Origin of the sequence: Saprospira grandis, from assembly GCF_027594745.1 — a bacterium.
GTDB classification, from domain to species: Bacteria; Bacteroidota; Bacteroidia; order Chitinophagales; family Saprospiraceae; genus Saprospira; species Saprospira grandis.
The window spans coordinates 2,594,559-2,709,901 of the sequence record NZ_CP110854.1 but is presented as its reverse complement, the minus strand read 5'-3'; the positions used below and the strand labels follow the sequence as shown (position 1 = coordinate 2,709,901).

Annotated in this window: 78 protein-coding genes, 5 tRNA genes and 2 pseudogenes (2 of these 85 cut by a window edge); 36 read left to right on the top strand and 49 right to left on the bottom strand. The window is 47.2% G+C overall.

Annotated features, from left to right (window positions below; all coding sequences use genetic code 11):
- Positions 1–1,563, top strand: partial view of an outer membrane protein assembly factor gene (locus OP864_RS10760; protein WP_270098193.1) — the end only. It extends 1,566 nt beyond the left edge of the window; the window shows 1,563 of its 3,129 coding nt (coding positions 1,567–3,129); its start codon lies beyond the left edge, outside the window; it ends in the stop codon at positions 1,561–1,563.
- A 68-nt stretch (positions 1,564–1,631) separates the two neighbouring features.
- Positions 1,632–2,090 (top strand): hypothetical protein, encoded by a 459-nt coding sequence (locus tag OP864_RS10755; RefSeq protein ID WP_270098192.1) that lies wholly within the window; start codon positions 1,632–1,634, stop codon positions 2,088–2,090.
- A gap of 443 nt (positions 2,091–2,533) precedes the next feature.
- On the opposite strand, the gene OP864_RS10750 is transcribed toward OP864_RS10755, so the two are convergent.
- Positions 2,534–5,101: a hypothetical protein gene (locus OP864_RS10750; RefSeq protein ID WP_270098191.1), complete on the bottom strand. Its 2,568-nt coding sequence runs from the start codon at positions 5,099–5,101 to the stop codon at positions 2,534–2,536.
- 381 nt (positions 5,102–5,482) lie between these two features.
- On the opposite strand from OP864_RS10750, the gene OP864_RS10745 reads away from it, so the two are divergent.
- Positions 5,483–7,099: a M48 family metalloprotease gene (locus OP864_RS10745; protein ID WP_270098190.1), complete on the top strand. Its 1,617-nt coding sequence runs from the start codon at positions 5,483–5,485 to the stop codon at positions 7,097–7,099.
- A gap of 1 nt (position 7,100) precedes the next feature.
- Here the strand turns inward: OP864_RS10745 and OP864_RS10740 are convergent, their stop codons facing one another.
- A complete protein-coding gene (locus tag OP864_RS10740) occupies positions 7,101–8,027 on the bottom strand; it encodes a hydrogen peroxide-inducible genes activator (protein WP_270098189.1) in 927 nt (308 codons plus the stop codon).
- Positions 8,028–8,288: 261 nt separating this feature from the next.
- Between OP864_RS10740 and OP864_RS10735 the strand changes: the two genes are divergently transcribed.
- The 5 genes and pseudogenes from OP864_RS10735 (at position 8,289) to OP864_RS10715 (ending at position 11,283) form a co-directional block, all read left to right on the top strand.
- Complete coding sequence (locus OP864_RS10735) at positions 8,289–8,840, top strand: peroxiredoxin (protein ID WP_270098188.1); 552 nt, start codon at positions 8,289–8,291, stop codon at positions 8,838–8,840.
- A 78-nt stretch (positions 8,841–8,918) separates the two neighbouring features.
- A complete protein-coding gene (locus OP864_RS10730) occupies positions 8,919–9,497 on the top strand; it encodes a carboxymuconolactone decarboxylase family protein (RefSeq protein WP_270098187.1) in 579 nt (192 codons plus the stop codon).
- A 133-nt stretch (positions 9,498–9,630) separates the two neighbouring features.
- A tRNA-Asp gene (locus OP864_RS10725) sits at positions 9,631–9,704 on the top strand.
- A gap of 322 nt (positions 9,705–10,026) precedes the next feature.
- A pseudogene (locus OP864_RS10720) lies at positions 10,027–10,756 on the top strand (hypothetical protein); the annotation flags it as partial.
- Between the two features lie 104 nt (positions 10,757–10,860).
- Positions 10,861–11,283 carry a hypothetical protein gene (locus tag OP864_RS10715; RefSeq protein WP_270098186.1) on the top strand — a complete coding sequence of 141 codons (423 nt, stop codon included), beginning with the start codon at positions 10,861–10,863 and terminating at the stop codon, positions 11,281–11,283.
- A gap of 520 nt (positions 11,284–11,803) precedes the next feature.
- Here OP864_RS10715 and OP864_RS10710 read toward each other — a convergent pair.
- From OP864_RS10710 to OP864_RS10700, 3 genes are all read right to left on the bottom strand, one after another.
- Entirely contained in the window at positions 11,804–13,930 is a 2,127-nt protein-coding gene (locus tag OP864_RS10710) for a T9SS type B sorting domain-containing protein (protein ID WP_270098185.1), read from the bottom strand.
- Between the two features lie 99 nt (positions 13,931–14,029).
- Positions 14,030–14,938 (bottom strand): tRNA (adenosine(37)-N6)-dimethylallyltransferase MiaA, encoded by a 909-nt coding sequence (gene miaA, locus OP864_RS10705; RefSeq protein ID WP_270098184.1) that lies wholly within the window; start codon positions 14,936–14,938, stop codon positions 14,030–14,032.
- A 12-nt stretch (positions 14,939–14,950) separates the two neighbouring features.
- The gene (locus OP864_RS10700) at positions 14,951–15,280 is read right to left on the bottom strand and encodes a DciA family protein (RefSeq protein WP_015693012.1); all 330 of its coding nucleotides are present in this window, start codon (positions 15,278–15,280) and stop codon (positions 14,951–14,953) included.
- A gap of 376 nt (positions 15,281–15,656) precedes the next feature.
- Between OP864_RS10700 and OP864_RS10695 the strand changes: the two genes are divergently transcribed.
- Positions 15,657–16,088 (top strand): DUF2141 domain-containing protein, encoded by a 432-nt coding sequence (locus tag OP864_RS10695; RefSeq protein WP_270098183.1) that lies wholly within the window; start codon positions 15,657–15,659, stop codon positions 16,086–16,088.
- A gap of 153 nt (positions 16,089–16,241) precedes the next feature.
- Here the strand turns inward: OP864_RS10695 and OP864_RS10690 are convergent, their stop codons facing one another.
- From OP864_RS10690 to OP864_RS10630, 13 genes are all read right to left on the bottom strand, one after another.
- Positions 16,242–16,784 (bottom strand): hypothetical protein, encoded by a 543-nt coding sequence (locus OP864_RS10690; RefSeq protein WP_270098182.1) that lies wholly within the window; start codon positions 16,782–16,784, stop codon positions 16,242–16,244.
- 1 nt (position 16,785) lies between these two features.
- Complete coding sequence (locus OP864_RS10685) at positions 16,786–18,192, bottom strand: AAA family ATPase (protein ID WP_270098181.1); 1,407 nt, start codon at positions 18,190–18,192, stop codon at positions 16,786–16,788.
- A 130-nt stretch (positions 18,193–18,322) separates the two neighbouring features.
- Complete coding sequence (locus OP864_RS10680) at positions 18,323–18,640, bottom strand: hypothetical protein (RefSeq protein WP_270098180.1); 318 nt, start codon at positions 18,638–18,640, stop codon at positions 18,323–18,325.
- 5 nt (positions 18,641–18,645) lie between these two features.
- Positions 18,646–18,912, bottom strand: coding sequence for a hypothetical protein (locus OP864_RS10675; protein WP_270098179.1), 267 nt, complete (start codon positions 18,910–18,912; stop codon positions 18,646–18,648).
- A 400-nt stretch (positions 18,913–19,312) separates the two neighbouring features.
- Positions 19,313–26,587 carry a T9SS outer membrane translocon Sov/SprA gene (sov, locus tag OP864_RS10670; protein ID WP_270098178.1) on the bottom strand — a complete coding sequence of 2,425 codons (7,275 nt, stop codon included), beginning with the start codon at positions 26,585–26,587 and terminating at the stop codon, positions 19,313–19,315.
- A gap of 341 nt (positions 26,588–26,928) precedes the next feature.
- Positions 26,929–27,540 carry a Holliday junction branch migration protein RuvA gene (ruvA, locus tag OP864_RS10665; protein ID WP_270098177.1) on the bottom strand — a complete coding sequence of 204 codons (612 nt, stop codon included), beginning with the start codon at positions 27,538–27,540 and terminating at the stop codon, positions 26,929–26,931.
- Positions 27,541–27,947: 407 nt separating this feature from the next.
- Positions 27,948–30,848 carry a putative LPS assembly protein LptD gene (locus tag OP864_RS10660; protein ID WP_270098176.1) on the bottom strand — a complete coding sequence of 967 codons (2,901 nt, stop codon included), beginning with the start codon at positions 30,846–30,848 and terminating at the stop codon, positions 27,948–27,950.
- An 825-nt stretch (positions 30,849–31,673) separates the two neighbouring features.
- Positions 31,674–32,936 (bottom strand): 2-oxoglutarate dehydrogenase complex dihydrolipoyllysine-residue succinyltransferase, encoded by a 1,263-nt coding sequence (odhB, locus tag OP864_RS10655; RefSeq protein ID WP_270098175.1) that lies wholly within the window; start codon positions 32,934–32,936, stop codon positions 31,674–31,676.
- Positions 32,937–33,017: 81 nt separating this feature from the next.
- Entirely contained in the window at positions 33,018–34,205 is a 1,188-nt protein-coding gene (locus OP864_RS10650; RefSeq protein ID WP_270098174.1) for a hypothetical protein, read from the bottom strand.
- A gap of 181 nt (positions 34,206–34,386) precedes the next feature.
- Positions 34,387–35,631, bottom strand: a complete 1,245-nt coding sequence (locus tag OP864_RS10645; RefSeq protein WP_270098173.1) for a hypothetical protein — start codon at positions 35,629–35,631, stop codon at positions 34,387–34,389.
- Positions 35,632–35,717: 86 nt separating this feature from the next.
- A complete protein-coding gene (locus OP864_RS10640) occupies positions 35,718–36,848 on the bottom strand; it encodes a hypothetical protein (protein ID WP_270098172.1) in 1,131 nt (376 codons plus the stop codon).
- A complete protein-coding gene (locus tag OP864_RS10635) occupies positions 36,802–37,932 on the bottom strand; it encodes a hypothetical protein (RefSeq protein ID WP_270098171.1) in 1,131 nt (376 codons plus the stop codon). The genes OP864_RS10640 and OP864_RS10635 overlap by 47 nt, the downstream gene beginning before the upstream one ends.
- A 50-nt stretch (positions 37,933–37,982) precedes the next feature.
- A complete protein-coding gene (locus OP864_RS10630) occupies positions 37,983–39,203 on the bottom strand; it encodes a hypothetical protein (RefSeq protein ID WP_270098170.1) in 1,221 nt (406 codons plus the stop codon).
- A gap of 190 nt (positions 39,204–39,393) precedes the next feature.
- Between OP864_RS10630 and meaB the strand changes: the two genes are divergently transcribed.
- On the top strand, positions 39,394–40,476 hold the full coding sequence (gene meaB, locus OP864_RS10625) for a methylmalonyl Co-A mutase-associated GTPase MeaB (protein ID WP_270098169.1): 1,083 nt from the start codon (positions 39,394–39,396) through the stop codon (positions 40,474–40,476).
- Positions 40,477–40,691: 215 nt separating this feature from the next.
- Here meaB and OP864_RS10620 read toward each other — a convergent pair whose 3' ends face one another.
- The 5 genes from OP864_RS10620 to OP864_RS10600 form a co-directional block, all read right to left on the bottom strand.
- The gene (locus OP864_RS10620; protein ID WP_270100800.1) at positions 40,692–44,150 is read right to left on the bottom strand and encodes an efflux RND transporter permease subunit; all 3,459 of its coding nucleotides are present in this window, start codon (positions 44,148–44,150) and stop codon (positions 40,692–40,694) included.
- Between the two features lie 336 nt (positions 44,151–44,486).
- Positions 44,487–45,659 carry an efflux RND transporter periplasmic adaptor subunit gene (locus OP864_RS10615; protein ID WP_270098168.1) on the bottom strand — a complete coding sequence of 391 codons (1,173 nt, stop codon included), beginning with the start codon at positions 45,657–45,659 and terminating at the stop codon, positions 44,487–44,489.
- Between the two features lie 25 nt (positions 45,660–45,684).
- A complete protein-coding gene (locus OP864_RS10610) occupies positions 45,685–46,557 on the bottom strand; it encodes a TolC family protein (protein ID WP_489886453.1) in 873 nt (290 codons plus the stop codon).
- Positions 46,558–46,605: 48 nt separating this feature from the next.
- On the bottom strand, positions 46,606–47,082 hold the full coding sequence (locus OP864_RS10605; RefSeq protein WP_489886452.1) for a hypothetical protein: 477 nt from the start codon (positions 47,080–47,082) through the stop codon (positions 46,606–46,608).
- A 13-nt stretch (positions 47,083–47,095) separates the two neighbouring features.
- Positions 47,096–47,722 (bottom strand): TetR/AcrR family transcriptional regulator, encoded by a 627-nt coding sequence (locus OP864_RS10600; protein ID WP_270098167.1) that lies wholly within the window; start codon positions 47,720–47,722, stop codon positions 47,096–47,098.
- 259 nt (positions 47,723–47,981) lie between these two features.
- Between OP864_RS10600 and OP864_RS10595 the strand changes: the two genes are divergently transcribed.
- On the top strand, positions 47,982–48,776 hold the full coding sequence (locus OP864_RS10595; RefSeq protein WP_270098166.1) for an O-methyltransferase: 795 nt from the start codon (positions 47,982–47,984) through the stop codon (positions 48,774–48,776).
- 870 nt (positions 48,777–49,646) lie between these two features.
- On the opposite strand, the gene OP864_RS10590 is transcribed toward OP864_RS10595, so the two are convergent.
- A tRNA-Val gene (locus tag OP864_RS10590) sits at positions 49,647–49,721 on the bottom strand.
- A gap of 380 nt (positions 49,722–50,101) precedes the next feature.
- Here OP864_RS10590 and OP864_RS10585 point away from each other — a divergent pair.
- Positions 50,102–52,822, top strand: coding sequence for an AsmA family protein (locus tag OP864_RS10585; protein ID WP_270098165.1), 2,721 nt, complete (start codon positions 50,102–50,104; stop codon positions 52,820–52,822).
- A 225-nt stretch (positions 52,823–53,047) separates the two neighbouring features.
- On the opposite strand, the gene OP864_RS10580 is transcribed toward OP864_RS10585, so the two are convergent.
- Both OP864_RS10580 and OP864_RS10575 read right to left on the bottom strand, forming a co-directional pair.
- A complete protein-coding gene (locus tag OP864_RS10580; RefSeq protein WP_270098164.1) occupies positions 53,048–53,758 on the bottom strand; it encodes a M949_RS01915 family surface polysaccharide biosynthesis protein in 711 nt (236 codons plus the stop codon).
- 258 nt (positions 53,759–54,016) lie between these two features.
- Entirely contained in the window at positions 54,017–54,316 is a 300-nt protein-coding gene (locus OP864_RS10575) for an ArsR/SmtB family transcription factor (RefSeq protein WP_015692987.1), read from the bottom strand.
- A gap of 261 nt (positions 54,317–54,577) precedes the next feature.
- Here OP864_RS10575 and OP864_RS10570 point away from each other — a divergent pair, with 261 nt between their 5' ends.
- From OP864_RS10570 to OP864_RS10555, 4 genes are all read left to right on the top strand, one after another.
- A complete protein-coding gene (locus tag OP864_RS10570) occupies positions 54,578–56,095 on the top strand; it encodes a zinc-dependent metalloprotease (RefSeq protein ID WP_270098163.1) in 1,518 nt (505 codons plus the stop codon).
- Between the two features lie 334 nt (positions 56,096–56,429).
- On the top strand, positions 56,430–56,900 hold the full coding sequence (locus tag OP864_RS10565; RefSeq protein WP_270098162.1) for a hypothetical protein: 471 nt from the start codon (positions 56,430–56,432) through the stop codon (positions 56,898–56,900).
- Between the two features lie 236 nt (positions 56,901–57,136).
- Positions 57,137–57,877, top strand: a complete 741-nt coding sequence (locus OP864_RS10560) for a hypothetical protein (protein ID WP_270098161.1) — start codon at positions 57,137–57,139, stop codon at positions 57,875–57,877.
- Between the two features lie 64 nt (positions 57,878–57,941).
- Positions 57,942–59,540, top strand: a complete 1,599-nt coding sequence (locus tag OP864_RS10555) for a hypothetical protein (RefSeq protein ID WP_270098160.1) — start codon at positions 57,942–57,944, stop codon at positions 59,538–59,540.
- Positions 59,541–59,818: 278 nt separating this feature from the next.
- On the opposite strand, the gene OP864_RS10550 is transcribed toward OP864_RS10555, so the two are convergent.
- From OP864_RS10550 to OP864_RS10525, 6 genes are all read right to left on the bottom strand, one after another.
- On the bottom strand, positions 59,819–62,098 hold the full coding sequence (locus tag OP864_RS10550) for an OmpA family protein (RefSeq protein ID WP_270098159.1): 2,280 nt from the start codon (positions 62,096–62,098) through the stop codon (positions 59,819–59,821).
- A gap of 221 nt (positions 62,099–62,319) precedes the next feature.
- Positions 62,320–65,562 carry a T9SS type B sorting domain-containing protein gene (locus OP864_RS10545; RefSeq protein WP_270098158.1) on the bottom strand — a complete coding sequence of 1,081 codons (3,243 nt, stop codon included), beginning with the start codon at positions 65,560–65,562 and terminating at the stop codon, positions 62,320–62,322.
- Positions 65,563–65,751: 189 nt separating this feature from the next.
- Positions 65,752–65,824, bottom strand: a tRNA-Lys gene (locus OP864_RS10540).
- Between the two features lie 36 nt (positions 65,825–65,860).
- Positions 65,861–65,933, bottom strand: a tRNA-Lys gene (locus OP864_RS10535).
- A 33-nt stretch (positions 65,934–65,966) separates the two neighbouring features.
- Positions 65,967–66,039 (bottom strand) — tRNA-Lys (locus OP864_RS10530).
- A gap of 188 nt (positions 66,040–66,227) precedes the next feature.
- Positions 66,228–66,755 (bottom strand): DUF4920 domain-containing protein, encoded by a 528-nt coding sequence (locus OP864_RS10525; RefSeq protein ID WP_270098157.1) that lies wholly within the window; start codon positions 66,753–66,755, stop codon positions 66,228–66,230.
- Positions 66,756–67,083: 328 nt separating this feature from the next.
- Between OP864_RS10525 and OP864_RS10520 the strand changes: the two genes are divergently transcribed.
- Positions 67,084–67,950: a diacylglycerol/lipid kinase family protein gene (locus tag OP864_RS10520; RefSeq protein ID WP_270098156.1), complete on the top strand. Its 867-nt coding sequence runs from the start codon at positions 67,084–67,086 to the stop codon at positions 67,948–67,950.
- Between the two features lie 221 nt (positions 67,951–68,171).
- On the opposite strand, the gene accC is transcribed toward OP864_RS10520, so the two are convergent.
- From accC to efp, 3 genes are all read right to left on the bottom strand, one after another.
- Positions 68,172–69,542, bottom strand: a complete 1,371-nt coding sequence (accC, locus tag OP864_RS10515) for an acetyl-CoA carboxylase biotin carboxylase subunit (protein WP_270098155.1) — start codon at positions 69,540–69,542, stop codon at positions 68,172–68,174.
- A gap of 45 nt (positions 69,543–69,587) precedes the next feature.
- Entirely contained in the window at positions 69,588–70,103 is a 516-nt protein-coding gene (accB, locus tag OP864_RS10510; RefSeq protein ID WP_270098154.1) for an acetyl-CoA carboxylase biotin carboxyl carrier protein, read from the bottom strand.
- Positions 70,104–70,231: 128 nt separating this feature from the next.
- Positions 70,232–70,798 (bottom strand): elongation factor P, encoded by a 567-nt coding sequence (efp, locus tag OP864_RS10505; RefSeq protein WP_015692972.1) that lies wholly within the window; start codon positions 70,796–70,798, stop codon positions 70,232–70,234.
- Between the two features lie 429 nt (positions 70,799–71,227).
- Between efp and OP864_RS10500 the strand changes: the two genes are divergently transcribed.
- The 5 genes and pseudogenes from OP864_RS10500 to OP864_RS10480 all read left to right on the top strand — a co-directional run bounded on the left by OP864_RS10500 (position 71,228) and on the right by OP864_RS10480 (position 79,964).
- Positions 71,228–72,643, top strand: coding sequence for an aldehyde dehydrogenase (locus OP864_RS10500; protein WP_270098153.1), 1,416 nt, complete (start codon positions 71,228–71,230; stop codon positions 72,641–72,643).
- Positions 72,644–73,023: 380 nt separating this feature from the next.
- Positions 73,024–76,701 (top strand): annotated as a pseudogene (gene metH / locus OP864_RS10495) (methionine synthase).
- Between the two features lie 1,374 nt (positions 76,702–78,075).
- Positions 78,076–78,675 (top strand): hypothetical protein, encoded by a 600-nt coding sequence (locus tag OP864_RS10490; RefSeq protein WP_270098152.1) that lies wholly within the window; start codon positions 78,076–78,078, stop codon positions 78,673–78,675.
- A 140-nt stretch (positions 78,676–78,815) separates the two neighbouring features.
- Entirely contained in the window at positions 78,816–79,385 is a 570-nt protein-coding gene (locus OP864_RS10485; RefSeq protein WP_270098151.1) for a hypothetical protein, read from the top strand.
- 129 nt (positions 79,386–79,514) lie between these two features.
- Entirely contained in the window at positions 79,515–79,964 is a 450-nt protein-coding gene (locus OP864_RS10480; protein ID WP_270098150.1) for a hypothetical protein, read from the top strand.
- 623 nt (positions 79,965–80,587) lie between these two features.
- Here OP864_RS10480 and OP864_RS10475 read toward each other — a convergent pair.
- From OP864_RS10475 to OP864_RS10465, 3 genes are read right to left on the bottom strand one after another with little or no spacing between them, the layout of a single operon-like run.
- Positions 80,588–81,247 carry a deoxynucleoside kinase gene (locus tag OP864_RS10475; protein WP_015692967.1) on the bottom strand — a complete coding sequence of 220 codons (660 nt, stop codon included), beginning with the start codon at positions 81,245–81,247 and terminating at the stop codon, positions 80,588–80,590.
- A gap of 4 nt (positions 81,248–81,251) precedes the next feature.
- On the bottom strand, positions 81,252–81,740 hold the full coding sequence (gene folK, locus OP864_RS10470; protein ID WP_270098149.1) for a 2-amino-4-hydroxy-6-hydroxymethyldihydropteridine diphosphokinase: 489 nt from the start codon (positions 81,738–81,740) through the stop codon (positions 81,252–81,254).
- Positions 81,741–82,310, bottom strand: coding sequence for an NUDIX hydrolase (locus OP864_RS10465; protein ID WP_270098148.1), 570 nt, complete (start codon positions 82,308–82,310; stop codon positions 81,741–81,743).
- 482 nt (positions 82,311–82,792) lie between these two features.
- Between OP864_RS10465 and OP864_RS10460 the strand changes: the two genes are divergently transcribed.
- The 5 genes from OP864_RS10460 to aroQ all read left to right on the top strand — a co-directional run bounded on the left by OP864_RS10460 (position 82,793) and on the right by aroQ (position 93,913).
- Positions 82,793–87,688, top strand: a complete 4,896-nt coding sequence (locus OP864_RS10460; RefSeq protein WP_270098146.1) for a T9SS type B sorting domain-containing protein — start codon at positions 82,793–82,795, stop codon at positions 87,686–87,688.
- Positions 87,689–88,323: 635 nt separating this feature from the next.
- Complete coding sequence (locus tag OP864_RS10450; protein WP_270098144.1) at positions 88,324–89,991, top strand: vWA domain-containing protein; 1,668 nt, start codon at positions 88,324–88,326, stop codon at positions 89,989–89,991.
- Positions 89,992–90,219: 228 nt separating this feature from the next.
- On the top strand, positions 90,220–91,881 hold the full coding sequence (locus tag OP864_RS10445; RefSeq protein ID WP_270098143.1) for a PhoX family protein: 1,662 nt from the start codon (positions 90,220–90,222) through the stop codon (positions 91,879–91,881).
- An 847-nt stretch (positions 91,882–92,728) separates the two neighbouring features.
- Entirely contained in the window at positions 92,729–93,346 is a 618-nt protein-coding gene (locus OP864_RS10440) for a hypothetical protein (protein WP_270098142.1), read from the top strand.
- Between the two features lie 117 nt (positions 93,347–93,463).
- A complete protein-coding gene (gene aroQ / locus OP864_RS10435) occupies positions 93,464–93,913 on the top strand; it encodes a type II 3-dehydroquinate dehydratase (protein WP_270098141.1) in 450 nt (149 codons plus the stop codon).
- Here the strand turns inward: aroQ and OP864_RS10430 are convergent.
- Positions 93,884–94,369 (bottom strand): hypothetical protein, encoded by a 486-nt coding sequence (locus OP864_RS10430; RefSeq protein ID WP_270098140.1) that lies wholly within the window; start codon positions 94,367–94,369, stop codon positions 93,884–93,886. The genes aroQ and OP864_RS10430 overlap by 30 nt on opposite strands.
- 348 nt (positions 94,370–94,717) lie before the next feature.
- On the opposite strand from OP864_RS10430, the gene OP864_RS10425 reads away from it, so the two are divergent.
- Both OP864_RS10425 and OP864_RS10420 read left to right on the top strand, forming a co-directional pair.
- On the top strand, positions 94,718–96,631 hold the full coding sequence (locus OP864_RS10425) for a CBS domain-containing protein (RefSeq protein ID WP_270098139.1): 1,914 nt from the start codon (positions 94,718–94,720) through the stop codon (positions 96,629–96,631).
- Positions 96,632–96,636: 5 nt separating this feature from the next.
- The gene (locus tag OP864_RS10420; protein ID WP_270098138.1) at positions 96,637–97,173 is read left to right on the top strand and encodes a hypothetical protein; all 537 of its coding nucleotides are present in this window, start codon (positions 96,637–96,639) and stop codon (positions 97,171–97,173) included.
- A gap of 72 nt (positions 97,174–97,245) precedes the next feature.
- Here the strand turns inward: OP864_RS10420 and OP864_RS10415 are convergent, their stop codons facing one another.
- Complete coding sequence (locus OP864_RS10415; RefSeq protein ID WP_270098137.1) at positions 97,246–97,959, bottom strand: tetratricopeptide repeat protein; 714 nt, start codon at positions 97,957–97,959, stop codon at positions 97,246–97,248.
- A 429-nt stretch (positions 97,960–98,388) separates the two neighbouring features.
- Here OP864_RS10415 and OP864_RS10410 point away from each other — a divergent pair, with 429 nt between their 5' ends.
- Positions 98,389–98,913, top strand: coding sequence for a TlpA family protein disulfide reductase (locus tag OP864_RS10410; RefSeq protein ID WP_270098136.1), 525 nt, complete (start codon positions 98,389–98,391; stop codon positions 98,911–98,913).
- A gap of 26 nt (positions 98,914–98,939) precedes the next feature.
- Positions 98,940–100,556 (top strand): FMN-binding glutamate synthase family protein, encoded by a 1,617-nt coding sequence (locus tag OP864_RS10405; protein WP_270098135.1) that lies wholly within the window; start codon positions 98,940–98,942, stop codon positions 100,554–100,556.
- A gap of 55 nt (positions 100,557–100,611) precedes the next feature.
- Here OP864_RS10405 and OP864_RS10400 read toward each other — a convergent pair whose 3' ends face one another.
- Together OP864_RS10400 and OP864_RS10395 are read right to left on the bottom strand one after the other, a co-directional pair.
- A complete protein-coding gene (locus OP864_RS10400) occupies positions 100,612–101,727 on the bottom strand; it encodes an alkene reductase (protein ID WP_270098134.1) in 1,116 nt (371 codons plus the stop codon).
- Between the two features lie 250 nt (positions 101,728–101,977).
- Positions 101,978–103,174, bottom strand: coding sequence for a metal-dependent hydrolase (locus tag OP864_RS10395; protein WP_270098133.1), 1,197 nt, complete (start codon positions 103,172–103,174; stop codon positions 101,978–101,980).
- A gap of 141 nt (positions 103,175–103,315) precedes the next feature.
- Between OP864_RS10395 and OP864_RS10390 the strand changes: the two genes are divergently transcribed.
- The gene (locus tag OP864_RS10390) at positions 103,316–104,614 is read left to right on the top strand and encodes a PP2C family protein-serine/threonine phosphatase (protein ID WP_270098132.1); all 1,299 of its coding nucleotides are present in this window, start codon (positions 103,316–103,318) and stop codon (positions 104,612–104,614) included.
- 42 nt (positions 104,615–104,656) lie between these two features.
- Positions 104,657–104,932, top strand: a complete 276-nt coding sequence (locus tag OP864_RS10385; RefSeq protein ID WP_015692946.1) for a DUF4834 family protein — start codon at positions 104,657–104,659, stop codon at positions 104,930–104,932.
- Positions 104,933–105,173: 241 nt separating this feature from the next.
- Here the strand turns inward: OP864_RS10385 and OP864_RS10380 are convergent, their stop codons facing one another.
- From OP864_RS10380 to folD, 6 genes are all read right to left on the bottom strand, one after another.
- Complete coding sequence (locus OP864_RS10380; RefSeq protein WP_270098131.1) at positions 105,174–105,614, bottom strand: YbjN domain-containing protein; 441 nt, start codon at positions 105,612–105,614, stop codon at positions 105,174–105,176.
- Positions 105,615–105,637: 23 nt separating this feature from the next.
- The gene (locus OP864_RS10375; protein ID WP_270098130.1) at positions 105,638–106,210 is read right to left on the bottom strand and encodes a hypothetical protein; all 573 of its coding nucleotides are present in this window, start codon (positions 106,208–106,210) and stop codon (positions 105,638–105,640) included.
- Between the two features lie 188 nt (positions 106,211–106,398).
- A complete protein-coding gene (gene era / locus OP864_RS10370; protein WP_015692942.1) occupies positions 106,399–107,298 on the bottom strand; it encodes a GTPase Era in 900 nt (299 codons plus the stop codon).
- A gap of 233 nt (positions 107,299–107,531) precedes the next feature.
- Positions 107,532–107,960, bottom strand: a complete 429-nt coding sequence (locus tag OP864_RS10365) for a hypothetical protein (RefSeq protein WP_270098129.1) — start codon at positions 107,958–107,960, stop codon at positions 107,532–107,534.
- A gap of 15 nt (positions 107,961–107,975) precedes the next feature.
- On the bottom strand, positions 107,976–110,498 hold the full coding sequence (locus OP864_RS10360) for a penicillin acylase family protein (protein ID WP_270098128.1): 2,523 nt from the start codon (positions 110,496–110,498) through the stop codon (positions 107,976–107,978).
- A gap of 3 nt (positions 110,499–110,501) precedes the next feature.
- Positions 110,502–111,398, bottom strand: coding sequence for a bifunctional methylenetetrahydrofolate dehydrogenase/methenyltetrahydrofolate cyclohydrolase FolD (gene folD / locus OP864_RS10355; RefSeq protein ID WP_270098127.1), 897 nt, complete (start codon positions 111,396–111,398; stop codon positions 110,502–110,504).
- Between the two features lie 317 nt (positions 111,399–111,715).
- On the opposite strand from folD, the gene OP864_RS10350 reads away from it, so the two are divergent.
- Together OP864_RS10350 and OP864_RS10345 are read left to right on the top strand one after the other, a co-directional pair.
- Positions 111,716–113,242, top strand: a complete 1,527-nt coding sequence (locus tag OP864_RS10350; RefSeq protein WP_270098126.1) for an aromatic hydrocarbon degradation protein — start codon at positions 111,716–111,718, stop codon at positions 113,240–113,242.
- A 91-nt stretch (positions 113,243–113,333) separates the two neighbouring features.
- Positions 113,334–113,942 (top strand): hypothetical protein, encoded by a 609-nt coding sequence (locus tag OP864_RS10345; RefSeq protein ID WP_270098125.1) that lies wholly within the window; start codon positions 113,334–113,336, stop codon positions 113,940–113,942.
- A gap of 396 nt (positions 113,943–114,338) precedes the next feature.
- Here OP864_RS10345 and OP864_RS10340 read toward each other — a convergent pair whose 3' ends face one another.
- Entirely contained in the window at positions 114,339–114,830 is a 492-nt protein-coding gene (locus OP864_RS10340) for a GAF domain-containing protein (RefSeq protein WP_270098124.1), read from the bottom strand.
- A 54-nt stretch (positions 114,831–114,884) separates the two neighbouring features.
- On the opposite strand from OP864_RS10340, the gene OP864_RS10335 reads away from it, so the two are divergent.
- A protein-coding gene (locus tag OP864_RS10335) for a hypothetical protein (protein WP_270098123.1) crosses the window boundary here: on the top strand, positions 114,885–115,343 show its start. 702 nt of this gene lie beyond the right edge of the window; 459 of the gene's 1,161 nt are visible here — the first part of the coding sequence; it begins with the start codon at positions 114,885–114,887; its stop codon lies beyond the right edge, outside the window.

Below are 115,343 nucleotides of genomic sequence, written 5' to 3'. Positions count from 1 at the left end.
AAACCCGCCAAAACAGCTGAGACCGATTCTATTAAGATGGCCAAAGATATTGCTAAGCGCAAAAAGCAAAACTTTATCATTAAGGATGCGGCCATTTCCAGAAATGTCCAATTGACCAACGGAAGTATCTATAATTTTGATGCAGGTAAGGAGAGTATCGACCGCATCTCAGATCTCAATGTCTTTAATTTTCCTCGCCTAGAATATGTGCCCTCTAAATCTGGCCAAGCCAATGAATTAGATGCTTATGTATTTATGCAAAAAGCCCCCAAACTACAACTGGGGGTCGATACGGAGGTCAATACGGGTAGTAATAACCTAGGCGCCGCTGTTAATCTCTCGGCCCGAAATCGCAATATTTTCCGAGGAGGAGAGTCTTTTGCCTTTAATGTAGAAAGTGGTATCGATTTCCAAATCCGAAACCGAGATAGTGTGCTCAATAGTACCGAAGGCTTTCTCAGTTGGGTCAATCTACTCGATATTAGCACGGGTTTCGAGCTGAAGTTCCCCCGTATGCTGGGCTTTAGAAACTGGACCCTAGGCGTAGATAAACCCAATAGCAAGATTAACCTGAATTATAATTATCTCCAACAGGCCAGCGATTTCCGCATTAGCTCTTTTGATGCTAGCTTTTCCTACAATTGGCAAAAAGGCAAGCACCAAAGTTTTAGCTGGTCGCCCCTACAAGTCAACCTCACCCTCGAGCCCCAACTAGATGCCACCTTTAGCGAACGCCTAGCCGAAAGTAACCTCGGCCTTTGGCTCTCTCTACAAGAACGCTATTTTATTCCCGCTAGCAATTTTCAATATAGCCGAAGCAATATCCGCATCGCCAAAAATCAATTGGGCTACTTTAGGGCCCTGCTAGAAATAACGGGCTCTAGCGTCTGGCTGCTCGACCAAATCAATGGCAATAACGATATTCAGTTTTTTGGGATCCCCTACACCCAATATAGTAAGGTCGATCTGGACCTCGGCCACAATTGGCGCATCGCCAAAAAGTATAGTCTAGCTAGCCGACTCATGCTGGGGGCCGCCCTACCCTATGCCAATTCTAACCGCGTCCCCTTTAGCCGACAGTTTTACTTGGGTGGCCCTAGCAGTATGCGCGGCTGGAATATGCGCTACCTCGGCCCCGGCCGCATCCGAGCCGAACCCGGCGCAGAGTTCCAACTCGGCGATATTCGCCTAGAAATGAATACGGAGTTCCGTTTTATGCTCAATTCCTGGATCGGCGGCGCCCTCTTTGCCGATGCCGGAAATGTCTGGCTGATGAAAGGCATTGAAAGAGATTTTGCCGGCTACCCCTACAGCCCCGCAGAAAATGGCGCCATCGGCTGGGATTTTTGGCAAGAACTGGCCCTAGATGCAGGCATCGGCATCCGCCTCGATATGAGCTTTTTTATCCTCCGCCTAGATTTGGCCATGCAGGTCCGAAATCCAGCCGGCTTTGATGTTACCGACGAAAATGGCCAAATTCAACGTTATGGCGCAGATGGCCTACCCGTCTACTGGAATTGGGGCCGCCTCAATTGGGTGCTGGCCGTGGGCCAACCTTTTTAAGCCCCCTATTTCCATTTTCCAAACTTCCTTGTATTTTACATTTCTTTATATCTCTTCACTGCTAAATTATGATTATGAAGTATTACTGGATGCTCCCCTTACTTTTTGCCCTCTTTAGTTTTCTCCCCAATCAGCAACTACAGGCCGCCTCTTCAGCCATAGATATGGGCCATTTCCATCAGGAAACCGTACTAGGCCAAGGAAAGGGCAAAGGCAAAAAACTCACTAAAAAACAAAAGCGCCAAAAACTGCGCAAACTCCGCAAAAAGTACCGCAAAGAAATGAAAGGCCTTAGCAAAGCCGAAAAGAAGGCCTTTTTGCTCAAAAAACTAAATAGCGAACAGGCCCCCGAGCAAACACAGCTCAATATTCCCATGAAAAACCTCCTCCTTCTTGGCCTCTTACTTATCGTTTTGGGCGCCCTCTTTGGCCTGCTTGATATCGGGGTACTCGCCTCTATTTTTGGCTTTATCGGTGCCCTCCTCATTATTATCTGGCTCATTTTCCTCATTCTCGAAAATGTCTAAAGCCCATCACTAATCGCTTATTTTGCCCTCTTGCCTGCTGTGCTAAGGGGGCTTTTTTTGGGGCTGCCCCTTCCGCTAGGTTAAAACCCAGCGCAAAGCGGTATCGCTTTGCGAAGCTATACAAAATGAGGGTTGAAACCCTCATGAATTATCGGACGGGTCGGGCTGTCTCGCAGCTCGCTGATCGCTCGGCCCTTCAGCGCTGCGCGCTTCGGTCTGGCCCTGCGGGCCACTGCTGCCCATCCCTCAGCCTGCGGGCCTTCGGCCCTTTTGACTGTAGGTTGAAACCTACAGCAATAGTGGTATTGCTTCGCAATGGTATATGAATGAAGGGTAAAACCCTTATGGATTAAACGGCATCTAAAATTAAACAAAAGCTGCAGGGATTGGCCCAAAAAGAACAAAGCCCCAAACTTCCGTTTGGGGCTTTGAGTAGCTGGTTTTTATTCCTTCGGAAGGAGACTTAGTGTAAGCTCTTTTTTATTAAAGCTCGTTTTTACCTCCTTAATAAATGGATCATTTTTAATACTTGGTGAGATTAAATGCTCTGTTATTTTTATGTTGTAGCTTTCCGTCTTTTGCTCAGAGCTGTTAGCAGTGATTTTTCCTTTTATAATGAAGTCAAAGGTCTTCGAATTACCCGAAGTTGATCGGCTGGAACTTAGGTTAACACTCACAAATGTTGCAAGACTTGCGCCCACATCAATGGTGATATCGGTAGGTTTTTCAGTTACGTTCAATTTAACTGTTAAAATGAAAGAGCCATCAGTTTTTCCTTCATAAGTTGATCCTGTGATAGCTGCCTCATGGTAAGGACTCTTCATTTCACTCAAATCAGCTGATTTATCAATTGCTCCATCCCCAACAAAAACAGGGAAGAGTTGTTTTTGATCTAAGCTGTCATGCTGAAAGCGGAATTTTAAGCTTAAGGTATCAGTACCAGCTTTTTGCTGGTAGAAAGTATCAAGATTTTTCTTTATGAGCTTTAATGCTTTCTTATGAGAAAAAGGGTTTACATTGTCGGCGAAGTCTTTACCCTTTTTTATAAACTTTTTTACATAATCTTCCCAAAATGAACTTTCTTTAGCGGCCTTTTTTATCTCCTCTTCAATTTTCTCTTCAGGCTGAGTTATCATTTTTTCTATCGTACTGACCAATTCTGCAACTTGGCTGTCAACTTCAGGATAAGAAATAAGCCAGCTAACATGAAATTGATTTTCAGCAAGAAGAAGGATGGGATCCTTTTCTTTCTTCGGCAGAGGAATAGGCTGAAAAATAGCCTCTAGCTTAGTACTGTCTGCTAGAGCATGAATACCCGCTTTTTCTAAGGCCTGAACTGCAGCTTGATGCTGCTCTAAGTTGTTAATGCCTTTGTGTATCACTAGTTCTAATAAGAAGGCCTGCCAACTGCTAGCAACCTCTGAATAACTTAGTTTTTCCCCTTCTACTAAAGTCTCCTTAAAGGTTTGCTGAAAGAGCGTCTCCAATTCTGGAAAGTCCGATATCTTCAGGTTGTTTTGGGCGTTTCGCTCCAAGGTTTTTCTAGAAAAATAGCGATACTTGTATTTGGCTAACTTATTAGAAAAAAGATCTCTATACTCCTCGCTCCATGCTTGTATGATTTTTTGAAGAGGACTAGGCTTAACTGTTGCTAAAACTATAACGGAGACAAATTTATCATCAAAAGAAGTCCAACCTTGGATACTTCTTTTAGGAAATTCGTTAGCTATTAAGCCTTCTAATGCACTGTAATTAGTCATGGCATCGCCTAATGCAGTGTATATTTGGCTTAAGGTAACAGCCTTTAATTTAGAGATATCTAGCAGCATAATTTGTCCAATAAAGTCATTGGGATCTGCGCTCATTCCATTTAAAAGAGACTTCAATTGTTGGGAGTCCACTTTTACATTGGGATTTTTTTCAAGATAGGCAAGTTGTGACCTTAACTGAACTAGTCGCTCAGTTTTTACTGCTTCAAAAATTTCTCTAAGGGACTGTACTCTGTAGTTGGAGAAGCGAAAGCCACAATTCATAAATGCCTTATGTTCCTCTAGGCTTCCTTCCTGCTCTAAGCGTTCCAAAGACTGAAGTAAAGAATTTTTGATGGTCACTACTTTCACATATTTGTCTGCATAATAATCATTGGCCACTACTTGAGGAAAATAGCTAGGGGCTAAACAATTTGCAAGGTTAATGCTGTCATCCCATGTTAAATATTCCTCATCCTTCCATCTATTGATGCTATTTTTTTCCTCTTGTATTTTAAGGACTATATTCTTTTTCTCCTCCAACTCCTCCTCCGTCAAAAAGTCATCTTTGGCCAGGGCTTGGTCCAAAATGCTTTCTAGTTGCTGAGAGCTAATTTTCTTTAGTAAATTCTCTTCTTTGATACTAAAGGTATTGAACCAGTTCGCCTTGATTTGATCTTCTTGGCTGTATTTCTCTAAAATGGCCAAAAAGGCCGCTAGAAAGTCTTCAACATTGGTATCAATAGGAATCGCTTTAATCTCCTTATTGAGTTGTTTACTAAGTGGACCTGGAACTTGCTTAAAAAACAACATCAACTTTAAACGTAGCTCAGTAGGATCAACATCTCCCTTTAAAGATGGCTTTGCCCCAATTTTAGATGATATTTTTTTATGAAGATTGGCAAAAAGTTTAGACAGCAATCGTTTATACCGATCCTTCGGAATATCCTCCTGCTGAGCGCCTAGAAAACTGGCAATAATAGTCTCTAAGGCTGTTTTTTCCTTGGCCAGCTGTTTTTTATACAGTCCCAAAACTTTTTTGGCCTTTGTTAGGGCTGCTTTAAAGGATTGATATTCTGGGTCTTCAGGGCTGAGTTGAGCGAGCAGTTCGCTCAGGCTTTTATACTGCAAATAGCTTTCATTCAAAAGAGCTTGCTCTTGTTGGTAACTGTTTTTTGCCGCAATAATTTCCTTTTTGCTTTGCATTTTACTGGGATTAAGTAAACTAATAAAGAAGATAAGGATAGTGGCGAATGCTTTCATGTTATTTTGATTTTTTGTTTATAGGTCACTACCCCCCCAATATACAGTTTGTTTATTCCTTTTTTGAATAAAGTAGGTCGCTAAAGCATCTGTTTTCTGCTAAACCGTCTTTTTGCAGCCTAGAAGTTCATCCAAAAATGGCCGAAGCGCAGGACTTCCATTTGGCCTAGCGATGCGGCGGGGTGGCCCGTAGGGCCAGACCGAAGGCGAAACGAAGTGCAGCCTGAAGGGCCGAGCAGACCTGCGAGCCCCAAAGCGTAGCGCCGCAAGGCCGCAGGCCGCAGCGGAGGCCCCAAAACCTCCTTAAAAAAGCGGCAACAAACATAAAATGGAATTATTTTAGGCCTAACTCTTTCTTTAAAACTGTATAAAGCAGAAAAGATGTATCGGATCCTTATTCTCTTTTTGTTGGCGAGTCATTCGCTTTTGGGGCAGCAGTTTTTGGCCAAAAGCAGTGCCGAGCAGCAGTATGTGGCCCCTATTTATGAGCAATTATTGGCCTCCTTGCATTTGCCGCATCCGCCTAGTCTAAAAATCTGGCGGCAGCGGGCGAGCATGGCTTTTTATCAGGCCGATAGCAATTGGATTGTCTTGGACCAAAAAATGGTTCAGCTTTGTCAACAGCTGCCTCATGGGCAAGATGCCATGGCTTTTTTATTGGCGCATGAGCTCAGTCATCATCGGCGAGAGCATGGCAAAAGGCGAACGGCATTTGCGGCCAAAAGCAAGAATTTTCAGCTTTGGCAGCAGCAAGAAGCGCAGGCGGACCAAGAGGGGGCTTTTTGGGCCTATATGGCTGGATTTGATCCCTTGGCCCAAACGCCTTCGGGGCAAAACTGTATTGCTCATTTTATGGAAAAAGCCTATGCGGATTATCAACTTGCGGCCGATTTGCAGGGCTATTTGCCCTTACCCCTTCGGCAAAAGGCCTATGAGGGAGTCTTGCAACGGACCGAAGAGCTGATTCAGGTTTTTGAGGCTGGGCAGCAATGGGCGAGTTTGGGCGGCTATCTTCAGGCGGAGGCTTGTTATCATTATTTGATAGATAGTATGGGCGTTGCGCATAGTCAGCTTTTGCATAATATGGCTTTGGTCCAACTACAATTTACGGCCCAGGCCTATCCCGAAGCGCAGTTTTTTCCCAACCTATTGCACAACAACTGGAAGCGGCCCGAGCGGTTGCGGGGGGCAGGCATTTACCTCGGAAAATCGCCCAAGCAGCGGCTAGCCTTGGCCCTAGATTATTTTAGGCAGGTGGCCCAAAAAGAGAAAATGCCCTTAGTGAGTTATTTGGGCTATGCGCAGGCACTTTACCTCATTCATCAGGCCGAGCTATTTGAGCTAGAGGCCCAGCCCTTGCAGCGGGCCGAGCAGCTGCTCAAACTAGCCAAAGGGCAGGCCAAACAGCCCCTAAAGGCCTATATTCAGTTGGCTGAGGCGATCATTTGGAACGCCCAGGGGGAGTCGGAAAAAGCCTTGCTCCAGCTCGAGAAACTGGCCCAAACAGAGGCTAGAGAAATTCAGCAGTTGGCCCAGCTCAATCAGGCTTTAATTCAAAAGGAAGCCTTGCCCGAAGAGCTGCTCCTATTGCCCCAGCGGCGTTTATTTAAGAGCCAGCAATGGCCCGCCCAACAATGGATACAGCAATGGCCCTTAGAGTCCGTGGCCAAAAAGCAAAAAAACCTTAGCCAGCAACTTGGGCGGCCCATTTGCCTATACCAAAAAGGCCAGTGGAAACTTTGGTTATGGATGGGGAAAAAGGGAAAAGAAAACATTTGGGTATTGGGTCTACATCAGCAGCGGGGCCAGCAAAGTCGACAAACAGAATTTATGTTGTTGCGGCGTTTGGCCAAGGGCTTAGAGCGGCCCAAAGACAGCCCCGAGCTGCAATGGCAGCTGCTTTCGGAGGGCCTATTTTTACAGCTTCCGCAGCAGCGGCTCTACTATGAGCTAAAATCAGATAAAACCCTATTGTATCAGGGGCAATACTATCCCTAAGCTATTGCCAATCGACTAGCTGTCCGTCTTGGAGCTCCTGCATCTGCTTAGGCAGGGCGGCCAAAATTTCCTCCTTCAGAATTTTAATCCAGCGGGGTTTGGCAAAATTATGCAAATGGGCCAGGCTCACCTCTCGCAGTGGTTTGGGGGAAATTGGGCGAAGGCGGGGAGCTTGTTCGGCACGGCAGGCTAATTCGGGCAAAAGCGTAAAGCCCCCTTCTTGGTCCACCAAACGCTGCAAAGCCTCTAAAGAGCCACTATCAAAGCTAAAAGGCAGCCGTTGTTCTTCTTGCGGAATTTTACAAAGGTTGATCATTTGATTGCGGAAACAGTGGTCTTGTCTGAGCAGCCAAAGGCTTCTCCCTTTGAGCTCCTCGGCGGCAACAACTTGCTTTTTAAAAAGAGGATCTTGCTCATGAATATAGAGTTGAATTTCCTCGTAAAAAAGGGGAATGGTATGGATCTTGGCCTGTCGAAAAGGCGTGATTAAAATCCCTAAATCAACTTGGTCTTTTTTTAGGGCTTCGGCCAAGTCTCTAGTAGATAGCTCTAGCACTTCCAGCTTAATTTTGGGGTAATTTCGGACAAAATCCCCCACAAACTTAGGCAACAAATAAGGAGCTAGAGTGGGAATAATCCCCAGGCGAAGATGGCCCTGCAACTCATTTTTAAACTCGGCCAATAGTTCATGCAGTCGATCTCGTTCTCGAAGAATAACCCGGCTTTGTTCAATAATTAAGCGGCCCATTTCCGTGGGCACAATAGGTTGGCGGCTGCGGTCAAAGAGGCTAAGGCCCAGCTCTTCCTCTGCTTTTTTGATTTGCATACTCAAAGTGGGCTGCGTTACATAGCAGTGTTGGGCCGCGGCCCCAAAATGCCGATGTAAATCTACAGCGACAATATATTCTAGTTGGCTGAGTGTAGGCATAAAAAAAGTTTAACTAATTATTGAGTGATTTAGGGTTGCTTTTCTAAATAAAATTTGGCTTAAAAAAGATAAAGACTTCTTTTATTTTAAGTTGCAGACTATATAGAGTCCGTCTATATTTTTATCAAAAAAATCAATTCGATTTATTTAAACGGCTGACGTATTTTTGTGTTAGCAAGATAGAACGAAAGTCAAGGGCTTAGGCTCTGAACTAAATTAAGCTTTCGTAATTTTTGTTTGACAACTTAAAATAAAACTAGTATGAATCGCCTACTTTCAATCGGCTCTGAGTTTCCTCAATTTAAAAAGCAAGCAGTAGTTTCTCTAGAAAAGGGAAAAGAGTTTGCTGAGCTCGTTAATGACTTCAAAAATGAAGACAACCGCTGGACCGTTATGTTCTGGTGGCCCAAAGATTTCACTTTCGTTTGTCCTACTGAAATTGCTGAGTTCAACAAAGCCTTTGATGAGTTCCGCGATCGTGACACTACCCTAATTGGTGCTTCTACTGACTCTGAGTTTGTTCACTTGGCTTGGAGACATGACCATGAGGACCTACGTGGCTTGCAGTTTCCTATGCTAGCCGATACCTCTAAGTCTTTGGCTGAAGAGTTGGGTATTTTGGAAGCCAATGAGCGCGTAGCTTACCGTGCTACTTTCATCATTGATCCTGATAACGTGATCCGCTTTGTTAGCGTAAACGACCTTAATGTAGGCCGTAACGTAGAAGAGGTTATCCGCGTACTCGACGGTTTGCAAACCGATGAGCTTTGCCCCTGTAACTGGAAGAAAGGAGAAGCTACCCTTACTGTCTAATTGACGGTTTAATATATAGATGAGCTGCCTTCTCCTTTTGGGAGAAGCAGCTTTTTTTTCACTCCAAATTTAACAAAAATGCTATCTAGTACCCTAAATGATTTGTTGGCCGACCTTGGCCTAGCCGAAGATTATAGCAACCCTAGCCTAGAGCAACTGATTAAGGGCGAGTCTAAATATTTGCGTGATTTACGCATGAACCTCAAGGGTTTTCGCCGCTCTAAGGAGCTCAATGCCAAAGAGGTAGCGCTCATTAGCTTGGCTATTGCCAATGCTTTGCACAATACGGTTTTGGAAAAATCTTTCACCGCCCAAGCCAGAGAAAATGAGGCCACAGAAGCCGAAATTGCCGATGCCATTGCTTGTAGCTCTTTGCTAAGTGCCAACAATGTATTTTACCGTTTCCGCCACTATATGGGCAAAGATTCTTACGAAACTATGCGCGCAGGTTTGCGGATGAACATCATGATGAACCCCGTTTTGGGCAAAGAATTTTTTGAGCTCCTTAGCTTGGCCGTTTCTGCCGTAAATGGTTGCGAGGCTTGTGTAAAATCTCATGAAGCTTCTTTGTTGGGCCTTGGCAGCACCGAAGCCCGAGTATTTGAGTCGGTCCGCCTCTCTGCCGTAATTGCTTCTTTGTCTAGAATCATTTACTAAATAGGCGCTTTTTTGGGCTTATAGGCTTATTTCTCCCTTTTTTTAGAAAAAAATGGCCTATTTCTAAAAATAAATTTGGAAAGTCCAAAATCCCGTCTTATATTTGTGTCGCACTCAAAAAGAGGGCATCACTGGTCTGGTAGTTCAGTTGGTTAGAATACCTGCCTGTCACGCAGGGGGTCGCGGGTTCGAGTCCCGTCCAGACCGCAAAAAAGCACTAACGCAAGTTGGTGCTTTTTTCATTTTAAGCGGGTCTGTAGCATTTTTGCTGCGGACCCGCTTTTTTTGTTTCTACTGCTGATTTTTTGGGGCCTCCGCCTCCCTTCGGTCGTCGGCGCTACGTTTCGCAGCTCGCTATTCGCTCGGCCCTGCGGCCTGACGGCCTTGGTCTGCGGCTGCGCCGCACTGCTGCACATCGCTAGGCCAAATGGAAGTCCTCGCTTCGGCCATTTTTGGATAAAAATTTCAAACTTATTTCGCGTCTACAAATAAAGGTTGCCACCTTTAAGTAAACACAAAAAACAAAGCGATGAAAGCATTAGCCATTTTTCTCTTATCCAGTTTATTTTTTGGCCACCTAAATCTATTACAGATAAAGCAGCGAGAACTTTTTTTTGGCAAAGCAGCAGCAGTATGAAGAAGACACAGCCCTTTATGAAGAAACCCTGGCACAGTATCAAGAACTCTATGCGCTTTATCAGGAGCTTCCTGCAGAGGATTCCGATCGCCCAAGCTTAAAGGCGGCTTTGCTCAAGACCAAAGAGGGCCTAAAAGCCTTTAAGCCGCAGCCCAAAATGGATAAGGCCAATTTGGAGCAACTATTTTTGGCCCTTAAGGAAGAGGATATTCCCAAAACTGATTTTTTATTACAATTTGCTCAGAATGCTCTAGATTTAGCAGATAAAGCAAAAAGCCTAAAAAGCAATATTCAAAAAGACAAATGGCTAAGAACGAATGCTCTAAATCATTTGTATATCTGCTTTTCTCAAGGTAAAAAGCTCAAAGTTTGCCGTCTGATTGCAGCAGATATTAAGGCTTTAGTAGAGCAGGCAGACAACAAGCCGTCCAGTACATTTTTAGAAGAATTGGTCCAAATTTTTGAGCGTTATGATGCGGTAGAAAAGATTAAGAAGTATAGAGCTAAATCGCGCTTTATTGAGTCCACCATTGCGCCTTATGTCCTTTCCCCAAATCAACTAGAAAGCATTTTGGACCAAGCCCTGGCCAAAGATGACTTTTTGACGGAGGAGGAGTTGGAGCACTAGCTGTAAAAGGAAGTGGATGCTTCAAATTAGGCATAAGAGACACTTCTGGCCTGACCGTAATTCAAGAAGCTAAAAATGGAGAGTATCAATTTATTGAGATGACTACGAAAGGACTTCAAGAGGAAGTCTTGGAGAAGTTAGGCCTTAGTATGCAGGATATAGCTGGCTTTCAGGTTAGACTAGTTGGCGATGAGTACGGAAATCTAGGTTCCTTAGAGACTAGAATTACAGTTCTTGGATTGCCCTTTTTGATTGGGGTTAGCAAAGATGGCCTTATCGGTAAGTTTGAAAGTCAAATGGCCTATCAAGAAAAAATCCTTCAAAAAAACTATAATGCTAGCCGATTTGATATCTTCTTAAGCTTTGACTATACCAGCTATATAGAATTTGACAATGGCAATAATGTTATCCAGATTCAGAATCTTAGAGTAGGTACACTAACAGGGCGAGATGCTGGGCAGTTTAAGCTCCAAAAGAGCAAAGAGTGCCAACGTTACATTAAAGACATTCCTAAACTATAAGATAACTAAAGCCCAAACTTCCGTTTGGGGCTTTGTTCTTTTTGGGCCAATCCCTGCAGCTTTTGTTTAATTTTAGATGCCGTTTAATCCATGAGGGTTAAAACCCTCATTCATAGCTCATTGCGAAGCAATACCACTATTGCTGTAGGTTTCAACCTAAGTTTAAATTCATGAGGGTTTTAACCCTCATTCATAGTTCATTGCGCAGCAATACCATCTGGCTGTAGGTTTCAACCTACAGTTAAAAAGGGCCGAAGGCCCGCGGCTGAGGGATGGACAGCAGTGGCCGAAGGCCAGACCCAGCCGCCAAAGGCGGCGCAGGGCCGAGCAGACCTGCGAGCTGCGAGACAGCCCGACCCGCCCGATAATTCATGAGGGTTTCAACCCTCATTTTGTATAGCTTCGCAAAGCGATACCGCTTTGCGCTGGGTTTTAACCTAGCGGAAGGGGCAGCCCCAAAAAAAACTCCCCTTACAGCAAAACACTGCAAGGGGAGCTCTCTTTTTATTGGGCGAATAAGTTAGCGCAAAAGCGTCACTTGGCCACGGAGCACAACGGGCTCGCTATCTTGTGGGCGTTGGTAGCTAATGAGATAAATATAGACATCGCGGGCCTGTACAGTTCCCTCAATGGTTCCATCCCAAACGGGGTTATCGGCATTGTCATAGACCAATTGGCCCCAGCGGTTATAAATCTTGAACTCATCCACATAGGCGGCATCTAGATAGAGGGCGCGGAAACTGGGGTTGATATTATCGCCATTGGGCGTAAAGGCCGAAGGTACGGCAGGCTCTGGCAATTCGGTAATTTCTAGCGTAAGTGTTTCGCTGAGCGTACAGTTGTTGGCCGTAGCGCTAACGGTAATGGTATAATTTCCTACGCTCAAGCCGCTTAGTTCGATATCGCTAAGGGTATCGGAGCTGAGGTTTAGGCCGCCTGCTGGGCTGTAGGTCCAGCTATAGCTTACGCCAGCTTCATTAGCGCCAGTAGTAGCGGGAATAGTCAGGCCCAAATCCATGGCCGTATCTTGTTGGTTGCTATAACCTAGGCTAGGATTAAGTGCGGGAGGCGTGGCAGCAGCCAGTTGAGCCGTAGCTGTTGTTTGGCAGGCATTCGCATCATTGATCGTCACGCTATAGCTTCCTGCGCTCAATCCGCTAAGGTCTTCTGTGGTAGAGCCATCAGACCAAAGGAAAGTGTAGGGAGCAGTTCCGCCCTGGGGGCTAAGATCAATCTGGCCATCATTGAGGGCGCAGCTTTCATCTTGGCTACTGCTGCTAGCGGTAAGTAGAGTAGGATCTTGCAAAACAGCCGACAAAGTATCGGTACAGCCGTTGCCATCGGTAACGGTAAGGGCATAAGTGCCAGCGGCCAAAGCGCTAAGGTCTTCGGTGGTGGCGGTATTGGACCAAAGGTAGGTGATCAGGGCAATGCCTCCTGTTACCGTCACATCAATTGTTCCGTTAGCATCGCCATTACAAAGGGGCGAAACGGCAGAATCGAGCGCTACGGCAAAGCCAGAAGGCGTATTGAGTTGGTAGCTATCGACCAATTCGCAGCCAGTAGTATCCGTGATGGTCACGCTATAGCTTCCTGCGGCCACATTCGTCAAGTCTTCTGTAACTTCACCATTCGACCAAGCGAAAGTATAGGCATTGGCGCCGCCGCTTACGCTAATGTCGATAGCGCCATCCAAGCTGTTCGGACAGTTGGGGTCGGTCAAGCTAGAAGTGGCCACAATAGCGGTAGGTTCATTGATAGTAGCGCTTACGGTAGCCGTAGTTCCATTACTTTCTGTTACAGTTAGGGTATAAGTACCTCCGGCCAAGCCAGAAAGGTCTTCGGTGGTGTCTCCATTGGACCAAAGGAAGCTTAGGTTTGCGCTTCCGCCAGTATTACAAGCATTGGGCGTCATGGCATTGGTAGCGGCCCAAGTGGTTCCACCATCGGGGTCACGCTGATAGACATCTCCTGAAACGCTAATTGTGGCATAGCTAGCGAGGGGGGGGATAGTTACACTGCCTACACAACCCGTCAAGCCAGAGGTGCTGATAATATCTCCAGGGGTAGGCGTATTATTCACACTGCTCGGACTGCCATAAATCACCCCATCAATAAAGGTTCCGCTGGCGTCATACATAGTAAGGTATTCTCCACCATTGGTAAAAATAAGGTCCTGACAACTTAGTGCTCCTACATCGGCGATACAGTTACAGCCCTCTACATCTAGGTCAAAGGTAGTTCCATTACCAACATGCAAAGGCGAGTTATTATGGCCAATAGTAAACAAGCCATCGGAGGGGACGATACTGCCTGCGGGCAGCGTCAAAATCCAGTCGCCATCGGTCAATACATAACAGCTCAAATCTGTACCTGCGGGAGCGATGAGCTCAATATATTCTTCAGAGAGGGGGTCGCCATTGGCGCCACAACCTGTTCCGTCTCCAGTTCCAGGTCCATCTACTAAAAACTCATTGATTAAAACGGTAGTTGAGCTACAGCTATTAAGGTCTGCCGTGACAAAAACAGCCCCATCGTTATTGCCATTACAGCTCACATCCTGTGTGCTATCTAAGGTAACTGTAAGTTGTGCTACTAGCGGAAAGCTACAGCAGAGGGCGAAGAGGAAACTAATCGTTTGTTTCATTTACTTATTTTTGATATAAAGCTGAAATTTCTCTTTAAGGCCGCAATAATACGAGCATTGTTAGGAATATCCAACCTTTAGGAGTCAACTAAACGTTAATTATAGCGATTTCAAATAGCTCGAAACGGCCTCAACTTGTTCATTAAAAGGCAGTTGAGCATTTACCCAATGTACATCTTTTTCCTTGCGCAACCAGCTCATTTGTCGCTTGGCATAGCGGCGGCTATTGCGCTGAATCAGGCGAATGACTTCGGCCCGATCAATTTGGCCCTCAAAATACGGCCACCACTCCTGATAACCTACTGTTTTTAAGGACAATAACGCTCTTTTTGGGTACAAGGCCTTGGCTTCAGCCTCTAGGCCCTGCTCTAACATCAGCAAAACTCTGCGGTCTATTCGCTCATAGAGCTGTTCTCTGGGCCAATCTAAGGCAACCTTTATGACTTTAAACGGACGAACTGCCCGCTTTTGCTGCCTAAAGCTACTATAAGGCCTGTTCGTGGCCCGACAAATCTCTAGGGCCCGAACTAATCTTCTCGGGTTCTGCCGATCTACTTCTTGATAATATTGAGGGTCTTTTTCGGCTAGTTCTTGCTGCAAAGCGTCCAAGCCTTTTTCGGCCAATTCGGCCTCTAGTTCTTCTCGAACAGCTGCGGGCACATCTGGAAATTCATCTAGGCCCTCTGCCGTAACCCGAGCAAACAATCCCGAGCCGCCCAATTGTATAGCCAGCTCTTTTTGCTCAAAATAATTGGCCAAAGCGGCCAAAATATCCTGCTCATAATCCCCCACCGTATAGTTGTCCTCTATCGACAAGCTATTGATAAAATGATGCGGGGCCGCGGCCAGTTCTTCCGCATCTGGCTTGGCCGTTCCGATCTCCATTTCTCGGTAAAATTGCCGAGCATCACAAGAAAATATTTCTGCCCCGCACTTCTGGGCCAAGGCAATGCCCAATGCTGTTTTTCCGCTGGCCGTGGGGCCCAAAATTTGCAATAATTGCGACACTATTCCGCTGTTTTAGGCCAAAATGACCACATCCTTCAAGTATTCTTCTCCCAAATGCCGATTCAGCAATTCCAAGAGTTTGGCCTTGCCATAAAGCAGCTCCTGACGCAAGGGCGCAGAGCGCATGCGCACAAATAATTTGCGCCTTTTTACAAAAATAGATTGTGTGTGCTCCGCAATCATTGGCCCCATTTGCTGCTCCCAGTAGTTCCGAATCTGAAACTCCCGCATCTTGTCACTCAGGCCATATACTTGCAACATTTTGCCCAGTACATTCCCAAAATTATCGTCATTTGACTTGCGATAGGGCAAGCTATTGTGTAGGTCTTCCAATGATTTCATAGGCTGCTGTTTATGCTTCTAATCGGCTGAAAGACAAAAGTAATACATTTTTCACGGCTTTCTGCTATTGGATTTTTAACCTTTTTTTCTATGCTGCTGTTTGTTTTTTGGGGCCTCAGCTGCGGCTTCGCCTTGCTGCGCTACGTTTCAGGGCTCGCAGGTCTGCTCGGCCCTTCAGCGCTGCGCGCTTCGGTCTGGCCTTCGGCCCCCCTTTCACATCGCTAGGCCGATGCTGTAGGTCGAAACCTACAGCAAGAGCGGTATGGCTTCGCCATGATATATATGCATGAGGGTTAAAACCCTCATGCAATTAACCTCTCGGCCCTCCTCGATCAATATTCCTCTTATTTTCAAACCTTGCACATCCCCCCTGCTTATGTTTCCTCCTTTTTTGCTTGTTTTTGCCCTCTTTTTTCTCTGCTTTAGCCCCATTTCGGCCCAACAGCTAATCATTCAGCTAGAGTCGGCCAAAAAAGTAGAGGGCCAAATCTATTATGCGCTGTATAATAGCGCCCAAAGCTTTCAGAAAGAGCCTTTGGCCTTCCGAAAAGCGGCTTTGCCCCTCAAAAAACTGCCTTTGAGCATATCGCTGGCGCCCCTGCCGCCGGGCCAATATGCCCTAGCCTTTTTTCAAGATCTCAATGGCAATGGTCGGCTAGACCTTAACTTTTTTGGTATTCCTACAGAGCCCTATGGCTTTTCTAATGACCCCAAAATTTTGGCTGGACCGCCCAGCTTTAAGGCGGCCAGCTTTAGCTTGGGGCCCAAAGAAAATAAATCGATTAGGATCCGGCTAAAAAATGAGTAAAGGAAATCTTTTTAAGGCTCATCTTTTTTGTAAAAAAAGCTCTAGAGATACTTATGAGAGTTGGTACTTCCCTAATAAGAGTTAAAGAGCGTACTTGTGTAATACTAAACGGCAGGTGAGGCTATTAGCCCCACCTGCCATTTTAGCCTTGGTTTAAAATTCTACTTCACTTTTTTCAAATAAATCAACTTCGTATTCATCAAAAAATTTTTTCCTTCTTGTTTGGATACTTGCTTGATGTGTTGGATACAATCTGTTTTTTAGGACTATATAAGCTTCCAAGGTATGGTTCAAAAAATTAAGGCTGTTATTGTCAAAGTAGTCAATAGTAGCCCCTAATTGATTCCGTGCTTTTTTTAGATTTTTCGACCTGCTTGCTACACTTGTAGCATTAGATTTCAGTTCTACGAAGCAAAACTTTTCATCTGTAAAAGCAATGAAATCACATTTTTGTCCACTATATCCATACCTCCGAGTCAGAAAACAAGCGTCTATTGAAATATGATTGACATCCTTTCCACAAGGATTTTCAACAACTAAACATTCATCTGAATTTATAGTTGTATGTGAACTAGGTACAATATAACTTTGATTTGTTGCTCCATTTTCTGCAATAAGAAATTTGTTTCTACTTTCAACTGACAAGCAGCTATTTGTTCTTGATTGGCCAAATATTCTTCTGATTTCGTTAATCATATCAATCTATTTTTCTCTTTCTTTTACGAGGTTTTAATTTCTTATAGACTTCAAACATATTATCAAATTCATCTCCAACTATTTGTGAGATTTCATCTAAATAATTTTCACCAATCAACTGATTTTCAGAATCAAAAATTGAAATAAATTCCCATTCTTGGCTATTCTTTATTCCATAGGCCTGAAACTTTAAAGGGTCGATAATAGCTGTGTTATCTACCTTAGGTACTTCTATGCCTTTTTCCGGATATTTCTCTTTTAATGACTTTATACCTTTTGCAAAAATCAAATTGTTAATCACGCTTAGAATATAAGGGCTGTGAGTAGTAATGACTATTTGACTGTTAGTGTAACTAACAACCATTGCTATTAACTCAATTAAATTTTTTTGTGCTAATGGATAAAGATGAGCCTCAGGTTCCTCGATTACCCTAAAGACATCCTCTTTATTAAGCAGAATTAAAAATAAATCTTGTAATATCCTAATTGATTCTTGTTGACCTGATGATGCATTATTCAGATGCACATACTTTCTCTTTTTAGTGTCAAAAACAATCTTTTCACCAAATCTATCATGTACATACTTACCTTTAAGTATTTTAAATATAATTTCTTTTGCCTCTTTCAGTACCTTAGAGTAACTTTTATCAATACTATCAAAACCTAACTCTAGGTTAATCAGCGAGTCAAAATCATTATTTTTAAATGTCTCTTTTATTGCCTCTATTTTCCTCAAAAATTCAAGCATTAGGTGAATATCAACAGATTGACTTCTATCATTCCTTGTCCTTTCTTTTTCATTTTCAAGGGATAAATTACCAAAAAAATCCAACTTAAATTGTTCCGTGTAGGTAACAGTAATATTTCTACCAGCAGGGACAAATAAAGAAGGCATACTATCTTCAAACAATTTATCAACTATCTTTTTAAGTTGTTTAAGGTATTTATTTTTAGATTGTTCTATCGCGATTAGCTCATATGTATTTTTTCCAATAGAGGGTTGCTTAATCGCATCGAAAAGGTGGGCTACTTCATCCCCAATTTCCCCATAAAAATTATATCCAAAATCAACATTAAGATACTTACTAGAGTTCAAAGAAAGCTCTATTGTCTTTTCTAGAGTATAAAAATACTTTATCTTAAAAAATGGCAAATGTTTTGTCGACCCAAAAAACCTATAAAACTTTCGTTGAATTTCCTTTATAAACAAAATTCTAATGTCTTCACCACTCCTTAAATTATTGAATATCAACGTAAATAAGTCTTCTTTCAATGATTTAAAAAAATATACTAATTTACTAATTGTACTTTTCCCGCTGGCCTGCTCTCCTATTAAAACAACCATTTGTTTTATTTCAACTTCGGCTTTTTCAAGTGGCCCAAAATTATCTATTTGAATTTTTTGCATAAAATATTTTCATTTTTTACTCCAAAGGTAATTTAGTTTTCTTTTGCTTAGCAATAACGGTTTATATCATGTGGCTGTTTTAGGTTGCCTACAAATATATAAGCATTCCCCTTATTTTTATCTACTCAAATTACCAATCGAATCCCTCCATGCTATCTTCATCTGGGAACAGATTATTCAGTGTTGAGTTAATTATATCATCTGGTGTCTCGAATTCTTCACACAAAGCCTTAAACCTCTTCTTTGATTCATTCAGGTTTTTAAGTCTTTTTTCTAAGTATCGATCCCCACCTAAAACTTCATCAGCCCCTATTTCTAAATTCTCTTTAACCTCATGATATAACTCTTGTAACTTTTCCTCTTCTTCATATGTAAGATTATTATCTTTTGATAACAAAGCTTCCATTTCATCCATTTGCTCATTTGCTATTTTCAAATAGTATCCCATATTTTTCAAGATTTGTGATAAGCATACGTGTTATCAGATTTTCTAAATGCTTCTGCTACTTTATCTGCATCTGCTTGTTCTCCGATAGATACAAGCCAATCATAAGTTGCATGTATCAAAGTATAAGTTCCTCTTTTTCCAACATACTCTGTTCCATAGCTTGTTCTAAAGTTGTTCCAGTTAAGATGTTCAGCTAAGTTTGGACCATCCATTGTCATTCCGTTATCGGTCAAAAAACAGCCCAGCCTCCTTATATACTCTTTCTTATCCATTTTTCATTTCTTTATTGGTATACATAATGTACAATTACACCCCATATCTCAAAATATGCAACTATACTAATTATTTATTATCAGAATTTAAATATACTAAAAAAAAGTAAATCACCCTATAGCCTAGTATTTTTTTATTCCAAAGTAAGGGAGACTTTACAAAAGTGAAATGATTCTATAGCAAGAAGACTTTGCTTTAATTTTGGGCTATTTATCGGCCTAGCGATGTGCAGCAGTGCGGCGCAGCCGCAGACCAAGGCCGTCAGGCCGCAGGGCCGAGCGAACAGCGAGCTGCGGAACGTAGCGCCGCAGCTTTGCTGCGGAGGCCCCAAAAAAACAGCACATAAAAAAACGGTCAGCAGAGCAAGCTCCACTGACCGTTCATCATTTTGGCCGTAATTTATTGGGCCAAAGAGAGGCGTACCGTAACCCCGGCCTTGGTATTAGTGACCGGGAAAGAGGTCGATACCGCGGGGATCGTGCGGTTATAATCATAGAATAATCGGATCGTCAGGCGGTTATTGATGGCATAATCAATAGAAGGCGAAATTCGGATCGTCTTCATTCCGCGAGTAGCGACCGAGTTATTTTGGTCAAGGACGTGATTGACCGTTTTGTCGTCTCGGAAAGAGAAATCGAACTTAATGTCCAGTTCATTTTTAGGAATAGTCTTCCCAAAATCAAAGTCAAAGTTGTTGCTCTTCTTCTTTGTTTTCTTCTTGCCCTTCTTGCGGAAAATATTCAGCTTATCGGGCGTAAAGTTTTTGATGAGCATCCCTAGGCCCACAGTAATTTCAGAAGTTTTGGTTTCTGAGAGTTGGTAATCGACAAAGCTCATCGAGAGGTTTCTCGATTTTTTGTAATTAAAGCGGGCCGAAAGGCCGTTTTTCAGGCGCATATCGAGGCCAATCAGGGGAGAAAACTGCTCGGTAATCACGATATCGGGGATCTCGAAGCTAGAATAATAGTTGAGGCTATTGGGATCTTTTTGCTCGGGATCTTCCTCAAAATCAAGGTCGGTAGCAAAGCTATTGACCGTTAATTTCGACTGATAGCCATGAGTAAGGCTAAAGCTAGAGAAATACTTTTTGAAGAAATCGATTTTCGTTAGTCCGTTGTAAGTCAACTTCCAATTTGGCATAGGCAGAAGTCCGCGAATATCGCCTAGCTTGACGGTATTGGCATCTTGTCCGCCATAGGCGGCCAAGAAAGCGGGGATCAGCACATCTTGTTGGTATCGGCCATAGCCTTCTCGGTAGCCGGCATTATTGGTGGTATCATCGTGCAAATCGGTTACGCCATTAGCATCGCCGATGCGGTTAGAGATGATAATGCGATTATTTTCAAACTCCTCAAAGGTAGCGGAAGAATTGCTGCCGTTGGTTCCGATTTGGTCAAAGGTGGACAAAATGGGGAGATAAGAAATATTCACCGAACCAATTTCCATAGGGTTGAGGTGTTGGAAGCTCCCGCCGATAGTATCCATTTTAAAATTCTCCGAGAAGTTTTCCGTCAGCGTTTTGCTGAGGTCCACATCAATTTTAAAATCGCGGAAAGGTTCTAGGGTAAATTTAGCCGAAATACTTTGGTTATGCGACTGCGTCACCTGTTGGTTGAGGAAAATATTATCGGTCATCCAGCCCGAGCTAGCGGCTTGATCTAGCCAGGCCGTAGTGGCCGTTCGGCCGGTAGGATTGAGTCCAGTAATAAAGTCCCAGCCGGGGGCCAGATTAGCGCCAAAGCTATTGATATCTTGGCCGAGGATAGTATGTTGGCCCATAAAACCGGGGATAGAGGTAGCATAATCCTCTTGATAAGTAATTCGGCCACGGCGAACAAGTAAGAGAGGGCGAATCAGGAGGCGTTCGGCCATAGAGGGTTCTCTTTCCTCCTTATTTTTATCCTCTTTACCGCCTTTTTTATTGGGTTTAGGGCGGTTATTTTTCTTCTTCTTTTTCCGTTTGCTATCAATCTTTTTCAGGTACTTTGATTTAGCGTAAAGCTTAGTAAACTGAAAATCTGCATTGAGTTGTCGGTTGTGGGTATTGCCAATCACATTACCGAGCGAGTCGGTATTGAGGCTAGCCACACTCCAGTTATAATTGCTTTGGTATTGGGCGCGCACCTTAATCCAATCTAGGATTGGAATTTTATTTAGGGGCAGGGCATAAGAGAGCGTCATATTGTGCTGATAGTTCTTATTCCGTCCCAGGTTTTGGATATTTTGCCAAACGCTATCGCGTTTTTCCTCTGTATCTAATCGGCCATAGGGCTCGTCGATCACCGCATTATTGGTGGCCGAGAAATTAAATTTGAGTGATTTGGCAAAGTCCCATTGGAGATTATAGGAGCGGTCCCAGCTAAAGCGCTTATCGTACCAAGTGCTATAGGCATCTTGAGAAAAGCGGTAAGTGGTTTCGGTAAAGTTTCGGCGCATTTCATTGCGGAAACTAAAGCTATTGGGCAAGGGATTGAAATTGAAATCCTGCACTAGGGCTAGCCATTTATTTTTCTTCTTAAAGAGTTTTTTGAAGGGATAAATGGGGCGAAGGCCTGGAGCATAATTATAGTCAATCACGCCACGGTTTTCGATATGCTCTTCTGAGGCGATAATGGGAGAGCGATAATGGTTATTACTTTGGGCGTAGGTAAAGCTAAAGTTCGAGAGATCTGTTGGCAGACGTCTTTTGCCCGTTCTTTCCTTACGCACATTAGTAAAGTTAAAGCTAGAGATGGTTCGGACCTTTTGGGCCTGTTGGCGGATAGAATCACGGGCCGAGGCTGTTGTGGCGGCTCGTAGTTTATCCGTTAAGCGAATATCTAGCTGATAGGGATCGTACTCTGGAGTAAGAATTTCTTGAGAGTACTGCGCATAGAAAGGCACCTTAAGCTTCCATTTTTTCGGGAAGAACTTATCTAGGTTGAAGGTACCTGCCACATCATACTGAATGAGTTGTTCTCGGCTTCTTTGGTTAACCCGCTGTTCAATTTGGCCAAAACCAATTGATTTGAACTGCCCAGAAAGGGTGAGTTGCCCCAAATCGGCCAATTTGATATCGGTACGCATAAGTGCGGCGGTTCCGCCTCGTTCATCAAAACCAGTTAGGCGCAGCTCATTGATCCAAACCTCGCCACAGCGGTTGAGTCCGTCATCCTTCGTATTTCGGATACCCACCATAACGCCCTTTACAACGCCAAGGTCGGGATTACCAATAATTTTCACGCTATTATTGGGCGCATCGGGATCGCTTTCGGTATAAAGTGAGCTAAGCGAAACATTGAGTAAATCTCGCTGAATTTTAAGATTGCGGAGCGCATCTAGGCTAAAATTGAGCTCATTATTTTCCAGCCAAATATCTTCTGGATCGGCAGAACCAAAAGCAGTAGACATTTCTAGCGGAATTTCATACTCATAGTAGTTGTTTTCAAAATCGCTACCTAAGCGAACGAAGAGTTTGAGGTCTCCGGGATCGTTCTCTATGGCGCAATCGGGCAAAGACTCGGCATGTACATACATTTTGAGTCGTTCATAAACCCGCATATCGAAATTGACAATTTTATAAATGGCCCGAGCGTCTCCATCCTTTAGGTTTTGAATATTCATAGAGAGCGACTGCTCATTTTGCAGGGTATTGGGCAGGGCACCAATTGCCTGTTCTCGCTCTACACCAGGAGGCAAGACATAAGGATAAGGCGTTCTTTGGCTGTTTTCCTCAAAATTGACCGCATTCACATCAAAGGCGGTTTCATTGTCATTTTCAGTGGGCAAGTATACACCAGGCTCACGGAGTGCCCGAATATAGCGGCGCCATTGGTTGCGGATGAGGTCCAGACGAGCAAAACGCATGACTGTTTTTTCCTCAAAGCCCGTCATATACATTCTAATAAAGCGGATCGAGCGGAAGTCGCTAATCCCCCCTACTCTTTTGGTATATTGGTCAATTGGAATTTTCAGCTGATACCAATAAACGGTTTCCGTACCATTGGGGCCCTCATAATCTACCCCAACAGAGTCAAAGGTATATTGAGTAAAGGCCATTTCATCGCTACCATTCACGCGATCAATGGGAATGCGATACTGAAAATAAGACTCCTCCTCATTCAAGGTATTATCTCGGTTAATATCCTCAGTATTGGGGATATTGGTAGAGGTAGAAGTGAAAGAAGTATTGTTCCCATCAGGGGTAGAGTTCCCTTGGGGGTTATTAAATCGCTTATAGCGCCAAAGGATGGGGTTCTCTCCGTTGGGAGCCGTATTATTATCGTAAAACTCATCTCTAAAATAGAGGAAGTCATCGCCTGAGGGATCATTGAGTGCTTCTTGGTAAATAGCACTATTGGTCCCATAAATAGCAGCCAAAGAATCTAGATAATCGGCATACTTGATGGCCTCACTAGCATTATCATAGCCATCTAAGCCCACATCCTGCTTGTCGCGGATATCGGGATCATTATCAAAGGCATTTGTAATGGCTTGAGTACGGGGTACTCTAGACCAGTTCGTCTCATCAGTCCGAATAGAAGAAGTACTATCAGCGGGGAGGCCATTTTCAAAGAACAGGCGAGAATCTCGAAGAATATCCTCAGAGACATCTCCCAATTCGATGTAGAGCTCTCCCCCATTGCCGCCATAGCCTTCTTTAAATGGGCTCATGACCCAAACTTCTACAAACTCAATGTTGTTGGCCTCAAAGTCGTTGTTTTGCAAACTACGCATTACCCCACCCCAATGCTTATCAGCCTCAAGGGTATCAAATTGAGCATCAAAGTTATAGGGGCCTCTTTCCTTAGGGTAATAAGCCAAGTCAAAGGTCCGTAAAAGCGTACTTTGAATAGCTGAGACGGTAAAGTTTCTAAAGATTTCATCCTGACGGAACTGTCGGACATAAACACTTTTGGCCTCATCTGCCGTCACATTATCTGGCGGATTGCTAATGAGGTCGGGATCTAGTTGGTACCAAGCAATTCTTGCCCGATTCTTATTGTAAGGCAGGCTATCAATGAGGTTAGCTTCTGCAAAAAGGTCGTTGCCATCTCCACGAGGAGTAGAGGCCAACTGCCAATTTAGACTAGGAATGGTGAGGTTGAAGTTACTGGCCGCTCCCTCAAAGTCATCCAAAAAGACGACCCCGCCATCATCATTGGCCTGATCAATTACAGAAGGTGAGCCCGGTAGTAAATGCGCAAATTCCCCACTAAAAGTAATAGAAGAAGCTTCTTTGGTCGAGATCAAAGGTAGAAAATCCACCGCCTTGGTCAACCAAGGCAATTCGCTACTATATTGTACATCAAAACCATAAATACTATTGGCAATAGGGTCATCGCCATAGTTTACTTTTTGGGTAAAGGGCCGCTCCGACAAATGCAAGAAGGTCCCTCCAATGTTAAAGTTCTTATTGATAAAGTAGTCAAACCTTGTCCCAAAGAAAGATTGTCGATTAAACCCAAAGGTCGAGTTGTCCTCAAAGGCTACCCGAATGGGCTGCCCAGAGTTCAAGTAGGCCTCATTCAATATTTTAATTCGGCCCAGATTATAATCAATCGAGTAGTCGCTGCCCTCGGTCAAAACCGCTCCACCAGCAGAAACCACAACCGATCCTCTAGGAATATTGAATCCCCCTAAAGAAATCTCTGATGATACAGAGGACTTATAGCTTCCTCGAATGATAAAACGGTTGAACTCCGGAAATTCTCTGGCCCGAGTAACCGTAGAGTCATAGAGCTGTGGATAGACATAGCGCTGCGCCAAGTTGCTCAAGCTGCTGGGGTCATCTGGATCCGATAAAAAGGCCCGCTCCAATGAACTCCCAAAAGGCTCTAGGACGGGGAAGATTACCCGACCATTCTGTGGCAAAATGGTCAATCCTGGCACATAGTCAAATTGACCATCAGGCATAGGGTCGCCCTGACGGTTGAGGTTGTCTAAGTTCAGAAGACGCAATAAGGGAACAGAAGATACAGGCCCTTCTGGAATAAAGCGCTTCTCCCCTCCCCCGGGGTCCTGATAAAATACATCCAAGCGAAAGTCTTCACTATTGACCTGATAAGCCCCCAAAGAATAAATATTCTTCATCATCAAATCCCAAATCGGTAGGTCCACTCGGGTCCGTACGCCCTTGAGCAATTTGAGGTGCATCACGTTCAAAGTATCCGCATCAATAGGCAAATCCTGAGCAAATTCCCCCACCTGATAGGTCTTTCCATTATAGGTATACTGATAAGCCACCGCAATCACATCCGTAGGCTTTACCGATACATTTAAAGAGAGAAAACCCAATTGTGGATGAAAACTATACTCTGTAGCCGATAGTTTACGAGCTCTAATTTTAGAAAAGTCCTTGGCATCGGTCATATTGAAGCCCGTCTGCAATTCAGAAACTGCCGTTTGCAAGCCCCTTGCCCGCTCACTGTTCAAGAGCTCATCATAAAGGGTGTTGGCATAGTTGTCTGGCAAGCGACGGCCATAGAGATCGCGGCCCTGCTCTGTTGCCCCATTCAAGCGGTTGGCATTGAGCATTACATCCGCATCGGTTTCTCCTAGGTCGGCATAGGCCACAATATCTCGAACGCCCTCGGTCACATTTCGGTCGTTGGTTACCCAAACTTCCATTTTGGTGATGTTGAACAAGCTATTGATTTGTGGCAGGTTTTGCATGTTCCCCTCATAGGTATTGCGGTTATAATGAGAAAGGAAAAAGTGGCGATTCTCATCATAATTATCTGCGGTTACCTCAAAGTTTTGCTGCTGCGCCCCTCCCTGAATAGAGATTTCCTTGCGCTGTGTCTGGCTCTGAGAAGCCACCATAGAAACCGTCAAGCGACCAAACTGCAATTCGGTCATAAAACCAAAGAGGTTTTGCCGCCCCTGAATCAAAGAGGTCCGCAAGGGGAAACTCACATTACCCGCATCAATTTTGCGCACAATATCATCCTCCGAACAAGGCGTATCGGTGAGGTATTGTACCTTAATCTGCCGGTCAAAGTCAAAGGTGGCTTGGGTGTTATAGTTAAAGGAGAGCTGTAGTTTCTCCCCAATCTTCCCCACCACATTGAGCTGCATGTTCATATCAAAGTCAAAGCCACCCTGACGTTGCTGCCGCTCGGTCAAAATAGGGTTGGCAATGCGCTGAAAATCGGCCCCAAAGGTCAAGTCAATATTTCCCTGTGGACGCACATCGAAGTTGCTGCCACAAAACAAGCGATCCACCAAGCTGTTTTTAATTCGCTCTTTATAGGGCTCAATAGGGTCTTCTCCCGCCTGCTGACGGTCCATCAGGTAGAGGTCCTGAAAATAGTTTTGGTCCTCTTCTTTGGCCCGCCACTCTAGGTATTCTTCTAGGGTCATATAAACGGGCGGACGATAATTGCTGCCATTGATCGTTTCGGTCAAAACATAAAGGCCCGAACGAGGATCATAGGTCACTTTTTTATCAATGGCCTTAGGGTCTTTAAGGTCAAAGGGGTTGTTGCTCCGATCACGGACAAAGTCGCCAAAGCGCTCGCTAATCGGTGGCAAACTATCCGCTGTCGGATAGCTCGGAATATCTGGCCCTAATGGCCAATCTGGACCAGCCGACAGGCTCGGCCCATAAAAATGAGGTCCATTGGCCCCCATTGTTTGCGATACACAAAGAAAGAACAGCAGTAGCTGCAAAGCTGCAGTTTTCGCATTCATAAGGATAGCGTCTATTGATTCTGCTGGCCAAAAAGCCAGTATAAAGGAGATAGAGGGAAGATAGTAACGAAGGGGAAAGCCGTCTAGTACCAAAGCATTTTGCCCGTTTTTTATCCAAGAGGAGGTCTAGCCTAGCGATGTGGAGCAGTGCGGCGTAGCCGCAGACCAAGGCCGTCAGGCCGCAGGGCCGAGCAGACCTGCGAGCTGCGAAACGTAGCGCCGACGACCGAAGGGAGGCGGAGGCCCCAAAAAATATTCATAATACTTTGGGCAGTACATAAAATAATGCCTTCATTCCTATCTAAAAATTGGGTAAAATTGCTATCGAATAATACTAGATTTTAAGTCATTTGAGCCAAGGCTAACTTGATGAGTTGCCCCACATCTTGCATCTCTGGCTCCGTTTTGAGAATTTTGTTCAGCACTTTTTGTGCCTTTATTTTATTAAAGCCCAAGGCCAAAAGCGCATCCAATGCCTCCGAACGAATAGGGTTCTCCCCCACCGTTTGGCCCTGAATAGAAGCCGCAATGGCCTCGCTCACCGCGCCGCTTTCTTTGAGCAATTTGTCTTTGAGCTCCAAAATGATCCGCTTGGCCGATTTTGGTCCAATTCCCTTGGCCGACTTTAAAACCGCCACGTTTTCAGCAATAATTGCCCCCCGAATTTCTTTGGCCGACATAGCCGATAATAAGACCCGAGCCGTATTGGCCCCCACTCCAGATACCGAAATCAACTGCTCAAATAGTTGCAGCTCCTCCGCTGTAGCAAAGCCATATAAGGCCTCCTGATCTTCTTTTACCAAATGATGCGTGAGCAGCTTGGCCTCATCTAAGGCCTGCACCGCCTGATAGGTCTGCAAACTGATGTGAAGACGATATCCCACGCCAGCAACATCCATAATCAATTCTGTAGGGCTCTTATATACGAGCTTACCATGCAAGTAGGCAATCATAATTTCCTTTAGATAACGATAACAAAAGGCAAAACGTGGGCACTCTAGCCCATTTGTCTGCCTTTAGATGCAAAAAAGCCCTAAAATAGGGCTAATCAATCGGGTTTACAAGTCGCTAAGATACAATAGATTTTTGCGAACTTGCAAAAATGCCAAGCTCTCCCTGCTTTTTTACTAACTGTTTCTTAATTTTTTGGGGCTGCCCCGCCCTGCAGGCGGGTCGGGCCATTGCGCAGCTCGCAGGTCTGCTCGGCCCTTCGGCGGCAAGCCGCCTCGGTCTGCCGCCTGCGGCGGCCCTGCTACAGCCCCTCAGCCGCGGGCCTTCGGCCCTTTTTACAACAGAAGATTTTCCATTGGCCCAAAGAATAAAGGCCCAAAACCTAAGTTTTGGGCCTTTAAACTAGTCCTTAGTAGTCATCAAAACGAGTTTTGTTCACCGGCAATTTAAGGAAGCCCAATGAACCCGGACGCACCTGCACAAAGAAGTTCCAGGTCCGCTGCTCCGGCTGCCAACGCATGCCCATTTCCCAACAATGCAAGGATCGACTAAACCCAAAGTCCGGATAAGTAATCCGCTTTTTGTCAAAATCATAGCCCATTCTGTAAATCCGAATGTCCCAGTTTTTAGATAAGCGAAAAGCTCCCGACATAGATAGCTCGTTGGCCGTAAATTGCAAACTATCTACCCCCTCTATATAAGACCGATTAAATCTGAGGTTGTAGTTCAAACTCAATTGCTGAAGAATGTCAAAGGATTTGGCCTCTTCTTCTTTCTTTGTCTTCGATTTATACGGATCCGAAAATAATTGCTTGAGGGAGTTGGGGTTGATTTGCGTACTCAAGGCCAAGGCCCCAGAAGTGAAACGAGCCAAACGACCGTTTTTGGTCCACTCTAAGGTGTTTAGACGCGTATTCGTATTCTGATCGGCAATGTAGGGATCAAAAACCATGGAAAAGGTAGCATTGACCATCTTAAATAAGGTGGTGTTGGCGTTCAAGTTGATGGTGGACCAACGCAGACTGTCCGCCGCAAAGTTGTAGTTCCCCGATACATTCAGGTTGTTCAAGATCGGAAATTTGTTGCTCTTCTGTTGGCTGGTGTCTCGACGAGATGGCTTGAACTTTCCCTCTATCCGACTATTCAAACTATAGGTCAATAGGGCCTGCTCCCCACCCGTAGGCACAGCATCAAAACGACGGTAGGTCGTCAAGCGATCCGGATAACGCGTATCGGTTTGTACCTCGCCATAGTAGCCCCAAAAATCACTTTGGTAGTCGGGCCGCCAACTTAAGCCAACATTGGGGCGAATAACCGCCCGCACTTTTTCTAAACGACCAATATTATAGGTCCCCGTGGCAAAAAGCTGCGTACTCATGTTTACCCCCGCACTAAAGTTCCGTACCGCATTAAAACCATAGTCTCTAAATGTGTTTAAGGTCCCAAAGGTAGTATCCGCATCAATATTCGAGATGATTGTCGGGTCGTCCTCATCAAAGGTGGTATCGGCAGAGATGACTAAAGTGGGGTCAAAACTTTGCTCATTGGAGTAGAAGTACCAGCTCTCCTGATAAGAAATATTGGGCTGTACATTGATGTATTTAAATAATTTGAGCGATAAATTGACTCTGGGCGAATGCACCACCGAATATTTGGCCTCTTCCATAGCATCCGCCAAACCATCTGCAGAAAAAAGCAAGCTATCCGCAATCTGAAAGCTGTTGTTGGCCGTGGCCGAATAAGAAAAGCCGATCCGCTCGTACCAACGCTGTTTACCTAACTGAATCTTCCGCTGAAATGGGTAGATTTGGTTCATGGTCAAGGTGGTTTGCGGAGCCGTAATGTTCATGGTATTGCTGTTGGTGTTCTGCGAGTGACGGGCAGCAATGGCCAAAGAAAAAGGGGTTCCCAAAAAGCGTTTGTTATAGGAAATACTCGATTGTAAGGTAGATTGTAAGGTCAAATTGGCCGAGGGCTCGGTGTTTCTAAAGTAATCCGAGGTTCCTAAGTTGACACTGGCCGCAAAGCTTTGGCTGGGGTGGGCCTTGGCATCCTGCTGATGGGTCCAGCTAATGTTAAAGTCTTTGAGCAAGCTATAATCTGGCGTGCCTGGCTCGTCCTCTACGGTCCGCGCATAGCTAATGCGCAAAGCTCCAGAGGCCTTATAACGCATTTTATAATTGGATTCCAAATTTACTCTAAAGGTCCCCCGAGTATAAAAGTCCCCCGTTAGTTTGAGGTCCATTTGGTCACTAATCACCTGATAGTAGCCAATTTCTCGAATCCCCGCGCCCCAGTTTGGCGAAAAATCAATGTTTGTGCTCAAGATCAAGCCCGATTTTCGGCTGCTGGTAATCGGAAAAAAGCCAAAGGGCAGGGCTAAAGGGGTCGGACTCCCCATAATTTCAATAAAGGAAGGGCCCACCACAATCAATTTACCCGGAATCACCTTGGCCCGACTACTTCTCAGGCCAAAATGCGGATGCTTGTGGTCGCAGGTGGTGTAGGTGCAGCCTCCCGCATATAAAACGTCACTACTGGCCGTACTATCTCCCGATTTGCTAATGAATTTAGTGGCTTTTGACAGAAAATAACCGTCGCCTTGCTCGGTGCTGGTATCAAAGACTTTCCCTTTTTTGGTCTTAAAGTTATACATGATTTTCTTGGCCTCAAACTTTTGGTTGCCATCCGAAAAGTAGGGCATTTCTCGAATCCCAGAGGGCTCTGTACTATCCGGAAAACCCTGGGCCGTAGCAATTGAGGTCAAAAAATCGACCTCAATATAGCCCGCCTTGAGCTGATAGCGGCCATAGTTGATCTCTGCCGAGCCATAGAGGTAAATCTTCTGGTTCATGAGGTCATAAATAGTCGAGTCCTTGGCATCGTATTGCACAGGAGAATCTAGAGAATCTGGATTAAAGACAATGGGCGGCAGACTATCGACCTGATTCAAGAGCAAGCTGTCGGTCCCGCTGCTATCTATGGCCGCAAGGGCCATTTGGCTCGTATCGCTAGGCGGCAAACTATCTAGAGCGGGGGCATCGACGAGCTGATCAGTTTCCTTTTTTTGGCCTCCTCTAGCCTTGGGGTCTCTGCTGGGCAGTTGATCAATCCCTTCATCGCTAGCCGCTATTGTCGTATCGCTTTTTGGCAGTTGGGCCGCAGCCGCTTTGCGGGCCTTTTTTTCTGCTCGAAGGGCTTTGCGGGCCTTTTTGGCCTGGGGCGTATAATAGGGGTATCGGCAGGCCGACTGCCCCAAAAGGAGCAAAATGACGGCAGAAAAAAGGAGACTTTTTATCAATGCTTGCATAGCTATTATTCTATTCTGATCTTTTTGGGGCTTGCCCGCCCGAAGGGCGGGCCGGGCTGTGTCGCAGCTCGCAGGTCTGCTCGGCCCTTCGGCGCTGCGCGCCTCGGTCTGGCCTGCGGCCACTGCTGTCCATCCCTAAGCCGTTTTGGCCTGCGGCCAAAGGGGCAAAGCCCCTTCATTTGGCCCTATAATTATAGACGTAGACCAAGGCAAAGGCGTTGGCCCCGCAAAAATCCTACTTTTTAGGCCAAAGCCCCAAGTTTTTGCATAGAATGTTAGAAAATATACGTCTAGCAGGCGGCAAAGCCGCCGCAAAGGAGCGCAGCGACGCGGCAATAGCCAGATTTAAACGCACTCACTTTTATAGTTTGCAGCAATTTCCCGCTAGTCGGCCCTATTTTCCTCGGCCATAGCGAAGGCTATGCCCTTAAAAAATAGCTGGCCTAGCAGAAAATTCATAGCAAACCATGGCCAAAGCAGCGCGATTAAATCTGGCTGAGGGATGGAAAGTGGGGCGGCGCAGCCGCAGACCAAGCAAAAATGCTTTGCATTTTTTGCGCAGGGCCGAGCGAATAGCGAGCCACGACACAGCCCGACCCGGCCAAAGGCCGGGGCAGCCCCAAAAAAGCAGTAGGATCGACCCGGCCAAAAATTCATGAGGGTTTCAACCCTCATTGATAAATCTTCGCGAAGCGATGCCAAACTTGCGGTGGGTTTTAACCCGCCGATAAGGGCAGCCCCAAAAAGCAAGAGGATCGAGCAGCCCCAAAAAAAAGACCAACCCCAAAAAGAGGTTGGTCCATTATGCTTTATAGGCCTATTAATCTAGAGATCGAGCAACAAGCGAGTAGGATCTTCGAGCAATTCTTTAACTTTCACGAGGAAGGTCACCGAAGTGCTACCGTCGATCACGCGGTGGTCATAAGAAAGGGCCAAATACATCATGGGACGGATTTTGACCTCGCCGTCTACGGCCATGGGGCGCTGCTGGATGGTGTGCATACCCAAAATAGCCGATTGTGGGGGGTTGATAATGGGCGTACTCATCATCGAGCCAAAAACGCCACCATTGGTAATGGTAAAGGTTCCGCCGCTCATTTCATCCAAAGTCAATTTACCGCTGCGGGCCTTGCCAGCTAGCTCCTTGATCTTCCACTCGATATCAGAAAAACTGAGCGACTCCACATTGTGAACGGGAGGCACCACTAGGCCAGTGGGCGTAGAAATGGCGATAGAAATATCGGCATAATCGTGATAAATGAGGTTTTTGCCATCTTCTGTGAGCTGAGCGTTCACATCAGGCATTTCCATAAGGACCTTAGCGCAAGCCTTGGCAAAGAGCGACATAAAGCCGAGTTTGATGCCATATTTCTTCACAAAATCCTCTTGGTAAGTTTTGCGCAACTTCATGATATTGGTCAAGTCTACCTCATTGAAGGTAGTGAGCATGGCCGTTTCATTTTTGGCATAGACCAAGCGAGAAGCGATGGTACGGCGCATGCGCGACATCTTCTCTTGGCGTTTTTCGCGGCTAAAGTTAGCGGCTCCACTAACAGGAGGAGCGGCCACCGTTTTGGGCTCTTCTTTTTTGGGAGCGGCCTCTTTTTGGGACGCGGCCTGCTTGTTGGCTATCGCCTTGAGTACATCTTCTTTGGTGATACGACCATCTTTGCCGGTGCCTTGGATATCGGCGGCAGTAAGGCCATTTTCATCCATGAGTTTGCGAGCAGCGGGAGAAGGATGTCCAGCCGCATAGCTATCCTCTTGAGGAGCGGCCTCCTCTGTTTTTTCTTCTTGAGCGGGAGCTTCCTCCTTTACTTCAGGAGTAGATTCGCTGCTGCCGCCAGAAACGCTCGTATCAATTTTGGCATAAACGCCACCGATTGGAATATCATCATCCTCGGCAGCAACCCAAATAAGTTTACCTGCTTTTTCGGCAGGAGCTTCTACGGTGGCCTTATCTGATTCAAATTCGCAGATGGCCTCATCTTGTTCTACATAGGCGCCATCTTCCTTGAGCCAGGCCGATAGCGTCACCTCTGTAACTGATTCCCCAATTACGGGTACTTTTAGTTCAATAATACTCATTTCTTAAATTGAAATTATGGTGGTATATGGTTCTACTTCCAATATATAAATAATTCTAGATATAGGCGACTGCCTTGGGGCCTAGTTTTCCTGATAGATGTAGCTATATTCATCTAATTTGAGCAGCTTATCGCCTTGAAAAAGCTGTTTTTTCACTGGATTTTGGCGAATATTATACTCAATGATAGTAATAGAGTGAGCTCCATTTTCTCTAAACTCCGTTTCGGTATATTTTAGCAGGCGGTCGGCGGCATCATAGCTATATTGCTCTCGGTATTGGGGTTCGCCATCAATGGCCCGTTCATAGAGTTGTAGTTTTCCAGTAGCATTATAGACCTTTTTCTCGGTCTTGATGATGTCCTTTTCCTTTTTGTCTTTATAGTCGACTTTTTCGGTGGCCACTGCCACTGGGCCATTATAGCTAAATTTAGAGGTCTTAAACTTCTTTTTGTAGTTGTATTCTACACTTTTAATGGGCCGATTGTTTTTGTACTTGCTCACTTTTTTGTGGCGGATGGTCACTTTGCCATTCGTTTGGCGCAGGCCATAGCTAATCGTCGACTTCTTAATTTCGCCTGTTTTTTTGTTGTACTTATTGATTGTTTGGTTCCAATCGCTATAGACATAGCCCGTAGACTCTAGCAAGAGGGTATCAAAAAGGTACTTACAATTCATTTCTCTTACCTTTTCGGTGCCCAGCTCGCTTTTATCTGTGGCGGTCCATTTTACAATTTGGCCGGCGGCATTGCGCTCCACCTCATCAATATGAATTAGGGGGGGCGAGTAGCTATAATCCGTACTTTTGCTATAGACCAACTGCCCGCTTTTATCGTAGCGGTTTTCGCTCGCTCGGCTTAGTTTTCCCTGGGCATCAAACTGCTGCACCCGCTCTCTTTCGGTAGCGCTATGTTGGTGGCTTTTAAAGGTCGTTTTCTTCTTTTTGGCCTTTTTGGGGCCGCCTTCATAGGCCAAATATTCATTATAAAACTCGCCCATATAGCTGTTGGGGTTATAGCTATAGTGGTAGTGCAATTTGGCGGTTTTCTTTCCATTCGGATAAGCATAATGCCAGCGGTCTTGCCGCGTCATAATCTGCTCATCATCATAAACGGACTCTCGCAAAATGCTCAGCAGTTGCTCGCCTTCTTCGGTAAAGCTATAGCTATGCTGAATAATCTGGCTGATGCTATCGAGACGCATCTCTAACTGGGCCTGAAGCAAGGGCGAAAAGGCCAAACAACAACTAATAAAAACTAATCGGCTAAACATTTATATAGTTTTAATGAGGATTCAATTTTGGGGCTGCCCCGGCCTATGGCCGGGTCGGGCTGTACCGCAGCTCGCAGGCCTGCTCGGCCCTGCAGCCCTTTGGGCTTTGGTCTGGCCCTGCGGGCCACTGCTATCCATCCCTCAGCCAGGCGGCTGCGCCGCCTTCTAGACCCAGAGGGCCCTAATCTTTGCGTTTGCGGGGGTGATATTCATATACAAATTCATCCTTATACACAATGCGGTCATTTTTGAGCAGCTCTAAGCTGGCCACATTTCCCCATTTGTCATAGGTCAAACGCTCTTCTTCTTTTTCGTTACTCTCTCTATTGATTTTGATTGTTTTGATGCGGTTACCATAATCATCATAGGCATATTGTACAATGCTCACCACCTGCTCATTTCGGCTTTTGGTTTGGACCAAAATATTTCCATAAACATCATACTCTGTATTGGTCACCCAGATGCTTTCTTTTTTAGAGCGCTTGCGCTTTTTCTCTGGGTCAAAGCGTTCGTTTTCGGTTTGGCGAATCAGCACACTATCTCGGTATTCATTGACAAACTCGCTCACGAACTTGCCCTCAATGTATTTTTTCCAGCGGATGAGAAAGCTATTCTCAAAGTAGCGAACATCTTTTCTAAAAAGCTTCCCATTGACCTTTTCGACGGTAATGGATTTGGTGAGGTAGCCATCTTGGTCCCTTTTGTAGCGGGTTTTAATCTCTTTGCGGGGTTGGTTGGGTTCTTCTACCAGCTCCAAAGAGCGGATGACCTCATCTTGTTTGTTGTAGAACCAATTTCGCTGGCGGGTCACTACGCCCTTTGTATTAAAGTACTGTTCTACCTCCTTATTCCCTGCCTCATCATAAGTAAGCAGATAAGTAATGGCCACCGAAGCTTGTTGACCATCTACATAAGAAATTTCTTCAATTTTGTTCTTATTGTTCTTTTGGTCCCAATAAATCTTCACCTCTCTTTCTAGCAGATTATCGCCATTGTAGTGCAGACTATTTTGGTGGCGGCCTCGGCTATCATAGCTATGAATAATTTTGCGTTGGCTATTGAGGTTGCTGTCCAAGCTCATCTTAAAGTACTCTTCTCGAGTGACGGCCCCATATTCATTAAAGTACTTTTCGGTTTGGGTTTGCAGCTCCAAGCCCTTATTGAGGGCTGGCACATAATGTTTTTGCTGCAGAAACTTAATCTGTGGTTTTTGGGCCAAGAGGAGCTGCGGCAAAAGGGCCAAAAGGAAGAGAAGAGCGAAGCCTCGGCCTAGCGCTGCGGAATAGTGGCCCGCAGGGCCAGACCGGCGCAGGCTTCGCCTGCGCTGGGCCGAGCAGACCTGCGAGCTATGCAGCATAGCGCCGACGAGCGAAGCGAGGCGGAGGCCCCTAACAGCAGAAAAATTAGTTGTTTTGAGTATATTCATTGGTAGAATTGTTTTGCAGGAAAATCGTAAAATTGGGCGGTAAAGGTACAGACTAAGGCCAAAAAAAGGAGGTCCAGAGTGGCTTTTTAGTTAGAATAGTAGATATATTCATAGCTCCGCTCTTGGATCAGTTTTTTATCTAAATACTGCCGATGTTGGAGGGGGAGGCCTTTGGCGGTATAGCTCAGCTCTTCTTCTTTGACCTCCTCATTGACCTTATCGACAGTTTTGCGGCGGATAAGGCGTTGGGCTTCATCATAGAAAAAGTAGCGGACCTCTACCAATTTTTCTCCTTCGCGGATGGCTTCTTTGACGGGCAAGCCGGCATCATTGTTCTTGGTGCTAATGCTTCGGAGTGGTTGATAATCCATTTGCTGAAGGGGGTCTTTGCGGCTTTCCTCATACTCTAGGGGAGACAATTGGAAAGGCAAGGGGGGCGGAATTTCGCTGGGTCCCTGCTGTCGAATTTGTTCTTTATCATGTTTAAAGTGGCTATAGAGCACGCCATTTTGGTAGCGTTGCCACTCAATGATAAAGCAATTTTCAAAGTTTCGGACCTCCTTATAGCGATCTTTGCCATTTTGCAAAATACTGACCGAGCGTTGGATTTGGCCCTTTTTATTATACTCATGCAAAATGCTGAGGCTGCGTTTGCTACCATCTTCTTGGAGGTCCCAGGCGTTGCTCCCCAGCAGCTCGCCCAACTGACTATAGAGGTAGTTCACCTCGCTCACCAACTGGTCTTCGGTATTATAGGTTTGGACCTGTTTAATTTGCCCTCGGCTATTGTAGCTATAGAGGGTATACTGCTGTTGAAAACCGGGAGGTTGATAGGCGGTTTGGGTCACCTTTAGTTTTCGGCCCTCCTCATCTAGTTGTCGGTCTTCGCTCCAGACCAAAGCCTGCATAGAGTCGTAGCGCAAGCGGCCCACCAACTGGCCCAAGCGGTCGTATTTAAAGTACTCTGCACGTTGAAGCTGTTCGCCTTTATAGAAACTTTGCTGCACCAAATTGCCATAGATATTATATTCTAAGACGGTCTTTTTTTGCAGCAGGCGTTGGTTATCCTTTAGGCGATAATCGAGAATGCGCTTCTCTTTGATCTGCGGAATGCTATCGGTTGCCTGCCCCCAAAGCGAAGGCCCCAAGCAACAGAAAAGCAATAGAAGTTTAGCGATATTGATAATTGTAGCGTTTTTCTGAGATGATCTGTCCATCTACATAAACAGCACGACGTAGCATATTGTTATTGTCGTCAAATTCTTGGACCTCCTCCTCTACTCTTGTTTCTTTCTCTCCTTCATAATCCACCTTCTTGCTACTAATCAAATTGTTGCGTTCGTCATAGCTATAGAAGGTAATCTGCGTAACTACATCATCTACTTTTTGGATGGTCTTGATTTTATTCCCCTTATCGTCGTATTCATCCTCATTGGCCCAACGGCCAAAACCGCCGCCACCAAAGCCACCGCCGCCGCCTAGGCCGCCGCCATCATTATTAAAGGTCATCATGACTCTAGCCTTAGAGGGATCAAAGCCGCCTTTTTTGGCGCCCCCAAACTCACTGATCAACTCGCCATTTTTATATTTGAGTTGTTCTTCTACTCGGTTGCGGACAAAGGTGGTAATCTCCTTGTATTTGTCCTGACCATCATCTATTTCCTTTTCTGAGGAAGCCAAAAAGCCGTTTTCGTCATATTCGGTTTTTTCGCTTTCCTTATATTTTTTACCAGAGGGCAGCTTTTCCCATTTGGTATACTTGATAATTTCATCATCGGCATTGTACTTCCAGCGCTCCTCCCCTACTTTTTTACCCTCCTCATTTTTAAGGAGCGTTTTATCGAGCAGGCCATATTCGTCATACTCATATTCTTTGGTATAACGAGTATCGGGCGCTTTGAGGTAGTCGATGTATTCTAGCTTTACAATGTCTTTGTCGTCATTGTAATGGCTTTGTTCCATCTTGAGCGGATCGCCCATTTCATCGTATTCTGTTTCTTCTTCTACTCTCAGGATACGTCCCTCAAAGGTTTTTTTGACTTCCTTTTGCGGCGTTAATTGACCGATGGGGTTGGCCACAAAGATTTTTTGCAAAATCAAGCGCCCCTGCTCATCATATTCTTTGAGCTCCTTTTTGGTGGTCAATAAACTGTCTTTTTGGATCTCTTCCTTGATTTCTCTTTGCTGAAACTCCAAAGATTTCACCTTGGCTTTTTGGGCCAATAGGGGCTGACTAGCCAAAGAAAAGCCAATAAATCCCATCAGATAGGCCGCTTTCTTTATTTTATTATTAGTGATCATACTAAAGTTTGACGCTTTTATAGGTTCCTGTAGGCAGAATATAGGCAAGCTTAATCCTTATAAAAATAATAGGTTTTCTCAAATTTCTGCCCATCTTCTAGCATTAATGTGGTTCTTTGCTGACGGCCCTTTGCATCATACTGATGCCGCAATTCTCTTACTTTTTGCTCTCGGACCCACTGCTCTTCTCGCAAAATTTGTTCCTTGCTATTATAATAAATATCTAAGCGATAATTCAATAGGCCCAAACTATTGTAGTAATAGTTTTCTTGCTTTTCCAGTTGCCCCAAACTATCGTAGTAGTATTTTTCTTCTCGCTTGAGTTTGCCCGCTACCCAATATTTTAATTCGCTCTTTAAAGTATCTTGGATGTAGCTAGTTTCGCTCCGCTCTTTTACTTTTCCATGGTCATACTCTACCTCCAAAACCAATTGGCCTTTTTCATATTTCTTTGTATGACATTCGCTCACATAACGGTATTTGGGCTGCTTTTTCTCTTTCTGCTCTTCTTCTCCTTTCTTTTTGGGTTTGGGGCTGTTCTTAAAACGCTTGCAGATATGCGACTGATAAAAGCTGATCCGCCCTTCCTCGTCATATTTCCAAACTGTTTTGTATCGTCTGTTGCTGCTCTTGCCTTTCATGAGCTTGGGCTGCCCTTTTCGGTTGTATTTATATCTGTACCATGCTCTGCGCTCTTTTTTATAGACCACCTTGCCGCCCCGCTTTACGGTGCTCCAATGTACATAACGCCCCTTTTTCTTAATCTTGCCCGCCTTGTTGTATTTCATCCGCCAAGAGCTATGCGCAGTGCTCCCCCGATAATCAAAGGTCTCTTCTACCACTAATTGGCCCTTTTTATTATAGCTTAAGGTGTCTTCCCGCTGCAACTCTCCCGTTTTATCAAAATAAAGTTGCTTGCTCCGCAGTTGCTCATCGGCCCCATATTTTAGATAATAGGTTTTTAAGAGCTGCGACTGAGGCTGCCCGCCCTTGACCGAATACTTCAATTGCTGCTGCTGCCCCAGTTTCGCTTCCTCATCATACTGATACAAAAAAGAAGATTTTAAGCTGCCCGCTGGCTGTTTCCGATATTCATATTCTTCCTGCCCCAGCAGTATTCCCCCCTCGCCATAACGCCAAATCTGCTTCTTGATGGGCATGCTGTCGCCCTCCAAATTGTACTGATATTGCTCTACTCGCAATTCCCGATAAGCTTGCCCCCAAAGCATAAATGGACATAAAAGGAGGACAAATTGTAGGTAGTTCTTCATATTTTTGTTTAATATTTTGGGGCCTCCGCTGCGGCTTCGCCTTGCGGCGCTACGTTGCGCAGCTCGCTCTTCGCTCGGCCCTTCAGCGCTAAAGCGCTTCGGTCTGGCCCTGCGGGCCACTGCTCCACATCGCTAGGCCAGTCGCTTCGCTCCTTCTAGATGCAAAAAGATTGGCCCTAAACCTATAGAGATGGAAAATAATAAAGATAAAAAATCAGCCCTGCATATCGCCAAAGGGATAACGGAAACCCCAAGCTTCAAGAAAAAGCAATTGGCCCGCTTCAAAAGACGAAAGCCCTCTGTAGAGGAATTACTGCAGGGAATTTTGGCCCAAGACCGCCTTTTGCTTAGCCAAGCCATTACCCTAGTCGAAAGCCAAAAAGCCACAGACCGCATTAAGGCCGACCAACTGATTGAGGCCTGCCTCCAACAACAGAAGTCGAGCCTCCGCCTGGGCATTACAGGCTCTCCCGGCGTGGGCAAAAGTACGTTTATCGAATCCTTTGGCCAAATGCTGATCCAAAAAGGTTTTCGCCCAGCCATTTTAGCGATCGACCCTAGTAGCCAACGCACTGGCGGCAGTATCCTCGGCGATAAGACCCGAATGCAAACTTTATCTAGCCACCCCCAAGCTTTTGTGCGCCCCTCTCCCGCTGGCGATGCCCTAGGCGGCGTGGCCCGAAAAACCCGAGAAGCTATCTTTTTATGCGAAACGGCTGGCTTTTCTCCCATTATTATAGAAACCGTAGGGGTGGGCCAATCAGAACTAGCGGTGCACTCTATGGTCGATTTCTTTATGCTTTTACTGCTGCCCAATGCTGGCGACGAACTACAGGGCATCAAAAGAGGGGTGGTCGAAATGGCAGACCTCCTACTGGTCAATAAGGCCGATGGCGAAGCCCTGCAAGCCGCCAAAAGAACAAAGCAACAATACCGCAATGCGCTCCACCTCTTCCCGGCCCAAAAATCGGGCTGGACGCCCAAGGTCAGTCTAGCCTCTGGCCTACATGCCGAGGGATTAGAAGCGATCTGGGAGCAAATTCAAGACTATTGCCAACTTACCCAAAATAATAATTACTGGCCCCAAAGAAGAGCCGAACAAGCCGAATACTGGATGCGCCAAAGTATCGAGCAGGAGCTGCTCCGCCACTTCTATGAACACCCCAAGGTCCAAAGCCAATGGCCCGGCTGGCAAACTGCCGTCCGCAATGGACAAAGCTCTTCCTTTCGCGCCGCTAGAGAACTCCTCAAATTGGTCCAAAAAGAAGATTAAGCCCTGGGGAGGCGGCGCAGCCGCCTCGGCCTAGCGATGTGCAGCAGTGCGGCGCAGCCGCAGACCAAGGCCGTCAGGCCGCAGGGCCGAGCGAACAGCGAGCTGCGGAACGTAGCGCCTGCCGTAGGCAGGAGGCCCCAAAACAGCCACCCCAAAAACAAAAAAGGCCCCTACCGAAGTAGAGACCTTAAGATAAGCTTGATCAAAGCCTGGGTTTATGCGGCCTTATTGCGGCCAAATAGACCAGCAAAAAAGCGGTTCATCTTATACATTAGCCAATACATCACGGGGACAATGACTAGGGTAAGGAAAGTGGCGAAGATAAGGCCATAGACCACCGTCCAAGACATAGCGCCCCAGAAAGCGGCATTATCGCCTCCCCAGTAAATATTGGGGTTGAGCTCTGTAATTAGGCCATAGAAATCAAAGTTGAAGCCAACGGCTAGGGGAATGAGGCCCAAAACCGTAGTAATCGCCGTGAGGAGTACGGGACGTAGACGGGTTTTTCCGCCCTCGATAATCGACTGCTTGACCTCATCATCAGAGAGTTGGTCTTGGCCCGTTTCCTCCTTCCGCCTCTTCTGCAGGAAGTCTGTATAATCAATAAGTACAATGGCGTTATTTACGACCACCCCAGCCAAAGAGATAATACCGATACCTGTCATAATGATCACTAGGTCCATGCCCGTAAGGATGTATCCCAAGAGCACCCCAATGGTACTAAAGAAAACCGAAAGGATAATGATAAAGGGCTTGCTGAGCGAGTTGAACTGCGAAACGAGGATGAGGAAGATGGCCAAGATCGCAATGGTAAAGGCCGTACCCAAAAACTCCATAGCGGCGGCTTGCTCCTCCTGTTCTCCAGTAAACTTAAAGCTGTAGCCCTCGGGCATTTCATAGTCCTCCATAATGAACTGCAACTGCTGCACCACCTCATTGGCATTAAAGCCCTCTAGCACATTAGAATAAATGGTGATGGTTCGTTTCTCATCCTTTCGCTTAACGGCATTATAGGTAGTGCTGGGCACCTTCTTGGCCACCGAAGAAATGGGAATCTGCACAATTTGCCCCCCCGCATCCATATTTCGGAAGGTCACATTTTGGTTCATTAGGGCCTCTTGGCTTTGGCGGTACTCCTCGCTAAAGCGGAGCATAATGGGATATTCATCTTCTCCCTCCTTAAACTTAGAAACCTCCCGGCCATAAAGGGCCGTACGGATCGTCATAGCAATATCATAAGTAGATAGGCCATATCGGCGAGCCGCTTCTCGGTCAATCTCGATGAGGTCTTGCTGCACATTGGCATTGACGTTCATCTTGAGCTCCTCTACCCCGGGTACATTGGCATTGCGCAGCTTATTGAGGACCGTATTGGCCACTGCCGAAAGCTCTCTCATTTCTACATCATCCCCAGAAATCTCTAGGTTGATGGGCTTACCCGTGGGGGGTCCCTCTTGGTTGCGGTCTACCACAATTTCTACTCCAGCATACCCTTGGACCGATTGGCGGATTTCTTCCATAATTTGGCTAGTCGATACCCCTTGGCGCTCATCGGCAGGCACAAAAGAAACCGTTAGACGGGCCTTGTTGGGCGTGGCGCCAGGTTCGGGGGGACCAGAAGGATCCGAGGTATTTTCTCCAATTTGAGAAAGTACCGCCTCAATAACGCCCTTTTCATCATAGGGACGAACAACGGCCTCTACCTTGGCTTCTAGTTCCTGCATCAATTCATTGGTCGCCTCAATGCTACTTCCAATAGGAAGATCGACAAAGACATTGACGTATTTGGGTTCTGCCGCAGGGAAGAACTCTACTTTGGGCGGGAAAACCCCCATTAGAACCACAGAAAGGAAGAGCAAGCCAATAACACCCAAAAACATAAGGTAAGGCATGATCCCTTTTAGGGCAAAACCAATAAATTTATCGTAGATATTCTCTAGTACAGGGAGAAACTTATCTTGGAAAAAGACGGCGCCAGGAGCAAACAAAAAGACATTCATGGCCGTCAAGATGGTGACGATACCAAAGAGGTTTCGGACCCAATCGGTGCCCGTAATCCAGCCGCCTACAGCAATAGTGGCCAAAACGCCAATCCAAATTAAGTTGTTGATGAGCTTTTTCCCTTTCTGCGCCTGAATCTCTTCTGGTGTTTTTTCTTTGGTCATCAAGGCCGCCGTAAATACAGGCGTAAGCACCAAGGCCACAAAGAGCGAAGAAATCAGAACGATAATCAAGGTGAGGGGCAAATAGCCCATAAATTCACCCATTAGGCCGGGCCAGAACAAAAGCGGAAAGAAAGCCGCCAAAGTAGTTGCCGTAGAAGAGATGATCGGCATGGCCACCTCGCCCGCTGCATTCTTAGAGGCATCTTTTAGACTATAGCCCTCTTGCACATATCGGAAGACGTTTTCGACCACCACAATAGAGTTGTCTACCAACATCCCTAGGGCCAAAATGAGCGAGAAGAGTACAATCATATTGAGGGTAACGCCCATGAGGTTCAGGATTAAAATCCCGAGGAACATCGACATGGGAATCGCCAAGCCCACAAATAAGGCATTGCGCAAACCAAGGAAAAACAAAAGGACCAAAACAACGAGGATGATCCCTGAAATGATACTGTTTTGTAGGTTAGACACCTGGTTGCGGGTATCTACAGACTGGTCATTAAAGATTTGGACCTTCAAATCAGAAGGGAAACGTTTGGCCTGCGCCTTTTCCACCAACTCCTTAATCTTATCCGAAGCATCCAATAGGTTTTCTCCAGAACGCTTAATCACATCCAAAGAAACAACCTGCAATTGGTCGCTACGAGCAATAGAGGTAGGATCCTCAAAACCCATTTGTACGCTAGCAATATCCTTGAGGAAAACCGGGTTTTGAAACTCCGAGCGGATGATGATATTCTCAATCTCCCGAACACTCTTAAACTCACCCACTACCCGTACCGAGCGGTTAAAACCCTCCGACTTAAAGTCTCCAGCAGAGAGCGTCAGGTTTTCCATGTTAATCGCATTGGCAATATCATTAAAGCTCAATTTGCGGCTTTGCATCTTAAACCAATCCACATCAATTTTCACCTCCTTATCTGAGGTTCCCTTGAGCTTTACTTCCGAAATTTCGGACAGTTTCTCAATTTCATCCTGCAAATACTCGCCATATTGGCGGAGCTCGTCCTCGGTATAACGGCCCGAGATATTGACCGTCAGGATGGGAAATTCAGAGAAGTTGATTTCAAAAACATCGGGACCCGCCGTTAAATCCTGCGGAAAATCTGCGTCGTTTTTGGCCTTGTCTACGGCATCTTTTACCTCCCGCAGGGCCTTTTCTACTTCTACATTGGTATTAAATTCTACAATGATATTCGAGAAGTCCTGAATAGAAGTGGCCTCTAATTTTTTAATTCCCGTAATGGACCCAATCTCTTTTTCTAGCGGAATGGTCACCAGTTTTTCCATATCCTCGGCCGAGTTTCCCGAGTAGGTCGTTCCCACATAAATAGTAGGAATCACAATTTCTGGAAAGGCCTCTTTGGGCATGGTCAAATAAGATTGCGCTCCAAAAAGGAAGATAATTCCCGTTAGCAAAAACATACTAATGGCATTATCTACAGCAAAGTTACTTGGCCCAAAACTCCGGTAGAGTTTCTTTTTTCTTGGCTCATATCGTTTGATTCTGATTGCTTTGATTTAACTAATCTTTGTTTTTTGGGGCCTCAGCTGCGCTGCGCTTGCTGCGCTACGTTCCGGGGCTCGCAAGCCTGCTCGGCCCTGCAGCCGCTTTCAGCGGCTTGGGTCTGCGGCTTCGCCGCCCCCCTCCACATCGCTAGGCCAGCCAGCCCTTGGTCCTTGCGGCTAGAGAAGCGGGCGCAGCCCGCTTCGGCTTAGGGATGGATAGCAGTGGCCCGAAGGGCCAGACCCAGCCGCCGAAGGCGGCGCAGGGCCGAGCGAATAGCGAGCTGCGGCACAGCCCGGCCCGCCTGCAAGGCGGGCAAGCCCCCAAAAAACACCTTAATTTTTCTGCCCCTTAGTAGAGCTCAGTACCTTCACCTTATCGCCATCAATGGCTTGGCGAGCACCTTTGACGATTAGGGTTTCGCTTCCCTCTAGGCCAGCGGCTAGCATGGTTTCATTTTGGTAGCTGCGCCCCAGTTCAACGATGCGCTTTTTGGCTTTGCCATCCTTGGCCAACATCAGGTAGTTGTTGCCATCTACATCCTGCAAAAGCAAGTTGCTATTGACCACCACCACATCTTCGGCCTCAAAATCCTTAATCTTAATCGTGGCCAAAAGGTTGGGCTTAATCAGCCCGCCTTGGCTTGCCAATGGGGCCTCAATGGCAAAGGTTCGGTTGGTGGAGTTGATGCTTCTGCTCACTTCATTTACACGGGCCGTTTGGCTTTGGCCAAGGGCCGGAAAATAGAGCTCTACCTGATCGCCTACCTTGACCTTACCCAAAAGGTTTTCGGGTACCTGTGCCACCGCCTTGAGCTGGTTGGTATTGAGAATTTGAACGATGGGAGAACCTGGGCCAGTAATTTCACCCGCCTTGAGCATGACTTTCTCCACATAGCCCGAAATGGGGGCGTATACATTGGATTTGCTCAACTCAAATTCTAGGCGCTCCTTACTTTTGGTCAATTGTTCTACCTGACTTTCGGCCTGAAGAAACTGCACCTCAGAGCCAATCTTTTTTTCCCAAAGCTTTTTCTGCCGATCAAACATGTCTTGGGCCAACTTCAATGAAGTTTTGAGCTCTTCTAGGCTTTTGCGGATGCTTTCCACATCTACCTTAGCCACCAAATCACCTTTTTTGACAAATTGGTCTTCACGGACCAACATTTCGGTAATTCGGCCTCCAGTTTCGGAGCTAGCAAAGGCAGGGTCTTGGGCCGTTGTGATATTTCCCTGTACCTCTACATAATGCGAGAAGGTCTTTTTTTGGACCTTTTGGGTGGTAATATCGACAAACTTCTCGGGGCGAGCCGTGGTGTCTACCTCCCCTAGGCGCTTTTGCAATTGGGCCAGTTCGCCTTCTAGGGTTTTGATGGCCTCCTTTTTTGTTTGGATGGCTTGGCGAATTTTAGCGGGATCCTTCATTTGATCGGGCGCTACTCCTGCCCCACCGCAGGCGGCCAAACTAAGGGCCATAAGGGCCACAAAACTATATTTTAGCGTTTTCATGCTGTATAATTGGTTTTAACAAGTTCTATTTCAAGGGATTTCCTAGGGCCTTGTCCAAATCTGTTTTGGCAATGACTAGGTCGTAAATAGCATTCATATAATTAGCCTGTGTGCGATAAAGCTCCTGCTCGGCCGTGCTGATTTCTGTACTAGAACCCACCCCTTCTCGGTACTTAAGGCGGGTGGTTTCCAAAATGCGCTCGGCCAAAGCCAAGTTCTTCTTTTGGTTCTCCAAACGCTCCGAAGCATTGAGGTACATGGCTCTGGCATTGCGGATTTCTAGCTCGGTGGCTAGGGTAAATTGCTTAATTTGGATATCCACTTTGGTCGCATCAATTTTGGCCATTTGGATGTTGGCATCCTTCTTAAAGCCGTCGAAAATGGGCACATTGAGTTGTAGACCAATAACCGTAATGGGGTTAAACTTCCCTTCATCGCTATCAAAAAGGTTGTTGCGTTGTAGCTGGTACTGATGGGCCAAAAAGCCAGATAGATTGGGCAGATAACCCGCCTTATAGCGCTTCATATTGAGGTCCATCAAATCCCGATTGAGGCGCAATACCTCTAGCTCGGGCCGCTTACTAGCCGAGGCCTCCCCTTCTAGATCGTCCTGAGAAGGAGCCTGCATCAGGCTTTCCAACTCATCTTTAAGGACAATAGACTCCTCTAAAGGGTAGTTCATTTGGAACTTAAGGACATTATAGGCCAACTGCGTTTGCCGCTCTACCATTCCTCTTTCCGATTGCAAATTGGCCAGACTGAGGTCTAGACGATCTACATCTAGCTGCTCTACCAAACCACTTTCAAAAAAGGCCTGGGTTTCATCTCGCATCTTTTGCAAGTTCTCTAGGTTTTTGTCCAAAATCCCTAGGTTCTCTTCCGCCAACAAGACGGCCAAATAGGCCTTTTTGATGGTGTAGGGAATCTCATGAGCAGTCAGCGTCTTTTACTTGCGGCTCAATTCGGCTACAGAACGCGCTGCTTTTAGGCCCACAAAATAAGAACCATCAAAAATGAGCTGGCTTAAGGTAGCCCCTGCCGTTAGCGAGTTGGCAATACCAAATTGGGCCGGCTGAGGCTCGCCCTCAGGCAAGTTTTCTAAGGTCCCTTGCGGAACAAGCTGATAGCCCTCTAGGGTCCCCACCACAATAGGCGAAATAAAATCGGGTAGATACTGCACGGGCAAGTTCGCATTGTAGTTATACTCTACTTTTCCGCTCAATTGCGGCAAACCTATGGCCCGAGTATCTCGGATTTGTTGCTTAGCATACAAAATATCCTGCTCTGCCGTTTGCAGATCTAAGCTTTTATCTATGGCATAATCAATGGCCTCTTCCAAAGAGAAACTGGCCGGAGATTGGGCCGAAGACCAGCCCGCCAAGAAGAGAAAAACAAGGCTGTACAGCCCTTTGCTTAAGTTCATCTCAATTTTATATTTAGGAAGGTGAAGAAAGTTGTTCTAATTGTTCTAGATAATCCTTTAGGGCCGCCTTGCCCTTGTCCGACACAATGCCGTGCAGATGATAAGCCATCATGGCCCGATGCATACTCGGCCTAGAAAACTTATCGGGCGGAAATAATTCGGCATCCAAAAAGAGCTCGACCATACCTATATATAGACGGCTGACAATATCCGCATTCAAATCAGGCCGATATAAGCCCTCTTCTATGCCTCGGTCCATATTGTTTTTCATCATATTAAAGATGAAGGTCTTGCGAAACTTATCAAATTCGCCCCAAACCGCCTTATGGTATTTTCGTAGGTCAAACATCAAAGAAGGATTGATGTGCTGAATGTTCTTCTGAATCTCTCGACCCATCAAAAACATTTCCTCTAAGGCATTTTTTGCCTCCCGCTGTACCAACGTACAAGTCCGCTTTTCTTGATCAAAATGCGCTTGCAAGACTTTCATGATTAGGTCCTGCTTATTTTTGATATGTACGTAAAGCGTCTTTTTAGACATGCCCAACTCCCTTGCGAGATCAGACATAGTGACCGAGCGAATGCCGTATTGCCGAAACATTTTATCGGCAGCCGCTAATATTTTTTGTAGTTCGTCCACAACATCAAATTTTATCTTGTCAGTAGTTCTTTAGGGCCATTTTTTTAGCCTGTAAAGCACAAAAAGGGAAACTTTTAATGTTTCTTTGGTTTCCTCTTGGACCTAAGTCCCTGCTTTACAGTGGCAAAACTAAGGACTAAAACTCGGAAACCCAAAATATGTTTAAAGTTTCCTCGGTTTTTTATCATTTTTTTTGTTCGCTGCAGAGCCCCAAGGGCTGCTAGATTTTTTCTTAACTTGGGCCCAAATCAATAGAACTATGTGGACTGCGCTTTTTTCCTTTTATCGACGGGCTCAATCGGGCCGCAAAATAGCTTGCCCCGCCTTGCAAGAATGGCGAGAATTGGTCTTGGAGGATCGGCGAGAATTTTATTGTTTTTCGGTGCTAGAGGGACAGCGCGATTTGCTCCGACACGATAGTCGGCCCATTCAGATTCAGGATTTGGGCGCTGGTAGTCGAAAGTCGGCCCCTAAGCGAGTATCCGATTTGGCCAGGCGCTCGCTCTCTCCCGCCTGGCAGGCCCAGTTCTTATTTCGCCTGATCAATTTTCATCAGCCCCAAACGATCTTGGAGCTAGGGACCTCCTTGGGTATCTCGGCGCTTTATCAGCATGCGGCCAAGCGTTCGGCCCAAATGATTAGCATAGAGGGCTGTCCCGAAATTCACGCTATTGCCCAAAAGAATGCCCGCTTGTTTAGCGCCTCGGCTAGTTTGCAGCTTTGGCAGGGCAGCTTTGCGGAGCTGCTGCCCTCGGCCCTCAAGCAGTTGGGCCAACTAGATTATGCCTTTATTGATGGGCATCATTTGCGGCAACCTACCCTAGATTATTTTGAGGCTTGCCTGCCTTATTTGGGCCCCAACGCCCTCCTAGTTTTCGACGATATTTATTGGTCCGAGGAGATGCAAAGCGCCTGGGAAGAGCTCAAGGCCCACCCTAAGGTCAGTTATAGTATTGATTTGGGCTGGGCGGGCTGCCTCTTTTTTGGCCCTCGCCCTCAGGGCTGGCCCCAACAGCTAGAGTTGGTCCCTTTTTGGGCCAAACCTTGGTCTTAATGGACTTTTTTTCTTCTTTGAGGCCCTTTAGGGCTGACTCCATTTAGATTAGCCTAGGGGCTTGTCCCTAGGCGATGATTGGCTGCCCCTGCTTTTGAGTCTTTAGCTGGACTCATTTATTGCTCCTATTATAGTAGTTCTACTGTTCCAATACGCTAGTTGTAGTGCTCGCATACCGTAGCTATACTGTATGATTGAGGTAGTCAAAGTCCTCTATATACGTTATGGAAGTGTATAACATAGGTTATCTAAGTGCATGATATAGGTTGTGGAACTATATCATATAGGTTATAGAACTGCATAATGTAGGTTGTAGGACCCCAAATAGACGTTCCAGGACGTCTATTTTGGGGTCCCTAGACGTCTATTATGGGGTTAAGGGACCTACTCTATAGGGTTAGGGGACCTATATTATACAGTTCGGAACGTCTATTATGGGGTTGGGGAACCTATATCATGGGGTATAACAACTCTATACGATAGAGTCCAGAACGTACCTAATGGGGTCTAGGGACCTACTCTATGGGGTTAGGGGACCTATATTATACAGTTCGGAACGTCTATTATGGGGTTGGGGAACCTATATCATGGGGTATAACAACCTATACGATAGAGTCCAGAACGTACCTAATGGGGTTAAGGGACCTACTCTATGGGGTTAGGGGACCTATATCATACAGTTCGGAACGTCTATTATGGGGTTAGGGGACCTATCTTATGGGGTTGAGGAACCTATATCATAGAGTATAACCACCTCTATTTAGGTTTTGGCGACAAAAAAGGGGGAGCTTTAGGCAGGAAGAAAGAAGAATCAAGACAGATCTAGACAAAAAAAAAGAGTCACTGATAAAATCAGTAACTCTTTTGTAGTGGGCGAAGAGGGATTCGAACCCCCGACCCTCTGGGTGTAAACCAGATGCTCTGAACCAACTGAGCTATTCGCCCTTATTTTTGTGTTGCTTTCCGTTGAATGCGATGCAAATATACGGCAAGAATTTAAACTTCCAAACATTTTTCAAAAAAAGGGAGAAAAAAATGGCAAAAAAACCTAAAACTTGAGCCAAAGGCCCTTTTTACTGGCCTTCTTTGTATTTTCGGGCTAGATTTTTCATAAAAATTATTTTGTATTTCTGCATCTAGCAGGCGGCGAAGCCGCCGCAGGCTGAGGGATAGTAGGGGGTGGCCGCAGGCCAGACCGAGCTTTTTTGAGCAAAGCGAAAAAAAGCGCAGGGCCGAGCGAACAGCGAGCCCCCGCATAGCCCGACCCGCCCGCAGGGCGGGGCAGCCCCAAATACATCTTACTTCTCCCCAAAAAAGAAAGCGACATGAGTCCAAAGCCCAAAAATCAAAAACCCAAGAAGAAAAAAAGCCTAGCTTGGCGCATCTTATCGACCCTCTTCTTCTGGTCCCTAATGTTTACGATGATCGCCGTGATTGCCCTGATTGTTGTGGCCGCCTTTTATGAGGCCAAAATTGGGGGCTTGGTGGTTCAGGAACTACGCAAAAGCCTAAAAACGGAGCTCAAAGTAGAGCGAGCAGAACTCTCTTTGATTTGGGATTTCCCCAAGGCTTCGGTCAGTTTAAAAAACCTGGCCCTACATGATAATAGTGGCGACAGCAGCCGTTATTTGCTGCGGGCCGAAGACCTCTCCTTGAAGTGTAGCATTTGGGGATTGCTGTCAGGGCATTATCAATTTAATGCCATCAGTATATCTAATGCGGCCATTGATGTGCGGCAATATAAGGATGGGCAGACGAATTACGACATCTTTATTACGGAAGAAGAAGCCGAGGAAACGGGCCAAAGCAGCGACCTTAATCTTTCGATTAAGGATGCCAATTTTAAAAATGTTAAGCTGCGTTATTTGGACCAGATCATGGACCAAGATGTTAGCTTTTTGCTAGAGTCGGCCTTTTTTGCAGGCGATTTTAATAATGAGCGCTATATCCTGAAAAGCTTGGCCAATATCCAGATGAACTACCTAGAGATGGGGGGCGAGCGCTACCTAGAAAATAAAACCCTAGGCTATAATGCCAATATTCAGATTGACCATCTGACCCAAAGTTATAGCATCAAAGAGATGAAACTGCAGGCAGAGGGCAATGAGTTTTTGACCACAGGAGAGGTTGTTTTGGTGCCTAAGGGGACCCGTTTGGACCTCAAGTTTGAGTCGGACAAAGCCAAATTGGGCGCCTTGCTTCAGTTGCTGCCCCCCAAGCTCCTCCCCTATTTAGGCGGCTTTGAGAGCAATGCCTATATGAGCTTTAAGGCCGAAACCAAGGGCCTTTTGGCCCCCAACAGCCTGCCTATGACCAAATTTAACTTTGGTTTGCGCAGGGGGAGAGTGAGCCACCCTAACATGAGTCAATCGCTCAAAAGTGTAAACTTTGATGTAGAATTTGAGAACCGAGGCGGTAGCTCCAATCAGGCCTTATTAGAGCTCAAAAACTTTGAGGCCAGCTTGGGCGGACACCCTATTTCCTTGGCCCTAAGGGTAGAGGATTTAGACAACCCCCTGATTGATTTTAGCTTTGATGGCAAGCTGCCTATTGACCTCATCAAAGGATTTTTGGGCGAAGAAGTGAGTAAGGGCCAAGGCCTGCTCGCCATAGAAAATGTGGCCCTAAAGGGAAGGCTAAACGATATGCTCAACCCTCGCTACATCCAAAAAGTCAACTTGGGCGGAGCCCTTCGTTTTGATAATGTGGGTCTTGTTCGCTATGGCGTCCCGCTGAGCATTCCCGAGGGAAGTTTGGCCCTCAACAATAATGTGTTCTCGGTCAATAAACTACAATTCAAAAGCCGCAAATCTGACATCCTGCTGCAGGGAAATTTCCAGAATATTTTGCCCGTTCTCTTTGCCGACTCTAGCAACTCTAAGCAGGCAGAGCTAGGCTTTAAGGCTAGTTGGGCCTCTGAAAAACTGGATATTGATGAATTGATGTTGGCCGCTTTGGGCCCCCAAAGTCAGGAGCCTCTGCCCACAGATTCTATAGCGGCGGATTCGGTTCGGGCCGAGAAAAACGAGCAGCGGATGTTTGTCTCTAACTTCCTTTATGGCAGCTTTAAACTGCATATTCAGCAGCTCAATTATGGAGAATTTGAGTTTAAGAACATTGATGGCGAGCTCGCCTTTCAGAACAACAAAATGGACCTCAGAGGGCTTTCTCTAGAGGGCTTTCAGGGAAAAATGCGCCTAGATGCCCGCTATACCTTTGACTTGGCGCCCAAGTTGTTGGCCTTTGCCGAATTGGAAAAGATCGACATCAATCAGTTTTTTGACCAAATGGATAACTTTGGGCAAACCACCCTAGAGGCTCGACATTTGCGTGGCCGCTTGAGCAGCTTGGTCAAAGTAAATGCCTTTTGGGATGAACAGGGCCATTTTATGGACAATGAGCTCTCCGTTTTGGCCGATGCTAGCCTAGAAGATGGCGAAATCATTGGCTTTGAAATGTTGGAGGACTTTAGTCAGTACATTAAAGTCAAGGACCTCAAACATATTCGATTTAGTCGGGTCGAAAACCAGTTCCGCATAGCCAACCGCAAGCTCTATATTCCCGCCATGTTCATTCAGAGCAATGCCATGAATATCACGCTTTCGGGCAGCCATAGTTTTGACCAAGACATGGACTACCGCTTCAAGATCAATGTGGGCCAAATTTTGGCCAACCGCTTCAAGCGCTACAATAAGGATATGGAGCCTTTGCCCGCCCGCAAAAAGGGCCTTTTCAATGTTTATGCGCGCATGTATGGCAACCTCTACGATGAGGAATATCAGTATCAGATGGGCCGCAAAAAGGTGAAAAAACTCATGGAGGCCGATATGCAGGAAGAAACCCTGGCCCTCAACAACAGCCTAAAAGCGGAGTTTATGGGCAGCGAATTTGCGGCCCGTGGCGGCAGCGCCCCCTCTGGCAGCAACTTCCAACGAAAGGTCAAAACCTTAGAAGAACCCGACGAATGGGCCGATATTCCAGAATATAAAGGCGGTAGTGGCGGCACAATTGAGGAAGAAGAAGAGCCTGAATATATTGAGTGGTAATTTTTTGGGGCTGCCCCGCCAGTAGGCGGGTCGGGCTGTCCGCAGCTCGCTGCTCGCTCGGCCCTGCGCGGGCTGCGCCCGCTAGGTCTGCCGCCTGCGGCGGCCCTGCTCTCATCCCTCAGCCGCGGGCCTGCGGCCCTTTGCGGCGGCTTCGCCGCCTGCTAAACGCATAAAAAAAGCGCCCATGCTCCTTAGAGCATGGGCGCTTTGGCTTTAGGCCAGGGACTAATACGCCTTTACCTTATCGGAAAAAGAGTTAAAGATATCGCTGGCGTAGTTAAATATTTTTTCTTCTGCCTTAAAATTATCGCTAGGCTTAAACTCTCCGCCTAGGCCTTCCACCTTATTGTTTCCGGCCAATTGATAATAATTTTGGCCCTCAAAAACGTGTAGGTCTAGATTAGTGGGGCTTACATCGCTCACACAATCGAGTTGGCTAAAGCAGTAGATTTCGGCCTCGCCATCCTTATCTTGGTCGGCAATTTGGAAACCTGCATTAGGAAACTTGCTGACTAGGTCAAAGTTGCAATTTTCCATATCGTAATGCTTAATATTTTGGCGTTTGGCTTCTTTGCCATCCCAGAAATAATAGCCTAGGCTCATATAGTGGCGGCCTTCAGAAAAATATTGGTTGCGGAGCAAATAGTAAGTGCCCTTAATATCCTTTACCTCTGTGGCTTCTTCTAGGTCGGGGCCATGCACCATTCGACCATCGAAGGGGAGTTTTTTGGCGGGCACTGCCGTCATAGTAATTTCAAAAGGGCCAGAAGCGGCTTCTGCAAAGGCTTCTTCCTCGCTCATGGGCTCCTCTTCGGTTTCTTCTTTGGGCGTTTCTTTTTGGGCCGTTTGCTCATCTGTTTGGGGAGCAGATTGGTTTTGGCAGGCTGTGCCCATCAGCAAAAAGGCGAGGGCCAAGGGGATAAATAGTTTTCTCATGTTTTCTATAGTAATTAGTGGAGATAAATAGCGTAGCTAAGCGCAGAGCTGGCCGCTCTGGCTGAGGGGCTGTAGCAGGGCCGCCGAAGGCGGCAGACCAAAGCGGCGCAGCCGCTGCAGGGCCGAGCAGACCTGCGAGCTGCGCAATGGCCCGACCCGAAGGCCGCAGGCCGAAGGGGCAGCCCCAAAATAAAAAAGCTTTACCTCCAAAAGATAAAGCAAAAGACCGAGGTCAAAAAGAAAGTCATTAAAAAAAGCCTAAAAACAGCGCTCTACATAAGCAAGCACCTGGGCCACCTCTTCATCTTTGATGGCATAAAAATGTTTGTTACCTTCGGGACGGACCACAAGCACCCCTTTATTTTTAAGGATGCCCAAATGATGAGAAACCACCGCCTGCTCAATATTGAGGATACCATGAATATCCTTCACGGGCAATTCCCCTTTCTCTTTTAGGAGGTCGACGATAGCCAGACGAAGAGGATGGGCAAGGGCGCGAAGGGCCGCGGCAGCGGCTTCTAGGGTCGCAATGCTTAATCTAGCTTCTAACTGACTCATAGGATGTTGATTTAATTTGAGGTATACGATTTAAACAAAGTTAATCAAAAAAGTAGAAGGTCCTAAAAAAATAGCTATATAAATATAGTCCTTTTTATATGTAGTTACAAGCGTCCTAAAGTTCAAAATATAATTCCATAAACTAGCTATTAACAACTATTTTGCTTGCCTTAGCCGTATATAATCCAACAAATGTGCAAAAAATACTTTTAGTGCTAGGGTAAAATGCCCTTCTTTTGTCAATCATTAAAACCGAAATCTATGCGATTGATATACCTTTCTTTTTTCTGTTCGCTCCTTTGGGTGGGGCAACTACTGGCCCAAGAGGCGCCTTGTGGGGTCTCTTTGGCAGATGGAGCCGCCATTAAGGCCCAAATGATGGAAAACCGCCGCAACATCAACTTGGCCCAGATTAGCAGACAAAACACCACTTATATTCCTTTGAGTCTGCATTTGGTGGGCAGCGAGGCGGGGCAGGGCTTTGCCTCGGGCAGTAAGGCGGTAGAAATGCTTTGCAAGCTCAATAGCGACTTTGCCGACCAAAATATTTTCTTCTATCTCAATGGTCCAGTTCGCTTTATTTATGATGATGTGATTTATGATGATGCCTATAATAATACGGGCCAAGTTAGAATGAGCAGTTATAAGGTCCCTAATAGCCTCAATGTTTTTGTGAGTGCCAATGTGAGCCGCTCGGTGGCGGGTTATTATACGCCTTCTCGCGACTTTGTTTTTATTCAAAATAGCTACGCCAATGGCAGTTCAACCACCATTACGCATGAGCTGGGCCACTTTTTCACCTTGCCGCATACCTTTTTTGGTTGGGAGGGCGTAGATGCCCGGGCCCAATATAGTGGCAGTCCTGCTCCTCTGCTTGTGAATGGGCGTTTGGTCGAAAATGTAGCCCGAGGAATTGGGGCCAATTGCGCCAATGCCGCCGATGGCTTTTGCGATACCGAAGCCGATTATATTTCGGAGCGTTTTAGCTGCCCTGTTTCTACGAGTTTACAAGATCCTACGGGGGCCAGTTTGCAAATCAATAGCGACTACTTCATGTCTTATTCTAGCGATAATTGCCAAAATACTTTTTCGCAAGAACAAAAGAACGCCATGCTGGCCGATATGGCCAACCGCAACTGGACCAATTTTCCAGCGCCCAGCAGTATGGATAGCCTAGACGGTAGCCAACTCCAAGGCATTAGCCCTATCAACAATGATTTGGCGCAGGAGGTCAATGGACAAATTCGCCTAGAATGGGATGCCTCTACAGCGCCCAATGCCAACCAATGGGTCATTACGGTAGAGCGCATTTTTAACAATATTCCCTTGGGGCAGGTCTATACGGGCAGCGTGATGAATCAGAATTTTGCCTTTATTCCTAGCTCGGCCTTAGGGAGTAATCGTCAGTTTCGCTGGACCGTCAAGCCCCTGCAGCCGGCCTATACTTGTGCCCCCAGTTCTCCCCCTTTTTATTTTCAGACGGGCACAATTAGCAGTAGCCACAGTTTGGCTGATCTGGCCCAAAATGAGTTGCAGGTTTTCCCCAACCCTGTCCAAGATGCCAGCCTACAGCTTCGGTTGACCTCCTTGGCCAATAGTTCGGCCCAACTGGCTATTTATAGCTTAGATGGTCGCATTATTTGGGAGAAAGCGGACTTGGCCCTAATTGCTGGCGAACAAGATTTCCGCCTAGCGATTCCACAACTAGCCGCTGGCCAATATTTTATCCTAATCCGTAGCGACAAACAAGTTTGGAGACAGGCCTTTATTAAGCAGTAGGCTATTTTTTGGGGCTGCCCCTTCCGCTGGGTTGAAAGCCAGCGCAAAGCGGTATCGCTTTGCGAAGCTATACAAAATGAGGGTTAAAACCCTCATGAGTTTTCGGGCGGGTCGGGCTGTCCGCAGCTCGCTGCTCGCTCGGCCCTGCGCGGGCTACGCCCGCTAGGTCTGCCGCCTGCGGCGGCCCTGCTCTCATCCCTCAGCCTGCGGCCCTTCGGGCCTGTAGGGCGCAAAATGGGGCTAGCTGACAAATTGGCCGCCTATTGGGAACTGGAATTATCTTTGACGGCTTTTAACTAAGTTCAACATCATCCCCTTAGACACCATATAGTATATGTTCGGAAATTTCAAACGCTGGTTAGGCTTCTCGGAAGTCAAGATGCGCATATCGGCCCTAGAGGTCTACCCTATAGATGTAAATACCATCAATGCAGAGCTTCTTTTTTCGGCCAAGGGTGCGGCCAGTATTGAGGCCATTCGTATTCGCCTGATTGAGCGCTATGAGCGTGGGCGAGGCGACAACAAACAGATTGATGAATACATTTTGGGCGAAAAGCTCATTGAGGAGCCCTTACATTTAGAGAATGGGCAAGACTTCAGTTTGTTTTTCAAGCTTCCCTTTCAGTTTCAGCTCTCTAATATGGATCGTTTGGAGCGATCTAATGTTTTGGGCAAGAGTTTGGCGGGTTTTGCCAAAAGCCTCAAATCGGCAAAATCTATTTATAGAATTGAGGCCGTGGCTCAGCTACAAAACCAAGAAGGCCAACTTTGGGAGGAATGTAAAATTCGTTTTCAGGGAAAATAAGGCTTTGCATTTTCAGCAAAAAGGCCCAACCTCTATAAAGTTGGGCCTTTTTGCGTTTAGGCGGGCGGCCTTTAGGCCGTTTTTGGCGAGCTCATCTGCGGGCCCAGCGCTGCGGAGGGGTGGCCGAAGGCCAGACCAAAGCCGCCTGCGGCGGCTGCAGGGCCGAACAGAGAGTGAGCCCCGCAGCATAGCGGCGGCCAGCTTGCTGGCCGCGGGCCCCAAAAAAATAAAAAACTATGTATCCACTTCTTCTCTTTTTAACGGTATTGACCCTAGCGGTTTTGTTTTTAGCTTGGCGATTATTGCAGTCGCCCAAGGCGCCCCAAAAAGAAGAAAATGAGGAAGCTGTTAATAGTCAGCAGCAGTTGGGCCAGCGCCTTCGGCATGCCCTATATTGGGCCGAGCGGCATGAGCAGCAAGCCAAAGAAGAGCTAGAAAGCGGCTATCGGCAGCAAAAAGAGCTCTTAGAAAAGCTTGGGCGGCCCAGCTATGTCGAGCTGCCCAGCAAGGTCCTCTTTTTCTGTTTGCGTCCCATAGACGAGGGCCAAAATATCTATTATTATCAAAGAGATTTGCAAGAAAATCGGGAGGATTACTTAGAGGAAAGTCAGCGAATTTTGCAAGAATTTGAGCAAGAGCGGGAGGTATTAATACAGCAAATTGGGCTTTTTCGGGAGTTGCAACAATCGCATCGAGAAAACTTGCAGCGTTTGGAGGCCCTAAAAAAAGGGGACCAAAGTTGGGCCCAGCTCGAGCGGCATCGGCAGTATTTGGCCCAACAAAAAGCGCAGGATAAAAAAGAAGAGGCCGCCATTTTGCAGCAATACCGCCTAGCCCTCATTGCCGAAGAACTGGCCTTTCAGGAAGACTGCCAGCAGGCCTATGAAGAGCTCCTTCAGGAAGATCGGCTGCTGCTGGGGCCAGAGCTCGAGCAGCTGCGGGCCAAGGTAGAGCAGCAAGATCCTGACCGTGGCTAGGCTTTTGCATAAAGAGAAGAAAAAAAGTAACTTAACGCTCAGAACGCTAAATCTACAGATAAGTATGAGAACTATTTGCATCTTTCTTCTCGCCCTTATGGGCTCGCCCTTAGTCTGGGCTGGCAGCCCCGATAATTCCGATGGCTCCATTCAAAAAATTTTACTCCTCAGTGAGCAACAAAAGTATCTGATTAAGCAAAGTGCCAAGGCCTTTATGGGCCTAGCCAACAGCCCCAAGGTGGTGGATTACTACCTACAGATTGACTCTTCGCTCTTGGTTTTTGAGGAAAATCTAGTGGAACTAGAAGAGTTTAGTGAGTCGCCTATTCTTAAACCCGCACTGACCGATCTAAAAAATAATTGGAAGGAGTACAGCCTAGTCGTCAGTCGAGAAATTGGCCCGAAGACCTGCTCCAAACTGCTCAAATTGGAGCGCAAAACCTATGAGGCGGCAGAGGCCTATCGCTTTGCGCTCAGTGGGTATATTGCTCAGATTTACCCCAATATTGCCCGCAACCTCAAAGAATCTTACGGCCTGAGTAGCCGGGCCTATGCTCAAGCTATTTTTGCCGAAAGCTATATGTTTTATCAATATGCTAGTCGCTTGGACCTGCCCGAAAAGCGCAGTTTGGAGCGCAGCCTAAAAAAGGTAGCAGAACAAACCCTAGCCAATTTCGACATCCTGCTCAATAGCAAGGTTAATACCGCCAGCACCAAAGAACAACTCCAAAGCATTAAAGAAAAATGGCTAGCATTGAGCAAGGAATTTGACAACTACAGCCCCAAAAAGCGCAGTTATATGACTAGCCTGGCCAGTAGCTCGGACCAAAGCAGTCAGGCGCTTTGTCGGCTCGCTAGCGAATACAGCCAGTTGGTCGAGGTCCTATCGGTCAGCCATTTGGTGGCCATGGTGAGCCGCCACCGCGCCCAAAACAAAGAAATGGCGCGCACCTACCTACTTGCGGCCTTTGATTTGGAGCGCGACCGCAGCGCCCGTCAATCGCTAGATGAGCTCATCTCGGAATTTGAGGGTCGCAATCGTCGTTTGGTGGTATTTGCCCCCACCAAGGCCGCTCGCCGGTCGGCAGAAACCATTGGTCGCTTCTGGAAAAACTACAAAAAGGCCCTAAAAAAGAACTATACCGAGGAGGGCCTATTCAAACTCATTGAGCAAAGTCATATTATTATGGCGGCCTGCGACCGCATGGCTGGCGACCTAGAAAATTATGCGGGCCAGCTTCCGCTCTACCCCAAAGAGCAGAAAGAATTGCCCAAAGAAGAGCGCATCATTCACTTGCTCAATATTGTGGGGCATCAAACTACCGACATTCAGCGCCTCTTGATTTATCGGGTGCAAACGGCCAAAAATCAGGGTGGAAGCATTTCGCAACGCCGCTATGAGGATACCGTAAAGGAGTTTGAGCAGACCTTGCAGCAGCTACAAACTTTTGAGGACAACACCCCCGCCATTGTCGAGGGCCTACATAAGTTGGAAACCCTTTGGACCCAGCTCAAAAATGATTATTTGGGGGCCCAAACCCTAGAAAAAGAGGAGCTGCTTAGCTGTATCGAGCAAATTGATTTATTGGCTAGCGAGTTAGAGCAACTGAGCATTCTCTATGAAAATATGGTCAATACTTTGGTCCAATATAGCTTAAAATAATCCGTTTAGCCCTTCTATTTTGAAGGGCTTTTTTTTGGGGCTGCCCCAGCCTTCGGCTGGGTCGGGCCATTGCGCAGCTCGCAAGTCTGCTCGGCCCTGCAGGCTTTTTCGCTGCGCTACAAAAGCCTTGGGTCTGCCGCCTTCGGCGGCCCTGCTACAGCCCCTCAGCCGCGTCGCTGCGCTCCTTTGCGGCGGCAAAGCCGCCTGTAGGGCCGTAAAAAAAGGGGAGAAACAGCTTATTGCTGTTTCTCCCCTTTTCTTTGGACCAATAACGGTCATTATTTATTTTGGCGAATCACTCTAAACTCTGTTCGGCGGTTTTCGCCATGCTGAGCTTCATCACAGCTACTAAAATCATCGCAACCATTGAGTAGTTGGCTTTCACCTAAGCCCAAATAGCTCAAACGGGCCTCAGAGATGCCCTTTTCAATCAGGTAATCAGCTACTGATTTTGCTCTGCGAGCAGAGAGCTCCAAATTATAATTGGCATCTCCACGAGAATCGGTATGCGAGCGAATCTCTACTACCAAATCGGGATTATTGACCATAATATCGAGCAATTGTTGCAGCCCCGTAGAGCGTTCTAGATTGATGCGATCTTGATCGTAATCATAATAAATTGCATCAATTTGGTAGACCTGTTCTCCTTCAAAGCCATTGGGGTTTCCGCCACCAAAGCTGCCCTCTTGTCCATTTGGATTATTGGGGTTATCTAGCTTGAAGAGTTCGGGCAGGGCCACATTCGCATTAAAGGTAGTATCCTCATCAATGTTGAGTGTACTAAACTTATTGGTGCTAGTAAAATAGCCTTCTTTGCTAGCCTTGATTACATATTGGCAATTGGCCAAGGCCTTTAGGCTATAATTACCTTCGGCATCTGTGCTGCCTTTGGTTGTTCCTTTTTGGCAGTTGCTTAGGAGTTCTACCTGCGCATTGGCTAGAGGTTCTCCGGTTTTGTCATTGACTACTTGGCCCTCTACTTTAATTTCCAGTTTTTTGGCCACCGTGGGCACCTGAATAAAGAGGCGGGCTCCCATAGCGTAGCCTTCTGTAGAAATAGTTACTGAAGTATCGCCAAAGGCAGGAGAAAAGACCTCAAAGGTACAGCTTCTATTAAGTGGCAACTGGAGTTGGACCTTTCCATCTACATCGGTTAGATACTCTTTACGAGGAAAGCAATCAGAAGTTAGGCTCACCTCATCTACCCCCCTACCTGTCAACTTATCAAAAACGAGTAGTTCTGTATTGACGGCTAACTTAGTAAAGAAGAAAATATCGGTAGCGCCCACTGCGCTATCTCGGTTAGAAGAGAAATAGCCAGAGATTCCGGAGCTATCATCTTGCATATAGGCAAAATCATCGAAGCGGCTATTGATGGGAGAACCTAGATTTTCTAGGGGTCTCCATCGGCCCTTATAAGCCTTAGAAGAATAGACATCGAGGCCACCGAGGCCTGTATGTCCATCAGAGGCAAAATAAAGTGTTCCATCTGGGGCGAGCCAGGGGAAAACCTCATCGCCTTCGGTGTTAATTTCGGGGCCGAGGTTAATGGGTTCGCTCCAGCCGCTACCTTCTAGATAAGAAACGTAGAGGTCCATACGGCCAAAGCCACCGGGCATATCTGAGGCGAAGTACATTTTATCGCCTTCTGCGTTGAGGGTGGGATGGGCCACAGAATAAGACTTGCGGGCAAAATCGACGCGGCGGCCTTTTTTCTCCCAGCCCGTATTGGTCATTTTAGTACTCATAATTTGAGTTTGGACAATACCGGCACCATCTCGTTCTACCTTTCCTTTTTGGAAATAATTTCGGGTAAAGTACATGGTTGTTCCATCGGGAGAGAAAGCTACAGGTCCATCATGATAGCGAGTATCTACAATCTTATCGAATGGGCGAGATTTGCCATACTTATAAGCCTTAGTTTCCTCATCGACGAGGCGGCGATCGCAATAATAGACATCGACAAAGGGGCGGCCGGTCCAGGCGGACTGAAAAAATAGCGGAGCGGCTCCGGTATCTCTTTCGGCACAATAGACAATCCCCTTACGGTGTGTATTGAGGCCAAACTCATCGTATTTAGTGTTAATTTCTCGAACATTTCGGACGATATAGAGGGCCCCACTATTTGTGAGTAGTGTTCGGAGGCTATCGTCGCAGGCCTCAATGAGTTGGGGGCCGCGGAGATCGCCGGGGGCGAGTTCTCTAAACTTCTCGAAGCTCACTCTAGCCTCTTGGGGGCGATTATTAGACAATTGAGAGAGGCCCAAATAAAAATAGAGCTCGGCATTAGCTTCAGGGTGGAGGACCGCTTTGGCGTACCAGCGTTCGGCCTTTTGGTAATCGCCGATACGGCGGTAGCAATCGGGAAGATTGAAAAGGGCCTCGGGCTCTGTTTTCTTGGCCAAAATCTTTTCATAGAGTTCGATGGCCTTTCTAAAGTTCAGTTGTTGGTAGAACTTATTGGCCTTAGTCAGCTTGGCAGATTGTGCCTCTAGGCCTGTGCTGGCTAGCGCTAGGCAGAAAAAGGCTAAACAAAGGCGGGATAAGATGGATGTCATATTAGAAAAAGCTTTTGAAAGCGTAAAGGGTCGATAATATAAAGGTCTGCTCCTTTTGCGGTTTTGCAGGCGGCGAAGCCGCCGCAGGCTTAGGGATGGACAGCAGTGGCCCGCAGGGCCAGACCGAAGCGCTTTAGCGCTGAAGGGCCGAGCGAAGAGCGAGCTGCGAAACAGCCCGACCCGCCCAAAGGGTGGGGAAGCCCCTCTAAAAGAGCCCTAATCTAGCGAGCGATCCGAATCCATTGGCGGCCCAAAAGCACGCCATCGGTTCCGTAAACAATTAGGTAATAATCGCCATCGGGTAGGTCATTTCCTTGGAAAGTACCGTTCCAGTCATTTTGATAATCCTCTTGGCGGAAAACCTCATTGCCCCAGCGGTTATAGACCACCACCTCATTGCCGGGGAAATTCTGAATGGTTTCGATGACCATAAAGTCGTTTACTCCATCATTATTGGGAGAGAAGCCATCATAAATCGTGAAAGGGCTACAAGGGATATCGATATAAACCGTGGCGGTATCGGCGCCCCAAGGATTGAAAATCACATAATCGAAGGCATCATCTCCGCAGAAGCCGGGATTAAGGCTATAAGTAAAAGAGCAATCATTTTGGTTGATTTGGCCCAGGTTGGGTTGGCTGAGGGCAGCCACCGTATAATTGGCGGTATTGAAGCTATCATTGAGACAAACATCAATAGTAGCCGTACTTTGGCCAAAAATCAGCTCTAGGGTATCATCTTGAGCGATGGGGGCGGGCAGAGCCACCTCCACAAAAAGGTAAGAAGTATCGCAGGCGCCGTTATTGGAACAGACCAAGAAGCAGCCGAGATCGCTTCCTAGGCTATCGCCGATATAAGTCACGCAAGCGGTTTGTTGGTCGATAATAAAGTTCACGGCTCCAGAAGAAGCGTTGGCGCAGAAATTATAGACCGTATCTACTGAAGGCACCTCCGTAGTATCTAGGCAGAAAGTAAACTGCTCTCCGACCAAAATGGTATCCTCAAATTGTTCGGTGGTGGCACAATACAAATTCACCAAAGCGGCATCGCTACAGTTGAGCGGGCCATTCACCACCAAGCTATAAGTTCCTTGAGCGGGAAAGCTAAGGACCGTTCCTTGAGCGTACTGAGGTTGGACCGTAGGGCCTACATTAGAAACTGTTCCCGAAGGAATACAGCTAATATTGAGATTATTGTAATTGGTCGTTGAAGTCGTATTGGTCCCGATAATAATCGAGCTATCGCCATTGATACTCCAGAAGGTATTTCCGTCATTGATATTCATAAAATTGACCACACCCAAAAGGCCAGCCACCGTATCGGGGCCGTAGAAAACGCCATTGGCGGTCCAGCTCACCTCAAAAGCGCCAGAGCAGTTAGGGACCAAGATCACGGGATATTGGATGCGGGTCACTTCATTACAAGCGGCAAAACCGCCGGTATAGGGTTGGCCGTTGAGCGTAAAGCTATAATCGCCAGACTGCACACTGTCCAAAGGAATATTGCTAATACAAGTCTCGAGAACAGAGCAATCAGTGAGTTGGCTCGTGATCGTATCGGGTAAAAGGTCGCGACAGTTTGGCTCCAAGTTATTGAAGATATAGACCATGGTATCGCAAACGCCATTATTATCGCAAAGCTCCACACAAACTGTATCGGCGCGAATGCCAGAGTTTTGTTGAGGGGCGGCGGGGGTATAAGAAGCGCAGCCCGTAGTAGGATCTACGTTGATCCCCCCTACGTTTTGTAGATCGCAACCGAGGTTATTGACCGAAGCCAGCGTTCCAGCAAACTGAATATTGATGGGGCAGGTATCGACCACTGCAGAGCCAGCCGCCACATCAATAATCGCCGTATCGGGCTGAGGGGCTAGCGTAAAGATATAAATAGTGGTATCGCAAAAACCGTTATTATCACAGACCTCCCAGCAGAGGGTATCTTGTCCAGCGGTATTGTTTCCGATATAATCGAAACAAGCCGTATTGGCGTTGATATTGGCTACCGCACCAAAGTTAAGTGGCGAGCAGCCTAGGTTATTTACCGTTTGCAAATTGCCGGGCAATTGGGTAGTATCCATACAATAAGTTCCGCTTTGGTTCACATAAACCATAGGGCGGATAGTATCTACAGAAGAGCAAGCCAAAAGCTCGATATTATTTTGTTGAATCTGGCAGCCTTGGGCATCGGTTAGCGTGAGGCTATAGTTGCCGGGCGCTACACTAGAGAGGTCCTCTGTAGTGGCACCATTAGACCAAAGAAAAGTATAAGGCGAGTTGGCCCCACTTACAGTCAGGTCAATATCGCCAGCTACACAGGCGGGATTGGCCGTTTGTACCTCTAGGGTCCAGTAGTTAGGCGTTCTAATTTCTACAGGCAGAAAAGATTGGCAGCCCCCAGTTTGCAAGCGAACCTCATAGCGGCCAGCGGGTAAGTTAGTTTGTGGCGTATTTCCTACCAATTGGCCAGAGCTCAATTCATAAACTTCACAAGTTGGGCAACTTCCGTTATCATCAATAACTCCAGCATTGGCCCCTGCGCAGTTGTTTGCCGTGATTGTAAAGTTGGCGGGATTGAGTGTAGTTGCTCCAGCCTCATCCAAGACCAAAGTATCAAAACCGCTACAGCCATTCACATCAATCACCTCGATGGTATAAACGCCGGCGGTCAGGTTGACAAAAGTATTTGGACCAAACTGCTGTCCAATAAAGGTCCCGTTCAAGTAATAATCAAAGGGCACGCTACCCGTAGTGGGCGTGGTCGTAAAAGAACCGTTGGTACCTCCCCCGCAGGCAGGGTTGGCATCTACTACACTTCCCGCCAAAATACCTCCATTTGTAGGGACCTCTAGGCGGAAAGCCGAGCTACAGCCATTGGCATCTACCAAAATAAAGCTATACTCTCCAGCCGTCAATTGACTAAGCGTATCTAGGTTGTTCAAGTTGGTTAAAGTAGCCGATTGCGGACCGCTATAGTTTAAAGAAAAAGGCGCTTGGCCCGTAAAGCTAAACGCAATTTCTCCTGTGTTTACAGCGGTATTACAATCATCCGCCTGAATGACCGCCGTTTGGCTAGGCCCATCCTGATGACTAATGCTAAAGGGAATAATTTGCTGGCAAGCCGCCCCATCGCTAACCGTAAGCTGATAGTTGCCCGCCGCCAAAGAAGAAATGGCCGAGGTAGTTCCCCCATTAGACCATTGATAACTAATTGGCGCCTGTCCGCCAGTAACAATAACGCTAGCTTCGCCATTAGACTGCCCACAACTCGCATCACTCAAGAGCAAGCTTTCAATTTGTAAATCACATTGGGCAGAAAGTTGATGACTAAAGATACTGCTCCAGCAAAAACTAACCGTAAGCGCTGCTATAATAGCCGATTTGCTGATAAATTGTAGAGGTAAATGCATGCTCAAAAAACGAGTTATTGAAGGTATATTCTGATGGCTAAAATTAAGTAAGTTTTTCATAAAACACTAAAGAAGTCTTTTAAGAATTCCCCCGCTCAAGCCAAAGCCCAGCTTTCTGCGCTAGGCCCGCCCAAAGATAAAGCTTTTGAAGCGAAAAAAAGCGGTGCAAAATTTTAAGGGCTGAAATTGAGGCAAATAGTCTAAAATAGACATAAAAAAAACCGCCTCCAAAATTGGAAGCGGTTTGCGTGATTTCGCCGGGGTTCGAACCCGGGACCCTTTGATTAAAAGTCAAATGCTCTACCAGCTGAGCTACGAAATCAACCTAAAAGGCTAAACTCTATATAAATTTTTTTTGTGATTTCGCCGGGGTTCGAACCCGGGACCCTTTGATTAAAAGTCAAATGCTCTACCAGCTGAGCTACGAAATCAATCCAGATATTTAGCCTTTATATTGTATGTTGTGATCCCGCCGGGGTTCGAACCCGGGACCCTTTGATTAAAAGTCAAATGCTCTACCAGCTGAGCTACGGAATCAATCCAAACTTAAAGTTAAAAACAAAGTGTTTTCCTCCCTAAGCGGTTGCAAAAATAGGCAAGAATTTCTTTTGACCAAAATATTTTAGCCCTTTTTTCAAAAAAACTTACTTTTTCAACATCACGCCCTTGGCAATGAGGTTAAATTCACTCCGCCCTTCTGTGATTTTTGCCGCCTCTTCTTCGCTCTACCCATCGGCCTGAGCTTGGGCTTGTAGCTCCTCTGCCGAAATGTCTACTCTAAAGGCAGGCCCCTCAGCCACAACGGTTTGCCCCATAAATTCTTTGGGCAAAGCCTTATGCTCCGCGGTGCTCACAATCAATTCTTGCCCCTCGGCCGTCTTGAGCGTAAACCAACAACCCGACATTTTACACATCTCCACAATTTCTCCCTCCACTTTAATATTTTCTACCCCCGGCGACTCTTGGCCCTCGCCCCAAGCAATCATCCCCAAGTCTTCCGCCTGCAAAGCCGCAACAACTTCTGCCGCCGTTTTGGCCCCTTCTCCATCAATTTTTTCTAGCCCATAATGTAGGCCCTCTTCCGTCAAAGGCTCGGGCGCAGCGCCATGCCCCTCATGATGCCCATGCTGCTCCTCTGCAGAAGCGGCTACCGTTTCTTCCTGCGCAGACTCCTGAGGTGCCGCTTCGTTCTGGCAAGCGCCAAACCCCAATACCAAAAATAGACTGACAATAAATGTGACTGACTTAAACATAGTAGATTGCTTTTTATTTTGACCCCAAAAATAAGCATTTTCCAGCAGCTAGCTGTATCCTTTGGCCTTTTGTCCCTTTTTGTTATAGTTTTTTCCTGCCAGAATTAGCCTTGCCCAAAACAACCTCCTCTCCTTTTTTATGTTTATCTTTTAATTGATTTTTTTGGGGCCTCAGCTGCGCTGCGCTTGCTGCGCTACGTTGCGGGGCTCGCTATTCGCTCGGCCCTTCGGCAGCAAAGCTGCCTTGGTCTGCGGCTGCGCCGCCCCCCTCCACATCGCTAGGCCAAGCCCGCCCCTGGCCCAATTTCCCACCCAAAGCCGCTCTCTTATGAAATGGTACATCTTACGCAATCCCAAAGCCCGCCAAGCTACTGCGCTAAGGCTTTGGCCCAAAATAGAGCGGCAAATTAAGGCCAGCGGCCAAGCCTATGAGGGCCAAGATGTCCGCAACCGCCGAGAAATGTTGCAGCAAATACAACTCTACCTCAAAGAAGGGGGGCAAAATTTTCTGGTTTTAGGCGGCGATGGTAGCCTCAACGCCGCTGCCAACGCCCTTTTAGGGCAGTCTTTTCGAGCCGTAGAGGAGCTCTGTCTGGCCCATTTGCCGCTGGGTTGGGGCAACCACTATGCCGCCCCAAGGAGCAAATACCGCCCCTGGAAAGGGCTGGCCCAAGGCATGCGCAACCCCCAAATGAGCTACCAAGATGTGGGCCTGCTGAGCTGGAAAAGGGGAGAAAAAACCTATCAACGCTATTTTGTTCATTTGGTGCAGATGGGCTGGCTGGCCCAATATTATCAAGGCTTGCAAAAAAGAGCCCCCAAAAATATTCGCCTACTGACCAAATGGCAATTTTTTCAAAGCTGGAAGCAGCAAAGCCAAATTGGCCCAACAGAAATTGCCCTCAATGGCCAAAAGCAAGCCCTAGCCCCCTTCTTTAACTTTGCCGTGGGCCTGCAAAAAGACAAAGAAAGCTTTAGCTGGAAGAGCCAAGAGAAAAAAGCCCATCTGGGCCAACTGCTCTTCCCGCAGGCCCTATTAAATGGCCCAAAAACCAGCCCACAATCCATTCAAGATATTCAACTTGAATTGCCTAGCCATTGGCCCATTAGCATTGATGGGGACCCCATTATTCGCTCGGCCAGCGCCCTGCATTTTCAGTTGCTGCCCAAACAACTCAGGCTGCTGCAGTTTTAGGTCCTACAGGCGGCAAAGCCGCCGCAAAGGAGCGCAGCGACGCGGCTGAGGGGCTGTAGCAGGGCCGCCGAAGGCGGCAGACCCAAGCGCTGAAAGCGCTGCAGGGCCGAGCGAACAGCGAGCTGCGCAATGGCCCGACCCAGCCGAAGGCTGGGGCAGCCCCAAAAAAAATAGCCCCTCCCTAAAACGGAAGCGGCTATTTCTTAGCTCAGAAAAGTGACCTAATGTCCTCTTTTCTTCTTTTTGGGCTGAGCGGGCTTTAACTCAAAAGTTTCTAGAAACTTAGTGGTAAAATCACCCTTGATAAAGTCCTCATTATCCATCAATTGGCGATGGAAAGGCACCGTAGTATGTACCCCCTCTACCACAAACTCATCTAGGGCGCGGCGCATCTTAGCGATACACTCCTCGCGAGTGCGAGCGCGGCAGATTAATTTGGCAATCATGGAGTCATAATAAGGCGGAATATTATAGCCAGAATACACATGCGTATCGACCCGAACGCCATGGCCCTTAGGGCTATGGAAAGACTTAATTTTCCCTGCAGAAGGGCGGAAATCATGATAGACATCCTCTGCATTGATTCGGCATTCGATAGCGTGCATTTGGGGATAGTAATTCTCTCCAGAAATGCGTTCGCCCATAGCAATCTTAATCTGCTCGGCGATGAGGTCATAATCAACCACCTCTTCGGTGACCGTATGTTCTACCTGGATCCGAGTATTCATCTCCATAAAGTAGAAATTGCGGTGTTTATCGACCAAAAACTCTACCGTACCCACTCCTTCATAGTTAATGGCTTCGCCGGCTTTGATAGCGGCTTGGCCCATAGCTTCACGGAGCTCATCGGTGAGGAAAGGAGAAGGCAACTCCTCCACTAGCTTTTGGTGGCGGCGTTGGATAGAGCATTCTCGTTCAGAGAGGTGGCAAACCGTGCCGTATTGGTCGCCAGCAATTTGGATTTCGACATGTCGGGGTTCTTCCACAAACTTCTCGATATACATCCCATCATTGCCAAAGGCGGCTTTAGCCTCCTTTTGGGCAGCTTCTAGGGCAGCTTGCAAGTCGGCCTCTTTCCAGACCAAGCGCATTCCTTTTCCACCACCACCGGCTGTAGCTTTAAGCATAACGGGATAGCCTACTTCTTCACAGATCTTTTGGGCTGTTTTAAAGTCTTTGACCAAGCCATCGGAGCCGGGCACCACGGGGACGCCCGCTTTAATCATGGTATCTTTAGCCGTAATTTTATCTCCCATCTTGTTAATCTGTTCGGGAGTTGGGCCAATAAACTTGACATTATACTCCGTACAGATTTCGGCAAAGTGGGCATTTTCGGCTAAGAAGCCATAACCGGGGTGAATCGCATCGGCATTGGTAATTTCTACCGCAGCCATAATATTGGCAATATTGAGATAAGAATCGCTACTTGCAGCAGGCCCTACACAGACGGCCTCATCGGCAAAGCGCACATGCAGACTATCGCGATCGGCTGTAGAGTAAATAGCGACCGTTTTGATCCCCATCTCTTTACAGGTTCGGATAACACGCAAGGCGATTTCGCCACGGTTAGCAATAAGTATTTTCTTAAACATACAATTGGTTTTGGATGAATAGCAAAGATGTTCTAGCGGCTAGACTTAGACGAGGGGCTCTACGAGGAAAAGCACCTGCTCGTATTCTACGGGGCTAGCATCTTCGGCCAAAACCTTCACTACGCGGCCAGTTACCTCAGATTTTACTTCATTAAAGAGTTTCATGGCTTCAATGAGGCAAACCGTATCATCTGGTCCAATTACGTCTCCGACCTTAACAAAAGGTGGTTTTTCGGGAGATGAAGAGCGGTAGAAAGTTCCCACCATAGGCGATTTAATTTCGAGATAATTCACATTATCTTTTAGTTCGCCAGCATCTTGGCTTTTCTCTTGAGCTGGGGCGCCTTCTTGCTGAGGGGCCACAACGGGAGCTGCAGGAGCAGCCATAGGCATAGCGCCCATTGTGGGCATCATGGGAGCGGGAGAAACCACTTCGGTGCGTACCTTTTGGTAGTCCTTGGTGCGAATAGACAGGCTCATTTCTGTCGTTTCATATTTAAATTCCCCTACAGTTGTGCCTTGTAGCAACTTAATTAGCTCTTTAATCTGGTCAAACTCCATAAATATAAGTTTTTAGCAGAAGCCTCTCCTATGGGCGAGGTTTCTTAGGCTAGATAAAAGGTGTTTTATAAACAAAAAAGCGCAATGCTAAACTAATCGGCATTGCGCTTTGGGCCGGAGCCAGCGCCTTAATTTTTGACACGCTCCATATATTCACCAGTTTCGGTGTTAATCTTAATGAGGTCTCCATTCTTGATAAATAGAGGTACACGTACTTCTGCCCCAGTTTCTACTTCGGCAGGAGTAAGGGTGTTGGTTGCCGTATCGCCTTTTACACCAGGCTCTACATAGGTAATTTGCAAATGCACATACTGAGGCATCATCACCGCCAAAGGAATCTCTTTTTCGGCATGAAAGAGTACTTCGCAAACCTCTCCTTCCTTAAGGAACTGTACGCCATCTAGCATCTCGCGCTCAATGTCGATTTGCTCATAGGTCTCTTGGTTCATAAAGTTGAGGCGCTTATCGGCCTCATAGAGAAATTGGTACTGACGACGCTCTACACGTACATCCTGTACTTTGTGGCCCGCAGGGAAGGTATGGTCCAAGACCTTACCCGTAGTCAAGCTCTTAATTTTGGTCCGAACAAAGGCGTTTCCTTTTCCGGGCTTTACATGCTGAAATTCAACAATGATATAGGTATCATGGTTGTGCTCTAGGCACATCCCTTTACGAATGTCTGAAGTCGTTGCCATTTTAGGAATAATTTACAATTACAGTGAAGTTGTTCTACTTCTTTGGGTAGCTTTGGGAGTTCAAAGAAAAATCTTTTTGCCCCAATGGCCAAAGAATATAGCTAAATTTTATCTTCTGGGGTGGAATTTCAGCCGCTAAGATAGAAAGTTTTAAGGATTCAAACGGCCTAGATGTTGGCTGGAGCCAAAATTTATTGCGTTCTACAGGGCCGAAGGCCCGCAGGCTGAGGGATGGTAGGGGGTGGCCGAAGGCCAGACCGAGCTTTTTGAGCAAAGCGAAAAAAGCGATGGGCCGAGCAGACCTGCGAGCCCCCGCACAGCCCGACCCGGCCAACGGCCGGGGCAGCCCCAAATACTCCTTAATATGAATCTATAAGCCCTGCTTTTTATTTTTTTGCTTATCTTTTGTCATCACCAAAATCAATCTATATGATCTCTTCTAGCCATTTATTAGAAGACCCTAATCTGGACCAAATTCCCGAATTACTGGCCCAACAACGCAGCTTTTTTGCTAGCCAACAAACCAAATCCCTACAGTTTAGAAAAGCCCAGCTCGAACGCCTGCACCAAAAGATTGTAGAACGAGAACAGGAGATTTTAGCCGCCTTGCATAGCGATTTGCGCAAGCATGAGTTTGAAGCCTATTCGACCGAACTGGGCTTTGTTTTGGTCGAGCTCAAAAAGGCCATCCAACAATTGCCCAAATGGATGAAGGCCCAAAAGGTAGGCACGCCCCTTTTCCTCTTTAATGCAGGCAGCGAGATCCGCGCCGAACCCTATGGCCTCAGCCTGATTATTGGCCCCTGGAATTACCCTTTCCAACTGCTTTTTGCCCCCCTTATTGGCGCCCTGGCCGCCGGGAATACCGCTATTCTCAAGCCCTCAGAGCTAGCCCCCGCTACTTCGGCCATCTCCGCAGAGATTATCCGAGAGGCTTTTCCCCCGCATTATGTGGCCTGCCTAGAAGGGGGCGTGCCGGTGGCTCAAGCCCTGCTCAAAGAACGTTTCGACTATATTTTCTTTACCGGCGGAACCAAGGTGGGCAAGATTATTTATCAAGCTGCCGCCCAACATCTTACGCCCGTTACCCTAGAGCTAGGCGGAAAAAGTCCCTGCTTGGTCGACCGAGATACAGACCTCAAAGCTACCGCCAAACGCATCGTCTGGGGTAAGTTCACTAATGCGGGCCAAACTTGTATTGCCCCCGATTATGTGCTGGTGGATAAGGCTGTAAAAGAGCCCCTAATTGCCGAAATGAAACGCCAAATCAAAAAGGCTTATGGCGATAATCCCCAACAATCCGATAGCCTGGCCCGAATTATCAATGCCGCCCATTTTAACCGCCTGATCGCCTACCTCAAAGATGGCGAAATTGCCGCTGGCGGCGATTATGAGGAAGAGGAACGCTACCTCTCCCCTACCCTGATGACGGAGGTCGACCTGAACAGCCCCCTCATGCAAGAGGAGATTTTTGGCCCCATTCTCCCCATTATTAGCTACGATAGCCTGCCCGCCGCTATCGAGTTTATTAACCAACGGCCCAAACCTCTAGCCCTCTATGTCTTTAGCAAAAATGATAAGCATGTAGAGCGCGTTTTGGCCGAAACCTCTGCCGGCGGCGCCTGCGTAAATGATACCTTACTGCATATTGTCAACCCCAATCTCCCCTTTGGCGGTGTGGGCGATAGCGGCATCGGCGCCTATCATGGCGAAAGCTCTTTCCAACTCTTTTCTCACCAGAAATCAGTGCTCAAACGGAGCTTCCTCATCGATGACCCCGTCCGATATGCCCCCTACAAACTGGGCATCAAATGGCTCAAAAAACTTATGGACTGGACCCTATAAACCAGAAGCTTCCTCTTCTCGAGGGAGCTTTTTTTTATGCTATTTTGGGGCCCGCGGCCGACTAGCCTTCGGCTAGTTCGGCCGCCGCTATGCTCCGCGGCTCGCAGGTCTGCTCGGCCCTGCGCGGGCTTCGCCCGCTGGGTCTGGCCTGCGCCCACCGCTGCGCAGCGCTGGGCCTTTTGCGCAGCCAAGCCCCTAGCCTCAATTTTTTTTAATTAAAACTCCTTAAGATAAGAACAAAGTCGATTCGCCTTTTTTTAAACTCAGGCCACTATCTTTGTGGCCAATCCAAGCCCCCTGATGAGCAGGAGGCCTTTATTTCACAAGATTAACGTACGCACATGAGTCTAACACTTCGTCCTACGCATCAACAAATGGCAATGCAACGCCTGCACGAACGGATCGAACAGCAGATTTTGGTCATTGATGGAGCTATGGGGACCATGTTACAACAGTACAAATTGCAAGAAGCCGACTACCGCGGAGAACGCTTTGCCGACTTCCATCGCGATTTGAAGGGCAACAATGATTTGCTCTCTATTACTCAACCCCATCTGGTCACGGAGGTCCATAAGGCCTACCTAGATGCCGGAGCCGATATTATTGAGACCAATACCTTTAATGCTACTGCTATTTCTCAGGAAGATTACGATATGCAGGAGCTGGTCTATGAACTCAATTATGCCTCGGCCCAATGCGCCCGTGCCGCCGTAGATGCCTTTAATGCCGAAAACCCAGAAAAGTTTCGCTTTGTGGCCGGCGCTATGGGCCCCACTAACCGCACCGCTTCGCTCTCCCCAGATGTAAACAATCCCGGCTATCGCGCCATTAACTTCGAACAACTACGGGCCGCCTATTATGAACAGGCCAAAGCCCTAGCCGAAGGTGGCGCCGATCTCTTCCTAGTCGAAACTGTTTTTGATACCCTCAACTGTAAGGCGGCCCTCTTTGCCATCGATCAGTATTGCGAGGAAGTAGGTATTGCCTATCCCGTTATGGTATCTGGAACCATTACCGATGCTTCTGGCCGTACCCTTTCGGGCCAAACGGTAGAAGCCTTCTGGCTGTCGGTTAGTCATGCCAACCTATTTTCCGTTGGCCTCAACTGCGCCCTGGGCGCAGCCGAAATGCGCCCCCATATCGAGGCACTATCTAATATTGCCCATTGCTATATTAGTGCTTACCCCAATGCGGGACTGCCCAACGAAATGGGAGAATATGACCAAACGGCCCAAGAAATGGGCCTACTCATTGAAGATTTTGCCCAAAGTGGCTTTATCAATATCGTGGGAGGCTGCTGCGGTACTTCTCCAGCACATATCCGTCGAATGGCGGAGGTGGTGGCCAAGTTGCCTGTGCGCAAAAAGCCCGCTCCTATGCAACTCTCGGCCTATTCTGGCCTAGAACCCCTGATTGTTCGCCCCGGCTTCAACTTTATCAATGTAGGGGAACGGACCAATGTGACGGGCTCCCGCAAGTTTGCCCGCCTTGTCAAAAATGGCAACTATGAAGAGGCCCTCTCTGTGGCCCAACAACAGGTAGAAGGCGGCGCCCAAATTATTGATGTGAATATGGATGAAGGAATGCTCGACTCGGTAGAGGCCATGAGCTATTTCCTCAACCTTATCGCCTCCGAACCCGATATCGCCCGCCTGCCCATTATGATCGACTCTTCTAAATGGGAGGTGATTGAGGCCGGCCTTCGCTGCGTACAAGGCAAGGCTATTGTCAATTCTATCTCGCTAAAGGAAGGTAAAGCCGCTTTTGTCCAACAAGCCAAATTGGTCCGCAGATATGGCGCCGCCGCCGTAGTTATGGCCTTTGATGAAGTAGGCCAAGCCGATACCATGGAACGCAAAGTAGAGATTTGTAGCCGCGCCTATAAAATCTTGACGGAAGAGGTCGGCTTCCCCCCCCAAGATATCATCTTTGACCCCAATATTTTCGCCATCGGAACCGGTATCGAAGAACATAATAATTATGGGATAGACTTTATTGAAGCCACTAAGGAAATTAAGCGCCGCATGCCTTTGGTCAAAATTAGTGGTGGGGTGAGTAACCTCTCTTTCTCTTTCCGTGGAAATAATATCGTTCGAGAAGCCATCCACTCGGCCTTTTTGTACCATGCGGTCCAAGCAGGTATGGATATGGGCATTGTCAATGCCGGTATGATTGAGGTCTATGAGGATATTCCCAAAGAGCTCCTAGCGCTAGTAGAAGATCTCCTCTTTAATCGCCGCCCCGATGCTACCGAACGCCTAACCGATTATGCCGAACAGCTCAAGGGCCAAGGCGGCAAAAAGCGCCAAGAGGACCTCAGCTGGAGAGAGGTGCCCGTTGAAGATCGCCTTGCCCATGCCTTGGTCAAGGGAATTACCAAGTTTGTGGTAGAAGATACCGAAGAAGCCCGACAACAGTATAGTAGCCCCCTAGAAGTCATTGAGGGACCACTAATGTCGGGGATGAATATTGTGGGCGACCTCTTTGGCGCAGGAAAAATGTTCCTCCCTCAGGTGGTGAAATCTGCCCGAGTGATGAAACAGGCCGTTGCTCATCTTACCCCCTTTATTGAGGCCGAAAAATCGGCTGGCCAATCTGCTAAGGGGAAAATCCTTTTGGCTACCGTCAAAGGGGATGTGCACGATATTGGGAAAAATATTGTAGGGGTGGTCTTGGCCTGCAACAACTTCGAGATTATTGATATGGGCGTCATGGTCCCTGCCAATGAAATTCTCAAAAAGGCCCAAGAAGAACAGGTGGATATTGTGGGCCTTAGTGGACTCATTACGCCCTCTCTAGATGAAATGGTTTATGTGGCCAAAGAGATGCAGCGCCTAGGTATGCAAATGCCCTTGCTCATTGGTGGCGCAACCACCTCTAAAACTCATACGGCCGTAAAAATTGCCCCCCAATACAGTGGACCAACGGTGCATGTTCTCGATGCCTCTAGAGCGGTTACGGTAGCGGCTTCGCTCCTAGCCGAAAAGGAAGAAAATCGAGCGGCTTATATGGAGCAGGTCTTGGCCGAACAGGAACGAATCCGTGTGCAACGGGCCAAACGAACTTCCGCCAAGCGCTACCTAAGCCTAAAGAAGGCCAGAGAAAATAAACTCGCTTTGGATTGGTCCAAAATAGAGCCGCTGGTCCCCAACAAAATGGGCATTACGGTCCTTGACCAACTAGATTTGGCCATCCTTAGAGACTATATCGACTGGACGCCCTTCTTTAGCAGTTGGCAACTGGCCGGTAAGTTTCCCGCTATTTTAGAGGATGAAGTAGTGGGCCAAGAGGCTAAGTCTCTCTATGCGGATGCCCAGCAGATGCTGGACCAAATCATTGCCGAGAACTGACTGCAGGCCAAGGCCGTTTGTGGTCTTTTTGCCGCCAACTCCATAGATGATGATGACATTTTGGTCTATCCCAATGGGCCAGAAGCGGAGCCGATGCGCTTGCATCATCTGCGCCAACAACGCCAAAAGGCGGCGGGCAAGCCCAACTATTGTCTCAGCGATTTCTTAGCCCCTAAAGCTAGTGGAAAGACCGATTACATGGGAGCTTTTGCCGTTACCGCAGGCATTGGCATCGAGGAGCATGTAGCCCGCTTTGAGGCTGCTCATGATGACTACAACGCCATCTTGCTCAAGGCTTTGGCCGATCGCTTGGCCGAGGCTGCTGCTGAATATCTTCATGCTGAGGTCCGCCGAAACTATTGGGGCTATGCAGCAGATGAGGCTTTAGATAATCAGGCCTTAATTGCCGAAAACTACCAGGGCATCCGTCCCGCACCAGGCTATCCCGCCTGCCCAGAACATACTGAAAAGCGCAGTTTGTTCGCCCTGCTAGAGGTAGAGGAGCGCATTGGCATTCGCCTGACGGAGAGCTGTGCCATGTATCCCGCTGCTGCCGTTAGTGGTTGGTATTTTGGCCAAGAAGAGGCCCGCTATTTTGGCTTGGGCAATATCGAAAAGGATCAGGTAGAAAGCTATGCGGCCCGCAAGGGCATGACGGTTGAAGAGGCCGAACGCTGGTTGATGCCCGTCTTGAATTATGATATTTAGGGGCGTTACTCCTTTTAGTCGTCGAACTTCGGCTTGCAGCCTTGTTGTCTGCCTACGGCAGGCGCTACGTTTACTCCCTTCGGTCGTCGAACTGCGCCCTAAAGGGCTTGTTGTCGCAGCTCGCTGTTGTTTTGGGGCCTCCGCTGCGGCTTCGCCTTGCGGCGCTACGTTTCGCAGCTCGCTGTTCGCTCGGCCCTTCGCAGGCTTTGCCTGCTCGGTCTGGCCTGACGGCCACTGCTACACATCGCTAGGCCTGCGGCCCCTTCGGGGCCTGTAGGGCCCCATAAGGAAAGGTCCAAAACTTAGGTTTTGGGCCTTTTTCTGTTATGGATGGGTACTTTTAGCCATCAAGATGGGTTCCTATACCCATCAAGAGGAGTTCCTATACCCATCAGGAGGGGTTCCCATACCCATCAAGAGGAGTTTCCATACCCATCGGGAGGGGTACAGCTAGCCATCGAAAGGGGTATACCTCCCCATCAATAGGGGGCCTATACCCATCGGGAGGGGTTCACTTACCCGTCTAGAGGGGGGCGCTAGCCCTCCATAGGGCTAGTCCTAATCATCAGGAGCATTTCCAGACCTCCGAGCGAGGGCCTCTCTTAGTCCTCTATAGGGGCTGGGCAAATCCTCTTGAGGGCTAGCGCTAATCCTCCTGATCAGTCCTCCTAGTCATCAGGAGTATTCTTCTACCTAAAGAGGAGGACTTGGGCTAGTCATCGGCAGGACTTGAACTACTCCAAAGGAGGACCTATAGAGGTCCTAAAGAGGACCTAGGCCTATAGTGTAGCGGACTTAAGTAAGCCCAAAAGAGGAGCTACAGAAGCCCTCTAAAGGAGCTCCCCTGCCCCAAGCGAGGACTTAGCCAAGTCCTCTTGAGGAGCTATACAACCCCAAGCGAGGAGCTCACTAAGTCCTGCTGAGGGGGTGCAGTACTCCTCGCCTTTATTTTTAGGGGACTATTCAGGATTTTGTGTATTAGAATAAAATTTGGGCCAATAGCTTGTTAGGATTTGACCAATAGTCGCCTAGGGACAAGCCCCTAGGCTAATCAAATGGAGTCAGCCCTAAAGGGCCTCAATTGTGAGTATGTATCTTCTTGCTAAGTCATTGTAGCGAAGCGGTCTGCATCCCAAGGCCCTCGAAGAGGGCTGTCTAAAAAGCTAGCCTAGGGGCTTGTCCCTAGGCGCAGAAAGGAGAAACACAGAATTTTGAACAGTCTCTCTTCTTCCTAATTGGCTTTATATATTTGCTAGCTGCAGAGGGAACTAATACGCCAAGAGCAGCATTCTAGCTCTTCAAACAGAATAAAGGTAGCAGGCTAGGCGATAGTTGAGTGAATTGGTTAGCATTTTCAATAAAGACAAACTTATCATGCTAGTAAAATGTAAAATTGAGTCCCTAGAAGAGTCATCTAATGATTGGATTAAGACCAACTTGCAAGACTGTTTCCATTTAAGAAGCTATTACGATGGTCTTCAATTGGGAGAGTACTATGTAGTTCATGCCATACAATACTCCTACATCCCCTTTGTGTATGTCTACACAGAGAGCTTCTGGGATGTTCCAGATCCTTTTCCTTTAGAATTTTTTGAAGTAGTAGATCCTCGACTCTCTAAACACTTTCGTTTGGGAACAATTAAATATAGTCCTATTCGTACGGGCTTGGATTCGATCATTAGCTTTAAAGAATGGGCAGATAATCCAGATTTCTATGAGGATCTTTATTATAAAGCTAAGTATACTAAAGTAACTAAAAGCTATAGAAAGAAATTGGGGCTAGAATTTTTCAATCCCAACCTCAATATTAGTGGAGAGTCGGCCATGATCTTAGATCCCAAGATGAGCTGGTTATTTTGCCCAGCTTGTACAGAGAGTTGGGAGGTGAAGACAGATAACGAGATGACAGCTTGCCCCAGTTGTAGATTGTATTATTTTAATCCCTTTATAAAAAATGCTGGGGAGGAGTCATAATGCTCTTCCAATAAGCAGAGCCTCCTCAGACTTTTTAACCCTTCTTTGCTTTCTATCCCCCCCCATTAACTACACCAGACCAAAAGCAATAGGGGAAACCAAATAAATGAGCATCTTGAGATATAAAATAGATGCTTTTCATGAAAAAGAAGAACTACCGCTCATATCAACTGGCCCTAGTTGGCTTGCTGCTTTTGCTGCAATATTCTTGCGCTATTTGTACTGATACGAGAACAGCTAGAGGAAATGTCATTCCTAAAAAGTTTAAAGATTGGTATGTGACCAAAGCAGAGGACCTTTACCCTAAAGACTTGATAGATACAACTGCGATCTATTATTTATACTACCCAGATACTAATTTTGGACCAATGTATTTTTTTAAGCGTTTTTTTGCAGACGGTAAGCTGTATAGTAGCACAGGACTAGACAGTCTAAATAATGAGGTGGCTAATAATATGGTAAATGGCTATACTGGTTATTATTTAATCAAGGATGGGGAGCTAATTATCAAAACTTATGACTACGCTTATTGTGGATTCTATATCATACAATGGGCAAAAATATTTGAGGATAGAATAGTGGTATATAAAGCAACAACTTATTCTTCATCAAGACCTGACTACTACCCTGATATAAGCAATTCTGAAGAGGTAAATATTGTATACTACAAACTAGATGTTGGTGAATTATACAGCCAGCCAGATTGGTAGTTAGTTCCTCTATCTTTTCCTTAAATCGCAACCTAAGTAACTTGGGGACCTCCGCAGCAAATTTGCGGCGGTTGATCCCCCAAATAGAAATAAAACATGGGCTTTATAGCCGTATAAAATGTAATAATTATGGATAAAGTTTTTTTTAGATGTATTGAAGGAAGTAGTGAATTTCTAAAAGAAATGATCATCTTAAGAAGTGGCTGTCAGACTGTAATATTTTTCAGTGGTAGCTCCTTCTATCTTAAGGATAGAAAAGAAATTGATCTTTCTTTGTTTGAAGAAATAGATATATCTTTTGATGGGGACAGGAAAGAAGCCACCCTAATTGACATACGAGATTCAATATATGATGATAATTTTTATTTGTATTTTGACAACTCTTCGTTTATCAATATTAACATTAGTCCTGTTGGAGGTCCTGATGGCAGTTTAGGGCAAACTATTAGGGTATATACTTCTGAAGATAAAAAAATACAGGTACCATATTCTGCTGAAAATCGTTATGATTCATTCAAAGAAGACTATTTAAAGGCTGATATTTATGAGGACTTAAATGTTGATGAGTGGGGAAAGTAATCTAAGTTATTTATAGCTTGTAATCAAAAATACTATACATCTAATTTAGATTTCAAAATCATGGGGCCTCCCGCCTTTGGCGGGCGCTACGTTTCGGGGCTCGCTGCTCGCTCGGCCCTGCGGGGCTTCCGCTTCGCTTCAGCCCCTAGGTCTGCGGCTTTGCCGCCCCAGTTACCATCCCTAGGCCTGCGGCCCTAGGGGCCTGCTATATGGGCCTGTAGGTTGAAACCTACAGCCAATTAACGAATGCATTTTTGTGTTCAATGGAGGGTTGAAACCCTCCATAAATAAACATTTTAGCCCTTATTTGCTGTTTATTATAACGCATTATGGGCCTATGGTTGAAACCATAGGCCCATATTTTTTTGCAGCTAGCTAGGCTAGTTCATTTCATGAGTGGTTTTAACCCTCATTCATATATCATTGCGGAGCAATACCATTGTTGCTGTAGGTTTCAACCTACAGTAAAAAGGAGCGAAGCGACGCGGCTGAGGGATGGACAAGGGTGGCCGAAGGCCAGACCAAGCTTTTTGAGCATAGCGAAAAAAGCGATGGGCCGAGCAGACCTGCGAGCCCTGAAACAGCCCGACCCGCCTGCAAGGCGGGGCAGCCCCAAAAAAGGATTAGAATCCTTCTGCTCTACCTTTCCAGAAATGCAGGCCTTTTTCGTAGGGTTGGGCGATCAGGTCGAGTAAGAGTTGGTAATCCTCGGGATTGTGGACAAAATCCATCCCTTCTACATCGAGGACCAGGATAGGGATTTCGTTTTGTTGGAGGCGGAAGAAATTGAAATAGGCCTGTTGGATTTTCTTGAGATAATCGGGGGCGATATCTTGTTCATAGCTGCGGTTGCGCTTCTTAATTTGTCGAATTAGTTCGGGGACCGATCGGTGGAGATAGACCAGCAGGTCGGGTTGGGGGAAGATAGAATTGAGGGTAGTAAACAGGCGTTGGAAGAGGCGTAGTTCTTCTCCGCGGAGATTTTGGCCGGCGAAGAGCAGGGTTTTGGAGAAGACATAATCGGCTATGGTGTATTGTTGGAAGAGGTCGGGATTCATCAGGACCTCTTGGAGTTGTTTGTGTCTTTCGGTCATGAAGAAGAGCTCTACGGGAAAGGCGTAGCGTTCGGGATTTTTGTAGAAGAGGGGGAGGAAAGGATTATCGGAAAACTCTTCGAGGATCAGGCGGGCATTAAGATCTTTGGCCAGCAGCTCGGAGAAAGAGGTTTTGCCGGTGCCGATATTTCCTTCAATAACAATATAATTACCGTTAGCGATTTGCATGATGTTAGTTTTGGGAGGCTATTTTTTGAACAGGAAGCGGATCTTGGCAGCGATCGAGTAGATCTTGTACAGATAGCTGCAACTGAGGGTGGATAAAGTGAGGTTGAATTTGCTGAAGGGGTTCGAGGACAAATCGTCGGAGGTGGAGTTGGGGGTGCGGGATTTGGAGTCTTGGGGTATTGAGGACCAGCTCATCATAGAAGAGGATATCGATATCGAGGCAGCGGGGTCCCCATTTTTGTTTGCGGATACGGCCGGCCTTAGCTTCTATATTCAGGCAAGCCTGGAGGAGTTCTTCTGGCTTGAGTTTGCACTGCAGGGCCAGGGCCATATTTTCGAAATCGGCTTGATCTTCTAGGCCCCAGGCGGCGGTGAGGTAGACATCGGATTGGGCGGTAATTTGTCCCAATTGGGTCAGTTCATTGAGGGCGAACTGCAGGAAATCTCTGGGGCGGCCCATATTGGAGCCCAGAGCGAGTAGAGCGAGAGCCATTTAGCAAGATTTAAGCAGTTCGGCGATACTAGCGTAAGTATTCGCTTCGGTTTTCATGGCTTGGAGGGGGCGCCAGGCTAATTCTTCGATACCTTCTTCGGTTTGGGGCATGAGGGGGCCATTGGCTAGGGCCTTCATTTGGAACCAATGCGTTTTTTTGAGCGACCAGAGCGACTTATAGGGGTTCCAATAAATATGATAAGTAGAAGGTAATTTGGGGCCGAGTTCGAGAGCGGCCAGGCCAGTTTCCTCCTCTACCTCTCGGAGAGCGGCTTGTTCTGGAGATTCTCCTTTTTCGATTTTGCCTTTGGGGAGGTCCCAGCGGTTGAAGCGGTAGATGGCGAGTACATCCTCTTGGTGATGGACGAGGCCTCCTGCGGCTTCGAGGTAATGGAATTGGGCCAATACATTTTTCCAGAGAGCCTCTAATCCTTTAGCGGGAATAAGTCGTTTTTGAGGAGTACTAGCGGATTCAAAGCTAAGGAGGAGGGCTCTAATTTGCTCGGCCTTCCAGATTTGGGGGCCTTCGAGGAGTTGGATATGGTGGGGTCCGTGGAAGATCGTGTACATAATCAAGATTCGGCTTATAGAAATGCTGCGAAGATAACTTTTTGTTTTGACTTTTGGGATGGGCAGAGGGGCTCGATCCTTAAAGACTTAACTTTTGGGGATCTTTTTCAAAATGGGCTTGGGGCTTGTCTTTTTTGGGGAGAGCGGGCGGCAACAAAAGTTTTACGGCAAGCAGCGTAAAGGCAAAAATAATAGTTTTAATAGTTAAGCCTTTATTTTTTTATTGGGTAAGGAGCTGGTATAGATATGATTAAAATTTATAGAATTGGCCGTTGATTTTAAATTTTTATTATTAAAATGCTAACTTTGTTAGTAACTTTTAAAGGGGCTGTGCGACTGCATTTTAGCCCTTTATTAGTGGATTGAAAAACATTTTTATTTAACCCTTCAAATGTAATATAGCCTTGGAATACAAAAGTTTACATTGGAGTATTACGTCTCTGAGTAGGTGGGCCTTAGGTCTGTTTCTACCCTTGTTTTTCTTGCTATTTTCGGCAGGAGATGCGCAAGCCAGCCACATTGTTGGTGGGGACGTCTACTATACCTGTCTGGGGAACAACCAGTATCAGGTAACATTTCAGCTATACCGAGATTGCGATGGTATTTCTATGCCTACCAGTTTATCGGTAAGTTTAACGGCGCCAAACTGTGGTTTGGCGGAGCCCAACATCACCTTTAATGCGGGAAGTCGTTTTGGTGATGAGATCACCCCTGTTTGTCCAGATGAGTTGCCTAACACCACTTGTGGTGGTGCGGGTACTATTCAGGGTACGCAGGTTTATGAGTACACGGCTACGGTCACCTTGCCTTCGGCTTGTGATTCTTGGGTAGTGTCTTGGAATACCTGTTGTCGGAACAGTAACATTACTAATGGAGACAATGCTGGCAGCCAGTCGATGGCCATTCAGACAACCATTAACAACACAAATGGGCTTTGTAACAACTCGCCTCGATTTACCTCTTTGCCTACGCCTTATATTTGTGCTGGGCAGCCCTTTACCTTTAACCATGGGGCGATTGATGTAGATGGAGACTCTTTGATTTATGAGATGATCACGCCTTTCCAGACTGGTCCTGCTGATCCTTATATTTTTCAAGGGGGAGCTACTGCGGCTCAGCCTTTCTTTACTACACCGGCCAACGGTATGGTATTTAATACCAACACGGGGCAGATGACCTTTACGCCTAGTATTGCCCAGACCTCTGTGGCTGCGGTAAGAGTTTATGAGGTGCGTAATGGCGATACCATTAGTACGATTATGCGTGATATGCAAGTGGTGGTATTGAACAACTGTACGAATACAGGGGTAAACAATACAGAGCCTATTGTATCGGGTGGGGGAACCTATGATACCACTAACCGTACCTTTGTTACTTGTCAGTGTGATACCCTAGAGTTTCAGATTACAGCTGTAGACCCTGATGGCGATACGCTTTCTTTGGATCCGAACAACTCAAATATTGGGACTGTATTTGGACCTGCTAACTTTAGCATTTTCCAGTTTAATCCTGATCCTAACCGCCCTGACTCTTTGGAGCTCTATGTACAGATTCGTACTTGTAATGCTCAAATTGGGGTAAATAACTTTACCATTGCGGTAACGGATAATGCTTGTCCCATTCCGCTTCCGGCTTACCTTGGCTTTAGCCTAGTGATTCCTGGGGTAAATGTTACGGCTAGTGATACTTCTATTTGTGCTGGTGTGGCTCAAGATATTCAGTTAGGTGCACAGACCTTCTCTTTGGGCCCAGGGGGCTCTGTAGCAGGTAGCTTTAACTGGGTACAGATTGCTGGACCTACGGCTCCACTTAGCGATGATACTATTCGTAACCCCATTGCTAGTGTTCCTGCTTCTACAGTAGCTGGTGATGTAGTTACTTATGAGGTACAGTTTATCACTACTCCTGACCCCGTTACTGGAGCCAGCTGTATTACTACGGATACGGTAAGTATTGCTTTGGTTGACTTGCCACTAGATGTGACAAGCTTGGCCTCTGACACTTCACTTTGTCAGAATGGTCAGCCCAATGCCTTGAACTTTACCACCAATGCAACTGGACCTGGTATTGACTTAATCAATGGTAACTGGACTTGGACCTCTTCTCCAGCTACTCGAGTGAATGACCTTAGCGCAACAAATGTCGCTAGTCCTACAGGCTCATTAGTAGGTGCTCCTGGCGACTCGGTTACTTACTATGTAGAATATGCTTATGGAGCTTGTGTGGGTAGTGATACTATTGGCTTGAAGTTCCGCACGGGTATTCCCGATATTACTCCCGCTACAGATACTATTTGTCCTGGCGATACAGTTGTATTGGCCATGAACTATGGTACAGGTTCTGGCGGAATGAGTTCTGGCGCTTGTGGACCTAATCCTGGTCCTTGCGGTGGCCCTCAACAACAGGTTACTGTTGGTACGGCGACAACTACCTCTGACCAGCCTTTCCGTGGCTTTTTTGAGGATAGTCGTTTTCAGATGATTATTCCCGCTAGCGAATTGTTGGCTGCTGGGGTACAACCTGGCCTACTTAACGATATGACACTAAATGTAGTGGCTAAGGGAAGCTCACTACCTTTTAGTAACTTTACTGTTTCTTTGGCCTGTACTACCCTAACTTCTATTCCTTCAGGGGCAACAGCTTTCCTACCCAACCCTAGCGCTACGGTTGTTTACAGCGGTACTTATACCACTGCTGCAGGAGCTAACCTAATTCCCTTTAGCAGCCCTTACGAATGGGATGGTACTTCTAGCCTATTGGTGGAGTTCTGCTTTGATAACGGTAACTGGACTTCTGATGATGATGTGGCCGCAGAAACGACTCCATATGTCTCTGCAATCGGTGATTTTGCCGATGGAGTGAGTGGCTGTCTTCCTGGTTCTTTGGGTACACCCACAACAACTTCTGTTCGTCCAGTAGTTACCTTTAGCAACTGTATCCTTCAGCCGCTATTGGTTTATGACTGGTCGCCTAATATTGCCATCATCAATGATTCTACAGATTCTCCTTCGGTCTTTCCTGCTGGTACGACCACCTACTACGGTACGGTGATCGAAGCGGGTTGCCCTATGGTAGACTCTACAGAGATTGTCATCAACTCTACTATTCCCGCTCCTGTGGTAAGCTGTGGTAACCCCACAAATTACACCAGTGAAATTCTCTTTGAATGGAGCGGTTCTGCTGGCGCTACTGGCTGGGAATATAGCCTAGATTCTGGCGCTACTTGGGTAGCTGTTCCTTTGGCTCAAGACAGTGTATTGGTCACTGGCTTCCGCGATGGAGAATGCTTCCAAATTCAAGTTCGTGCCCTAGGTGGTGCTGGACTTTGCCCCGATAATGCCGCTACCCTATTTACTTGCTGTACAACTCCTTGTGTGAATCCCACTCAGGTCTCTACAGTGAGCAGCATGGATATTAGCTGCTACCAAGCCAATGATGGTATGATTCAACTATTGGGTACACAAGGTGACTTGGGCCCCAATTACGACTTTACCCTCTATAATGCTGCCGATAGCCAAATTGCTTTCGTCAATACTCCCGATACCGCTAGCTTCTCTGGCCTTATGCCCGATACTTACTATGCGGTGGCTTACGACTCTTTCGGTTGTGTAGCTTACTCGGATACAATTACTATTGCCGAGCCTACTGAGTTTATCGCTAGCCTCGACTCTGTTATTGGTACTTCTTGCTGGAACACTGTAGACGGTGCCGCTCAAGTAAGTGCTGTTGGCGGTACTGCTCCTTATGGCTTCCAATGGGATGCTAATGCAGCTAGCCAAACTACAGCAATTGCGATTAACTTGCCTTTGGGCACTTATACAGTTACCGCTACTGATGCCAATGGCTGTCAGTCTGTAGTCAATAATATCAATGTATTTGGTCCTTTTGCTCAAGCCCCCACCGTTACTGTAAATATTACAGACGCTACAGGCTGCCCCGCCGATGGATCTATCGAAATTACCGCCGTTCAGTCTATGGCTGGTGACCCCGTTCCTGGTAACCCCAACTCTTTGGATTACCAATGGAGCAATGGCGCAACTGCTGTTAATACAATCTCTAACTTGACGCCCGGTACCTATAGCCTAACGATTACAGATCAAAATGGCTGTACCTTTACCGATAGCTATACCGTTGGAGGCTCTACCGTAAATATTGATAATGCCAATGTGAATAGCCCCGTTTGTGGTCTAGATAATGGTAATATCGACTTGACGGTCTCTGGCGATAATAGCTATACTTTCGTTTGGTCTAATGGCGCTAGCTCTGAAGACCTCTCTGACCTCTCTATCGGTACTTACTCTGTTACTGTTACTGGTGCAGGTGGATGCCAAGATAGCGCTACCTTCAACCTTGTCGGTGGAACCATCGAAGCCCGCGTAGTCGCTCGTGAAGAGCAAATCTGTGTTGGCGCTAGCAACGGTTTCTACGATATCGAAGTGAACTCTGTTAGCTCTGGATCTAACCAAATCACTTACCTCTGGTCTAATGGAGAAACGACCCAAGATGTAAGCAACCTCTCTGCAGGTACTTACTCGGTAACGGTTACCCTAGATGGTGGCGTTTGCGAAACTAGCCTCAATGGCCTAGTGGTCCTAGAAGATGATCCCGAAGTAGCTATCGATGTGACTAACTGTGAAGACCTTGCCGCTAATGTTCAAGGTGGATGGCCCGATAGCTCTGGCGTATTTACTTACAGCTACCTATGGAGCACTGGCGACACAGTGACTAACCTCAATGGCGTTACTGAAGGTACTTATACCCTTACCGCTACAGATGTGAACGGTTGCTCTGCTACCGCTACTGCCGAGGTTCGCTACCCTGTTATCGCTCCTTATATTGTAAGTCCTAGCGTTCAGGATACAAGCATGCCTATCGGTAGCACAATCGATATCGCCGCTGGTACCGCAGGCGCAGAAACTGGTGTAAGCTATGTTTGGTCTCCCGCCTCTGATGTGGCCGATGCCAACGCTTACCAAACTACCGTAACAACTCTAGATACTACGCAAAATCCTTTGGCTTTCGTTATCGTTGCCGACAATGGATCTTGCCAATCTACGGATACGCTTTACCTCAACCTTCTACCTGTCCAATTCTCTGGATTTGCCAATGCGTTCACGCCTAACAATGATGGAGAAAACGATAGCTTCCGTCCATTGCCTTACCGCTTGAGCGATAATGTAGAGGTTGTCGAGTTTAAGGTCTACAACCGCTGGGGACAAGTTGTTTTTGATGGCGACAATAACGATCCTCGCGAGGGTTGGGACGGTACCCTCAATGGCGAATTGCAAGCCCGCGATGTTTATATCTACGTATTCTCTTACCAATATCCTGGTGGAGAAGTACAAACTGTTCGTGGCCAAGTGACGCTTCTCCGTTAAGCTGAGCTTTTGCCGCATACCGAAGAGCCAATCTGCCGAAAGGTGGGTTGGCTCTTCTTTTTTTGGGGCCCGCGGCCGGCAAGCCGGCCGCCGCTATGCTGCGGGGCTCACAGGGCTGTTCGGCCCTTCAGGCTTTACTTCGTTTCGCCTTCGGTCTGGCCTGCGGCCACCCCTCCGCAGCGCTGGGCCGCTCATCAAATCAGTTTTATTGGGGCGTTCTTCTTCGGCCAGCTGGCCCTCCCTTTTAAGCGGTATTCCTCGCCACGCTCCTCATTCCTCTATATGTCCCCGCCCACCCACCCCTCTACGGGATTCCCTAAGGAATCCCTCGGGGAGGCTGGCCGCAAATTTTAGAAAACAATACTAAAAAGGGCCGAAGGCCCGCAGGCTGAGGGGCTGTAGCAGGGCCGCCAAAGGCGGCAGACCAAAGCGGCTTCGCCGCTGCAGGGCCGAGCAGACCTGCGAGCTGCGCAATGGCCCGACCCAGCCAAAGGCTGGGGCAGCCCCAAAACAATCCAGCAAAACCACAAAAAAAGCTTATCTTAAAACGCCAGAAGCCCCCTCGGCTTCATCTAATGCACTGAAGCAAACATTTTCCCCTAGAGGATATTCCTCCTTCACTTAAATCAACCACTATGAAATCCTACTTTTTGCCCCTGGCCCTCATCAGCTTTTTGTTTTTGGGCCAAAGCTGTGAACAATCTAAACTCTCTGGAGCCAAAGAGGCCGAAATGATGACCCAATCCCGCTCTTCCCTCAAAGAAGAAATAGCCGCCGTTACCGAAGAAGCCACTGGCGAAGTCGTCGAGCCAGAAGAGCCAGAGTCCGCTCTTATGGATAGTACAACGGTCAACCTCCCCGATCAAAATACCGAAGAGTATGGCAAAATTATCGAAAACCCCTTCCTTGGGGCCAAAGATAATCCCCTCTCTACCTTTTCTATTGATGTAGATAATGCCGCCTATAGCAATGTCCGCCGCTACCTAAGCGAATGGAACCAACTTCCCCCCAATGGAGCCGTCCGCCTAGAAGAAATGATCAATTATTTTGATTATGATTATCCCCAACCCACTGGCGAACATCCCTTCTCTGTAAATATGGAGCTCAGCCAAGCTCCCTGGGCCCAAGAACATCAGCTTTTGCATATTGGCCTACAAGGGAAAGACCTCAACTATGATGAACTCAAGCCCTCTAATTTGGTCTTTTTGATTGACTGCTCTGGCTCTATGTCTAGCGACAATAAACTCCCCCTACTCAAACAAGGCCTCAAAATGTTGCTCTCTCAATTAGATGATAAGGATAAGGTGGCTATTGTGGCCTATGCGGGAGCCGCAGGTTTGGTCCTGCCCTCTACCCCCGCTAGCCAAGCCAATAAAATTCTTTCAGCCCTCGATCGCCTAGAAGCTGGCGGCTCTACCGCTGGTGGACAAGGAATTGAGCTGGCCTATAAAACAGCCCAAGAAGCCCTGATTGAAGGGGGAAACAACCGAGTGATCCTTGCTACCGATGGCGATTTTAATGTTGGCCCCTCTAGTAGCTCTGATTTGGTGGATCTGATTACCGAAAAACGCAAACTGGATATCTACCTCACGATCTGCGGCTTTGGTATGGGCAATTATAAGGATGATAGCATGGAACAGATCTCGAATGCAGGCAATGGCAATTATTTCTATATCGATAATGAAAAGGAGGCCAAAAAGGTCTTTGTGCGAGAAATGCGCGCCAATATGTTTAGCATCGCCAAGGATGTGAAGATCCAAATTGAATTTAACCCACAATTGGTGAAGGCTTACCGCCTAGTGGGCTATGAAAACCGCCTGCTCAAAGCCGAAGACTTTGATGATGATACCAAGGATGCAGGCGAGTTGGGCGCTGGACATACCGTTACGGCCATCTATGAAATTATTCCCCAAGGTTCGGCCTCTACCCAAAAAGTAACTCAACACCCCGCACTCAAGTACCAAGATGCCCCAAGCATCAAAAATAATAGTAGCGACCTCATGACGCTTAAGCTGCGCTACAAACCTCTGGATAGCGACAAAAGCAAACTCCTAGAGTTTAATCTCAATAAGGATGCTGCCGTAGAGCAAACCTCCGATAACTTCCGCTTCTCGGCCGCAGTGGCTGCCTTTGGTATGCTGCTCCGAGATTCAGAGTTTAAGGGAACAGCCAATTTTGATAAGGTGAAAAATTGGGCCCTCTCTGCCAAAGGCCAAGACCCCAATGGCGACCGTGCCGAGCTGGTGAAATTGATCCAGTTGGCCGCCCAAATAAAAAGTAATGCCGCGGCCCAAAATAATTAAGCCATTACTTCTGAATGCAAAGGATGCTTTTTAACTTTAACTAGCTAATCAAGCGCTTTTGGCCCAGCGCTGCGCAGCGGTGGCCGCAAGGCCAGACCCAAGCCGCCAAAGGCGGCTGCAGGGCCGAGCGAACAGCGAGCCGCGCAGCATAGCGGCGGCCGAACTAGCCGAAGGCTAGCCGGCCGCGGGCCCCAAAATAAAACATCAGTGCTAAATAAACTTCATATCATGAAAGAGCAAAACAGACGATCTTTTTTGCAGTTCTTGGGCCGTACTGGCCTAGCTGTTTCTGGCGCAAGCCTATTCACTAGCCTAGAGTCTTGTGGCGAACCCCAACATAATAAGGGCTATACGGAAACTGGCGAAAAAATAGAACCCAAAATTGAGTTCCCCTTTAAGGGCCTGGCCGCCAAAACTGAGGACCAACTCCTTCTCGATGAGGGGCTGGAGTATCAGATTCTAGCCAAATGGCAGGATGAGATTTCTCCTAAAGATAAGTTTGGCTTTAATAACGATTATACCGCCTATATCCCGCTTCAACAAGGGCCAGATCTACAGGAAGGTCTGCTTTGGGTCAATCACGAATATCTCGATCCTCTGTTTGTACACGGTTTTGCCCGCAAAGCCGACCCCAAAACAAAGACAAAGGAGGCCATTGACCAAGAGCTCTATGAGGTGGGCGGCTCTATTCTGCATATCCAAAAAACAGCCGATGGCCCCTGGACCATTAAGCAGGATAGCGACTATAACCGCCGCCTAAACGGCTTTACCGAAATCCCTTTTGATTGGCCCGAAGCCATAGCTGGCAAAAAGGTCGCTATGGGCACCTTTGGCAATTGTGCGGGCGGCGTGACGCCCTGGGGCAGCATCCTGACCTGTGAGGAAAACTATCAGTTTTATTATGGCGAAAGCGATTATAGCCAAGATGCCGAACAACCCAAACGCATCGCCTCCGCCTATGGCTGGGAACATAAGTATCCCGATAATTTGCCCGAGCATTATGGCTGGGTGGTCGAGGTGAATATTAAGAGCGGAAAAGCCCGCAAGTTGGTGGCCCTGGGCCGCTGTGCCCATGAATGCGCTCAGGTGCATGAGGCCTCCGATGGCCGCCTAGTGGTCTATACCGGCGATGACAAAAATGATGAACATATCTATAAGTTTATTAGCAGCCAACCCGGTAGCCTGACCGAAGGAACCCTTTATGTGGCCAATACCGAAAAAGGCGAGTGGCTATCCCTCAACTATGAGGAGCAACCCATTTTGCAAGAGCATTTTAAGGACCAAACGGAGGTCCTTATCCGTCTGCGAGAGGCCGCCAAACTCTTGGGCGCTACCCCACTCAATCGCCCCGAGGATATTGAGTTTGATCCCCAAACGGGCAATGTGCTCATCACGCTCACCAATAATATTCCCAAGGGAGATTATATGGGCCAAATTCTCAAGATTGAAGAAGATTCAGAAGATAAAACAGGCCTTAAATTTAAGGCAGAAGCCTTTTTGACTGGTGGGGCGGACTTCGGTTTTGCCTGCCCCGATAATATGGCCTTTGATCCCAGAGGCAACCTTTGGTTTACCTCCGATATCTCTGGCAGCAAGATCGGCAAGGCCCCCTATACGCCCTATGGCAACAATAGTTTGTTCGTCTATCATCAGGCCGAGGACAAGGTGATTCGGGTCGCTTCTGCCCCCAAAGATGCCGAGCTCACTGGCCCTTACTTCACCCCCGACGGTCGCCACCTCTTCCTGAGTGTGCAGCATCCCGGAGAGACCAGCCCTAGCCTAGAGGAACTCACGAGCCATTGGCCAGAAGGCGGCGATAGTATGCCCCGCTCTGCCGTGGTGGTTATTAGTGGCCCCTCCCTCGATAAGTTGATGGGCTATAATAGCTAGATGATTGTTTTTTGGGGCCTCCGCCTCCCTTTGGTCATCGGCGCTACGCTGCAGGGCTCGCAGGTCTGCTCGGCCCTGCGGCCTGACGGCCTTGGTCTGCGGCTTCGCCGCCCCCTTTCGCATCGCTAGGCCGTTTGGCCTTCGGCCATGGGCTTTCAGCCCAGTTCTTTTAATGCCCCTTAAACTAAAATGACAAGGCCCCAAGATACAAGCGCCTTCCATATTTCGATTTTAAGCGCCTATCATTAAACTGTAGTAGGGTCGGTCCAGAAAAAAAAGATAGGGCATTATAGATACGCCCGGAGGGATTTGTAAACTGCAGATTAGCTCTGGCGTCACGCCAGAGCTGTTTTGCAACTGCAGATTGAGGCTGGCGTCACGCCAGAGGCGTTTTGCAACTGCAGATTGAGGCTGGCACCACGCCAGAGCTGTTTTGCAATTGCAGATTGAGGCTGGCACCACGCCAGAGCTGTTTTGCAACTGCAGATTGAGGCTGGCACCACGCCAGAGCTGTTTTGCAATTGCAGATTGAGGCTGGCACCACGCCAGAGCTGTTTTGCAACTGCAGATTGAGGCTGGCACCACGCCAGAGCTGTTTTGCAATTGCAGATTGAGGCTGGCGCCAGGCCAGAGCTGTTTTGCAACTGCAGATTAGTGCTAAACAACTGTTTATAGGCATTTTGCATCTACAAACTAGCGAGGGACTATAGTATACTGCTATTTGTTTGACAAACTAGCCTATGGGGCCTCCCCCAGCTAAGCCTTCCAACTTTTGGCCAATGGTTTGCGGCTGTTTTTTGAAGAGCCCAAACTTTTTTTAACAGTTTACGCCAAATCACAACAACTCATGAAACAACTGATACTCTGTCTTTTAGCTTTGGTCCTTTTGCAAGGGCCCATTTGGGGGCAAACCAAAGCAATAGCCTACAAAAGTTTTGCGGGCGAGCTGCCTTTTTTTAATCCAGAGGACTTCCTAGAGGATGACTTTGGTTTGCCGCCCCCCATGATGATTCGGCTAGAAAAGCTGAATGATTCTATGGTCGTAGAGACCATAAGAGATTGGAATCAGTCAGTTAGGAGCGATACCGTAAAGAACCATTTATATATTCATCAGCAAAAGCTCTCGATGGAAGAGCTGCGTAAGCGCTACCCCAGAAATATCGAGTTTATTGGCTTTGAGGAGGATAGTCTGCCGAGGGTAAGCGATACGCTTGCAGATCCGCAACAACCTGCTTTGGAGGAGATCCAAAAGCCCATGGACCGCTGTCCAGCGCCCAAGAAAAAGACGGACTCGCCCAAGGCCGAGCCGCAGCCAAGAGCAGAGCAAGGCGCTATAGAGCAGGCTGAGCCGCAGAAGGCGATCTCTTGCAAACTGCCCGAGGAGAAGCCGACTCATCTGGCTTACATAGGTTGGGGCGGGTTTTTCTTGCTTTTTGTTTTGGGCCTTTGGTATAGAATCGCTTAGTTTTGTTTTGGTCCAGCCTCCCCGAGGGATTCCTTAAGGAATCCCGTAGAGGGGTGGGTGGGCGGGGACATATTGCGCATGAGGAGCGCAGCGACGAATACCATACTAACAGCAGCAATGAAAGACTTATTGATAATGAATGGGCCCAACCTCAATTTACTGGGGAAGCGAGAGCCCGAAGTATACGGTTCGGCAAACTTTGAGGAGATACTGGACCAAATAAAAGCCGATATGGGTGAGCTCTTGCTCCCCTATCGGCTGCATTATTTCCAATCGAATCATGAGGGGGCCCTTTTGGACCAGCTACATGCCGTTGGCTTTGATTATTTAGGCATTGTCTTTAATCCGGGTGCCTATGCCCATACCTCTATTGCCTTGGCCGATGCGGTTCGGGGGATTAGTCGGCCGGTAATAGAAGTGCACCTCTCCAATGTTCATCAGCGGGAAGAATACCGGCGACATTCCTATTTAGCAGAGGCGGCCGTAGGCGTTATTTCTGGATTGGGTTGGCGGGGCTATGCCTTGGGCCTGCGTTACTTAATCGAGCAATTCGGCCAGAAAATCTAGCTCAATTCTCATGCGGCTAGTGGCCGTAGTGGTCGAGCGGAGATCAATCTTCAGCTCAATGCGAAACTGATCTTGGGCCAACTGCTCTTTGAGGTCCACAATAGAGGGGAATAAATCTAGACTAGCCGAATTGGTCAGGGGAACATCTAGGCGGTAGCCTAGCTCATTGCGGCTGCTATCGGTCACGGCATCTAGGTAAACGCGTCGGGCAAAATCAAAAGAAGCTTGTCCATCTTCTAAATAGAGACGGATGCGGGCGGGTTGTGCCTGCTTGAGATTTTCGGGCACCGTTCCATTGGTATAGACATCAGCGGGAAAGTGATAGGTCAGTACCCCATTGAGGCCTGCGGGAACCTCTACCCAGGTGGTAAAAGGTAATTCGAGGCGGTCTCCGTTTTTATCGCAAGACAACAACAAGCTAGAGCTGAGTAGAAAAAGAGCAAAGAGAAAACGCATAAGATTAAAATTTAGAGTGAAGGCCAGTATTCGTCTAAACGAAAGCCAGGCGGCAAGGGTTTAGCGGCGGCTGTTCCAGCCGCCGCTGGCTGAGGGATGGAAAGCAGGGCGGCGCAGCCGCAGACCCAGCAAAAAAGCGCAGCTTTTTTTGCGCAGGGCCGAGCAGAACTGCGAGCTGCGACACAGCCCGACCCGCCCGCAGGGCGGGGCAGCCCCAAAACAAAAAACTTTTATAAAGTTTGCAAATAAAGCAAGCTAGCTTAATAAAATTGGGCAAAAGTCCCTTTTTTAATAGACTTCTTTTTATGTTCGTAAGGTTCTTAACATTTTATTTAACTACGAAGTCATATGGGAGAAGAACGTGTACGACTAGCTAGCTCCAGTAGTAAGAGCGATATGCAGCACTTTGTGCGGCAGTTACTACAAGATGTTCAAGCCTTTGAGACCATGCTAGAGGGCAACTGGTTTGAGGATGATGTTTTGCGCATTGGGGCCGAGCAAGAAATGTGTTTAATTGACAAACATTATAAGCCGGCTTGCACAGCCATGCAAATTTTGGAAGAATTTCATCCGGAATGGTTGACCACCGAATTGGCCCAATTTAATTTAGAGATCAATCTCTCTCCTCAGCGTTTTGAGGGAGATGCTTTATTTAATATGGAAACCGAGCTTCGGCAGCGATTGGGAGAATTGGCCAAGGTTGCGGCTCGGCACGACAGCCGATTGCTACTCACGGGGATATTGCCTTCTTTGCGCAAGTTTGATTTGCATATGAGCAAGCTCACGCCCAAGGAGCGTTATGCCGCATTGATGCACGCTTTGCGCAAAATGCGGGGCAGTGATTACGAGCTGCATATTGTGGGGATTGACGAATTGATTGTGCGGCATGATTCGCCCTTATTAGAGGCGAGTAACACCAGTTTTCAGGTACATTTGCAGGTTCGTCCGCAAGATTTTGTCAAAATGTACAACATTGCCCAAGCCGTTACTGGGCCAGTATTGGCTATGGCGGCCAACTCCCCTCTTCTTTTTGGCAAGCGGCTTTGGCATGAGTCGAGAATTGCCCTTTTTCAGCAATCGATAGACAACAGAAAGAGCCGGGACCACCTCAGAGACCAGAGTCCGAGAGTCACCTTTGGGCACGACTGGTTGCATAAGTCGGCCCTAGAGATTTACAAAGAAGATATCACCCGTTTCCGTATTATATTGGGCACCGACATCGAGGAAGACTCCTTGGAGCGTTTGGCCCAAAAAGTGGCGCCCAAGCTAAAAGCCTTGCAGGTGCACAATGGGACCGTCTACCGCTGGAACCGTCCATGTTATGGTATTTCGGGCAATGGCAAACCTCATCTTCGGATAGAAAACCGGGTCTTTGGTGCTGGACCTACCGTGATTGATGAAATGGCCAACTCCGCCTTTTGGCTGGGCCTGATGGAAGGCATGTCTTTGGCCCATGACGACATCACCAAACTCATGAGTTTTGATGATGCTCGAGACAACTTTATCAAGGCCGCCAAAATGGGGATTGATTCTGAATTTACCTGGACTGGCGACAAAAAAGTGAATGCTCGCACCCTAATGCTAGAAGAACTTTTGCCCATGGCCAGAGCGGGTTTAGCCCATCGGAACATTGAGCCGGAGCATATTGATCGCTATTTGGGCATTATGGAAGAAAGGGTTCGCCGGCATAGCAACGGGGCCCGTTGGATTCTGCGCACCTTCTCTAAATTTAAGAAAGAGACCAGCGTAGATGAGAGCTTGACCACCATCACGGCGGCCATTTATGATCATCAGACGAAGAGCAGGCCTGTACATGAGTGGGAGATCCCCGAGCTAGGGCAGTTTCATCAATACGACCCCTCCAAGCTATTGGTCGAGGAGTTTATGAGCACGGACTTGGTCACGGTCCATCAAGATGATATTGTAGAATACGCCTACAGCCTGATGGATTGGAACGACCTGAACTACCTGCCGGTAGAAGATGAAGAAGGGCATTTGCAGGGCGTAGTCACGGCCAAATCGATCATGCGCTATTTATCTAGTCCTCAAAAGGAAGAGGGAAAAACGGTAGGCGCAATCATGCAGCTTCATCCTAGAACCGTTGCGCCTCAAAACACCATTACCGAAGTCATGAAGATTATGCGGAAAGAAGGCGTAAAAATTTTGCCCGTTCTAAAGAATAAGGAGCTAATTGGCCTAATCTCTGAAGAAAACTTTGTAGATATGTCTCGGCGATTGATTGATCGTCTTTCAAAAGAATAAAAACTATGATGAAAACAGTATTCAGTATTTTCTTTGCCGCCTGCTTCCTTTTGGCAGGCCCCAACCTATTGGCCCAGAAAAAGGGCAGTACTATTAGCAGCAGTACCATTAAGGCTCCTATCTCTAAGGAGAAAGCCAAGGCCCTAGCCTTTGGGCAAGAGCTCATCAAGGCCTATTTTGATGGCAACTGCCAATTGGTGGCCAACAGTCTAGCCTCGGAGGTCATTGCGATGGAGTCGGGGCAGCATTTTAGCATTACACCCCAGCTAAAATCTGATTTTTGCGATGACAACCCCATCCGCAGCGATATTCAAGTTAGTTATCAGATGTACCTAGATAGCTATAAATCGGAAGTGATGGACAAAGAAGAGTTTGCGGCCAAATATCCGCAGCGCCAGCAAATGTACAACCTACAAGCAGGCGATATCTTCTTTAATGGCGCCAACTTGCTCCCCAAAAAGCAGGCGCTTTTCTCGGCCTCTGATATGGCCATGTTTATCCTTCGTCCTACCGCCAATGGTTTTGAAATCATTGCTATCTAAATGAGCCTTAGGGCCAAAAAAGAAGGGCGCCGACCAATTGGTCGGCGCCCTTTCTTTTTGCTGAATCATATCTTATTTTCCTTGCTCCAAGCGAACCACATCTTTTGAGATGTTCAAGCGCTCAGCTGCTTCGGGATACTTCTGTTCAATCTCTTTGTATAGCTCCAATGCACGGCTTGCATTGCTCATCACGACCTCATTAAATAGGGCCGCCTTACGCATATAAATAGGCGTCATCATGGCATTAGGGCTCTCTTTAGCCGCCTTCTCATAATAGCTCAACGCCTGCTCGTTGTCATTCGTTTCCGAGTAAGCATCGCCCAAAAGCGCATAAGCTGCAGCCTGAGAATAACCATCTTTGCCGTTATAAGCTTCCAAATACTTAATCGCCTCATCGGCCTTGCCCAAACGAAGCAAAGAAGCCCCAGCGCCATAATGCGCACGGTTGGCCGCCTCTGTTCCACTATAATTGGCAATAATATCTAGAAAACCTTCATAGCTTCCGCCCATTTGCCCAGCCAAAGCCGCGCCTGTACCATTAAGGGCTAGCAAAAAAGAATCTTTCTGAAACATGGCCTCAGCCTGAAAAATCGCCTTATTGGCGTTCTCATTTCTAGGCTTCATGTAAAAATCACTATAGAAATAGTAGCCCCCACCAATGAGGACAACGGCGAGCAAAGCGCCAAAAATCACGTTCTTATACTTCTCAAAAGTTTCTGCAGTTTGATCGCGAAACTGATCTACGTCAAAATCCTGAAGCTCCGTTTTTATGGGTTGATCTGCCATTATATCTCTTTCTTTTTCAGCCAGCTGATTTGATCTTATAAAAAAAAATTTGCTTGCAAAGATAAACAACTTCTTAAAAAACCTAGATTTCACTAAATCTTTTTTAGAAGCAGGCCAAATATTCGCCCTAGGCAGACTTATTTTCCTTGCTATTTTCTAATTTTCATCAGGATTTGGGGCTGCCCCGCCCTGCGGGCGGGTCGGGCTGTGCCGCAGCTCGCAAGTCTGCTCGGCCCTTCGCCAGCTTCGCTGGCTCGGTCTGGCCTTCGGCCACTGCTATCCATCCCTCAGCCGCGGGCCTGCGGCCCTTTGCGGCGGCTTCGCCACCGCCCTAGATCCAAAACAACAACTAAACAACTAAAAAGCTGGCCCTAATATTGAGCCTAAATAACTCCCCTCCTACATCCTTTCACATTCAATATCAATTCTATGAACAAGCTACTCTTGTCCCTCAGTTTTCTCTTCTTTCTAGGAGGTAGCCTCTTGGCCCAATCTAACAAAACACTGCCCGAACTGCTCAGCAGCCATAGCTTCAACTCTGCAGATGGCGAGCAAGAAAAAAGCCTAGCCGATATCCTGGCCCAACACAAAGGCAAAGTGATTTATATTGATTTTTGGGCCAGCTGGTGCGGCCCTTGCAAAAAAGCAATGCCCCACTCCAAGAAATTACATGAAAAACTAGGCGAAGAAGTCGTTTTTCTCTACCTCTCATTAGACGATAAGCCCCAGTCTTGGCAAAAGGCCCTAGATAAGCTCGAACTCCGCCAAACTGGCGAGCATTGGCAAAGAGCGGGTCGAGACAGTAAAGAATTACTCCGTTTTTTTTATATTTATAGCATTCCTCACTACCTGATTGTTGATGCTGAAGGAAACTTTGTCGATAGAGACGCCCTGCAGCCCTCTGACCCCAAAGCCGCAAAAAAACTCCAAAAGTGGGTTAAAAAAGCGAAGTAGTCAGGTATTCACTGACGCAATAAATTATGACGATTAACAACTTTCCCCAGAAATTTTTGGCCGTATCGCTGCTGCTCTTTGCCGCCACCGCGATTGCGGCCTATTTTCTGTCTATTCACTTCCTTTGGGCCCTAGTTATTTTGCTCCCGCTCTTCTTTATGGGCGTTCAGGATATGATTCAGACCGATCATGCCATTCGAAAAACACACCCCCTCATTGGCCGAATGCGCTACTTTTTAGAGGGCCTGCGTCCCGCTATCCGCCAGTATTTTATTGAGTCGGATTTGGACCATACGCCTTTTAGCCGCCGCAAACGCTCCCTCATTTATCAAAGGGCCAAAAAGGCCAAGGAAACGGTTCCTTTTGGCACCCAACTCGATATCTATGATGAAGGCTATGAATGGATGACGCATTCTACCTACCCCTTTGCCTTTGATAGTATTGAACAAGACCCTAAGGTCCGTATAGGCGGAGCCGATTGTAAACAACCCTATGATTTAAGCATCTTTAATATTTCGGCCATGAGCTTTGGCTCTCTCTCTGCCAATGCCGTGATGGCCATGAACAAAGGGGCCGCCAAAGGCGGCTTTGCCCAAAATACTGGCGAGGGCGGAGTTAGTCCCTACCACCTCTCTCAAGGCGGTCACCTCATCTGGCAAATTGGAACAGGCTACTTTGGCTGCCGAGCCGATGATGGCAACTTTGACCCCGATAAGTTTGCGAAAACAGTGGACCATCCCGACATCAAAATGGTGGAAATTAAACTCTCGCAAGGGGCAAAACCCGGACATGGCGGTATTTTGCCCGCCAAGAAAAACACCGCCGAAATTGCTAAAATTCGGGGAGTGCAAGCAGGAACCGATGTGCTTTCGCCACCCTACCACAAAGCTTTTCAGGGACCAGAGGGGCTGCTGCAGTTTGTGGCCCAGCTTCGGCAGTTGTCTAAGGGCCGGCCCATTGGCTTTAAGCTCTGTATTGGCTCTGAAATTGAGTTTTATGACCTTTGCAAAGCCATGGTCAAAACAGGCATCAAGCCCGACTTTATTACTATTGATGGTGGAGAAGGGGGAACTGGTGCCGCTCCTGTAGAATTTTCAGACTCCCTAGGAATGCCCCTACGCGATGGGCTGAGCTTTGCCGTAGACACTCTTCGGGGCTTTGACCTCAAAAAGGATATTAAGGTCTTGGCTGCAGGTAAAATTAGCTGTGGCTTTGATTTGGCCAAAACCTTGGCCCTAGGCGCCGATGCTTGTTATAGTGCCCGCGCCATGATGATGGCCGTGGGTTGTATTCAGGCCCTAGAATGCCATACCAACAAATGCCCTACAGGCGTAGCCACCCAAAACAAACAACTAATGAAAGGCCTTCATGTTCCAGATAAGGCCGAGCGGATTTACTCCTTTCATAAAAAGACCGTGCATGCTTTAGTTGAACTACTAGCAGCGGCAGGCATGAAAGAACCCTCAGAACTATCTAGAAAACATATTCTTCGACGGATTTCTATGAGTGAGGTCCGCAGATATGACCAACTTTATCCAGAGATTCCGGTGGGTTGCCTACTAGAAGGCCAAGAAGGCTGTCTGCCTGACATCTACCGAAAAGAATTTTTAGAGTACCTAGAAGAAGGCTCTAATTATGAATAGAGCCAGGCCCTAAAAGCAAGGAGCAAGCGAAAATTACGCTTGCTCCTTTTTTATGCTAGCCCTCTGATAAAAAGGGATAATCGGTATAGCCTTCTGGGCCTTGAGTATAAAAAGTATCGGGATTCCAGGGCGCCCAGGCTGCATTTTGCTCTATTCTTTGGACCAAATCGGGATTAGAGATAAAGGCTTTGCCAAAAGCGATAGCATCTGCTCTATTTTGGGCCAATTCCTCTTGGGCAGTTTGGGCCGTATAGCCGCCATTGGCCACTAAAACGCCCTTATAAATTTTGCGATAATGGCCAATAACATCTTGAATAAACAAATTGGGGTCCTTCTCTTTTTCAGCCAGTTGGCGGTGGGCAAAAGCTTGGCCCGGCCGACTTAGATGCACATAGGCCAAGGGATAATCATTGAGCTTATCTAAGAGATAATCAAAGAAAGGGATGGTTTCTTCATCTACCTCAATACCGATATGCCCATCGAGCATAGGGTTAAAGCGCAGGCCCACTCTTTCTAGGGGACAAACTTCTTGGACCGCCTCGAGGACCTCAAAGAGGAAGCGGGCTCTATTGGGAATACTGCCGCCATATTCATCTTGGCGTTGGTTGGCCGAATTGGCAAAAAACTGATGAAAGAGATAGCCATTACTCGTATGCAGCTCTACCCCATCAAAGCCAGCGGCCAAGGCATTGGCGGCCGCCTGCTTAAACTGGCTAATTACGGTTTGAATATCTTCTTGGTCCATAGCCTTGGGAACCGGAGAAAGCTTGAGCCCTTCATAGGTTCGGCTCTTACTGCCCGTAGCAATAGCTGAAGGGGCCAGAAGTGCTTGTCCATTCATCAGATCGGGATGAGAAACTCGGCCCACATGCCAAATTTGGGCAAAGAAATGGCCGCCTTTAGCTTTTACGGCAGCCGTTACGGCTTTCCAAGCCTCTACCTGAGCGGGAGTATAAATGCCGGGCACAAACAAATAGCCCCCAGCTCGATCAGAAATGGGCAAGCCCTCTGAAATAAGGAGACCAGCTGTAGCTCGCTGCGCATAATACTCCTGATGCAAGGCCGTGGGCAGCCTTTCTGGATTATCGGCTCGGCAGCGAGTGAGCGGCGCCATAAAAACCGCATTTTTCAGTGTTAATGGGCCCAATTGGAGCGGATGAAGAAGAGACATAATCAACTAATTTTAGCGTATGGAAAGAGGGCGGCTTTGCCGCACTGGCCGCAGGCCAAATGGCCACAACAAGCCCTTTAAGGCGTCTTCGACGACCGAAGGGAGTAACCGATGTGTAGCCCTGGCCGGCCTAGCGATGTGTAGCAGTGGCCGAAGGCCAGACCGAGCCAGCGAAGCTGGCGAAGGGCCGAGCGAATAGCGAGCTGCGAAACGTAGCGCCTGCCGCAGGCAGGAGGCCCCAAAAAAATACTTACTTATTGACAGCAGGATGTTTATCCCAAATGCGATTCCAGAGCAAAGAGAAGAGCAACTTAGGTTGTAATTTATCCATATCACGGACCTGTTCTACGCTTAGCTCGCCATCTTTTTCGGCCAATTTAAACTTAAAAATATAGCCATCGCTATCCTCTAAGAGGCCAAAGCCCATCAGGCCAAAGCGAAGATTATTAAACTGCAGGCTACCGTCTGGATTTTCGGTAACATTATAATAGCCTTGCGAAAACCAGAGGAGAATATCGACAAACTCATGACCTTTCCAGCGGTCCAGCAACTGATGTTGTTTGGGTAACTTTTGGAACTTTATTTTGCTATCCTCATCCCAGATAGAATAGACCCCATAATAATAGGCATCGGCGGTTTCGATAGTCGTTTGCCAGAGCATACAATTGAGAATCGTGGGATAAGTCACATAGCTAAGTTCTTCTATATTTTGGGCCTTAATATTTTCGCTAACGACCGCATTGACCTTTGCCTTAATGCCAAAAGTAAGGGCCATATAGGCCGTAGAGAGGACCAAAGCGGTGGTATTGATGCCTTGCTGCCAACTTTTATTTTTAAAAAAGGGGATAATCATCACGGCCAGTAAAAGCGGCAAAGTATAGAGTGGATCGGCAATAGCGATATTATTAAAAGAGAATCGATAAGAAGAAAAGGGCTCAAAAATTTGGGTGCCATAGCTAGTGCCGGCATCAATTAGCCAATGGGTCAGGATAGCCCAAAAGAACATCCAGCTCCAGCTTTTCCAGCCGGGTTCTTCTTGAAGTTTTGGCGGGTTTTTGCTGCCCCAATATCGCCAGCCGACCCAGGCCGTAATGGCCAAAATAAAAAGGCCAATGCCCTGCAAAACAGTGCTCTCTTCTTTTAGGCCCATCCCGCCCATAAAAAGGACCAGCAAAAGGCCAAAAAGGACCGCCACAACCCCTCTTTGCTTATGGGCCAAATAGCCCAATAAAGGCGGAGCTAGCAGCGTAATAAAAATAGAGTGCGTTAATCCTCTATGATAGAGCAAGCCATAAATTTCATGCTCACTAAAGACGCGACTAATCACATCTAGATCGGGTAAAGTGCCCGCAATAGCGCCCCAAGCCAAGGCTTTAGGGCCAATTTTTCGGCCGAGAACAGCTTGTCCGCAAGCGGCACCAAGCACAGCCTGAGTAAGTGAATCCATAAGGTATAAAAATGATTGAGGCGCAAAATACAAAGCCTAAGTTAGAAGATGCGCCCAAATAACAAGAGTTTAAGGCCTTAGGCCAGCGATTTTTCTTATCTTTAAATTACTACTTCTTTTATAGAGACAAAACCGGCGCCTATGGATAGCCAAGATAAAACAAGCTTGCCGCGGATAGAAGAGCTAGAACACAAGCTCTACTTGCAGCAATTGCAGATTAACCGCTTATCAGAGATTACACAGGCCATCAACAACAACATTAAGATCCAGGACCTGTTTAAAATTTATACCGATACCCTTTGTTGGGAGATGGGCGCCCAGCGCTTTGCCCTATATAGTTGCAAAGACGGGCATTGGCAGCTTGCTACGCATAAGGGAGTAGACGAAAAGCTCTTAGTTCTAGACATTAGCGATTATTTTTCGGCCTATCAGCGGATTGCCAAGATTGGGGAGGACCATCCTTTGCTCTGCGAGTTTAACTATGTGATTCCCGTCTATCATAAGGAGGAGGCTATTGCCTTTGCCTTTGTCTATAAAGAGGCCCGAAAAGGGGAAGACCTCTTTGAGTCTATTCGCTTTATTGGGACCCTAACCAATGTGGTGGCGGTGGCCATAGAAAACAAGCGTCTATTTAAAAGACAGTTGGCCCAAGAGAAAATGCGGCATGAGCTTCGGCTGGCCAATCAGGTGCAAAATATGCTCATTCCGAGCAAGCTGCCCAATAATCAACGCTTTAATTTTGCGGGTATTTACCAACCTCATGAGGGCGTGGGGGGCGATTACTATGACTTTATGGAGCTCAACGAAGACGAAATTGCCTTTTGTATTGCCGATATTTCGGGCAAGGGAATTTCTGCCGCCATCCTGATGTCAAACTTTCAGGCCAACCTACAAACCCTCATTCATCGCAAGGATCTAAAGATTCCCGAATTTGTGGACCGCCTCAATGAGAAGGTCCTAAAAGCGACCCGAGGCGACCGATTCATTACCTTTTTTGTGGCCCGCTACAACCGCAGCACGGGCCGTTTGCTCTATCTCAATGCAGGACATAATCCCCCTTTTCTTTACCGAAATGGGCAGGTAGAACGGCTCGATAAAGGCTGTACAATTTTGGGCATTGTTCCTAAAATCCCTAAGCTAGAATGGGGCGAAATCTATCTGAAAGAGGATGCCTTTTTCTTCCTCTATACCGATGGCTTGACCGATTTGCGCAATGAGGCCGGGCAAACCGTCGAAGAAGAGGCTATTGCTGATTTTATTGGCAGACATCATCAATTATCCGCCGATGATTTTAATGCGGCCCTAATGCAGGAAATGCAAGAATTTAAGGGCAGCATGGAGTTTCCCGATGACATTTCTATCCTTACTGGGCATATCTTTGCGACAAAAGAGCAGAAAAAGCAAAGCGAAACTGCCAAAATGACAGCAAAAGCTTCCTAGGCGCTCTTTTTGCCTTTCTTAGCTTACAACAAGACTTATATCATGCGTATTTTATTTCTTATTTTCTTTGCTTATTTGGTCTACCGTTTTCTCATTAGACCCATATTTTTGGCCCCGCCCAAACGAGAGCGCCCGCTTAGTCCACAAGAACAATTTATGCGGATGTTCCAGCAACAGATGCAGGCCCAACAACAGGGCCAGGGCCAATATGTTAGCGAGCAAGAGTTTGGCACACAAAAGCAAAGCAACAGCCAACAAAAGCAAAAACAACAGCCTCGAAATGATGGCGAATATATTGATTTTGAAGAACTAGATTAAGGTTTGGGGCCTCCCGCCTTCGGCGGGCGCTACGTTTCGCAGCTCGCTATTCGCTCGGCCCTTCGCCGCTTTCAGCGGCTCGGTCTGGCTTGACGGCCACTGCTGCACATCGCTAGGCCGCTCAACAGTTATTTTCAGCCTTGTTTTTCGGCTTTGGCCCTATACTAGAGGAGGTTCTAAAACGCAAAAGGGAAGCTGCGAAAATTCGCAGCTTCCCTTTTTTTGGGCCATTTGCTCCAATCTACTTGAATCGAGCAATTTCGATATTAAACTTATGGGCCAAGGCCTCTCCATGTCGTTCGGCATAAGTGCCTACTCTCATGATACTATTATGGGCTTCATCGGCAGAGAGTCCTTCTGCTTCACGAATCGTTTTAAGATAAATCCATTTCTTAAAAGTAGTAAAAGCAACTCCTCCATAAAGGCGGTCATTGATTTGCAGCAATTCGGCAAAAAGCTCGGCCCTTAATTTTTTATCTTCTGGAACATGAAAAAGGGGCGACATCACCTGAAAATAAGGGCGGCCCTCTCTCTCGATTTCCCAGAGGTCAATCCAGACCATAATATCTTTCTTCGTCAGGGTCCAAAGGCCCTCTTTTTCTTTTCCTCGGCTAGAAACGGGGTCAATACCCAATTTAGCGATAGCGGCTTCTACGGTCTCGTAATAGGCTTTTAAACTCATAAGCATTTAGCTAAAGCGGTGGGCTAGCCTAGCTCAATTTGGTGCTGCCAGCTCACCGTCGAATAATTATTATTAAAGCGAATAATCTGTACTTCCTTCTGCTTTCCATTTTTTCTTTCCATCCGAAGCTGCGGGTTCCCTTCTGCTCCTTTTTCCCAAAAGAGCTCATCTTGGCGAAGCGGATCGGCGGCTACTTTTTCGGCCTGCGTAAGTAGCTCTAGCAACCAGCTCATATTACAAGCTTTGGCTTGCTCATCAGATTGAACAAAAAGAGGGCGGGCCTGCAAACTCGCCGAAAACTGTTCTTCTCCAAAAGGCAAGGCTTCGGCTTCTTCTCCTAATTGGAAGTAGCCAAGATATTGGAAAGGATAAGATTGTAATTGAGCAGAGCGCAACTCTCTAAAGGCTGTTTGTTGCAAGCGGGCTTGCTTAAACTCTTGCCAATGAAGCTGCAGATGCTCTTCGGGCAAGGCCGTGTCCAGTTGGACAAACTCTTGCTTAGCGGCTGTTTCTAGCAGTTCTGCTAGATTAAGCTGGCCTTGGGCCTCGCATCTTTGGCGAATGATATTTTTGAAACTCAGCGTCAGTTGTTCCATAAAGCTGCAGGATTTATCTTGGAGATGGTCGTACCGTATATTCTACTATTCGACTATAATAGTACGCAAATTTAAGCAAACTCTCAAGCATTATCCTAGTTTTATGGACAAAAAATATAAGATTAGGGGCTTTACCTACTTTTTAGGCAAAAGCCCATAAACAAACCCTTTCAAGGGAGATAAAAGGATTAAGACGTATAACCAAAATAATTGAGGCTGCGCTCATCGTCACGCCAATTATCTTTAATTTTTACGTGCAATTCTAGATAGACTTTAGTCTCTAAAAACTCTTGAATAGCCAGGCGGGCATCTCGGCCTAGGCGTTTGATGGCTTGGCCTCCTTTACCGATAAGAATTGCTTTTTGAGTTTTTCGGGCCACATAAATATTGGCCAAAATGCGGGTAATATCTTCTTCTTCTTGAAAAGCCTCTACCACTACTTCTACCGAATAGGGAATTTCCTGATGGTAATTGAGTAAGATCTTTTCTCGGATGATTTCCGACATAAAGAAGCGTTCTGGGCGGTCGGTAAACTGCTCTTTAGGGTAATAGGTTGGGCCTTCGGGCATGCGTTCGATCACTTTTTCGAGGACCAAATCGGTATTGATGCGATTGAGGGCGGAGATGGGAATGAGCTCGGCAAAGTCGAGTTTTTTGCTCCAGGCGGCCAATTGTTCTAGTTGCTCTTTGGGGGGCAGCAGATCAATTTTATTGAGCAAAAGAAAAACGGGGGCCTTTAGTTTGGCCAAAAGCTCAAAAATGGCAGATTCATCAGCAATTTTTTCGGTAGCATCGGCCACTAGTAGCATCAAATCGCTATCCTCTAGGGTAGATTTGACATATTCATTCATGCGCTCCTGCATTTTATAGCTAGGGTCTTGAATCAGGCCGGGGGTATCGCTAAAAACGATCTGAAAATCTTCTTCGGAGACGATGCCCAGGATGCGGTGGCGAGTGGTTTGGGGTTTATTCGTAATAATAGACATCCGTTCGCCAACCAGGGCGTTCATCAAGGTAGATTTGCCCACATTGGGGTGGCCTACAATATTGACAAAGCCCGATCTGTGGGCTTTTTTTTCTGTACTCATAATATATATTCGTTAAAAAAACTAGCTATTTATTGGTCCATTTTGCGGTGGACAGGCGGCGAAGCCGCCGCAAAGGAGCGCAGCGACGCGGCTGAGGGATGGATAGCAGGGCCGCCGCAGGCGGCAGACCCAAGGCCTTTGCCGCAAAGCGGCAAAGGCCTGCAGGGCCGAGCAGACCTGCGAGCTGCGGCACAGCCCGACCCGCCCGCAGGGCGGGGCAGCCCCAAAAAAAATTAAAGCTTAAAGGTAGCTGCAGAGCGTTTACGTCCTCTTCTTCGGCGTTTAGAACGGCTATCCACGGGGCCGGTGGCAATATCTCGGCCCAATTGGCCCAAGAGAAAGCCCAGTCCGCCCAAGAGCGCGCCCAATAAGGCAATGAAAAGCATGACGCCCGTATCTGAGCCAAAAGGGAGGCCCAAAACCGCACGCATTTTTTGGAGCAGCAAGCCGCCATTGCCCGCATTGATCCAGTACATACTAATGAACCAACTGAGAAAACTGCTGCCCGCTCCGGCCAAAAAGCTGGGGCCGGCGCCCAACTGCATGGCAAAACCGATGAGAACAGCAAAGAATAAATTGGCCCACCACCAGCTTGCAAAAAGCCAAAAAGAAAGGCTGATGAGCAAAAAGAGCGCGGCGGCGCCTAATAGTACTCTAGTCATAATAAATTGTCTTTTTTAGTGCAAACGCTGGCGAATTCGGATCTTCTCTTTTCCTTCTTCGGCAGATTCTAGATAAAGTAATTTGTTGTAGCGGCCCTCGGCCCAAGCTTGGACCATATTATCATAGTAGTGGCTACCGGGGTTACCCGATTGGCCACCGGGATAAATGGCTTGTGCCTTGGGTTTCTTCTCGCCCAATTCGACAATCATACGCCAAGAGGGTCCAGCCGCAGAGCCGCCCTTATGCATCAGGCTATCGGCCTTTCGGCTAGCCGCAAAATCGTAGCGGTTGCTCACGGCATTGAGGGCATCGGCGGTACCGCCCACCGATAAATTTAGGATACTAAACTCCTCGATGCGGGCCAGGTGATAGAGGGCTGTGGCCTTCATTTCTCCCCAGCTAATGGGTTGGCCCGACTTATTTTTGGGCACCGTATTTAGAGTTTCCTTAAACGAAAGCGTCACAATATCTTCAATGCGTTCTTGCTTCTCGGTGCTTACTTTGTCCCAAATAAAAGAACTGGTGTCTCGCTTGAGGAGGCCCAACAAATGCCAGGCATCGGGATAATTCAGTTCCATACCTTGGGCAGCGGCCTCTTCGAGTTCGTCATAGGTAAGGGCCTGCAAATTATAGAACCAATCTTCAAAGATGGTTGGAGCCACGGCCTCTGCCGTATATTCATAATCCCAATCTCGGAAAAGGGCCAAGAGCTCTAGCTCGTCTTTGCTCAGCTCGCCTCTTTGCAAGTACTTCATTAGCAGCGGCAGAAAATCTTGGGCCTTTTGGCTAAAATTACTCAATTGCAAGGCCTTCATTTCGCTATCGGTGGCTGCAGAAAGGGCGTCTAGCTGACCATTGAGGTAGCGCCCACGATACTCCTCAAAATAACCATAGGTATAATAAGGATAGGCGGGGCTGACCGAATGCTGATTGGCCGAGGCCACATAGCCCTTTTGGGGGTTATATTCGTGTGGAATATGCTCTTGGGGCATAAAGCCCGACCATTGATTGAAGGAATAGCGGCCATCGGCGACAAATTTTCCTTGCTCGGGTCGGCGCAAAGGCAGTTTTCCTTGGGTCCAAAGCGCAATGTCTCCATTATTACAGGCAAAGACCAAGTTTTGGGCGGGGCAAGAAAAATGCTTAATGGCCGCCTGATAATCTTGGTAGTTTTTGGCTTGGGCCAATAGGATAAAGGTTTTGGCCTCGGAGCTAGGCTCGTTGGCCTGCCAATGCAAGACATAGTCTTGGCCATTTACGGTGCGAACGACCGGACCAAAATGCGTATAAATAAGCGTATCGACAACAAAGCCCGCTCCTCGTACATAAACGGTATCGAGGATTTTCTCGCTGGCTTTTTCTTCGCCATCAAAGATATAGCTCGATTTCGTTTCATCGGTCCATTGAATGGCGTACCAATCGCGAACATCATGGGCCACATTGGTCACCCCCCAAGCAATATGCTGATTAAAACCAGAGATAATACCTGGCGCTCCGGGCAATGTTGCCCCATAGACATTAAAATCAGGCGTTACAATTTGCGCCTCAAACCAAATAGAGGGCAGATTGAGCTTGAGGTGGGGGTCATTACACAAAATAGGATAACCTGAAGCCGTTTTTTTGCCGCCCAGGGCCCAGTTATTACTCCCAATACCCTTAGGCTGGGGCTTGGGGTTTTTCGGCAAGCCCTGATCAAAACCCAAAAAGGGTTTGGCCAAGCTATCTCCTACCGCTACGGGCTTAAAGTTATAGAAGGCCGTATCGTTAATAATAGGCGATTGCTCGGGAAAATATTCTGGATAAAAAAGATTGAAGGTATCTCGACCAAAGTATTTATAAGCATTGGTCATCTCAAAATCATGATCCTTAGCGGTCAAGTCCTCGGCCATAGCTTTGAGCAAAAGGGCCGATTTAAGGACCGTCCATTTTTCGGGACGATAATTCAGTAACTTATACTCCAAAGGTAATTCGGCATAAGATAAATCATCAATATAAGCATTGACGCCATCGGCATAGCGTTGCAAGAGTTCGTAGGTTTTGGGGTCTTTCTTCCAAAGTTCTACGGTCTTTTTAGCGGCCAAGGGCAAGCCCGCCTTCCGCTTTTTACGGTCCATCTTCAACAAAACTTCTCGCATCTTTTCAGAGGTGGCCAACACCTCGGCCAAACGGCCAGAAACCGCATGCGTCTGAAACTCCATCTGCCAAAGTCGAAGGCTAGCCGTAGCATACCCCTGGGCAAAAAAAGCATCCTGCATATTGTCGGCAAAGATATGTGGGACCATTCGGTCGTCATAGAGCAGTTCTACGGGGGCCGACAGCGAGCCATCGCTCAGAGAAGAGGAGAGCGAAGGGCCCGTTTTGCTTTCGGCATTTCGCCAAAAGCCCGAGCTCGGACTCAACAACTTCCCCATCGGAGGAATAAAAGTCTCTTTTCCACTCAAACTCTCTACCGTAGAAGAGGCAAAGTCGGAGGAGTTGAGAAAGAGAAATAGAAATATAGTAATGGCCAAAACGGCCAAAAAACTCAATATTCGCATAGTTTATTGCTTTTCTAGGGCTTTGCCTGCGCCTGTTTTATAGGCTTTTAGGCAGTTCATCAATAAGGATACTACGGTCATGGGACCAACTCCACCGGGTACGGGCGTGATGGCCGACACCTTTTCTTTTACTCCCTCAAAATCTACATCTCCAACCAGACGATAGCCTCTTTTGGCCTTGGGGTCGTCTATGGCGTTGATGCCCACATCTAAGATAATGGCGCCTTCTTTCACCATATCGGCGGTCAGGAAGTTGGCCTGACCAATAGCGGCTACAATAATATCGGCCCGTCGACAATGTTCGGCCATGTTTTGGCTGCGGCTGTGCAATACCGTAACCGTACAATTTCCCTGCGGATGTTTGCGAGAAAGCAAAACACTCATCGGGCGGCCCACAATGTTCGAACGACCAATCACTACGGCTTCTTTGCCCGATGTTTCCATCCCATAACGCTCCAAAAGGGTAATCATGCCCATAGGCGTAGCGGGCAAATAAGAGTCTTCGCCCAAAAGCATCTGGCCCAAATTATAGGGATGAAAGCCATCCACATCTTTTTCGGGCGCAACCGCCTGCGTTACCAAATGTTCATCTATATGTGCCGGCAAGGGCAACTGCAAAATATAGCCATCTACTTCGGGGTCTTGATTGAGCGCAGCTATTTCCGCCAATAAGTCCTCCTGAGCAATATCTACGGGCAGTTTTTTCAAGCTAGACCGAAAATTGGCTCTTTCGCAAGCTCGCATTTTGTTGCGCACATAACTGGCCGAAGCAGGATGTTCTCCCACTAAAACCGCCACCAAATGAGGGGGGCGACCGCCTTGGGCGACAATTTGCTCTACTTCCGCTTTGAGCTCTAATTGAATACTTTGAGAGAGGGCTTTACCATCTAAAAGTTGCATGGACCTATTTCTTTGAGGGTGGTTTAATGCCCCCAAAAATAGCCTATTTTAGGCAGCCCACTGGATTATTTTCCTTTTTTTTTCTCTTCCTACTATTTTGGGGCTGCCCCGCCCTGCGGGCGGGTCGGGCTGTTTCAGGGCTCGCAGGTCTGCTCGGCCCTGCGCGGGCTTTGCCCGCTGGGTCTGGCCTGACGGCCACCCTTGTCCATCCCTCAGCCGGGGCGGCTGCGCCGCCCCCCTACCGCAAAAAGAGGATGGCGCTAAAATTGAGTCTTCTAAAAGACTTGTCTTAAATTAAATGTCTTAAAATAAATCTTATGAACAAGTTTAGTCTTTTTGTCTTTTTCTCCATCTTTAGTTCGGCCCTAATGGCCCAAATAAGCAGCGATGCCCTGCTCTTTTCCGAACGCTTGCAGCCCAATACTGCCCGCAGCATGGCGGTTGGCGGCGCCCTGGGCGCCCTTGGAGCCGATATGAGCAGCCTCAATGGCAATCCCGCTGGCCTTGCCGTTTACCGAGGCTCGGAGTTTAGTATTAGCCCCGGCCTACAGTTTGCCAATATCCAAAGCCAATTTTTAGCCGATAGTACCCTGCCCCGCTCTAGCAACAACCGCCTAAGTTTTAACCTTGGCTCTGTAGGACTTGTCTTGGCCCAAGAACAAAGTACAGATTGGCGCTATGTCAATTTTGGCCTTAGCTTCGGCCGAACGGCCTCTTTTAATCGGACCTATTCTTTTTCTGGAACCTCTACCGGCTCTCGCATTATTAACTTCACCCAAGAGGCTAATGCCGCCAATGCCCTGCCCGATGATTTAGACCCCTTTGAAGAACGCCTCGCTTGGGATGCCTATTTTATTGATAATCCTGGCGGCGGTAGCGATTATGTAGGCTCGGTGGTCGATTCTAATCGCGCTTATATTCAAAAAAGCCAATTGGTCCGCCAATCGGGCGGCATCAATGAGCTCAATATTGCCCTAGCGGGTAATTACAAAAACAGGCTTTATATTGGTGGAAGCCTAGGCATTACCTTTCTCAACTTCCGAGACTTTAGAAGCTATAGCGAGACCGAACCTACAGGAAACATGGACTTTAAAAGCCTCAACTTCGATGAGATTCGGACGGTAAAAGGAACAGGCATCAACCTTAAACTAGGCCTTATTTATAGAGTCAATAAACGCCTTAGAGTAGGCCTCAGTATGCATACGCCCACGGCCATGAGTCTGACCGAAAACCTAGATACCGAACTTAGCGGGGCGGTGGTCTGGAACGATACCCTCCGCGAAACTTCTGCTACAGAACCTTGGGTCTCTCCTACCGCAGAATATAAACAAGACTTTTTCTCTCCCTGGGTTTTTGCCCTTAGTATGGGCCATACCTTTGGCGGAAAAACCGACCCCATTAAGGGCTATTTGGGCATAGATGGCGAATACCTCAATTATGCAGGCAGTAGCTATGCACTCCAAGCCTCGGATGAAAATGCTACCGCTGGAGACCAAGCCTTTATTGATGCGGTGAATAACGCAATTACTGATACTTATCAGGGCGCCTACCGCCTTAGAGTGGGTGGCGAAATTGCCATCAATTCGCTTCGTCTAAGAGCGAGCTACCGCCTACAAAGCTCCCCTTATTTGGACCAAGTGAAGGGGGTAAACGATTTGCGCCATGATATTACTGCGGGCTTTGGCTTTCGCCAAGAGCATGTCTTTTTTGACCTTAGCTATATGCGGAGCATCAGAGATTTTGAATACTCGCCCTATTATGCTACTTCTAGCTATAATAACCCTAGAACGAGCAATAGCGAAACTATTGGGCTCTTTATGATGACCCTAGGCTTTAGATTTTAAGTATAAGCCCCTCCCCAATTAGAGGAAGAGGACCAACTGCGTTTTGCAGTTGGTCCTCTTTTTTTAGCTGAAATGCTATGGCTGGCCCTATTTGACAGAAATCAAACAGCTCATCAAAACCTTTTTGCCCTATTCTGCAACTGCAAAATGGTATATTACAGTTGCGGCAAGCTATTCTGCAACTGCAAAACGGCATATTACAGTTGCGGCAAGCTATTCTGCAACTGCAAAACGGCATATTACAGTTGCGGCAAGCTATTCTGCAACTGCAAAACGGCATATTACAGTTGCGGCAAGCTATTCTGCAACTGCAAAACGGCATATTACAGTTGCGGCAAGCTATTCTGCAACTGCAAAACGGCATATTACAGTTGCGGCAAGCTATTCTGCAACTGCAAAACGGCATATTACAGTTGCGGCAAGCTATTCTGCAACTGCAAAACGGCATATTACAGTTGCGGCAAGCTATTCTGCAACTGCAAAACGGCATATTACAGTTGCGGCAAGCTATTCTGCAACTGCAAAACGGCATATTACAGTTGCGGCAAGCTATTCTGAAGATGCAGAACAGCATATTCCATTTCGAGGAAGCTATTCTGAAGATGCAGAACGGCATATTCCGGAACTGTTCAGAATTTTGTGTATCCGAATAAAATTTTGGTATTTGGCCAATAATCGCCTAGGGACAGAAAAGGCGTAAACAGTCTCCAAAATGTTAGACAATATCTCATAGACATGGGCTAAAGCCCTTGTTTGCTGATAGGGCCTAGGGAAAGAGAAAATCCCCTCGAATGAGGGGATGGCAATTTTTTAGTTAGCCTAGGGCCTTGGCCCTAGGGTTTCTATAAATTTTAGGCGAGGAATATATAGTAGGCAGCAAAAAGGGCAGAAACAAAATTTCAAACAGTCTCTTTTTGCCCTAGATATCCATCCTACAGGGCCGAAGGCCCGCAGGCTGAGGGGCTGTAGCAGGGCCGCCGAAGGCGGCAGACCTAGCGGGCGCAGCCCGCGCAGGGCCGAGCAGACCTGCGAGCTGCGCAATGGCCCGACCCGCCCGCAGGGCGGGGCAGCCCCAAAACAGCAGCAGAACAGAACACTAACTCAAAAACTGTTTTTCTAGGGCGCTTTGAGCAAACTGCTCGGCCAATAATTGTTCGAGAAACTGTTGGTCTAGCTCATCGAAGGCGGCCTTTTCGGTACTATCTACATCAAAGACGGCAATGAGCTGGCCCTGAGGGTCAAAAACGGGCAGAACAATCTCCGAATTAGTTCGGCTATCGCAGGCCAGATGTTCGGGATCGGCATGTACATCCTGAATCAGTTGTGTTTGGCCCAGGCGGGCGGCTCGGCCACAGATGCCACGATCTAGACCAATATGCAAGCAGCCTAAAGTACCTTGATAAGGGCCCACAATCAGCGCGCCCTTATGCATACAATAAAAGCCCACCCAAAAATAGTAAGGCAGATGCGACTTGAGAATACAATTTATCGTACTCATTTTAAGGACCATCTGGCTTTCATCCTGCAAAACGGCCTTGATTTCGGCTAGGGCCGCGGTATAGGCCTGCTCTTTTTCTGTTTTATTCATTAAATTTGTAGGCTGCATTTATCCTTATGATTTAGAACTAAAAAAAAACAACTTATGAACGTACAACATTACCTTCTCCTCCTTTTTCTTTTGTTGGGGGGCCAAAGTTGGGCCCAAGCCGATCTGCTCATTCAGAGCCCCGATAACTATGAGTTTTATGTAGGGATTGATGGCCGACAACAATCGGAAAAAGCAACAGCGCATCTTCGTTTGCGCAAATTTGTAGAAGGCAACTACTTTTTACGCATCGAATTTACAGATAAAAAGTTGGGCCTCTTGAAACAGAATGTAGTTTTGGACAAAGGCTTTTGTTCGGTCTATAAGATCGTCAAAATCAATGACCGAATGGTCTTGAAATCAGAAAGTCGAATTGCCCTTAATGCCGAAACTCCTGCTCCAGATCTAGACCTTGCCTATAGCAAAGAAGGGGTAGGCCCAGCCGTAGCCAGCAAAGCCCCTCAGGGCAATAAAGGCGAGAGCAAGCGATTTGGGGGCTATCAAGCCAATAATAAT

Bases quoted from the DNA above. Each gene is read 5' to 3' on its own strand.
- OP864_RS10420 (WP_270098138.1), top strand. From the start codon at position 96,637: ATGATGAAAACAGTATTCAGTATTTTCTTTGCCGCCTGCTTCCTTTTG.
- OP864_RS10630 (WP_270098170.1), bottom strand. From the start codon at position 39,203: ATGAAGAACTACCTACAATTTGTCCTCCTTTTATGTCCATTTATGCTT.
- OP864_RS10350 (WP_270098126.1), top strand. From the start codon at position 111,716: ATGAACAAGTTTAGTCTTTTTGTCTTTTTCTCCATCTTTAGTTCGGCC.
- OP864_RS10685 (WP_270098181.1), bottom strand. From the start codon at position 18,192: ATGCAAAAAATTCAAATAGATAATTTTGGGCCACTTGAAAAAGCCGAA.
- OP864_RS10550 (WP_270098159.1), bottom strand. From the start codon at position 62,098: ATGACATCCATCTTATCCCGCCTTTGTTTAGCCTTTTTCTGCCTAGCG.
- OP864_RS10640 (WP_270098172.1), bottom strand. From the start codon at position 36,848: ATGGACAGATCATCTCAGAAAAACGCTACAATTATCAATATCGCTAAA.
- OP864_RS10445 (WP_270098143.1), top strand. From the start codon at position 90,220: ATGAAAGAGCAAAACAGACGATCTTTTTTGCAGTTCTTGGGCCGTACT.
- OP864_RS10410 (WP_270098136.1), top strand. From the start codon at position 98,389: ATGAACAAGCTACTCTTGTCCCTCAGTTTTCTCTTCTTTCTAGGAGGT.
- odhB (WP_270098175.1), bottom strand. From the start codon at position 32,936: ATGAGTATTATTGAACTAAAAGTACCCGTAATTGGGGAATCAGTTACA.
- aroQ (WP_270098141.1), top strand. From the start codon at position 93,464: ATGAAAGACTTATTGATAATGAATGGGCCCAACCTCAATTTACTGGGG.
- OP864_RS10570 (WP_270098163.1), top strand. From the start codon at position 54,578: ATGCGATTGATATACCTTTCTTTTTTCTGTTCGCTCCTTTGGGTGGGG.
- accB (WP_270098154.1), bottom strand. From the start codon at position 70,103: ATGGAGTTTGACCAGATTAAAGAGCTAATTAAGTTGCTACAAGGCACA.
- OP864_RS10525 (WP_270098157.1), bottom strand. From the start codon at position 66,755: ATGTTTAAGTCAGTCACATTTATTGTCAGTCTATTTTTGGTATTGGGG.
- OP864_RS10565 (WP_270098162.1), top strand. From the start codon at position 56,430: ATGTTCGGAAATTTCAAACGCTGGTTAGGCTTCTCGGAAGTCAAGATG.
- OP864_RS10375 (WP_270098130.1), bottom strand. From the start codon at position 106,210: ATGGAACAACTGACGCTGAGTTTCAAAAATATCATTCGCCAAAGATGC.
- OP864_RS10405 (WP_270098135.1), top strand. From the start codon at position 98,940: ATGACGATTAACAACTTTCCCCAGAAATTTTTGGCCGTATCGCTGCTG.
- meaB (WP_270098169.1), top strand. From the start codon at position 39,394: ATGGAAAATAATAAAGATAAAAAATCAGCCCTGCATATCGCCAAAGGG.
- OP864_RS10690 (WP_270098182.1), bottom strand. From the start codon at position 16,784: ATGATTAACGAAATCAGAAGAATATTTGGCCAATCAAGAACAAATAGC.
- OP864_RS10545 (WP_270098158.1), bottom strand. From the start codon at position 65,562: ATGAAAAACTTACTTAATTTTAGCCATCAGAATATACCTTCAATAACT.
- OP864_RS10730 (WP_270098187.1), top strand. From the start codon at position 8,919: ATGCTATCTAGTACCCTAAATGATTTGTTGGCCGACCTTGGCCTAGCC.
- folD (WP_270098127.1), bottom strand. From the start codon at position 111,398: ATGCAACTTTTAGATGGTAAAGCCCTCTCTCAAAGTATTCAATTAGAG.
- OP864_RS10475 (WP_015692967.1), bottom strand. From the start codon at position 81,247: ATGCAAATCGCTAACGGTAATTATATTGTTATTGAAGGAAATATCGGC.
- OP864_RS10465 (WP_270098148.1), bottom strand. From the start codon at position 82,310: ATGTACACGATCTTCCACGGACCCCACCATATCCAACTCCTCGAAGGC.
- OP864_RS10595 (WP_270098166.1), top strand. From the start codon at position 47,982: ATGTGGACTGCGCTTTTTTCCTTTTATCGACGGGCTCAATCGGGCCGC.
- OP864_RS10430 (WP_270098140.1), bottom strand. From the start codon at position 94,369: ATGCGTTTTCTCTTTGCTCTTTTTCTACTCAGCTCTAGCTTGTTGTTG.
- efp (WP_015692972.1), bottom strand. From the start codon at position 70,798: ATGGCAACGACTTCAGACATTCGTAAAGGGATGTGCCTAGAGCACAAC.
- OP864_RS10360 (WP_270098128.1), bottom strand. From the start codon at position 110,498: ATGCGAATATTGAGTTTTTTGGCCGTTTTGGCCATTACTATATTTCTA.
- OP864_RS10735 (WP_270098188.1), top strand. From the start codon at position 8,289: ATGAATCGCCTACTTTCAATCGGCTCTGAGTTTCCTCAATTTAAAAAG.
- OP864_RS10395 (WP_270098133.1), bottom strand. From the start codon at position 103,174: ATGGATTCACTTACTCAGGCTGTGCTTGGTGCCGCTTGCGGACAAGCT.
- OP864_RS10400 (WP_270098134.1), bottom strand. From the start codon at position 101,727: ATGTCTCTTCTTCATCCGCTCCAATTGGGCCCATTAACACTGAAAAAT.
- OP864_RS10560 (WP_270098161.1), top strand. From the start codon at position 57,137: ATGTATCCACTTCTTCTCTTTTTAACGGTATTGACCCTAGCGGTTTTG.
- folK (WP_270098149.1), bottom strand. From the start codon at position 81,740: ATGGCTCTCGCTCTACTCGCTCTGGGCTCCAATATGGGCCGCCCCAGA.
- OP864_RS10575 (WP_015692987.1), bottom strand. From the start codon at position 54,316: ATGAGTCAGTTAGAAGCTAGATTAAGCATTGCGACCCTAGAAGCCGCT.
- OP864_RS10340 (WP_270098124.1), bottom strand. From the start codon at position 114,830: ATGAATAAAACAGAAAAAGAGCAGGCCTATACCGCGGCCCTAGCCGAA.
- OP864_RS10740 (WP_270098189.1), bottom strand. From the start codon at position 8,027: ATGCCTACACTCAGCCAACTAGAATATATTGTCGCTGTAGATTTACAT.
- OP864_RS10390 (WP_270098132.1), top strand. From the start codon at position 103,316: ATGGATAGCCAAGATAAAACAAGCTTGCCGCGGATAGAAGAGCTAGAA.
- era (WP_015692942.1), bottom strand. From the start codon at position 107,298: ATGAGTACAGAAAAAAAAGCCCACAGATCGGGCTTTGTCAATATTGTA.
- OP864_RS10755 (WP_270098192.1), top strand. From the start codon at position 1,632: ATGATTATGAAGTATTACTGGATGCTCCCCTTACTTTTTGCCCTCTTT.
- OP864_RS10710 (WP_270098185.1), bottom strand. From the start codon at position 13,930: ATGAAACAAACGATTAGTTTCCTCTTCGCCCTCTGCTGTAGCTTTCCG.
- OP864_RS10485 (WP_270098151.1), top strand. From the start codon at position 78,816: ATGAAAAAGAAGAACTACCGCTCATATCAACTGGCCCTAGTTGGCTTG.
- OP864_RS10745 (WP_270098190.1), top strand. From the start codon at position 5,483: ATGTATCGGATCCTTATTCTCTTTTTGTTGGCGAGTCATTCGCTTTTG.
- OP864_RS10490 (WP_270098152.1), top strand. From the start codon at position 78,076: ATGCTAGTAAAATGTAAAATTGAGTCCCTAGAAGAGTCATCTAATGAT.
- ruvA (WP_270098177.1), bottom strand. From the start codon at position 27,540: ATGATTGCCTACTTGCATGGTAAGCTCGTATATAAGAGCCCTACAGAA.
- OP864_RS10385 (WP_015692946.1), top strand. From the start codon at position 104,657: ATGCGTATTTTATTTCTTATTTTCTTTGCTTATTTGGTCTACCGTTTT.
- OP864_RS10520 (WP_270098156.1), top strand. From the start codon at position 67,084: ATGAAATGGTACATCTTACGCAATCCCAAAGCCCGCCAAGCTACTGCG.
- OP864_RS10380 (WP_270098131.1), bottom strand. From the start codon at position 105,614: ATGAGTTTAAAAGCCTATTACGAGACCGTAGAAGCCGCTATCGCTAAA.
- OP864_RS10480 (WP_270098150.1), top strand. From the start codon at position 79,515: ATGGATAAAGTTTTTTTTAGATGTATTGAAGGAAGTAGTGAATTTCTA.
- OP864_RS10680 (WP_270098180.1), bottom strand. From the start codon at position 18,640: ATGGGATACTATTTGAAAATAGCAAATGAGCAAATGGATGAAATGGAA.
- OP864_RS10585 (WP_270098165.1), top strand. From the start codon at position 50,102: ATGAGTCCAAAGCCCAAAAATCAAAAACCCAAGAAGAAAAAAAGCCTA.
- OP864_RS10615 (WP_270098168.1), bottom strand. From the start codon at position 45,659: ATGAAAACGCTAAAATATAGTTTTGTGGCCCTTATGGCCCTTAGTTTG.
- OP864_RS10700 (WP_015693012.1), bottom strand. From the start codon at position 15,280: ATGAAATCATTGGAAGACCTACACAATAGCTTGCCCTATCGCAAGTCA.
- OP864_RS10555 (WP_270098160.1), top strand. From the start codon at position 57,942: ATGAGAACTATTTGCATCTTTCTTCTCGCCCTTATGGGCTCGCCCTTA.
- accC (WP_270098155.1), bottom strand. From the start codon at position 69,542: ATGTTTAAGAAAATACTTATTGCTAACCGTGGCGAAATCGCCTTGCGT.
- OP864_RS10580 (WP_270098164.1), bottom strand. From the start codon at position 53,758: ATGAGAAAACTATTTATCCCCTTGGCCCTCGCCTTTTTGCTGATGGGC.
- OP864_RS10365 (WP_270098129.1), bottom strand. From the start codon at position 107,960: ATGACTAGAGTACTATTAGGCGCCGCCGCGCTCTTTTTGCTCATCAGC.
- OP864_RS10450 (WP_270098144.1), top strand. From the start codon at position 88,324: ATGAAATCCTACTTTTTGCCCCTGGCCCTCATCAGCTTTTTGTTTTTG.
- OP864_RS10605 (WP_489886452.1), bottom strand. From the start codon at position 47,082: ATGAACTTAAGCAAAGGGCTGTACAGCCTTGTTTTTCTCTTCTTGGCG.
- OP864_RS10750 (WP_270098191.1), bottom strand. From the start codon at position 5,101: ATGAAAGCATTCGCCACTATCCTTATCTTCTTTATTAGTTTACTTAAT.
- OP864_RS10715 (WP_270098186.1), top strand. From the start codon at position 10,861: ATGACTACGAAAGGACTTCAAGAGGAAGTCTTGGAGAAGTTAGGCCTT.
- OP864_RS10645 (WP_270098173.1), bottom strand. From the start codon at position 35,631: ATGAATATACTCAAAACAACTAATTTTTCTGCTGTTAGGGGCCTCCGC.
- OP864_RS10440 (WP_270098142.1), top strand. From the start codon at position 92,729: ATGAAACAACTGATACTCTGTCTTTTAGCTTTGGTCCTTTTGCAAGGG.
- OP864_RS10635 (WP_270098171.1), bottom strand. From the start codon at position 37,932: ATGATCACTAATAATAAAATAAAGAAAGCGGCCTATCTGATGGGATTT.
- OP864_RS10425 (WP_270098139.1), top strand. From the start codon at position 94,718: ATGGGAGAAGAACGTGTACGACTAGCTAGCTCCAGTAGTAAGAGCGAT.
- sov (WP_270098178.1), bottom strand. From the start codon at position 26,587: ATGAATGCGAAAACTGCAGCTTTGCAGCTACTGCTGTTCTTTCTTTGT.
- OP864_RS10500 (WP_270098153.1), top strand. From the start codon at position 71,228: ATGATCTCTTCTAGCCATTTATTAGAAGACCCTAATCTGGACCAAATT.
- OP864_RS10675 (WP_270098179.1), bottom strand. From the start codon at position 18,912: ATGGATAAGAAAGAGTATATAAGGAGGCTGGGCTGTTTTTTGACCGAT.
- OP864_RS10695 (WP_270098183.1), top strand. From the start codon at position 15,657: ATGTTTCCTCCTTTTTTGCTTGTTTTTGCCCTCTTTTTTCTCTGCTTT.
- OP864_RS10660 (WP_270098176.1), bottom strand. From the start codon at position 30,848: ATGCAAGCATTGATAAAAAGTCTCCTTTTTTCTGCCGTCATTTTGCTC.
- OP864_RS10415 (WP_270098137.1), bottom strand. From the start codon at position 97,959: ATGGCAGATCAACCCATAAAAACGGAGCTTCAGGATTTTGACGTAGAT.
- OP864_RS10650 (WP_270098174.1), bottom strand. From the start codon at position 34,205: ATGTTTAGCCGATTAGTTTTTATTAGTTGTTGTTTGGCCTTTTCGCCC.